This is a genomic window from Aestuariimicrobium sp. Y1814, assembly GCF_050113895.1.
Classification (GTDB): Bacteria; Actinomycetota; Actinomycetes; order Propionibacteriales; family Propionibacteriaceae; genus Aestuariimicrobium.
The window spans coordinates 1-115,343 of record NZ_JBNJRW010000011.1; the positions used below are offsets into that span (position 1 = coordinate 1).

At 68.5% G+C, this 115,343-nt stretch carries 104 protein-coding genes, 3 rRNA genes and 1 riboswitch (1 of these 108 running past the window's edge); of the genes, 42 read left to right on the forward strand and 65 right to left on the reverse strand.

Translation table 11 applies throughout. From position 1 onward, the window contains the following. Positions 1–58 precede the first annotated feature (58 nt). The 3 genes from rrf to ACQE3C_RS12220 form a co-directional block, all read right to left on the reverse strand. Positions 59–175 (reverse strand): 5S ribosomal RNA (gene rrf, locus ACQE3C_RS12210). 128 nt (positions 176–303) lie between these two features. Then, positions 304–3,399: ribosomal RNA gene (locus tag ACQE3C_RS12215) — 23S ribosomal RNA — on the reverse strand. A 396-nt stretch (positions 3,400–3,795) separates the two neighbouring features. Beyond that, a 16S ribosomal RNA gene (locus ACQE3C_RS12220) occupies positions 3,796–5,313 on the reverse strand. The 16S, 23S and 5S rRNA genes sit together here, the layout of an rRNA operon. Before the next feature lie 738 nt (positions 5,314–6,051). On the opposite strand from ACQE3C_RS12220, the gene ACQE3C_RS12225 reads away from it, so the two are divergent. Further along, on the forward strand, positions 6,052–6,678 hold the full coding sequence (locus tag ACQE3C_RS12225; protein ID WP_434539459.1) for a uridine kinase: 627 nt from the start codon (positions 6,052–6,054) through the stop codon (positions 6,676–6,678). A gap of 32 nt (positions 6,679–6,710) precedes the next feature. On the opposite strand, the gene metG is transcribed toward ACQE3C_RS12225, so the two are convergent. The 12 genes from metG to ACQE3C_RS12285 form a co-directional block, all read right to left on the reverse strand. Next, on the reverse strand, positions 6,711–8,507 hold the full coding sequence (metG, locus tag ACQE3C_RS12230; RefSeq protein ID WP_434539460.1) for a methionine--tRNA ligase: 1,797 nt from the start codon (positions 8,505–8,507) through the stop codon (positions 6,711–6,713). A 42-nt stretch (positions 8,508–8,549) separates the two neighbouring features. Beyond that, complete coding sequence (gene treZ, locus ACQE3C_RS12235; RefSeq protein WP_434539461.1) at positions 8,550–10,331, reverse strand: malto-oligosyltrehalose trehalohydrolase; 1,782 nt, start codon at positions 10,329–10,331, stop codon at positions 8,550–8,552. Between the two features lie 86 nt (positions 10,332–10,417). Continuing rightward, a complete protein-coding gene (locus ACQE3C_RS12240; protein ID WP_434539462.1) occupies positions 10,418–11,401 on the reverse strand; it encodes an RNase H family protein in 984 nt (327 codons plus the stop codon). After that, positions 11,398–11,832, reverse strand: a complete 435-nt coding sequence (locus tag ACQE3C_RS12245) for a cytidine deaminase (protein ID WP_434539463.1) — start codon at positions 11,830–11,832, stop codon at positions 11,398–11,400. Before ACQE3C_RS12245 ends, ACQE3C_RS12240 begins: the two co-directional genes overlap by 4 nt. 30 nt (positions 11,833–11,862) lie before the next feature. After that, positions 11,863–13,194, reverse strand: a complete 1,332-nt coding sequence (locus ACQE3C_RS12250) for an ABC transporter permease (RefSeq protein ID WP_434539464.1) — start codon at positions 13,192–13,194, stop codon at positions 11,863–11,865. Then, complete coding sequence (locus tag ACQE3C_RS12255) at positions 13,191–14,405, reverse strand: ABC transporter permease (RefSeq protein ID WP_434539555.1); 1,215 nt, start codon at positions 14,403–14,405, stop codon at positions 13,191–13,193. The genes ACQE3C_RS12250 and ACQE3C_RS12255 overlap by 4 nt, the downstream gene beginning before the upstream one ends. A gap of 86 nt (positions 14,406–14,491) precedes the next feature. Further along, positions 14,492–16,120, reverse strand: coding sequence for an ABC transporter ATP-binding protein (locus ACQE3C_RS12260; RefSeq protein WP_434539465.1), 1,629 nt, complete (start codon positions 16,118–16,120; stop codon positions 14,492–14,494). A gap of 146 nt (positions 16,121–16,266) precedes the next feature. Next, positions 16,267–17,385: a BMP family lipoprotein gene (locus ACQE3C_RS12265; RefSeq protein WP_434539466.1), complete on the reverse strand. Its 1,119-nt coding sequence runs from the start codon at positions 17,383–17,385 to the stop codon at positions 16,267–16,269. A 227-nt stretch (positions 17,386–17,612) separates the two neighbouring features. Next, on the reverse strand, positions 17,613–18,845 hold the full coding sequence (locus ACQE3C_RS12270; RefSeq protein ID WP_434539467.1) for a phosphotransferase: 1,233 nt from the start codon (positions 18,843–18,845) through the stop codon (positions 17,613–17,615). Positions 18,846–18,923: 78 nt separating this feature from the next. Then, a complete protein-coding gene (locus ACQE3C_RS12275; protein WP_434539468.1) occupies positions 18,924–20,324 on the reverse strand; it encodes a hemolysin family protein in 1,401 nt (466 codons plus the stop codon). A gap of 123 nt (positions 20,325–20,447) precedes the next feature. Then, positions 20,448–22,661 (reverse strand): NADP-dependent isocitrate dehydrogenase, encoded by a 2,214-nt coding sequence (locus ACQE3C_RS12280; protein ID WP_434539469.1) that lies wholly within the window; start codon positions 22,659–22,661, stop codon positions 20,448–20,450. Positions 22,662–22,818: 157 nt separating this feature from the next. Continuing rightward, positions 22,819–23,379 (reverse strand): hypothetical protein, encoded by a 561-nt coding sequence (locus ACQE3C_RS12285; RefSeq protein WP_434539470.1) that lies wholly within the window; start codon positions 23,377–23,379, stop codon positions 22,819–22,821. Positions 23,380–23,413: 34 nt separating this feature from the next. Between ACQE3C_RS12285 and purU the strand changes: the two genes are divergently transcribed. From purU to ACQE3C_RS12315, 6 genes are all read left to right on the forward strand, one after another. After that, positions 23,414–24,256, forward strand: coding sequence for a formyltetrahydrofolate deformylase (purU, locus tag ACQE3C_RS12290; RefSeq protein WP_434539471.1), 843 nt, complete (start codon positions 23,414–23,416; stop codon positions 24,254–24,256). A 375-nt stretch (positions 24,257–24,631) separates the two neighbouring features. Continuing rightward, positions 24,632–24,997 carry a DUF485 domain-containing protein gene (locus tag ACQE3C_RS12295; protein WP_434539472.1) on the forward strand — a complete coding sequence of 122 codons (366 nt, stop codon included), beginning with the start codon at positions 24,632–24,634 and terminating at the stop codon, positions 24,995–24,997. Continuing rightward, positions 24,994–26,625, forward strand: coding sequence for a solute symporter family protein (locus ACQE3C_RS12300; RefSeq protein WP_434539473.1), 1,632 nt, complete (start codon positions 24,994–24,996; stop codon positions 26,623–26,625). The genes ACQE3C_RS12295 and ACQE3C_RS12300 overlap by 4 nt, the downstream gene beginning before the upstream one ends. A 343-nt stretch (positions 26,626–26,968) precedes the next feature. Further along, the gene (locus ACQE3C_RS12305; RefSeq protein WP_434539474.1) at positions 26,969–27,919 is read left to right on the forward strand and encodes a phage tail tip lysozyme; all 951 of its coding nucleotides are present in this window, start codon (positions 26,969–26,971) and stop codon (positions 27,917–27,919) included. A gap of 161 nt (positions 27,920–28,080) precedes the next feature. After that, positions 28,081–28,926, forward strand: coding sequence for a M15 family metallopeptidase (locus ACQE3C_RS12310; RefSeq protein WP_434539475.1), 846 nt, complete (start codon positions 28,081–28,083; stop codon positions 28,924–28,926). A gap of 285 nt (positions 28,927–29,211) precedes the next feature. Beyond that, positions 29,212–30,198, forward strand: coding sequence for a malate dehydrogenase (locus ACQE3C_RS12315; protein ID WP_434539476.1), 987 nt, complete (start codon positions 29,212–29,214; stop codon positions 30,196–30,198). Positions 30,199–30,305: 107 nt separating this feature from the next. On the opposite strand, the gene ACQE3C_RS12320 is transcribed toward ACQE3C_RS12315, so the two are convergent. The 5 genes from ACQE3C_RS12320 to ACQE3C_RS12340 are packed head-to-tail and all read right to left on the reverse strand — an operon-like array spanning position 30,306 to position 35,065. Then, positions 30,306–30,626, reverse strand: a complete 321-nt coding sequence (locus ACQE3C_RS12320; RefSeq protein ID WP_434539556.1) for a DUF3017 domain-containing protein — start codon at positions 30,624–30,626, stop codon at positions 30,306–30,308. 30 nt (positions 30,627–30,656) lie between these two features. Next, on the reverse strand, positions 30,657–31,511 hold the full coding sequence (locus tag ACQE3C_RS12325; RefSeq protein ID WP_434539477.1) for a bifunctional methylenetetrahydrofolate dehydrogenase/methenyltetrahydrofolate cyclohydrolase: 855 nt from the start codon (positions 31,509–31,511) through the stop codon (positions 30,657–30,659). Positions 31,512–31,557: 46 nt separating this feature from the next. Next, entirely contained in the window at positions 31,558–33,117 is a 1,560-nt protein-coding gene (purH, locus tag ACQE3C_RS12330) for a bifunctional phosphoribosylaminoimidazolecarboxamide formyltransferase/IMP cyclohydrolase (RefSeq protein ID WP_434539478.1), read from the reverse strand. Continuing rightward, complete coding sequence (gene purN, locus ACQE3C_RS12335; protein WP_434539479.1) at positions 33,110–33,697, reverse strand: phosphoribosylglycinamide formyltransferase; 588 nt, start codon at positions 33,695–33,697, stop codon at positions 33,110–33,112. The genes purH and purN overlap by 8 nt, the downstream gene beginning before the upstream one ends. A gap of 9 nt (positions 33,698–33,706) precedes the next feature. Continuing rightward, positions 33,707–35,065, reverse strand: coding sequence for a cell division protein PerM (locus ACQE3C_RS12340; RefSeq protein ID WP_434539480.1), 1,359 nt, complete (start codon positions 35,063–35,065; stop codon positions 33,707–33,709). A gap of 166 nt (positions 35,066–35,231) precedes the next feature. Between ACQE3C_RS12340 and ACQE3C_RS12345 the strand changes: the two genes are divergently transcribed. Then, a complete protein-coding gene (locus tag ACQE3C_RS12345; protein WP_434539481.1) occupies positions 35,232–37,292 on the forward strand; it encodes a hypothetical protein in 2,061 nt (686 codons plus the stop codon). Positions 37,293–37,527: 235 nt separating this feature from the next. On the opposite strand, the gene sucD is transcribed toward ACQE3C_RS12345, so the two are convergent. After that, positions 37,528–38,418, reverse strand: a complete 891-nt coding sequence (gene sucD, locus ACQE3C_RS12350) for a succinate--CoA ligase subunit alpha (RefSeq protein WP_434539482.1) — start codon at positions 38,416–38,418, stop codon at positions 37,528–37,530. A gap of 3 nt (positions 38,419–38,421) precedes the next feature. Next, positions 38,422–39,609, reverse strand: a complete 1,188-nt coding sequence (gene sucC, locus ACQE3C_RS12355; RefSeq protein ID WP_434539483.1) for an ADP-forming succinate--CoA ligase subunit beta — start codon at positions 39,607–39,609, stop codon at positions 38,422–38,424. A 221-nt stretch (positions 39,610–39,830) separates the two neighbouring features. On the opposite strand from sucC, the gene ACQE3C_RS12360 reads away from it, so the two are divergent. Together ACQE3C_RS12360 and ACQE3C_RS12365 are read left to right on the forward strand one after the other, a co-directional pair. Beyond that, positions 39,831–40,994 carry a peptidoglycan DD-metalloendopeptidase family protein gene (locus ACQE3C_RS12360; RefSeq protein WP_434539484.1) on the forward strand — a complete coding sequence of 388 codons (1,164 nt, stop codon included), beginning with the start codon at positions 39,831–39,833 and terminating at the stop codon, positions 40,992–40,994. 227 nt (positions 40,995–41,221) lie between these two features. Beyond that, complete coding sequence (locus ACQE3C_RS12365) at positions 41,222–42,292, forward strand: M23 family metallopeptidase (RefSeq protein WP_434539485.1); 1,071 nt, start codon at positions 41,222–41,224, stop codon at positions 42,290–42,292. 9 nt (positions 42,293–42,301) lie between these two features. Here the strand turns inward: ACQE3C_RS12365 and ACQE3C_RS12370 are convergent, their stop codons facing one another. Beyond that, positions 42,302–44,800, reverse strand: coding sequence for a UvrD-helicase domain-containing protein (locus ACQE3C_RS12370; RefSeq protein WP_434539486.1), 2,499 nt, complete (start codon positions 44,798–44,800; stop codon positions 42,302–42,304). 54 nt (positions 44,801–44,854) lie between these two features. On the opposite strand from ACQE3C_RS12370, the gene ACQE3C_RS12375 reads away from it, so the two are divergent. Together ACQE3C_RS12375 and ACQE3C_RS12380 are read left to right on the forward strand one after the other, a co-directional pair. After that, entirely contained in the window at positions 44,855–46,123 is a 1,269-nt protein-coding gene (locus ACQE3C_RS12375) for a phospholipase D-like domain-containing protein (protein WP_434539487.1), read from the forward strand. A 110-nt stretch (positions 46,124–46,233) separates the two neighbouring features. Then, positions 46,234–46,506, forward strand: a complete 273-nt coding sequence (locus ACQE3C_RS12380) for a GlsB/YeaQ/YmgE family stress response membrane protein (RefSeq protein WP_434539488.1) — start codon at positions 46,234–46,236, stop codon at positions 46,504–46,506. A gap of 142 nt (positions 46,507–46,648) precedes the next feature. Here ACQE3C_RS12380 and ACQE3C_RS12385 read toward each other — a convergent pair whose 3' ends face one another. Then, a complete protein-coding gene (locus ACQE3C_RS12385; RefSeq protein WP_434539557.1) occupies positions 46,649–47,314 on the reverse strand; it encodes a LuxR C-terminal-related transcriptional regulator in 666 nt (221 codons plus the stop codon). A gap of 65 nt (positions 47,315–47,379) precedes the next feature. Beyond that, positions 47,380–48,849 carry a PspC domain-containing protein gene (locus tag ACQE3C_RS12390; protein WP_434539489.1) on the reverse strand — a complete coding sequence of 490 codons (1,470 nt, stop codon included), beginning with the start codon at positions 48,847–48,849 and terminating at the stop codon, positions 47,380–47,382. A gap of 130 nt (positions 48,850–48,979) precedes the next feature. Here ACQE3C_RS12390 and ACQE3C_RS12395 point away from each other — a divergent pair, with 130 nt between their 5' ends. The 4 genes from ACQE3C_RS12395 to ACQE3C_RS12410 all read left to right on the forward strand — a co-directional run bounded on the left by ACQE3C_RS12395 (position 48,980) and on the right by ACQE3C_RS12410 (position 52,277). Next, positions 48,980–50,209 (forward strand): PspC domain-containing protein, encoded by a 1,230-nt coding sequence (locus tag ACQE3C_RS12395; protein ID WP_434539490.1) that lies wholly within the window; start codon positions 48,980–48,982, stop codon positions 50,207–50,209. Then, positions 50,206–50,418, forward strand: a complete 213-nt coding sequence (locus ACQE3C_RS12400) for a hypothetical protein (protein ID WP_434539491.1) — start codon at positions 50,206–50,208, stop codon at positions 50,416–50,418. The genes ACQE3C_RS12395 and ACQE3C_RS12400 overlap by 4 nt, the downstream gene beginning before the upstream one ends. Next, positions 50,415–50,831, forward strand: coding sequence for a PspC domain-containing protein (locus ACQE3C_RS12405; protein WP_434539492.1), 417 nt, complete (start codon positions 50,415–50,417; stop codon positions 50,829–50,831). Before ACQE3C_RS12400 ends, ACQE3C_RS12405 begins: the two co-directional genes overlap by 4 nt. Positions 50,832–51,155: 324 nt before the next feature. After that, on the forward strand, positions 51,156–52,277 hold the full coding sequence (locus ACQE3C_RS12410) for a 6-phosphofructokinase (protein ID WP_434539493.1): 1,122 nt from the start codon (positions 51,156–51,158) through the stop codon (positions 52,275–52,277). Positions 52,278–52,296: 19 nt separating this feature from the next. Here the strand turns inward: ACQE3C_RS12410 and guaA are convergent, their stop codons facing one another. Next, positions 52,297–53,889, reverse strand: coding sequence for a glutamine-hydrolyzing GMP synthase (gene guaA, locus ACQE3C_RS12415; RefSeq protein WP_434539494.1), 1,593 nt, complete (start codon positions 53,887–53,889; stop codon positions 52,297–52,299). Positions 53,890–54,047: 158 nt separating this feature from the next. Here guaA and cysK point away from each other — a divergent pair, with 158 nt between their 5' ends. Continuing rightward, positions 54,048–54,977, forward strand: coding sequence for a cysteine synthase A (gene cysK, locus ACQE3C_RS12420; RefSeq protein WP_434539495.1), 930 nt, complete (start codon positions 54,048–54,050; stop codon positions 54,975–54,977). 14 nt (positions 54,978–54,991) lie between these two features. Then, complete coding sequence (gene cysE / locus ACQE3C_RS12425) at positions 54,992–55,582, forward strand: serine O-acetyltransferase (protein ID WP_434539496.1); 591 nt, start codon at positions 54,992–54,994, stop codon at positions 55,580–55,582. A gap of 90 nt (positions 55,583–55,672) precedes the next feature. Here cysE and ACQE3C_RS12430 read toward each other — a convergent pair whose 3' ends face one another. The 3 genes from ACQE3C_RS12430 to guaB form a co-directional block, all read right to left on the reverse strand. Further along, the gene (locus ACQE3C_RS12430) at positions 55,673–55,957 is read right to left on the reverse strand and encodes a chorismate mutase (protein ID WP_434539558.1); all 285 of its coding nucleotides are present in this window, start codon (positions 55,955–55,957) and stop codon (positions 55,673–55,675) included. A 43-nt stretch (positions 55,958–56,000) separates the two neighbouring features. Beyond that, positions 56,001–57,101, reverse strand: a complete 1,101-nt coding sequence (locus ACQE3C_RS12435) for a GuaB3 family IMP dehydrogenase-related protein (protein ID WP_434539497.1) — start codon at positions 57,099–57,101, stop codon at positions 56,001–56,003. A 75-nt stretch (positions 57,102–57,176) separates the two neighbouring features. Next, positions 57,177–58,658: an IMP dehydrogenase gene (guaB, locus tag ACQE3C_RS12440; RefSeq protein WP_434539498.1), complete on the reverse strand. Its 1,482-nt coding sequence runs from the start codon at positions 58,656–58,658 to the stop codon at positions 57,177–57,179. Between the two features lie 171 nt (positions 58,659–58,829). Here guaB and ACQE3C_RS12445 point away from each other — a divergent pair, with 171 nt between their 5' ends. The 3 genes from ACQE3C_RS12445 (at position 58,830) to ACQE3C_RS12455 (ending at position 61,110) form a co-directional block, all read left to right on the forward strand. Then, positions 58,830–59,915 carry a branched-chain amino acid aminotransferase gene (locus ACQE3C_RS12445; RefSeq protein ID WP_434539499.1) on the forward strand — a complete coding sequence of 362 codons (1,086 nt, stop codon included), beginning with the start codon at positions 58,830–58,832 and terminating at the stop codon, positions 59,913–59,915. Between the two features lie 227 nt (positions 59,916–60,142). Further along, a complete protein-coding gene (locus ACQE3C_RS12450; protein WP_434539500.1) occupies positions 60,143–60,478 on the forward strand; it encodes a PadR family transcriptional regulator in 336 nt (111 codons plus the stop codon). Positions 60,479–60,480: 2 nt separating this feature from the next. Further along, complete coding sequence (locus tag ACQE3C_RS12455) at positions 60,481–61,110, forward strand: HAAS signaling domain-containing protein (RefSeq protein WP_434539501.1); 630 nt, start codon at positions 60,481–60,483, stop codon at positions 61,108–61,110. Between the two features lie 77 nt (positions 61,111–61,187). Here the strand turns inward: ACQE3C_RS12455 and groL are convergent, their stop codons facing one another. Then, positions 61,188–62,774 (reverse strand): chaperonin GroEL, encoded by a 1,587-nt coding sequence (groL, locus tag ACQE3C_RS12460; protein ID WP_434539502.1) that lies wholly within the window; start codon positions 62,772–62,774, stop codon positions 61,188–61,190. Positions 62,775–62,813: 39 nt separating this feature from the next. After that, positions 62,814–63,110: a co-chaperone GroES gene (gene groES, locus ACQE3C_RS12465; protein ID WP_434539503.1), complete on the reverse strand. Its 297-nt coding sequence runs from the start codon at positions 63,108–63,110 to the stop codon at positions 62,814–62,816. A 203-nt stretch (positions 63,111–63,313) separates the two neighbouring features. On the opposite strand from groES, the gene ACQE3C_RS12470 reads away from it, so the two are divergent. The 4 genes from ACQE3C_RS12470 to ACQE3C_RS12485 are packed head-to-tail and all read left to right on the forward strand — an operon-like array spanning position 63,314 to position 66,225. Next, on the forward strand, positions 63,314–63,856 hold the full coding sequence (locus ACQE3C_RS12470; RefSeq protein ID WP_434539504.1) for a DUF6346 domain-containing protein: 543 nt from the start codon (positions 63,314–63,316) through the stop codon (positions 63,854–63,856). A gap of 26 nt (positions 63,857–63,882) precedes the next feature. Beyond that, a complete protein-coding gene (locus tag ACQE3C_RS12475; RefSeq protein WP_434539505.1) occupies positions 63,883–64,860 on the forward strand; it encodes a hypothetical protein in 978 nt (325 codons plus the stop codon). A 27-nt stretch (positions 64,861–64,887) separates the two neighbouring features. Then, entirely contained in the window at positions 64,888–65,196 is a 309-nt protein-coding gene (locus ACQE3C_RS12480) for a hypothetical protein (protein WP_434539506.1), read from the forward strand. 3 nt (positions 65,197–65,199) lie between these two features. Further along, complete coding sequence (locus ACQE3C_RS12485) at positions 65,200–66,225, forward strand: hypothetical protein (protein ID WP_434539507.1); 1,026 nt, start codon at positions 65,200–65,202, stop codon at positions 66,223–66,225. 50 nt (positions 66,226–66,275) lie between these two features. Here ACQE3C_RS12485 and ACQE3C_RS12490 read toward each other — a convergent pair whose 3' ends face one another. The 12 genes from ACQE3C_RS12490 to glmS form a co-directional block, all read right to left on the reverse strand. Next, the gene (locus ACQE3C_RS12490; protein WP_434539508.1) at positions 66,276–67,538 is read right to left on the reverse strand and encodes a THUMP-like domain-containing protein; all 1,263 of its coding nucleotides are present in this window, start codon (positions 67,536–67,538) and stop codon (positions 66,276–66,278) included. 93 nt (positions 67,539–67,631) lie between these two features. After that, on the reverse strand, positions 67,632–68,171 hold the full coding sequence (locus ACQE3C_RS12495; RefSeq protein ID WP_434539509.1) for an NUDIX hydrolase: 540 nt from the start codon (positions 68,169–68,171) through the stop codon (positions 67,632–67,634). 3 nt (positions 68,172–68,174) lie between these two features. Beyond that, positions 68,175–68,987: a rhomboid family intramembrane serine protease gene (locus ACQE3C_RS12500; RefSeq protein ID WP_434539510.1), complete on the reverse strand. Its 813-nt coding sequence runs from the start codon at positions 68,985–68,987 to the stop codon at positions 68,175–68,177. A gap of 31 nt (positions 68,988–69,018) precedes the next feature. Next, a complete protein-coding gene (gene tsaD / locus ACQE3C_RS12505; RefSeq protein ID WP_434539511.1) occupies positions 69,019–70,062 on the reverse strand; it encodes a tRNA (adenosine(37)-N6)-threonylcarbamoyltransferase complex transferase subunit TsaD in 1,044 nt (347 codons plus the stop codon). Further along, on the reverse strand, positions 70,055–70,528 hold the full coding sequence (locus ACQE3C_RS12510; protein ID WP_434539559.1) for a GNAT family N-acetyltransferase: 474 nt from the start codon (positions 70,526–70,528) through the stop codon (positions 70,055–70,057). Before ACQE3C_RS12510 ends, tsaD begins: the two co-directional genes overlap by 8 nt. Further along, entirely contained in the window at positions 70,528–71,229 is a 702-nt protein-coding gene (tsaB, locus tag ACQE3C_RS12515; RefSeq protein WP_434539512.1) for a tRNA (adenosine(37)-N6)-threonylcarbamoyltransferase complex dimerization subunit type 1 TsaB, read from the reverse strand. The genes ACQE3C_RS12510 and tsaB overlap by 1 nt, the downstream gene beginning before the upstream one ends. Further along, complete coding sequence (gene tsaE / locus ACQE3C_RS12520; protein WP_434539513.1) at positions 71,222–72,223, reverse strand: tRNA (adenosine(37)-N6)-threonylcarbamoyltransferase complex ATPase subunit type 1 TsaE; 1,002 nt, start codon at positions 72,221–72,223, stop codon at positions 71,222–71,224. The genes tsaB and tsaE overlap by 8 nt, the downstream gene beginning before the upstream one ends. A 35-nt stretch (positions 72,224–72,258) precedes the next feature. After that, the gene (locus ACQE3C_RS12525; RefSeq protein WP_434539560.1) at positions 72,259–73,701 is read right to left on the reverse strand and encodes a DEAD/DEAH box helicase; all 1,443 of its coding nucleotides are present in this window, start codon (positions 73,699–73,701) and stop codon (positions 72,259–72,261) included. Positions 73,702–74,934: 1,233 nt separating this feature from the next. Continuing rightward, the gene (locus ACQE3C_RS12530) at positions 74,935–76,086 is read right to left on the reverse strand and encodes a glycosyltransferase family 4 protein (RefSeq protein ID WP_434539514.1); all 1,152 of its coding nucleotides are present in this window, start codon (positions 76,084–76,086) and stop codon (positions 74,935–74,937) included. Between the two features lie 90 nt (positions 76,087–76,176). Continuing rightward, positions 76,177–77,613 carry a bifunctional ADP-dependent NAD(P)H-hydrate dehydratase/NAD(P)H-hydrate epimerase gene (locus ACQE3C_RS12535; protein ID WP_434539515.1) on the reverse strand — a complete coding sequence of 479 codons (1,437 nt, stop codon included), beginning with the start codon at positions 77,611–77,613 and terminating at the stop codon, positions 76,177–76,179. A 6-nt stretch (positions 77,614–77,619) separates the two neighbouring features. Further along, positions 77,620–77,973 (reverse strand): holo-ACP synthase, encoded by a 354-nt coding sequence (locus ACQE3C_RS12540; protein ID WP_434539516.1) that lies wholly within the window; start codon positions 77,971–77,973, stop codon positions 77,620–77,622. Between the two features lie 37 nt (positions 77,974–78,010). Continuing rightward, positions 78,011–79,855 carry a glutamine--fructose-6-phosphate transaminase (isomerizing) gene (gene glmS / locus ACQE3C_RS12545; RefSeq protein WP_434539517.1) on the reverse strand — a complete coding sequence of 615 codons (1,845 nt, stop codon included), beginning with the start codon at positions 79,853–79,855 and terminating at the stop codon, positions 78,011–78,013. Positions 79,856–80,023: 168 nt separating this feature from the next. Between glmS and coaA the strand changes: the two genes are divergently transcribed. Beyond that, entirely contained in the window at positions 80,024–81,001 is a 978-nt protein-coding gene (gene coaA / locus ACQE3C_RS12550) for a type I pantothenate kinase (protein WP_434539518.1), read from the forward strand. A 65-nt stretch (positions 81,002–81,066) separates the two neighbouring features. Here coaA and glmM read toward each other — a convergent pair whose 3' ends face one another. The 4 genes from glmM to rplM all read right to left on the reverse strand — a co-directional run bounded on the left by glmM (position 81,067) and on the right by rplM (position 85,162). Then, on the reverse strand, positions 81,067–82,416 hold the full coding sequence (gene glmM, locus ACQE3C_RS12555; protein ID WP_434539519.1) for a phosphoglucosamine mutase: 1,350 nt from the start codon (positions 82,414–82,416) through the stop codon (positions 81,067–81,069). A 108-nt stretch (positions 82,417–82,524) separates the two neighbouring features. Continuing rightward, a complete protein-coding gene (locus tag ACQE3C_RS12560) occupies positions 82,525–83,811 on the reverse strand; it encodes a TerC family protein (RefSeq protein WP_434539520.1) in 1,287 nt (428 codons plus the stop codon). A gap of 335 nt (positions 83,812–84,146) precedes the next feature. Then, positions 84,147–84,695, reverse strand: a complete 549-nt coding sequence (gene rpsI, locus ACQE3C_RS12565) for a 30S ribosomal protein S9 (RefSeq protein WP_434539521.1) — start codon at positions 84,693–84,695, stop codon at positions 84,147–84,149. Positions 84,696–84,718: 23 nt separating this feature from the next. Further along, the gene (rplM, locus tag ACQE3C_RS12570; protein ID WP_434539561.1) at positions 84,719–85,162 is read right to left on the reverse strand and encodes a 50S ribosomal protein L13; all 444 of its coding nucleotides are present in this window, start codon (positions 85,160–85,162) and stop codon (positions 84,719–84,721) included. A gap of 359 nt (positions 85,163–85,521) precedes the next feature. On the opposite strand from rplM, the gene ACQE3C_RS12575 reads away from it, so the two are divergent. From ACQE3C_RS12575 to ACQE3C_RS12635, 13 genes are all read left to right on the forward strand, one after another. Then, complete coding sequence (locus tag ACQE3C_RS12575; RefSeq protein WP_434539522.1) at positions 85,522–86,292, forward strand: hypothetical protein; 771 nt, start codon at positions 85,522–85,524, stop codon at positions 86,290–86,292. Next, entirely contained in the window at positions 86,289–87,704 is a 1,416-nt protein-coding gene (locus ACQE3C_RS12580) for a glycoside hydrolase family 125 protein (protein WP_434539523.1), read from the forward strand. The genes ACQE3C_RS12575 and ACQE3C_RS12580 overlap by 4 nt, the downstream gene beginning before the upstream one ends. Further along, complete coding sequence (gene trmB, locus ACQE3C_RS12585; RefSeq protein WP_434539524.1) at positions 87,688–88,440, forward strand: tRNA (guanosine(46)-N7)-methyltransferase TrmB; 753 nt, start codon at positions 87,688–87,690, stop codon at positions 88,438–88,440. The genes ACQE3C_RS12580 and trmB overlap by 17 nt, the downstream gene beginning before the upstream one ends. Beyond that, the gene (truA, locus tag ACQE3C_RS12590; RefSeq protein WP_434539525.1) at positions 88,437–89,354 is read left to right on the forward strand and encodes a tRNA pseudouridine(38-40) synthase TruA; all 918 of its coding nucleotides are present in this window, start codon (positions 88,437–88,439) and stop codon (positions 89,352–89,354) included. The genes trmB and truA overlap by 4 nt, the downstream gene beginning before the upstream one ends. Further along, positions 89,351–89,956 carry a class I SAM-dependent methyltransferase gene (locus ACQE3C_RS12595; RefSeq protein WP_434539526.1) on the forward strand — a complete coding sequence of 202 codons (606 nt, stop codon included), beginning with the start codon at positions 89,351–89,353 and terminating at the stop codon, positions 89,954–89,956. The genes truA and ACQE3C_RS12595 overlap by 4 nt, the downstream gene beginning before the upstream one ends. Before the next feature lie 112 nt (positions 89,957–90,068). Further along, positions 90,069–90,269, forward strand: a complete 201-nt coding sequence (locus tag ACQE3C_RS12600; protein ID WP_434539527.1) for a CsbD family protein — start codon at positions 90,069–90,071, stop codon at positions 90,267–90,269. Positions 90,270–90,416: 147 nt separating this feature from the next. Further along, entirely contained in the window at positions 90,417–91,499 is a 1,083-nt protein-coding gene (locus ACQE3C_RS12605; RefSeq protein ID WP_434539528.1) for a hypothetical protein, read from the forward strand. 108 nt (positions 91,500–91,607) lie between these two features. After that, positions 91,608–91,685: riboswitch (cobalamin riboswitch) on the forward strand. Between the two features lie 113 nt (positions 91,686–91,798). Further along, a complete protein-coding gene (locus ACQE3C_RS12610; RefSeq protein ID WP_434539529.1) occupies positions 91,799–92,980 on the forward strand; it encodes an LPXTG cell wall anchor domain-containing protein in 1,182 nt (393 codons plus the stop codon). Beyond that, a complete protein-coding gene (locus ACQE3C_RS12615; protein ID WP_434539530.1) occupies positions 92,977–93,978 on the forward strand; it encodes a hypothetical protein in 1,002 nt (333 codons plus the stop codon). The genes ACQE3C_RS12610 and ACQE3C_RS12615 overlap by 4 nt, the downstream gene beginning before the upstream one ends. Then, positions 93,975–95,138 (forward strand): energy-coupling factor transporter transmembrane component T, encoded by a 1,164-nt coding sequence (locus tag ACQE3C_RS12620; RefSeq protein WP_434539531.1) that lies wholly within the window; start codon positions 93,975–93,977, stop codon positions 95,136–95,138. The genes ACQE3C_RS12615 and ACQE3C_RS12620 overlap by 4 nt, the downstream gene beginning before the upstream one ends. After that, positions 95,135–96,733, forward strand: coding sequence for an ABC transporter ATP-binding protein (locus ACQE3C_RS12625; protein ID WP_434539532.1), 1,599 nt, complete (start codon positions 95,135–95,137; stop codon positions 96,731–96,733). The genes ACQE3C_RS12620 and ACQE3C_RS12625 overlap by 4 nt, the downstream gene beginning before the upstream one ends. After that, entirely contained in the window at positions 96,730–97,569 is an 840-nt protein-coding gene (locus ACQE3C_RS12630) for an ECF transporter S component (protein ID WP_434539533.1), read from the forward strand. Before ACQE3C_RS12625 ends, ACQE3C_RS12630 begins: the two co-directional genes overlap by 4 nt. A 135-nt stretch (positions 97,570–97,704) precedes the next feature. Further along, complete coding sequence (locus ACQE3C_RS12635; RefSeq protein WP_434539562.1) at positions 97,705–98,316, forward strand: superoxide dismutase; 612 nt, start codon at positions 97,705–97,707, stop codon at positions 98,314–98,316. 73 nt (positions 98,317–98,389) lie between these two features. Here ACQE3C_RS12635 and ACQE3C_RS12640 read toward each other — a convergent pair whose 3' ends face one another. The 3 genes from ACQE3C_RS12640 to ACQE3C_RS12650 form a co-directional block, all read right to left on the reverse strand. After that, entirely contained in the window at positions 98,390–98,713 is a 324-nt protein-coding gene (locus tag ACQE3C_RS12640) for a hypothetical protein (RefSeq protein ID WP_434539534.1), read from the reverse strand. A 75-nt stretch (positions 98,714–98,788) separates the two neighbouring features. Continuing rightward, positions 98,789–99,469, reverse strand: coding sequence for a transglutaminase domain-containing protein (locus tag ACQE3C_RS12645; RefSeq protein ID WP_434539535.1), 681 nt, complete (start codon positions 99,467–99,469; stop codon positions 98,789–98,791). Next, positions 99,466–100,620, reverse strand: coding sequence for a glycosyltransferase (locus ACQE3C_RS12650; RefSeq protein ID WP_434539536.1), 1,155 nt, complete (start codon positions 100,618–100,620; stop codon positions 99,466–99,468). Before ACQE3C_RS12650 ends, ACQE3C_RS12645 begins: the two co-directional genes overlap by 4 nt. 90 nt (positions 100,621–100,710) lie before the next feature. On the opposite strand from ACQE3C_RS12650, the gene ACQE3C_RS12655 reads away from it, so the two are divergent. Continuing rightward, the gene (locus ACQE3C_RS12655; RefSeq protein WP_434539537.1) at positions 100,711–101,907 is read left to right on the forward strand and encodes a hypothetical protein; all 1,197 of its coding nucleotides are present in this window, start codon (positions 100,711–100,713) and stop codon (positions 101,905–101,907) included. On the opposite strand, the gene ACQE3C_RS12660 is transcribed toward ACQE3C_RS12655, so the two are convergent. From ACQE3C_RS12660 to ACQE3C_RS12690, 7 genes are all read right to left on the reverse strand, one after another. Further along, positions 101,904–103,475, reverse strand: a complete 1,572-nt coding sequence (locus tag ACQE3C_RS12660; RefSeq protein WP_434539538.1) for an ABC transporter permease — start codon at positions 103,473–103,475, stop codon at positions 101,904–101,906. The two genes, ACQE3C_RS12655 and ACQE3C_RS12660, sit on opposite strands and share 4 nt — an antisense overlap. Beyond that, positions 103,472–104,362, reverse strand: coding sequence for an ATP-binding cassette domain-containing protein (locus ACQE3C_RS12665; protein WP_434539539.1), 891 nt, complete (start codon positions 104,360–104,362; stop codon positions 103,472–103,474). Before ACQE3C_RS12665 ends, ACQE3C_RS12660 begins: the two co-directional genes overlap by 4 nt. After that, positions 104,343–105,047 (reverse strand): TetR/AcrR family transcriptional regulator, encoded by a 705-nt coding sequence (locus tag ACQE3C_RS12670; RefSeq protein ID WP_434539540.1) that lies wholly within the window; start codon positions 105,045–105,047, stop codon positions 104,343–104,345. The genes ACQE3C_RS12665 and ACQE3C_RS12670 overlap by 20 nt, the downstream gene beginning before the upstream one ends. Before the next feature lie 90 nt (positions 105,048–105,137). Continuing rightward, the gene (locus ACQE3C_RS12675) at positions 105,138–105,893 is read right to left on the reverse strand and encodes an iron ABC transporter ATP-binding protein (protein WP_434539541.1); all 756 of its coding nucleotides are present in this window, start codon (positions 105,891–105,893) and stop codon (positions 105,138–105,140) included. Further along, a complete protein-coding gene (locus tag ACQE3C_RS12680; protein WP_434539542.1) occupies positions 105,890–107,011 on the reverse strand; it encodes an iron chelate uptake ABC transporter family permease subunit in 1,122 nt (373 codons plus the stop codon). The genes ACQE3C_RS12675 and ACQE3C_RS12680 overlap by 4 nt, the downstream gene beginning before the upstream one ends. Further along, complete coding sequence (locus tag ACQE3C_RS12685) at positions 107,004–108,005, reverse strand: ABC transporter permease (RefSeq protein ID WP_434539543.1); 1,002 nt, start codon at positions 108,003–108,005, stop codon at positions 107,004–107,006. The genes ACQE3C_RS12680 and ACQE3C_RS12685 overlap by 8 nt, the downstream gene beginning before the upstream one ends. 68 nt (positions 108,006–108,073) lie before the next feature. Then, positions 108,074–109,081 (reverse strand): siderophore ABC transporter substrate-binding protein, encoded by a 1,008-nt coding sequence (locus ACQE3C_RS12690; RefSeq protein ID WP_434539544.1) that lies wholly within the window; start codon positions 109,079–109,081, stop codon positions 108,074–108,076. A 266-nt stretch (positions 109,082–109,347) separates the two neighbouring features. Between ACQE3C_RS12690 and ACQE3C_RS12695 the strand changes: the two genes are divergently transcribed. After that, positions 109,348–109,986, forward strand: a complete 639-nt coding sequence (locus ACQE3C_RS12695) for a VOC family protein (RefSeq protein ID WP_434539545.1) — start codon at positions 109,348–109,350, stop codon at positions 109,984–109,986. Positions 109,987–110,095: 109 nt separating this feature from the next. On the opposite strand, the gene rplQ is transcribed toward ACQE3C_RS12695, so the two are convergent. The 7 genes from rplQ to infA all read right to left on the reverse strand — a co-directional run bounded on the left by rplQ (position 110,096) and on the right by infA (position 114,137). Continuing rightward, positions 110,096–110,695 (reverse strand): 50S ribosomal protein L17, encoded by a 600-nt coding sequence (gene rplQ / locus ACQE3C_RS12700; RefSeq protein ID WP_434539546.1) that lies wholly within the window; start codon positions 110,693–110,695, stop codon positions 110,096–110,098. Positions 110,696–110,745: 50 nt separating this feature from the next. Further along, on the reverse strand, positions 110,746–111,753 hold the full coding sequence (locus tag ACQE3C_RS12705; protein WP_434539547.1) for a DNA-directed RNA polymerase subunit alpha: 1,008 nt from the start codon (positions 111,751–111,753) through the stop codon (positions 110,746–110,748). 160 nt (positions 111,754–111,913) lie between these two features. Continuing rightward, a complete protein-coding gene (rpsD, locus tag ACQE3C_RS12710; protein WP_434539548.1) occupies positions 111,914–112,519 on the reverse strand; it encodes a 30S ribosomal protein S4 in 606 nt (201 codons plus the stop codon). 29 nt (positions 112,520–112,548) lie between these two features. Beyond that, the gene (gene rpsK / locus ACQE3C_RS12715; protein WP_434539549.1) at positions 112,549–112,953 is read right to left on the reverse strand and encodes a 30S ribosomal protein S11; all 405 of its coding nucleotides are present in this window, start codon (positions 112,951–112,953) and stop codon (positions 112,549–112,551) included. A gap of 68 nt (positions 112,954–113,021) precedes the next feature. After that, positions 113,022–113,396, reverse strand: coding sequence for a 30S ribosomal protein S13 (rpsM, locus tag ACQE3C_RS12720; protein ID WP_434539550.1), 375 nt, complete (start codon positions 113,394–113,396; stop codon positions 113,022–113,024). 269 nt (positions 113,397–113,665) lie between these two features. Next, a complete protein-coding gene (gene rpmJ / locus ACQE3C_RS12725; protein ID WP_002514836.1) occupies positions 113,666–113,779 on the reverse strand; it encodes a 50S ribosomal protein L36 in 114 nt (37 codons plus the stop codon). Between the two features lie 136 nt (positions 113,780–113,915). Next, complete coding sequence (gene infA, locus ACQE3C_RS12730) at positions 113,916–114,137, reverse strand: translation initiation factor IF-1 (protein ID WP_434539551.1); 222 nt, start codon at positions 114,135–114,137, stop codon at positions 113,916–113,918. A gap of 158 nt (positions 114,138–114,295) precedes the next feature. Here infA and ACQE3C_RS12735 point away from each other — a divergent pair, with 158 nt between their 5' ends. After that, entirely contained in the window at positions 114,296–114,589 is a 294-nt protein-coding gene (locus tag ACQE3C_RS12735; RefSeq protein WP_434539552.1) for a YciI family protein, read from the forward strand. Positions 114,590–114,617: 28 nt separating this feature from the next. On the opposite strand, the gene ACQE3C_RS12740 is transcribed toward ACQE3C_RS12735, so the two are convergent. Continuing rightward, positions 114,618–115,343: the 3' portion of a neutral zinc metallopeptidase gene (locus tag ACQE3C_RS12740; RefSeq protein WP_434539553.1), read on the reverse strand. 192 nt of this gene lie beyond the right edge of the window; only the last 726 of its 918 coding nucleotides appear in the window; the start codon falls outside the window, past its right edge; its stop codon occupies positions 114,618–114,620.

Sequence of the window (115,343 nt, forward strand, 5' to 3'; positions counted from 1 at the left end):
GTATGAAAACACCCCCTGGTGTGTCCCGATCAGGGGACTCACCAGGGGGTGTGTTGAAGTCCGGCAGCGTCCTAGTCTCCCACAGGATCCCTCCTGCAGTACCATCGGCGCTGAAAGGCTTAACTTCCGGGTTCGGAATGGAGCCGGGTGTTTCCCTTTCGCCATGGCCACCGTAACACTATGGAGATATCAACCAGAACCCCTGCCAGCCAGACCCACAAGGGCCGGCCGGACCGGGTGCTTGGTTGTTCCTCGAGAACAACACAGTGGACGCGTAGCATCTTTGTAGACAAATTGAGTGTGAGGGACAAGCCCTCGGCCTATTAGTATCGGTCAGCTCCATGCCTCTCAGCACTTCCACATCCGACCTATCACCCGGTGGTCTGCCGGGGGCCTTACCAGATTCATCTGTGGGAACCCTCATCTTGAAGCGTGCTTCCCGCTTAGATGCTTTCAGCGGTTATCACTCCCCAACGTAGCCAACCAGCCGTGCCCTTGGCAGGACAACTGGCACACCAGAGGTTGGTCCGTCCCGGTCCTCTCGTACTAAGGACAGCCCTTCTCAAGATTCCTACGCGCGCAGCGGATAGGGACCGAACTGTCTCACGACGTTCTGAACCCAGCTCGCGTGCCGCTTTAATGGGCGAACAGCCCAACCCTTGGGACCGACTACAGCCCCAGGATGCGACGAGCCGACATCGAGGTGCCAAACCATGCCGTCGCTGTGAGCGCTCGGGCAAGATCAGCCTGTTATCCCCGGGGTACCTTTTATCCGTTGAGCGACGGCGCTTCCATGTGCCACCGTCGGATCACTAGTCCCGACTTTCGTCCCTGCTCGAGGTGTCCCTCTCACAGTCAAGCTCCCTTGTGCACTTACACTCAACACCTGATTGCCAACCAGGCTGAGGGAACCTTTGGGCGCCTCCGTTACCTTTTGGGAGGCGACCGCCCCAGTCAAACTACCCATCAGGCACTGTCCCTGATCCAGATAATGGACCTAGGTTAGATAACCAGAACGACCAGAGTGGTATTTCAACGATGACTCCACGAACACTGGCGTGCCCGCTTCAAAGTCTCCCACCTATCCTACACAAGTCGTCCCAATCACCAATACCAAACTATAGTAAAGGTCCCGGGGTCTTTCCGTCCTGCTGCGCGTAACGAGCATCTTTACTCGTAATGCAATTTCGCCGAGTTCATGGTGGAGACAGCGCCCAAGTCGTTACTCCATTCGTGCAGGTCGGAACTTACCCGACAAGGAATTTCGCTACCTTAGGATGGTTATAGTTACCACCGCCGTTTACTGGGGCTTAAGTTCAGTGCTTCGCTCACGCTGACACTTCCCCTTAACCTTCCAGCACCGGGCAGGAGTCAGTCCGTATACATCGTCTTACGACTTGGCACGGACCTGTGTTTTTGGTAAACAGTCGCTTGGGCCTGGTCTCTGCGACTTTCAACGCATCAGCCAGCAAGTGGCATCACGTATCCAGTCCCCCTTATCCCGAAGTTACGGGGGCATTTTGCCGAGTTCCTTCACCATGATTATCTCGATCGCCTTGGTATTCTCTACCTATCCACCTGTGTCGGTTTGGGGTACGGGCGGCTAAACAATACTCACGAAGCTTTTCTAGGCAGCATAGGATCACCCAGTCACAGACCAAAGTCTGCTCCCCCTCATGTCTCAGGCACACGCATGGCGGATTTACCTACCACACACCCTACACACTTAGCCCGGGACAACCATCGCCCGGGATGGGCTACCTTCCTGCGTCCCTCCGCAGCTTGCCTACTAAAGCATTGGGTCAGAGAGTCAGCACCATCACCCCGAAGGGATCAAATGCCTTCCGTCCTTAGCATCAACTCATTCGACACTTGCTCGTTTTCGCCGGTACGGGAATATCAACCCGTTGTCCATCGACTACGCCTGTCGGCCTCGCCTTAGGTCCCGACTTACCCAGGGCAGATTAGCTTGACCCTGGAACCCTTGGATATTCGGCGGACGGGTTTCTCACCCGTCATTCGCTACTCATGCCTGCATTCTCACTCGTGTGCACTCCACCACCAGGTCACCCCGCAGCTTCACCGCACACACGACGCTCCCCTACCCATCCACACACCTGGACCCAAAAGGGTCAGGTACACGCGTGAATGCCACAGCTTCGGCGGATAACTTGAGCCCCGCTAAATTGTCGGCGCAGAATCACTTGACCAGTGAGCTATTACGCACTCTTTCAAGGATGGCTGCTTCCAAGCCAACCTCCTGGTTGTCTCCGCGACTCCACATCCTTTTCCACTTAGTTACCACTTAGGGGCCTTAGCTGATGATCTGGGCTGTTTCCCTCTCGACTACGAACCTTATCGCCCGCAGTCTCACTGCTGCGCTCTCACTTACCGGCATTCGGAGTTTGGTTGATTTCGGTAAGCTTGTGGGCCCCCTAGACCATCCAGTGCTCTACCTCCGGCAAGAAACACGCAACGCTGCACCTATATGCATTTCGGGGAGAACCAGCTATCACGTAGTTTGATTGGCCTTTCACCCCTATCCACAGCTCATCCCCTCGGTTTTCAACCCAAGTGGGTTCGGGCCTCCACGAGGTCTTACCCTCGCTTCACCCTGGCCATGGATAGATCACTACGCTTCGGGTCTAGAGCATGCGACTCAACGCCCTGTTCGGACTCGCTTTCGCTACGGCTCCCCCACACGGGTTAACCTCGCCACACACCACTAACTCGCAGGCTCATTCTTCAAAAGGCACGCCGTCACCCCGAAAGGCTCCGACGGATTGTATGCGATCGGTTTCAGGTACTATTTCACTCCCCTCCCGGGGTACTTTTCACCTTTCCCTCACGGTACTTGTCCGCTATCGGTCACCAAGGAGTATTTAGGCTTAGCGGATGGTCCCGCCAGATTCACACGGAATTTCAGGGGTTCCGTGCTACTTGGGAAAACACTCAGGAGTGACGAACTTACGTTTACGGGAGTCTCACCCTCTACGCTCGGCCTTCCCAGACCGTTCAACTTCACCCATCATTTCTAACTCCCTGCCAGGATGACAGTCCCGACTGAATGCTCCCACAACCCCGCACATGCAACGCCTGCCAGCTCTCACACACGCACGGTTTGGCCTCTTCCGCTTTCGCTCGCCACTACTCACGGAATCACTATTGTTTTCTCTTCCTGTGGGTACTGAGATGTTTCACTTCCCCACGTTCCCTCCAACTGCCCTATATATTCAGGCAGAGGTCGCCGGACATGACTCCGGTATTCCAGGTTTCCCCATTCGGAAATCCTCGGATCACAGCTCGTTTACCAGCTCCCCAAGGCTTATCGCAGGTTACAACGTCCTTCATCGGCTCTTGGTGCCTAGGCATCCACCGATCGCACTTAGTAGCTTGTCCAACAAAAAACAAAAATCTACAAAGATGCTCGCGTCCACTGTGAAGTTCTCAAACAACAACCGAGCCCACCCCCACACCCCCCAACAACCAGGGACGTGCAGACCATGGTCCGCCAAGAAACACAACCACACACACCCACAAGAAGTGTGAACGGTCGGCCCCTCAGGACCCAACAACGTGTCCAGGACCCATAACTGACACCGTCGACTTCCACACCCAAACCCACCAGCGTCCGAAGACGAAACGAGTTGGGCAGTACTGAACGAACAGCATCACCACAGATCCGCAGGTCAATGCTCCACAAAGTGCCTGCGCCGGCCGGGAACACACGCCCCGGAACCAGCACTTGGACCAAACACCCCTCAAGAGGTGGTGCCGGCCAAACAGACTCCTTAGAAAGGAGGTGATCCAGCCGCACCTTCCGGTACGGCTACCTTGTTACGACTTAGTCCTAATTACCAGTCCCACCTTCGACGGCTCCCTCCACAAGGGTTGGGCCACCGGCTTCGGGTGTTACCGACTTTCATGACTTGACGGGCGGTGTGTACAAGCCCCGGGAACGTATTCACCGCAGCGTTGCTGATCTGCGATTACTAGCGACTCCGACTTCATGGGGTCGAGTTGCAGACCCCAATCCGAACTGAGACTGGCTTTTTGGGATTCGCTCACCCTTACAGGTTCGCAGCCCTTTGTACCAGCCATTGTAGCATGCGTGAAGCCCTGGACATAAGGGGCATGATGACTTGACCTCATCCCCACCTTCCTCCGAGTTGGCCCCGGCGGTCTCCCATGAGTCCCCGGCATTACCCGCTGGCAACATAGGACGAGGGTTGCGCTCGTTGCGGGACTTAACCCAACATCTCACGACACGAGCTGACGACAGCCATGCACCACCTGTATACCGACCCAAAAGGGGGCACCCATCTCTGAATGTTTCCGGTACATGTCAAACCCAGGTAAGGTTCTTCGCGTTGCATCGAATTAATCCGCATGCTCCGCCGCTTGTGCGGGGCCCCGTCAATTCCTTTGAGTTTTAGCCTTGCGGCCGTACTCCCCAGGCGGGGTACTTAATGCGTTAGCTACGGCACGGAGAACGTGGAAGTCCCCCACACCTAGTACCCACCGTTTACGGCGTGGACTACCAGGGTATCTAAGCCTGTTTGCTCCCCACGCTTTCGCTTCTCAGCGTCAGGAAAAGTCCAGAGAACCGCCTTCGCCACCGGTGTTCCTCCTGATATCTGCGCATTCCACCGCTCCACCAGGAATTCCGTTCTCCCCTACTTCCCTCTAGTCAACCCGTATCAGAAGCAGGCTCAGGGTTAAGCCCTGAGTTTTCACTTCTGACGCAATCAACCGCCTACAAGCTCTTTACGCCCAATAATTCCGGACAACGCTCGCACCCTACGTATCACCGCGGCTGCTGGCACGTAGTTGGCCGGTGCTTCTTCTCCTACTACCGTCACAAAAAGCTTCGTCATAGGTGAAAGCGGTTTACAACCCGAAGGCCGTCATCCCGCACGCGGCGTTGCTGCATCAGGCTTGCGCCCATTGTGCAATATTCCCCACTGCTGCCTCCCGTAGGAGTCTGGGCCGTATCTCAGTCCCAGTGTGGCCGGTCGCCCTCTCAGGCCGGCTACCCGTCGAAGCCTTGGTGAGCCACTACCTCACCAACAAGCTGATAGGCCGCGAGTTGATCCAAGACCGCAAAAGCTTTCCACCCAACCCCATGCAGGACCAGGTCATATCCGGTATTAGCAGCTGTTTCCAACTGTTATCCCAGAGTCAAGGGCACATTACTCACGTGTTACTCACCCGTTCGCCACTCGTGTACCCCGAAGGGCCTTACCGTTCGACTTGCATGTGTTAAGCACGCCGCCAGCGTTCGTCCTGAGCCAGGATCAAACTCTCCGTTGAAAAATATCGCCAAACACCAACCACCCAAAGGCAGCCAGCATCACGACGTCAACAAGTTCGATGCCCAGCAAAAGAAAACCAAGCTGGTCTTCAACTGTCCATCAATCAAAGGAACCCAAACCACACCCAAAAGGCATGGCACGGGAAAAAACACACCCCAACCCCACCACCACAAAGATGGCACAGTCAGGATGCAAAAATAAAACTATGCATTGACTTTAGACACGCTGTTGAGTTCTCAAGATCCGACCGCGTCCCACACCTCAACCCTCAAATCCGAGAGCCTCAGCAAGGGGCAACCTGAAAAACACTACCGATCCACCCGCAGGCTGTCAAACCCACCGGCCCACCGGCCACCCCCAACCCCGAGCCACTGAAAACCAGTGAAACCCCTAGCCAGGAGCTACTTCCGCTGCCTCGCGACAACCTCAGCAACACTACCCGGGCCCCCCACCAGAGTCAAATCCGGCTTCCGACCCACACCATCCGGGCAGACTCCGTGCTGGGATCCTCAGCGGGTTCTCTGTGAACGCACGCCTCATCCCGACATCGTCATTGGGTGGTGGCCCCCGGGTTCGTCCAGGACCTCTCGGCCTGTCCGTCTCACCCTCAGGGCCTGATCAACATTACTGAGGTCGTCCGGTGTCGTCAAATCGGTGTGCGCCGGCGGGGTTTGCGGGCCCCGAAGGGGAAACCGGGGGCTGCAGATCAGCGCCCGGGCTGGGTACCCTGCCATCCATGAGTCCTGAGCCCAGCAGCTGCACGATCATCCTGGTGGCGGGCCCGTCGGGCAGCGGCAAGTCACGGCTGTCGAGCCAGACCGGTGTTCCCCAGGTGCGGTTGGACGACTTCTACTTTGACCATGACCACCCCGACCTGCCGGTGCGGTCCCTGCCCGGCGGCGGCAGCATCGTCGACTGGGACGACGTGCGCACCTGGGACTTGGCAGGTGCCACCAGCACCCTGGCCGGCCTGAGTCGCACCGGGTCAGCCACCGTGCCCAACTACGACATCTCCCGCAGCCAGGCGTTCGGCAGCCACCAGTTCAACGCCGCCGGCTCCCCCGCCGTCATCTGTGAGGGCATCTTCGCCATCGACCTGCTTGCGCCACTGCAGCAGGAGGGTGTGCCCGTGGAGGCGATCTGGTTGGACCGGCCGCGCTGGTTCAATTTCGTCAGGCGGCTGCAGCGCGACCTGCGGCAGCGGCGCAAGCCTCCCTCGGTGCTGGTGCGCCGGGGTATCGCCCTGCTGCGACTCGAGCCGGCGCTGCGACGCCGGGCCCTCGCCGCGGGGTTCACCCCGCTCGGCATGGCTGCCGCCGCTGCGGAGGTCGAAGGGATCAGCCGCAGCCGACAGCCGCATTAGGCGCCAAGTACCCGGGGCGCCGGGAGCAGGGCTCAGCCCTCCGCCGGCTGGATGGGGGCCCAGGACGGTCCGGTCTGGCCCAGCGACTCGTCCAGCTTCGCGAACAGGGGGCTCGGCTTGGCCAGCGGGCGTCCGACCTCGATCGGGGTCGAGGCCCAGGTGGCCTGCTGCTGGGTGTAGTCGCCGGTCAGCACCGGGTAGGTCGCCTCGCCCTCACTGACCTCGACCAGTTCGGGCATGGCTGCCCAGACGCCGGTGCCACCGAGTGCCTCGTGCACCTTCTGCGCCGCGTGCGGCAGGAAGGGGGTAAGCAGGGTGTTGCAGTCCTGCACCACCTGCAGGGCCACGTGCAGCACGGTGTCGCGTCGTTCCAGGTCGTCCTTGAGCTTCCAGGGCTCCATGTCGGACAGGTACTTGTTGGCCAGCCCGACCACGCGCATCGCCTCGGTGGCCGCTGCCTTGAGCTTGCTCTGGGACAGCAGCTGCCCGACCACGTCGAAGGCGTTCCTCGAGGCCTCCAGCAGTTCGGAGTCGGCGCCAAGCAGCGTGTGCGCCGGCGGGACGGCCCCATTGTTCTTGTGGGCCATCGAGATGGACCGGTTGACCAGGTTGCCCCACTCATTGGCCAGTTCGAAGTTGATCCGCCGGACGAACTCCTCCCAGGTGAAGTCGGTGTCCTGGTTCTCGGGGCCGGCGACCGCGATGTAGTAGCGCAGCGCGTCGGGGCCGAACTCACGCAGGAAGTCCCCCACGAAGATCGAGGCGCCGCGCGAGCTGGCCACCTTCGAACCCTTCATGGTGAGGAACTCGCTGGAGACGATCTCGGTGGGCAGGTCGAGGGTGCCGAGCACCTCGCTCGGTTCCCCGCCACGCGAACCCTGGCCATTGGCACCGAGCAGCATCGCGGGCCAGATGACGGAGTGGAAGACGATGTTGTCCTTGCCCATGAAGTAGTAGGCCTTGGCGCTGCCGCCGTGCCAGAAGTCCTTCCACGCCTCCGGGTTGCCCGATCGGCGGGCCCACTCGATCGAGGCGGACAGGTAGCCGATCACCGCGTCGAACCACACGTAGATGCGCTTCATGTCGTTGTCCTGCCAGCCCTCCACGGGGATGGGCACGCCCCAGTCGAGGTCGCGGGTGATGGCCCGGGGGCGCAGTTCCTTGAGCAGGTTGTGGCTGAACGCCAACACATTCGGACGCCAGTCGGTGCGGGTGTCGAGCCAGCGACCCAGCTCATCGGCGAGCGCCGGCAGGTCGAGGAAGAAGTGCTCGTTCTCGCGGAACTCGGGGGTCTCACCGTTGACGCGCGAGCGGGGGTCGATCAGGTCGATGGGGTCGAGCTGGCGTCCGCAGTTGTCGCACTGGTCACCTCGGGCACCGTCGTAGCCGCAGTGCGGGCAGGTGCCCTCGATGAACCGGTCGGGCAGGGTGCGGCCCGTGCTGGGTGAGATCGCCCCCATCTGCACCTGGCTGACGACATAGCCGTTGCGGTGCAGGCTGCGGAAGACCTCCTGGACGACCTCGCGGTGGTTCTGCGTGGTGGTGCGGGTGTAGAGGTCGTAGCTCAGCCCCAGGCCCTGCAGGTCGGCGGCGATGATGCCGTGGTACTTGTCGGCGGTCTCGCGGGCGGTCAGCCCCTCCTGGTCGGCCTTCACCTGGATCGCGGTGCCGTGCTCGTCGGTGCCCGAGACCATCAGCACCCGGTGCCCGGCCATGCGCATGTAGCGGGCGAACACGTCGGAGGGAACGCCGAAGCCGGACACGTGACCGATGTGGCGCGGACCATTGGCATAGGGCCACGCGACAGCGGCGAGAACATTGGCACACATGGGTTTCATCCTAGTGGTGCGTGGCGGAACCCTTCGCCAGCGCTAGGTGGTGAGGGTGTGGCGGGGCTCGTCCAGGCCCACCACCTGCAGCACCGCGGTGGCATGCTCCCCCAGCCGCAGGCTGCGCTCGTCCAGGGCCACCTCGCCGGTGCTGAACAGCACCGCGCTGGAGTCCTCGAGTTCCACCACTGCTTCGTCGGCGCCGAAGTTCACCACGATCAGCATCTCTTCGCCGCGCTCGATGAGCATCCAGTGCTGGTCGGCTTCGATGCGGACCGAGACCGAGTTGAAGCGGGGGTCGGTGAAGTCGGGGTGGCTGCGGCGCAGTTCGACGAGTCGGCGGTAGGTCTCGCGCAACTCGGCGAAGGGCTCGCGGTCGAGCTCGGACCAGTCCAGCTTCGAGGCCTCGAAGGTGGCCGGGTCCTGCGGGTCGAGCACGCTCGCCGGGTCCCAGTCCATCTTCGCGAACTCCTCAAGCCGGCCCGCGGTCACCGCGGCGGCCAGGTCGGGTTCGGGGTGCGAACTGAAGAACGCGAAGGGGGTGTCGGCGCCCCATTCCTCACCCTGGAAGACCATCGGGGTGGGACCGCTGAGCAGGGTCATCACCGCCGCGATCGCGAGTTGGCGCCGCGAGACCTGGCTCGACAGCCGCGAGCCGTCGGCCCGGTTGCCGATCTGGTCGTGGTTGTCCGAGGCGACGACCAGTCGCCAGGTGGGGGTGGTGGGTCGGTCGAGTTGGCGGCCGTGGCGTCGTCCGCGGAACGAGGAGGTGGTGCCGTCGTGGTAGAAGCCGGTCTCCAGCACTTTCGCCAGCGCCTCAAGGCTGGCGAAGTCGGCGTAGTAGCCGGAGTCGTCGCCGGTCAGGTTGGCCACCACGGCATGGTGGAAGTCGTCGCTCCACTGCGCGGTCAGGCCGTAGCCGCCGCTTTCGCGGGCAGTGATCAGGCGTGGGTCGTTCAGGTCCGATTCGGCCACCAGCGACAGCGGACGACCGACGAAGGCGCTGGTCGCCTCGGTCTCGACGGCCAGTTCCTCCAGCAGGTGGAAGGCGGTGCGGTCGACCAGGGCGTGCACGGCATCCAGCCGCAGGCCGTCGACGTGGTGGTCGACGAACCACATGCGGGCGTTCTCGAGGATGTAGCGGCGCACCTCGTCGGAGTCCTCCCCGTCGAGGTTGACCGCTGAACCCCAGCCGGTCTGCACATCGTCGTTGAGGTAGGGCGCGAAGCGCGGCAGGTAGTTCCCGCTGGGGCCGAAGTGGTTGTAGACGACGTCCTGGATGACGCCGAGGCCGCGCTGGTGGCAGGCATCCACGAAGCGCTGGTAGGCAGCCGGTCCCCCATAGGCCGCGTGGACGGCGTACCAGTAGACCCCGTCATAGCCCCAGCCGGCCTCACCGTTGAACGCATTGACCGGCATCAGTTCGACCAGGTCGACGCCGACCTCCACCAGCCGGTCCAGCTTCTCGATGGCGGCATCGAGGGTGCCCTGCGGGGTGAAGGTGCCGACGTGCAGCTCGTAGACCACCGAGCCGGCCAACTGCCGGCCGGTCCAGTCCTGGTCGCCCCACTGGTACGCGGCGGGGTCGAAGGTACGCGACAGTCCGTGCACCCCGTCGGGCTGCCAGCGGCTGCGGGGGTCGGGGAAGAGTTCACCGTCGAGGACGTAGCCGTAGTCGACGTCCCCGGTCAGCACGTGGGCGGGCAGTTCCTGTGCCGGGTGCCACCACCCCTCCTCATCGCGCACCATGGGGAAGTCGGTGCCGGCAGCACGTAACACCACCTGCTGCGGTCGGGGGGCCCATACGTCGAACGAGTTGGTCACGAGTCTCCTCCAGCTGCGGTCGGCACCGACGGCACGATACCCGACCTCGGGCCCGCGGCAGTTCGTCACCAGCCGCGGACCCCGGCTCACAGCACCGGTGTGACCTGCTCCAGGCGCAGCAACCAGCCGTCGGGACGACGCTGCCCCCCTACGCCCCGCTGCCACGTGGAGGCGACGAGCAGTCGCCGGTGCCCCAGGGTGAGCCGCCAGCGCAGCACCGCCACGTCGTCGGCCAACTCGTCGATGCCGAGCACCTCCAGGTGCGGGGACACCTCGATCGGGTCGAGGCCCTGCAGCAGCCGACGGTAGGTCTGCACCCGCCCGGCGCCGTCGTGACGGACCAGGTCGGGGTGCAGCAGTCGGGCCAGTCTTTCGGGGCTGCTGCGCGTGGTGTTGTCGAGCAGTTCCCGGGTGCGTTCGACCAGGGCGACCACCACCTGGCTGGTGGCATCCACCTCGGGCACCTCGTCCGTTGGTACCCCGTCGGCGGGTGCCTCGTCGACCGACCGCAGGGGCGGCTCGCCCTCGTCGGCGGGGGCGGGCATTACGCTGAACAGGTCGTCGTCCAGCTGCTGGCCGGGGCGGACGTCGAGCGCTGCCGCCGGCGGTGCACCGGTGAACCCGGGGCCGTGGGGCACGGGTCGGCCGTCGCGGTGGGCGGTGGCGGCGGCCCTGGCCAGTTCGTCGGCCTTCTCGTTCAGGTCGTGGCCGGAATGCCCCTTGACCCATTCGAAGCTGACGTCGCGGCCCTGCATGGCCCGGTCGAGCTGGGTGAGCAGTTCCACGTTGAGGACGGGCTTGCCGTCGGCCTTGCGCCAGCCGCGCCGTTTCCAGCCCGGCGTCCACTTGGTGATGGCGTTGATGGCGTACTGGGAGTCGCACAGGACCCGCAACGGTTCCTGCAGCCCGGCGGTCTGGTTCAGCAGGTCGAGCACGGCCATCAGCTCACCCATGTTGTTGGTGCCGTGCGGCCAGCCGCCGGCCGCCCAGCGGTCGTCGTCGATGTACCAGGCCCAGCCGGTCGGTCCGGGGTTGGACAGGGCCGACCCGTCGGCAGCAGCGGTGATCACTGGGCGGGGTGCCGGGTGGCGACGACGTCCAGGTCCTCAGGCCCGAAGGCCTGCGGCAACAGGTCGGTCATCGGCACCACACCCGCCGGTGACCAGACCTGCAGGGCCGCACCGCCGTGTTCCCACAACAGCTGCCGGCAGCGCCCGCAGGGGGTGATCAGGTCGCCGTCGGCGTTGACGCAGACGAAGGCGAGCAGTCGTCCCCCGCCGCCGACGACCAGGTCGGAGACCAGGCCGCACTCGGCGCACAGGGTGACCCCGTAGCCGGCGTTCTCGACGTTGCAGCCCCCGATGATGCGGCCGTCGTCGACCAGCGCGGCAGCACCCACCGGGTAGTGGGAGTAGGGCACGTAGGCCCGCGCGGCCATGCTGATGGCGTGGCTGCGCAGCTGTTCCCAGTCGGGACCTGTCGATGTCACGGACGACGTCATCGCCTCTGCCTCCTTCACGCCCGGCGCAGGTCAGGCCTTCACGTAGGCCTTGCCGTCGTGTGCCGGGCCCCTCACCCTACCGACCAGACCGGCCACCGCGATGATGGTGGCCACGTAGGGCAGCATCAGCAGGAACTGGCTGGGCATCGGGGTGCTGAGGGTCTGCAGCTGGGTGGCCATCTGGGTCACGAAGCCGAAGAACAGGGCGATGACGGCCGCGAAGATCGGGTGCCAGCGGCCCATGATCACCGCGGCCAGCGCGATGAAGCCGTTGCCGACCGTGATGTCCTTGTTGAAGGCGCCGATCGAACCCACGGTGAAGAACGCGCCACCGAGGCCGGCGAACACGCCACCGAACAGCACCGCGCTCCACTGGATGCCGTAGACGTTGATGCCCACGGTGTCGGCGGCCTGGGGGTGTTCACCCACCGACCGGATCCGCAGACCCCACGAGGTCTTGAACAGCACGAACCAGGCGAGCGCGACCGCGATGCCGGCGAGGTAGACCAGGATCGTCTGGCTGAACAGCACCGGGCCGATGAACGGCAGTTCCGAGAGCACCGGGATGGGCATCGCCTTCATGGTCGGGGCGGCATTGAACTGGCCGGAGTTCGGGCGCACCAACTGGTCGAACAGGAAGCCGGTCAGGCCCGAGGCGAACAGGTTGATCACCACGCCGAGCACGACGTGGTCGACCAGGTACTTGATGGTGAACAGCGCCAGCATCGCGGCCATCAGCACACCGGCGATGACCGCGCCGATGATGGCGAAGGTGATCGACTTGGTGAGTGAGCCGACGACGGCGGCGGTGAAGGCCGCGGTCAGCATCTGGCCCTCGATGGCGACGTTCACGATGCCGGCGCGCTCGCACATGATGCCGCACAGGGCACCGAAGATCAGCGGGGTGGCGAGCATGATGGTGCCGGCCATCTGGTTGCTCAGCTGGAACGGCAGCCCTCGTCCGGCCGCGGCCCAGGTCAGGAATCCGACGACGGTGGCCAACCCGGCCAGGGTGCCGAGCACGGCCGGCCAACTGCCGGGCAGGCGGAGGGCCACCATGAGCCCACCGGCGACCAGCAGCACCAGCGCGCTGAGCAGCACCACCGGCACCCCGGGCAGGGTGAAGGTGGGCAGTTGCACCTCGTCGAAGGCGTTCGACAGGGCGAACTGGGCGCTGCCGCTGGTCTGGGTGACCAGGTAGCCCATCAGGACGCCGATGACGAGCAGCAGCGCGCCCATCGACATGCGGTGGGTGCGTGACTCGCGTGACTCGGTCGTGCGCAGGACGACCTCGTCGGTCTCGGTCACCGCCGGGGCGTCAGGCGTGGGCGCATCCGGGGTGTCGGTGGTCGTGGTGCTCATGCGAGACCTCCTTCAGCGCTGGCGGCGGCCGCCGGACGACGCCGGGGTCGGGCCTTCAGGAACGGCAGCAGGGTCCGCACCAGCAGCGGGGCCGCCACGAAGATGACGATCAGTGCCTGCAGCACGTAGGTCAGGTCGAGTGGTGTCTGCGCGATCGACTGCATCCGCAGGCCACCGGCGTGCATGGCGCCGAACAGGAGCCCGGCCAGCACGATGCCGAGCGGGCGCGAGCGCCCGAGCAGGGCCACGGTGATGGCGTCGAAACCGATGCTGCCCACCAGCCCGGCCGACAGCGGCGTCGGGGTGGCTGCCGCGATCGGGCCGAGGGCGGCCTGCACACCGGCGAGGCCGGCCAGCGAACCCGACAGGGCCATGGTGATCACGGTGATCCGCGGCACCGACATGCCCGCGGTGGCCGAGGCGTTCGGGTTGGCGCCGACGGCACGGATCTGGAAGCCCAGGGCGGTGCGCTCCATCAACCACCAGACGACGAAGGCCGACACCAGCGCGAGCAGGAAGCCCAGGTGCAGCTGGCCGCCCTCCAGCCGGGGGAAGGTGGCGGTCCATTCCACGATCGGCGAGATCGGGTCGGCGCGTCCGGGCCGCTGGAAGGCGGTGGTGGTCAGCAGCCAGGCCAGGGTGCCGGTGGCGATGTAGTTCATCATGATGGTCACGATGACCTCGTGGGCACCGGTGCGGGCCTTCAGCAGGCCGACGATGCCACCCCAGACAGCGCCGGCCAGGACGCCGGCGATGATGGCCAGCGGCAGGTGGACGACCAGCGGCAGGCCCTTGATGGTGAACCCGACCCAGGCGGCGGCGATGGCGCCCCAGATGGCCTGGCCCTGGCCACCGATGTTGAACAGGCCGGCCCGGAACGCCAGGCCGATGCCCAACCCGGCACAGATCAGTCCCGCTGCCTGGGCGGTGGTGTGGGTGAAGGCCTGCCAGCTTCCCACGGCACCTGAGAACAGGGCCCCGTAGGCGCGGCTCACCTTGCCCCAGGAGGCCGACAGGGCATCACCGGGGCGGTCGAAGAAGTAGGTCCAGGTGCGGGCGATCTCGGGGTCGGAGACCACCATCAGGATCGCGCCGACCAGGAAGGCGAGGAAGAACGCGCCCACGGTGACCAGCACATCGGCCCAGGGGAAGCGCCACTTGGCGCGGCCCTCCAGGGGTGGTCCCGCGGCGGCGGGGCCGCCGGCGACAATCACCGTGTTCGCGGTCTCCGGCCCGAGGTGGGAACCGTCATCGAGAGCCTGGTCCGGGCTCTGCGGTCCGTCCGGGGTGTGGCTGCTCACTGGCCCTCCTCCTTGGTGCCGTCCTCGGGCTGGTCGTCGGCCGACGCCCCGGTCGACGCGAATGCCTCCTCGGCGCTGATGCCGGCCATCATCAGGCCGAGCACCTCTCGGGGTGTCCCCGCCGGGACGATGCCGACGATGCGGCCCTTGTTCATCACCGCGATGCGGTCACCGAGCGCCTCGATCTCGTCCAGCTCGGTGGAGACGATCAGCACGGCGGTGCCGGCGTCACGTTCGGCGACGATGCGCTGGTGCAGGAACTCGATGGCGCCGACGTCGACGCCTCGGGTCGGTTGGCTCGCCAGCAGCACCGACAACGAGCGGGACAGTTCCCGGGCCAGGACGACTTTCTGCTGGTTGCCGCCCGACAGCGAACTGACCGGCAGGTCGATCGAGGTGGTGCGGATGTCGAACTCCTTGGTCCGGTGTTCGGCGTTGGTGCGGATTCGGCCCAGTTGCAGGTTGCCGGCGCTGGTGTAGTGGTCGACCTGGTTGAGCACCAGGTTCTCGGCCACCGAGAAGCTGGCCACGAAGCCGTCGTGCTGGCGGTCCTCGGGCACATAGCCGACGCCGGCCTCGATGGTCTGCCGTGGAGTCATCCGGGCGGTGTCGACGCCGTCGATCCGGACGGTGCCGTCGAGCACGGGGATGGTGCCGAGCATCGCCTCGACCAGTTCGGACTGGCCGTTGCCCTGGACACCGGCAACGCAGAGGATCTCGCCGCCTCGCACGTCGAAGCTGACCCCGTCGACGACCACGGCCCCGGAGGGGTCGGCCACGGTGAGGTCGTCGACCTGCAGCCGGACGTCACGCAGCACGGGGTCGGACTTGGCCACATCCAGGTTCACCGAGCGGCCCACCATCATTTCGGCGAGATGGTTCTCGGAGTCGGTCGGCTCGGCGTGGCCGACGACCTTGCCGCGCCGGATCACGGTGATCTCGTCGGCGATGGCGCGCACCTCACGCAGCTTGTGGGTGATGAACACGATCGCCCGACCCTCGTCACGCAGCGCCTGCATGATCGCCATCAGGTCGTCGATCTCCTGCGGGGTGAGCACGGCGGTGGGCTCGTCGAAGATCAGGAAACGCGCGTCGTTCGAGAGCGCCTTGAGGATTTCCACCCGCTGCTGCACACCCACCGGGAGGTTCTCGATGACCGCATCGGGGTGCACGTCGAGCTTGTAGCGGTCGGACAGCTCACGTACGCGGCGCCTCGCCCGGCCCATGCTGAGCACCCCACCGACCGCCTGTTCGCGACCGAGGATGATGTTCTCGGCGACGGTGAACACGTCGACCAGCATGAAGTGCTGGTGGACCATGCCGATGCCCGCGGCCATCGACTGGCGCGGGGTCTTGAAGTTCTGCGGCTGGCCGTCGACGTAGATGGTGCCCTCGTCGGCGTCGAGCAGACCGTAGAGGACGTTCATCAGCGTCGACTTGCCGGCGCCGTTCTCCCCCAGCAGGCAGTGGATGCGCCCGGGGACGATGTCGAGGCTGATGGCGTCGTTGGCCGTCAGGGAGCCGAAGCGCTTCGTGATGCCGCGCAGGCTCAACCCATCCGCGAGCGGCTCTGCGTCCCCGGAAACGGCACGGGGCGGGACCTGGGCGTCAGTGCTGGTGGTCACGCGCTGAATCCTTCCACAGTCGGGGGGGGTATTGGGCGGCCACAAGCCGAAACTCAGCCGCCAGACAGTGAGCGGGAGGGGTCCTGGGGACCCCTCCCGCGGATGGCCCGACTGAAAGCGCCGTTGCCCTCAGCCGAGGCCGGTGATCACTTGGGCTGGGACTGCGACTCGATGGTGATCGCGCCCGACTCGATGTCGGCCTTGATCTTGTCGAGTTCAGCCTTCAGTTCGTCGGAGACCTGACCTTCGAACTCGTGGAAGGGCGAGATGCCGGTGCCGCCGTTGGCCAAGGTGCCGACGTAGGCCTCGTTGGTGAAGGTGCCCTCCTTGGCGGCCTTGATCGCGTCGAACACCGACACGTCCATGCCCTTGTAGACCGAGGTCTGGATCACCGAGCAGAACTCCTCGGCCGAGACGCAGCCGTCAGTGTCGACCCAGATGGCGGTGACGTTGCCGTTGGATTCCTTGGCGACCTGCAGACCACCCTGACCGGCGGGGCCGGCGACCGGGAAGATGATGTCAGCGCCCTGGCTCACCAGGTTCTGGGCAGTTGCCTTGCCGCCGGCAATGTTGTCGAACGGGTTCGGTTCGGGGACGAACTGGCCGTCCTGCTTCTCGGCATCCCAGCCGAGCACCTGGACCGAGCCACCCTTGGTCTGGTTGTAGTAGGCCACGCCCTGGGCGAAGCCGTCCATGAAGATGGTGACGGTGGGGATCTTCATGCCGCCGAAGGTGCCGACCTTGCCGGTCTTGCTCTGCGCGGCGGCGTAGTAGCCGGCCAGGAAGCTGGACTCAGCGGTGTTGAAGACCAGCGGCTTGAAGTTGGTCAGATCCGCGGCGGAGGCGGGGTTGTCGTCCACGATCGCGAACTGGATGTTCGGGTTGGCCTTGGCGGCAGCGACGGTGGCGTCCGACAGCAGGAAGCCGACGGTCACGATGATGTTGCAGTCAGCATCGACCATGGCCTTGATGTTGGTGTCGAAGTCCTTGGTGTCGGCCGACTCGATGGTGGCGGTCTCGATGCCCAGTTCTTCCTTGGCCTTGACCAGGCCGTCGTGGGAGGTCTGGTTGAACGACTTGTCATCGAAGCCACCGGAGTCGGAGACCATGCAAGCCTTGAACCCCTCGCCACCGTTGGTGGCGGCAGTCGTGGCTGCGGTCGTCGTCGAGGTGGTGTTGCCGGCGTCGGGCGCCTCGGCACAGGCGGTGAGCACCAGGGCGAGAGCCGCGAAGGCGGCTGCCCCGGACAGGAATGACTTCTTCACGTGAACTGCCTCCTGAGCAGAAAGGGTTTGAGGGCCAGGCGCACCTGCCCGCCAATGGCTGCCGGAGTCGGGATGCCCGGCCACAGCAGAGTCACTGTAACCCGTTGTTCACCTTCGGCGTACTGCCGCAGGACCGGTTCGCGCAAACTGTTATCGCAGCGAAATGTCAGCGGTGGTTCCGGGGGCAAAACCCCAAGCCCGGACGAGGGTGGTGGGCTCGGGGCGGCTCAGACCACCTGCCGGACCAGGGCCTCGGCAGCGTCCAGGATCGCGATGGTCTCGGCCTGCCAGGACGGCTCCTGGCTGCGGTAGGGGCCGGTTGCCAGGGAGATGATCACCGCGGCCGCCCGCAGTCTCAGCTCGACGGGATCGACGCGGGTGTCGAAGACGGGCACCCAGGTGCGGATGAGGTGGTGCACCCGTTCGGCCTGCTGCCGGTTCATCCGTTGCACGGTCGACAGGTGCGCGACCAGGCAGGCCAGGTCGTCGGCGCGCCGACCCGGGCCGATGGTGTCAATGTCGAGGATGCCCGAGACCCGACCGTCCTGGACGAAGACCTGGCCCTCGTGGAAGTCGCCGTGGGTGGGTTCATTGCCGGGTTCGATACCGGCCAGGCCCTGCTCGACCTGGGTGACCATCCACTGCAACCGGTCGGCCTGGGAGCTCATCGCGGCGGTCACCATCGAGGCGTAGTGCTGCACGGCATCGGTCCACGGTGGGCGCCGTTCCAGCCGGCTCACCGAGGCGGGCATCTGGTCGAGGGTCGCGATGAGGTCCTCGGCGGTACAGGGGTCGACCGGGTCGAACATTGCCTTCGCCAGGGAACGCCCGCGCAGGGCCTTCAGCACCAGGATGTGCTCGCTGGTGGCGGCGGCCACCCCCGGGGAGGGCACCCCGGCCTCCAGCAGCAGCTTGTGGCGCTGCAGCACCTCCTCGAACTGCTTGCGGCGCTGCACTTTCACGTAGAAGGTCTCGGCCGGGTCGGTGATGTCCATCCTGAGCACCGCCCGGCGGCGGGGCCGGTAGCCGATCATGGCCAGGCTGACCTGGTCGGCGCTGACCGGGCGTGAGACCAGCTGGTGCTCGTTGACCAGCTCGGCCATCCGCTCGGGGTAGGCGGCCACCATCAGGCCGGGCAGGTCGGGGTCCTTCGGGTAGAGCCAGACCGCCACCTCGCGGTCGCCGTCGGCAAAGATGTCGGCCCGGTTGTCGGTGGGCACCCGCGGACCGGTGCGGGCGCTGACGCCCAGCAGTTCGTCGCGCTCACCGTAGGGCCAGCGCACCCGCGCGGCGTAGGTCGCGGTGGTGGAGTGCCCGGGGTGGGCGTCGATGTGCTCCATCGTCCAGGAGAGCAGTTCTCCCCCGGCGTGACTGGCTGCCGCGGCCAGCAGCTCACCGACCTGTGGTGAGGCCAGCAGTGCCGATCCGTCGTCCTGAGCCGATTCCGTGCCAGCATTCACGAGCAGTCCTCACCCCTTCTGCGCCACGACCTGCAGTTGACAAGGATTTTCTACCACGGCCGCGGGGTCGGCGGTGAGTCAGGAAGCAGTTGGTTGCGCCCCAGCCGGTTCGTCGTCGGTCACCTCGCCGGTGGCGGGCTCGACGTGGTGCACGCTCAGCCACGCCACGCGGCGTCCGTCGAGCTCGTTCACGGTGAAGGTGTAGCCGCGGGTCTCGGGCAGGTCGGCGGCGCCCTGGCGGTCGCGTTCCAGCTCGACCTGGATGGTGTCACCGAGGCTCGGCACCTTGCCCAACTGGTGCATGAAGTACCCGGCCACCGTGTCGTAGGGGCCCTCGGGCAGCACGTAGCCGCTGCGTTCGGCGAACTCCTCGATGGTCATCAGGCCCTCGACGTCACGCAACTGCTGGTGGACCTGCTGGGCCTCGTCGATGACGTCGTACTCGTCGGTGATGTCACCGACCAGTTCCTCCATCAGATCCTCAAGGGTGACGATGCCGGCGGTGCCGCCGTACTCGTCGAGCACGATGGCCAGGTGCGCACGCTTGCGGCGCATGTCGGTCATCGCCCGCAGCACCTTCACGGTGCCGGGCAGGCTCACCACCGGGCGGGCCAGTTGGCTCAGCGGGGCCGAACGGGTGGCCACGTCGAGGTCCATCAGGTCGCGCACATGGACGAAACCGGCGATCCGGTCAGGGCCGCCGTCGGTGACCGGGTAGCGGGAGTGGGGGGCACCCTGGACCGCACGGATCGCCTTGTAGGCTGGCATGTCACCGGAGAGGAAGTCGACCTCGGTGCGCGGCACCATCACCTCACGCAGGGAACGGTTGCCAGCATCGAAGACCTCGTCCACGATGCGTCGTTCCTCGTCCCCCAGGGTGGCAGAGCCCGAGACCATGGCGCGGATCTCCTCGTCGGAGACCTCCTCCTTCGAGGCGCCGGGGTCGCCGCCGAGGACCCGCACCACGACGTCGGTCGACTTGCCCAGGAACCAGATGACCGGGCGGGCGGCGGTGGCGATGCCGTTGACCATCGGGGCCAAGGCCATCGCGAAGCCCTCGGCGCGCTGCATCGCCAGCCGCTTGGCGGTCAACTCGCTGAGCACGATCGAGAAGTAGCTGATCAGGATGGTGATCAGCACCAGGGCGAGGGTTTCGGCGAAGGCGAACTCACCGCCGAAGACCCTGATGCGTTCGGGAATGCCGATGCGCACCAGCACCGGCGCGAACTCCCCCGACAGGGTGGCGCCACCGAAGGATGCCGACAGGAAGCCGGCCAGGGTGACGCCGATCTGCACCGCTGACAGGAACCGGTTGGGGTTGGAGGTCAGCTGCTCGATGGCCTGCCCACGCTTGCCCCGCTGCGCCAGTTGCTTGACCTGCGACTCACGCAGCGTCACCAGCGCCATTTCAGCGGCTGCGAACACACCGCCGATGATGATGAACAGGAAGATCAGTGCAATGTTGCCCAGCACACCCATTACAGGTCAGCCCCCCGATTCCTGCTGCTGCCCACGAGGGGCCCGGGACTGTCACACTCCGTGCTGGACTTCTTGTTCACGGGTCAAGCCTAGACGAGATCGACGCGCTCCCCTTCGTCCGGTTCAGCCGATGATGGCGTTCAGGGTGGCCGAGGGGCGCATGGCCGCCTCGGTCAGCGCCGGGTCGGGGTGGTAGTAGCCACCCATGTCGACCGGCTGGCCCTGGACGGCGATCAGTTCCTCGTTGATCACCTGCTCGTTGCTGCGCAACTGCTCGGCGATGCCCTGGAAGCGGGCGGCCAGGTCGGCGTCGTCGGACTGGGCGGCCAGTTCCTCGGCCCAGAACAGGGCCAGGTAGAAGTGGCTGCCGCGGTTGTCGATCTGGCCGACCTTGCGGGCCGGGGACTTGTTCTCGTCGAGGAAGCGGCCGATCGCCCGGTCGAGGGCGGCCGCGATGACGCCGGCGCGCACATTGCCCGAGGTGGCAGCAACGTGTTCCAGGGAGGCTCCCAGCGCCGAGAACTCGCCCAGCGAGTCCCAGCGCAGGTAGTCCTCGGCCACGAACTGCTGCACGTGCTTGGGCGCCGAACCACCGGCGCCGGTCTCGAACAGTCCACCACCGGCCAACAGCGGGACGATCGAGAGCATCTTCGCCGAGGTGCCGAGCTCGAGGATCGGGAACAGGTCGGTGAGGTAGTCGCGCAGCACGTTGCCGGTCACCGAGATGGCGTCGCGGCCCTCACGGATGCGGGCCAGGCAGAAGGTGACGGCCTCGACCGGCGCCAGCACCTGGATCTCCAGGCCCTCGGTGTCGTGCTGGGGCAGGTACTGCTCGACCTTGGCGATGACGTTGCGGTCGTGGGCCCGCTCGGAGTCGAGGAAGAAGACCGCCGGGGCGCCGGTGGCCCGCGCACGGGTCACGGCGAGCTTGACCCAGTCCTGGACGGGGATGTCGCGCACGCGGCTCATCCGCCAGATGTCGCCGGCCTGCACCTGGTGGCTCATCAGCACCTTGCCGCCGGCATCGGTGACCTCGACGGTGCCGTCGGCGGGGATGACGAAGGTGGTCGGGTGCGAACCGTACTCCTCGGCCTTCTGGGCCATCAGGCCGACGTTCGGCACCGACCCGATGGTGGCTGGGTCGAGGGCGCCGTTGGCCTTGTGCTCCTTGATGACGGCCTGGTACATCGGGCCATAGCAGCGGTCGGGCACCATGGCCAAGGTATGCTGCTGGTCACCGGCGGCATTCCACATCTGCCCGGAGTCACGGATGACCACCGGCAAGGAGGCGTCGATGATGACGTCGCTGGGCACGTGCAGGTTGGTGATGCCCTTGTCGGAGTTCACCATGGCCAGGGCCGGGCGCTCGGCGTAGAGCGCGTCGATGTCGCCGGTGATGGCCTGCTGGGTGGCCTCGTCCAGGGTGGCGATCTTGGCGTACAGGTCGCCGATGCCCTGGTTGGGGTTGAACCCGACCCGGGCCAGTTCCTCGGCGTACTTCAGCAGCACGGGGGCGTAGAACACCGAGACGGCATGGCCGAACAGCACCGGGTCGGAGACCTTCATCATGGTCGCCTTCAGGTGCAGGCTCAGCAGCAGGCCCTGCTGCTTGGCGGCCTCGATCTGGTCGGCGTAGAACTCGCGCAGCGCCGCGGCGCTCATGAAGGTGGCATCGACGATCTCGCCGTCGAGGGTGGTGACGCCGTCCTTGAGCACCGTGGTGGTGCCGTCGGCAGCCTTCAGGGTGATGCTCAGGGTGGTGCCCTGCTCAGTGACCACTGACTGCTCGTTGCCGTAGAAGTCACCGTCGACCATGGAGACCACTTCGGCGGCATTGTCGGCGGTCCAGGGGCCCAGCCGGTGGGGGTGCTTCTGGGCGAAGGCCTTCACCGAGGCTGGTGCGCGGCGGTCGGAGTTGCCCTCACGCAGGACGGGGTTCACGGCCGAGCCGAGCACCTTGGCGTAGCGGGCCTGGATGTCGACCTGCTCGTCGTCGGACGGCTGCTCGGGGTAGTCGGGCACGTCGAAGCCCTGGGACTGCAGTTCGGCGATGGCGGCTTTGAGCTGGGGCACCGATGCCGAGATGTTCGGCAGCTTGATGATGTTCGCTTCGGGGGTGAGCGTCAGGGCGCCCAGGTTGGCCAACTCGTCGGGCACCCGCTGCTCGTCGCTGAGACGCTCGGGGAACTGGGCCAGGATGCGGGCAGCCAGTGAAATGTCTGCCGTCACCACCTCGATGCCGCTGTCAGCCAGGAAGGACTGCACGATCGGCAGCAGCGAGTAAGTGGCCAGGGCCGGGGCTTCGTCGATCTTGGTCCAGTGGATGGTCTGCGACATCGATGTGCTCCTGTGGGTCAACGCTGATGGGTGCCAACTTATCGGATGCCGCCGACCGCCTCAGCCACTGGCGCTGTCGCGGGCACCCGTGCGGGCATTGCGTTCCAGGCGTTGACTTCACGGGCTGACGACCGAAGGGACGCCCAAGCAGCGGCGCTCAGGGGTTGACCCAGACCAGGTCGGCCCCGCGCCAGGGCCGGGCACGCTCGAACCATTCCTGTTCGACCGGGCGCCAGTTCTGCGCCCAGCACTCGAACCGGCCGACATCACGGGCCTCGGCCCGCCGGTGGCGGCGCTCTTGCGGGGCGGCCACCCAGAGCACCCGGTCCCAGACCAGGCCCTCGGGCGGTTCACTGGCGCCGACCCCCTCGACCAGCACCCCTCGTCCGGGCGACAGTTCGACCCAGTCGGTCGGCTCGGTGCTGGTCCAGTGGTGGCGTTGGTGGCGAGTGGCGACACCGACCCGGAGGGGTTCGTAGACCTGCTCACGGAACCGCTCACGTTCCCAGCCGACCGCACCGGGCCGGGTGAAGTCGTCCAGGTGCACCACGGCCAGGCCGTCGACGTGGGCGGCGAGTTGGTCGGCCAGGGTGGTCTTGCCGCTGGCCCCGAGCCCGTCGACGGCGATCCAGCGGGCACCCTCGTCCAGCCAGCGTGCGACGGTCACGAGCAACTCCGCCGGCGGCAGGGACGCGGTCGGCACGGCGGATTCAGTCACGCCTGGAGTCTAGGTGTCCCACTACGATGGCCGCATGTTCCATTGGGTCCTGACCTTCACCTGCCTCGACGGCCCCGGCATCGTGCATGCCATCACCGGCGCCTGCGGGGCCGAGGGCGGCAACATCACCGAGCTGCAGCAGTTCTCCTCCACCGACACCGGGCGGTTCTTCATGCGGGTCGAGGTCGACTCCGTGCTCGACCTCGAGCGCTTCCGGGAGCAGCTTCGTCCCGTTGCCGAACGCTTCGACGGCGAATGGTCGGTGCACGAAGCCGGTCGTCCGCTGCGCACGCTGGTGCTGGCCTCCAAGGCCGGCCACTGCCTCAATGACCTGCTCTACCGCCAGCGCTCGGGCCGGCTGACCGTCGACATCCCCGTGGTGCTGGCCAACCACCCCGACCTGGAGCCGCTGGCCAAGTTCTACAACATCCCCTTCGAGTCCTACCCCGTCACCCCGGAGACCAAGGCCACCTTCGAGTCGCGGGTGCGCCAGGTCGTCGAGGACGAGGCGATCGAGCTGGTGGTGCTGGCCCGCTACATGCAGATCCTCAGCCCCGAGCTGTGCGAGTTCCTGGCTGGGCGGGCCATCAACATCCATCACTCCTTCCTGCCCGGCTTCAAGGGCGCCAACCCCTACCGGCAGGCCCATGCCCGCGGCGTGAAGCTGATCGGCGCCACCGCCCACTTCGTCACCGCAGACCTCGACGAGGGCCCGATCATCGAACAGAACGTGGTCCGCGTCGACCATTCCCGCACCGTCAAGCAACTCGTGGAGGTCGGCCAGGACCAGGAGTCGATGACCCTCAGCGACGCCGTTCAGTTGTTCGCCGAACACCGCGTCTTCCTGGACGGGGCCCGCTCAGTCGTCTTCGACTGACCCCTCTCCCCGGATGCGCCCAGTAGCGCACCCGGCCCTCACTCCGCGCGCCGCCACCCCTCCCGCGGATGCGCAGTTTCCTTCACGGATCCATCGCTGCCAGCGGGTATTTGGGGCAAGAACCTGCGCATCGGCGGTTGTGATTTTGCTCACCATTTACGGCCGAGGAGCGCCGCGCTGAGCGTGAATCTCGTCACAAAGTGCCAATGCTCGCTTTCAACGAGTCGTCAGGGCACGCCTTGACAGGTTACTTTTCCTGCGAGGGCGCCGATCCAACGCCCTGCGGGCAGGGTCGCCGGCAAAGTCGCCGTCCGGTCATGCCCGGTCGCCAACCCCGTCCGGACGATTTCCCCGGGGCCACCTCCAAGGAGTGTCGTGACCTCTCCGCAAACACAGCACCCGTCCCTCGACCCCGAAGACTCCCGCATCAGCGACGACGCCTTCATCGCAATGCAGAACTCCGACGAGTTCGCCCAACTGCGCAAGAAGTTCCGCAACTTCTCCTTCCCGCTGAGCGTCGCCTTCCTGGTCTGGTACTTCGGCTACGTGCTGCTCAGCACCTATGCGGTCGACTTCATGCAGACCCCCGTCGTGGGCAACGTCAACCTCGGCATCCTGCTGGGCCTGCTGCAGTTCGTCACCACGTTCGGCATCACGGCCCTGTACATCCGCCACGCGAACAAGAACCTTGACCCCATCGCTGGCAAGCTGCGCGCCGAACTGGAAGGGGGCCGCTCATGATCCTCGAAACCGTGAAGCTGGGCAACCCGATCGCCAACATCGCGATCTTCATCCTGTTCGTGGTCGTGACCCTGACGGTCGTGATCCGCGTCTCCACCGGCGGCAAGAAGACCTCCAAGGAGTTCTACACCGGCGGTGCCTCCTTCGACGGCCGCCAGAACGGCCTGGCGATCGCCGGGGACTACCTCTCGGCCGCCTCGTTCCTGGGCATCGTCGGTGCCGTGGCCCTCAGCGGCTACGACGGCCTGCTCTACTCGATCGGCTTCCTGGTCGCCTGGCTGGTGGCCCTGCTGCTGGTCGCCGAACCCATGCGCAACACCGGCAAGTTCACCATGGCCGACGTGCTGAGCTTCCGCGTCAAGGAACGCCCGGTCCGCATGGCCGCGGCCATCTCGACGCTGGCGGTGTCGTTCTTCTACCTGCTGGCGCAGATGGCCGGCGCCGGCGGCCTGGTCAGCCTGCTGCTGGGGGTCAGCGGTGAGCTGATGCAGAACGTCGTCATCGTCGTGGTCGGCGTGCTGATGATCTGCTACGTGCTCATCGGCGGCATGAAGGGCACCACCTGGGTGCAGATGATCAAGGCCGTGCTGCTCGTCTCGGGCGCCGGGATCATGACCCTGTGGGTGCTCGCCAAGACGGGCTTCAACCTGTCGGCCCTGATCGGCAAGGCCAACGAAACCGCCTCGGCTGACGCCGGGCGCACCATCGACCTGTCGAACCCGATGCTGAAGTATGGCGCCACCGGCACCTCCAAGCTGGCCTTCGTCTCGCTGTCGATCGCCCTGGTGCTCGGCACGGCCGGCCTGCCGCACGTGCTGATGCGCTTCTACACCGTGCCGACCGCCAAGGAAGCCCGCCGTTCGGTGACCTGGGCGATCGGGCTGATCGGCGCCTTCTACCTGTTCACCATGGTGCTCGGCTACGGCGCCGCCTGGCTCGTGGGTGCCAACACCATCAACACCCTGCCCGGCAAGGCCAACGCGGCAGCACCCGCACTGGCGTTCTGGCTGCCCGGCCAGGGCGTGGGTGGCACCGTCTTCCTGGCAGTCATCGCCGGCGTCGCCTTCGCCACCATCCTGGCCGTCGTGGCCGGCCTGGCCATCACCTCGTCGGCCTCGTTCGCCCACGACATCTACAACTCGGTGATCAAGCGCGGCAAGGCCAGCCCCGAGGCCGAACTCAAGGTGGCCCGCACCACGGTGATCGTCATCGGCGCTTTGGCCATCGTCGGCGGCATCGCCGCCAAGTCGCAGAACATCGCCTTCCTGGTGGCGCTGGCCTTCGCCGTGGCGGCCTCGGCCAATCTGCCCTCGATCCTGTTCTCGCTGTACTGGCGCAGGTTCAACACCCAGGGTGCGCTGTGGTCAATCTACGGCGGCCTGATCAGCGCCCTGGTGCTGATCATCTTCTCCCCCGCCGTCTCCGGTGTGCCGACGGCCATGTTCCCGGACATGGACTTCGCCTGGTTCCCATTGGACAACCCGGCAATCATTTCCGTCCCGGTCGGCTTCCTGGGCGGCATCCTCGGGACCCTGCTGTCCAAGGAGGAACCGAATGTCGCCAAGAATGCCGAGATGGAGGTCCGCTCCCTCACCGGAGCCGGCGCAGAAGGTGCCATCTCGCACTGACCGGCAAAGTCTGGCCAAAAGTTAGTACCCGTTCGGCGTCGCCCCCAGGGCGGCGCCGAACGGCGTTCCAGAACAACGTTTCTCAGGTTCTCCATAGCATCAGGCCTAGTCCGGGGCACTTGGCGCCGAGTTGGTTGAATCCGTACTGACTACGCGATTCACCGGGAATCCAGCTACGTGGGCGTGGGTCGGACGAGACGTCGCTCACCAAGTGTGAAAAATTCTTGAAAGTACTGACACCTGGGCTCAGGCTCACCTAGGTTCTTCCTCGGGCGGACTCCCCTCACCGCCCCCCTTCCCAGATTTCTGCATCCGGGGGACCTCCACAACGGAAGGACCACTCATGCGCAAGTCCATGGTGTCGCGTCTGATCGCGGGCATCGTCTCAGCTTTCGTCCTGGTTGCCGGGCTCCACCTGAGCAACCCCGTCCAGGCCCAGGCAGCCGACAACAACAAGGTCGCCTGGGACTTCTTCATCAACAAGGGCTTCACCAAGGCCCAGACCGCCGGCCTGATCGGCAACTTCGTCGTCGAGTCCGGCCGTGACCCGATCAACCCGGCGGCAGTGCAGTTCGGTGGCGGCCCCGGCCGCGGCCTCGCCCAGTGGGAAGGCTCCCGCCGCACCGACCTGTACAACTACGCCAACAGCAAGGGCAAGGCCTGGTCGGACCTGCAACTGCAGCTCGACTTCATCTGGCACGAGCTGACCGGCAAGGAGAAGAACGCCTACAACCAGATCAAGGCCACCACGACCATCAGCGCTGCTGCGGTGGCCGTGCGCAAGTACTACGAGCGCCCCTCGGTGCACGCTGACCAGGCCCGCATCAACGCCGCCAACAGCATCCACAGCCGCTACTCCGGTGGCACCGTGACCCCGCCGTCAACCGAGACCTCCTTCCCCTCGCTGAAGCAGGGCACCACCAACAAGGCGGCCACCACCACTCTGCAGTACCTGCTGCGCTCGAAGGGCTACACCATCACCGTTGACGGCCTCTTCGGTGCTGGCACCACCAACACCGTGAAGCAGTTCCAGTCCTCCCGCGGCCTGGTCGCCGACGGCGTGGCCGGCGAGAAGACCTTCACCGCCCTCGTCCCGACCCTCAAGGAGGGTGACAGCGGCACCGCCGTGACCGCCCTGCAGGTCGAGCTGAAGGCGCACGGGACCTACTCGGGGGCTATCGACGGCAAGTTCGGCCCGCAGACCCGCACCGCGGTCATCAACTACCAGAAGTCGGTCGGCCTGGCCGCTGACGGTGTGGTTGGCCTGAAGACCTGGGGCAGCCTGATCGACTGATCGCGGCCCCGGAAAGCCATCGCCTGGCGGTGGCCGGCAGCGGCAGGTACCCGCCAGCCTGCCGCTGTGTGCCCGGGTCCCCTCCCCGGGCACAACAAGTCCTCCTGACCCGTCGCTGTGACGGATCCACTTTCACCACCCCTCCTCGAGAAAGCACGGACATGAACCTCTTCAAGAAAGCCCGCACGGTGGCGCTGGTCGCCACGCTGTCGGCCGGCCTGGTCGCCGGGACCGCCAGCATCGCCGACGCCTACACCCGCAGCCAGTACCCCGCCGCCGTCATGACCTGGGTCCGCACCCCGTCCGGCTGGGACGACGCCGCCCGCGTCAAGGTGAGCGGCAGCAGCATCACCTGCAACGTCCCCACCAAGGCCGCCACTGCCGGTGCTGCCACCGCCCACGTCCGCTCCGAACTGCAGCCGCTGGTCCAGGAGCTGATGCGCCGCACCGTGGCCATGGGCTACACGCTGCGCAAGGCCGACACGGGTGCCTACAACTGCCGCTTCATCGGTGGCACCCGCACCCCGTCCAACCACGCCTACGGTCGTGCGATCGACATCAACTGGCAGAGCAACCCCCAGTCGACCACCTTCAAGTCCGACATCCCGCCGGCAGTGGTGAAGATGTGGATCAACCACGGCTTCTACTGGGGCGGCCACTACACCTCGCCGACCAAGTACGACACCATGCACTTCGAGTTCATGGGCAGCTACTCCAGCATCAACACCTACTACAACAAGCTCACCGGCAGCACCACGCCGCCCCCGAGCACCGTCGCCACCCTGGCCAAGGGCTCGACCGGCGCCCGGGTGACCACCCTGCAGAAGACGATGAACACCTGGTTCCCGTCCTACGCCGACACCCCACTGGCCACTGACGGCATCTACGGCACCAAGACCGAGAACGCCGTCAAGGAGTTCCAGCGCCGCACCGGCCTGACCGTCGACGGTCGCTTCGGCCCGGCGACCCGGGCCAAGTTCCAGCAGGTCACCGGCGTCCTGGTCTGAGGTTCAGCCAGCAGCCCCTGTGCACCCCCTCTGCACAGCGACTCACCCACGGCGGTCCCGGTGGAATTCACCGGGGCCGCCGTTGTCGTGCCGCAGCGGTCGGGCCCGGCCCGATGTCGGACGACCGGCCACCCCTTGGGGCCGGGCCTGCCCGGCCCGGCGCATTTCGCGCTCGTCCGCCGTCGACCCCGCGTACTGGACGACCCGGCAGGTTCGGTAGGGTCAGACCCAGTGGACCCGGCGGCCTGGTCGTTGCGGCCCGAACTCGACGATGAGAGGAAAACCGTGAGCACTCCCGTGAAGGTTGCCGTCACCGGCGCTGCCGGTCAGATCGGCTACAGCCTGCTGTTCCGGATCGCTTCGGGGGCCATTTTCGGTCCCGACGTCCCCGTGGAACTGCGGCTGCTGGAAATCACCCCCGCCCTGAAGGCGCTCGAGGGTGTCGTGATGGAACTCGACGACTGCGCCTTCGGCACCCTGGCGGGTGTGGAGATCGGCGATGACGCGAACAAGGTCTTCGACGGCGCCAACCTGGCGCTGCTGGTCGGCGCCATGCCCCGCAAGGCGGGCATGGAGCGCGGTGACCTGCTCAGCGCCAACGGCGCCATCTTCACCGCCCAGGGCAAGGCACTCAACGACTCTGCGGCCGACGACATCAAGGTCGTGGTGACCGGCAACCCCGCCAACACCAACGCCCTGATCGCGATGACCAACGCCCCCGACATTCCCCAGGAGCGGTTCACCGCGCTGACCCGCCTCGACCACAACCGCGCCAAGTCGCAGCTGGCCGCCAAGCTGGGTGTGCCGGTCAGCGAGATCACCAACCTGACCATCTGGGGCAACCACTCCTCGACCCAGTACCCCGACCTGTTCAACACCAAGGTCGGCGGCAAGAACGCCGCCGAGCTGGTCAACGACCAGGACTGGATCGAGAACACCTTCATCCCCACCGTCGCCAAGCGCGGCGCCGCGATCATCGAGGCCCGTGGCCTGAGCTCGGCGGCCTCGGCCGCCAACGCCACCATCGAGCACGCCCGCGACTGGGTCAACGGCACCGCCGAGGGTGACTGGGTCTCGATGGCGATCCCGTCGGACGGTTCCTACGGGGTGCAGCCCGGCCTCATCTCGTCGTTCCCCGTGACGGTGGCCAACGGCACCTACGAGATCGTCCAGGGCCTGGAGATCAACGACTTCAGCCGCGCCAAGATCGACGCCTCGGTGGCCGAGCTGGCCGACGAGCGCGACGCCGTCAAGGAACTCGGCCTGATCTGATCAACAGCAGTACAGCAGGGGCCCGCCCGACACAGGTTGTCGGTGCGGGCCCCTTGCTGTTGCGAGGTGGCTGGTGGGCGTGCGGGGCCTGGGCGGCCGGCGGCCGATCAGCCCGCCGACGGCGGTGGGGACGGCGGCACCACCAGCGTCAGCATGATCAGCGCGGCGGCAGCACCGAGCAGCAACAGGCAGTCGAACCAGCGGCTGCGGACGGCCAGCAAGCCCACCCGGCGAGTGGGCAGCACCAGCCGGAAGACCCCCGCGAGCAGCACGGTCATGCCGAAGGCGAAGGCCCCGCGGCGCCAGTGTCCGGCTGCGAAGTAGGCGCACGAGCCGGCCATCGCCAGCAGCACCAGGAACAGGGTCCACTGGTTGCGCAGTTTGGTGAGCATGCCACCGGGCGCGCCGGGCGCTCCCCCGCTACTCATCTCAGACACCGCTCATCCCGGGGCACCAACTCAGGCGCCGGCCAGCAGCTCGGCGCGGTCGACCACGTTGCTGAGCAGCATGGCGCGGGTCATCGGGCCCACCCCACCGGGGTTGGGGGTGACCCAGCCGGCCTTGTCCCACACGTCGGGGGCCAGGTCGCCCACGGTCTTGCCGTCGACCCGGCTGACGCCCACGTCGACCAGCACCGCGCCCGGCTTGATCATCGCGGCGGTGATCATGTGGGGCACCCCGGCGGCCGCGACGATGATGTCGGCCCCCCGGGTGTGGGCGGCGACGTCACGGGTGCCGGTGTGGCACAGGGTGACGGTGGCGTTCTCACTGCGCCGGGTCAGCATCAGGCCCAGCGGACGACCGACCGTGGTGCCGCGGCCGATCACGGTGACCTCGGCACCCTTCCATTCCAGGCCGTGGCGCCGCAGCAGCTCGACGATGCCGCGCGGGGTGCACGGCAGGGCGGCGGGTTCGTTGAGCACCAGCTTGCCGAGCGAGATCGGGTGCAGCCCGTCGGCGTCCTTGTCGGGGTCGATCGCGGCCAGGGCCGCGAACTCGTCGAGGTGGCGCGGCAGGGGCAGCTGGACGATGTAACCGGTGACCGCATCGTCCTCGTTGAGCTGGCGCAGCGCTTCGTCCACCTGGGCCTGGCTGGCATCGGCCGGCAGCTGCACGCGGATCGAGGCGATGCCGACCTGCTCGCAGTCGCGGTGCTTCATGGCGACATAGCGTTCACTGGCCGGGTCGTCACCGACCAGCACCGTGGCCAGGCCGGGGACGATGCCCTGCCCGGCCAGGGCCTGCACCCTGGCGGTCAGTTCGTCCTTGATGGCGGCGTGGACGGCCTTGCCGTCGAGAACCTGTGCAGTCATCGTCTGCCTCGTGATCGGGTCGTGTCCGGACTGGGTGGTCGCGAACTCAGTGGAAGAAGTGGCGGGTGCCGGTGAAGTACATGGTCACCCCGGCTGCCTGGGCAGCGGCGATGGTCTCCTCGTCGCGCACGGAACCACCGGGCTGGACGATCGCCCGCACCCCCGCCTGGATGAGGATCTGCGGGCCGTCGGAGAAGGGGAAGAAGGCGTCGGAGGCAGCCACTGAGCCACCGGCGCGGGCCCCGGCACGGTCGACGGCCAGCTTGCAGGAGTCGACCCGGTTGACCTGGCCCATGCCGACACCCACCGACGCCCGGTCGCTGGCCAGCAGGATGGCGTTCGACTTCACGGCCCGGCAGGCACGCCAGGCGAAGGCCAGGTCGGCCAGCGTCTTCTCGTCGGCCGGTTCGCCGCTGGCGAGCACCCAGTTGGCCGGGTCGTCGCCGTCGGCATCGATCTGGTCGGGTGCCTGCAGCAGGGCGCCGCCCGAGATGGGCTGCAGCTGCCGGGCCCTGTGCGTGTAGGCGGGCGCCACCAGGATGCGGATGTTCTTCTTGCGCTGCAGTTCCTCGACCGCACCGTCCTCGTAGCCGGGAGCGATGATGACCTCGGTGAAGATGTCGGCGACCTGCTTGGCCATCTCGAGGCTGACCGGCCGGTTGGTGGCGATGACCCCGCCGAAGGCCGACACCGGGTCGCAGGCGTGGGCCTTGCGGTGGGCCTCGGCGATGTCGGCGCCCGAGGCGATGCCGCAGGGGTTGGAGTGCTTGATGATCGCGACCGTGGGGTCGGCGAAGTCGTAGGCGGCGCGGTAGGCGGCATCACCGTCGGTGTAGTTGTTGTAGCTCATCGCCTTGCCGTGCAGCTGCTCGGCCTGGGTGATGCCCTCGGGGCCGGAAGCGTAGGCGTACAGCGCTGCGGGCTGGTGGGAATTCTCGCCGTAGCGCAGGGTGCCCTGCTTGGTCCAGGAACCGCCCACCCAGGCCGGGAAGTTGTCCCCGCCGGAGCTGTCGGTCAGCACCGAGCCCATCCAGCTGGCCACGGCGATGTCGTACTCGGCGGTGTGGACGAAGGCGGCGGCTGCCAGCGCCTGCCGCTCGGCCAGGGTGTAGCCGCCCTCGGCCAGGGCCCGGTGCAGGTCGGGGTACTGGTCGGGGCTGGTGACGATGGCCACCGACGGGTGGTTCTTCGCGGCCCCGCGCACCATCGAGGGGCCGCCGATGTCGATCTGCTCGATGCACTCGTCCGGGGCTGCCCCCGAGGCGACGGTCTCGGTGAACGGGTAGAGGTTCGAGACGACCAGGTCGAAGGCGGCGATGCCGAACTCGTCCAGCTGGTCGCGGTGGCTCTCGAGGCGGCGGTCGGCCAGGATGCCGGCGTGGATCCTCGGGTGCAGGGTCTTGACCCGGCCGTCGAGGCATTCGGGGAAGCCGGTGACCTGTTCGACGGGGATGACCGGGACGCCGGCCCCCGCGAGGACCTTCGCGGTGGAACCGGTCGAGACGACCTCGACGCCGGCGGCGACCAGCGCCTGGCCCAGTTCGGCCAGGCCCTGCTTGTCGTAGACCGAGACCAGGGCTCGCTTGATGGGCTGGGCGTCACTCATTGTCTTCTCCACTCGTGTGCTGCTGGGCCAGCTGGTCGACGACGGTGACCAGCAGGTGTCGTTCGACGACCTTGATTCTTTCGTGCAGGCTGTCCACCGTGTCGTCGTCGAGCACGTCGACGGCGCCCTGGGCGAGGATCTGGCCGGTGTCCACCCCGGCGTCGACCAGGAAGACGGTCGCCCCGGTCACCTTGACCCCGTGGGCCAGGGCATCGCGGGGGCCGTGCATTCCGGGGAAGGACGGCAGCAGCGCAGGGTGGGTGTTGATCGTCCGGCCGGCGAAGCGGGCGAGGAACTCGGCCCCGAGCAGCTTCATGAACCCCGCGCTGACCACCAGGTCGGGCGCATGGTCGGCGACCTTGCGGGTCAGTTCGGCGTCCCACGCGGCGCGGTCGGCGCCCTTGGGCAGCGGGTGGGCGAAGGTGGGCAGGCCGAGTGCCCGGGCGCGGTCGAGGCCCTCGCATTCGCGGTCGGCGCCGACGGCCACCAGTTCGATGTCGCCGCGACCGGTGAGGTGGTCGGCGAGGGCCTGGAACAGGGTGCCTGAGCCCGACACCAGGACGAGGACGCGGAATGTCACCTGGTCAGCCTAACGAACATCGCGTATCCGGGTCGGTTCGTCATCGTCGCCGGAGAGATCGTCGGTCTCGTCCGGGCTGGTGTCGGTGGGGTCGACGTCGACGGCGGCGGCGGAGTCGTCCGGGTCGGGCTCGGCGGGCGCGGCGGGGCGGCGCAGCAAGCCGGTCACGGCGCCGGTGACCACCCCCGCGATACCGAGCAGGGTGGGCGCCATCACGAACAGGGCGGTCGGACGCACCCCGAGGTCGACCAGTCGTCCCGTGCCGAGGTCACCGCTGGACAGCATCCCGAGGGCGACCAGCACCAGGCCGGCCAGCACGCCGACCAGGCCACCGACCAGCGCGGTCTCGTCGAAGCGGGCCCGGGGCCGGGCGCGCAGCACGACCAGTGCCCCGATCGCCCCGGCGAGCAGGCCGCTGGCCAGCCACCACAGCTGGGACGAGGACCCGGGCCCGGTCTCGGGCAGCGCGCCGAGCACCGGGATGGAGGGCAGCAGCCCAAGCTGGTTCTGGGCGGGGCTGACGACCGAGCCGAGCCCGACCTGGAACCCGGAACCCAGTGCCCACGAGGTGCACCAGACCAGCAGGTTCGGCAGCCACAGCAGTTGCAGCACCAGCAGCAGGATCGAGCCGAGGGTGTCCGGCTCGAGGGCCTGGTGCAGGGCGACGATGCGGTCGCGGTTGCTGATCAGGCCAATGGCGAGCACGAGTGCGCCGGTGGTCAGCATGACCAGCACGGCAGCCCCCACCCCGGCGGGCACGGGGCGCAGCCAGTGCGGCCAGTCCTCGGTGACCCGCCACTGGAAACCGCGGGCACCGGCCACCAGTGCGGCGATGGCGCCGATGGCCAGCGCCCCGACCATGGCCCGGGCCGACTGCTCGGCGGTGGCCACGAAGAAGCTGGGCACCAGCACGGCCAGGGTGTGGGCGAGGGTGAAAACCGCCGCCACCCGCAGGGCCAGGTTGCGGCGCTGGTGGCCGCTGAGTTCCTCAGGGGCCGCTAGCCTGGCCTGGCCGGCCGCGAAGCTCGCCAACCCGAGCGCCAGGGCGAGGTTGCCAAGCGTCATCCCGAGCGGGGTGATGGTGAGGTGCAACCCGGCGACGTCGGCGCCGGCGAAGAAGCCCAGCAGCCAGACCCTCGTCCCATTGACGAACACCCCGGAGAAGTCGATGTCGGTGGTGGCCAACCAGCCCAGCGCGAACAGCCCACAGACCAGCACCCACGAGATCGCCACCGACAGCACACCGGCGGCAGCACTGGCCAACCACCAGGGCAGCCAGGGTTCGGGACGGGTCGGCTCGGTGTCGCCGCTGCCGTCCACGACGACGTCCAGGTCACCCACCTGTCGCCGGCGACGTGCTGCTGCCACACCTGCTCCTCTCATCCCGACGCGGTTAGGCGTGTTCCCCTTGGTAAACTGGCCGACGCCCTGCAAGATCTGGGGTTAAGTACATGTCCACACCGCTGACCCCTCAGGAGTGTCCCAGGACCCGAACAGGTCCCAGCATCTCTGCTGCCAACCGCGAAGGATTCCCGTGAGCGACGAACGCCCAGAGACCGGTAGGCGAGCCCGCCGTGCCTCGGACGATCCACTCGACCCGGACGTCATCGACGATACCGCAGGCGAGGCGTCCGCCCCGGCACGCCGTGGTGGGCGGTTCGCAGACCCGGAACCGGACCAGGAGCAGGTTGACGAGGCCGGCGAGCAGGACGTCCCTGAGGCCCCGGACGAGGCGGCTGAGGACCAGCCGCTGACGGTGGACGGCGAGGCCTCGGACGACATCGTCCCCGTGGACGAACTCACGGACGACGAATCCACGGACGACGAGCCCACGGACGACGAGCCCCCTGCCGACCAGTCCCCTGCCGACGAGTCCCCTGCAGACGAAGCCTCGGACGAGCCGGCCGTGGTGCCCGCTCCCCCGGTGGTTGCACCGCCGGTCCCCGGCGGCCCGGTGGCCCCGCTCCCCACCCACGCCGCCTTTATGCGCCCGGGCACCGCGACCTCGGCCACCCCGTCCGGCGAGGTGCCCTCGCCGCCCGAACCGGTGCGTCCCGGCGGTGGCCGGTTCAGCACCGGGGACGACGACGGCGCGGCCGGCCCCGCCCCGCGCCGCTCGGCCACCACGTCGACCACCCCGCCGGAAGCCCCCAGCTTTGAGGCCCCCGGTGCAGCAGCCGCGGCCGGAGCCGCAGCCACCACCGAGGCGCCTGCCGCAGCCGGTGGCGCCGGCACCGCTGGCACCCAGTCCACCGGTGGCCAGCCCGACAAGCACGAGCCCACCGAGGACGAGCTGACCACCAGCGCAGCCCGCAACCCGTGGCCCACCCGTATCCTGGTCGGCGTCCTGGTGCTGGCGCTGATCGTCGCGGCCACCTACTTCACCGTCCAGCAGGCCCGTCGTCCGGATGTGTCGGTCACCGTGACCCAGTCGCCCAGCACCAACCCCAGCCCGTCGACCCCGGACGCGGTCACCGACGCGTCCCTGCTGACGGACGCCGAGGCGGCGGCCGCGCTCGGCGGCGCCGGCTGGGCGACCACCGAAACCCTCACCGAAGTGCTGCCCAGTTCGGCGCAGGTCACCTGCATGACGAACCCGGAGGGCCTGCCGAACGCGCAGATCACCCGCCAGCGGGTGCTCACCTCCACCGAGTCGAGCGCGCTGGCCGCGCTGCACCGGTTGGACTCCTACGCCACCGCCGAACTGGCCCAGCAGGCCTACCAGGTGCGACTGGCGAAGCTCAGCGCCTGCGATGACGTGCCCGCCCTGCTCAACAGTGCGGCCACCGTCGACGGCCTGGCCGACGAGTCCTTCTCGGTGACCATCGCCTACCAGGACCCGACCGTGCAGTACCGGACCGTGGTGCTCAGCCGCACCGGCACGGCCGTCTCGATGCTCGACGTGGCCCAGAACGACGAAGCCATGGACCCGTCCAACGTGGCTGCCGCTGCACTGGAACCGGCCAAGCGGTTGTGCACGTCTGCCTCAGGCACGTGCCCGACCGAGTTGTCCGTGCGCCCCGAAGTGGTGCCGCCGACCCCGATCTACGGGTGGCTCGCCCAGTCGGACGTCCCCCGGATCACCTCGGGCCAGGGCCTGTGGAGCGCCACCCAGGTCGGCCAGGTGACCACCAAGGGCAGCCAGTGCGAGAACATCACCCTGGCCTCGGTGAACGGCCCGACTGAACGCGAACAGCGCTCCTACCTGCTCAGCCAGGATGACCGCGCGCCTGAAGCCTTCGGTGTCGACCAGGTCCGGTTCCTGTTCCCCGATGCCGACGCCGCGAAGGCCTTCGCCGACAAGCTCGGCAACGACATCGCTGCCTGCGCCGACCGCACCGAAACCGCCGAGGTCAGCGAAGACCGCACCCTCAGCATCACCGGCCAGAACCGCCAGGTGGTCACCGGGCGCATCTTTCTGGTCACCCAGGCCACCGGTGAGAACACCAAGGTCTACTTCCGGGTCGCTGTCGTGGTCTCCGGGGAGCGGGTCACCTACCTGGTCTCGAACACCCGCGAGAACTTCGACTTCACCACCGATTCCTGGCTGTTGCTCGCGGCCCGCGCCGGCCAACGCATCACCCAGTCGCGCTGAGGCCCACCGACCGACGCAGGGACTCATTCGTCCGCACCCGCTGAGCGCCGTTGCGCAACTTTCTGCCCAGATATCACGCCACCAGTGAAGGAACGGGGCAGGAACTGGCGCATCCGCGGTTGAGGGGCGCGGTTGAGGAGGCCGGACGAGCCGGGCCGGACGAAACACCACCGGACGAAACAGACCGCGCCCGCACCCCCACGGGGGTGCGGGCGCGGCCGTTCAGGAATTCCACTCAGGCGTTGGCGATCCCCCGCATGACCTCGCGCATCAGCGCGGCGGCCTCGCTCGGGGTACGACCCACCTGCACACCCGCAGCCTCGAGGGCCTCCTTCTTGGCGGCGGCGGTACCGGCCGAGCCGCTGACGATGGCACCGGCGTGGCCCATCGTCTTGCCCTCGGGTGCGGTGAAGCCGGCGACGTAACCGATGACGGGCTTGGTGACGTGCTCACGGATGTAGTCGGCGGCCCGCTCCTCGGCGTCGCCACCGATCTCGCCGATCATCACGATGGCGTCGGTCTCGGGGTCCTCCTCGAAGGCCTGCAGGCAGTCGATGTGGGTGGTGCCCACGATCGGGTCACCGCCGATGCCGACCGCGGTCGAGAAGCCGATGTCACGCAGCTCGTACATCATCTGGTAGGTCAGGGTGCCCGACTTCGAGACCAGGCCGATGCGTCCGGGCCCGGAGATGTTGGCCGGGATGATGCCGGCGTTCGACTTGCCGGGCGAGATCAGGCCGGGGCAGTTGGGCCCGATCAGGCGCGAGTTCGACTCGGCCACCTCGGCGTAGAACTCAGCGGTGTCGCCCACGGGCACACCCTCGGTGATGCAGACGATCAGCTCGATGCCGGCCCGAGTCGCCTCGAGGACGGCGTTCTTGGTGTGCGCGGCCGGGACGAAGATGACGGTCACGTTCGCACCGGTGGCCGCACGGGCGTCGGCGACGGAGTTGAACACCGGCACCGGGTCCTCCTCGAAGAGGACCGACTGGCCACCCTTGCCAGGGGTCACCCCGCCGACGATGCGACTGCCGGACATGATCATGCGCTGGGTGTGCTTGCGGCCCTCAGAGCCGGTCATCCCCTGGACGATGATCTTGGACGAGCTGTTGAGCAGGATCGCCATGGATCAGGCCTCCGAATCAGTCGAGGTGGCGGCCAGTTCGGCGGCCTTGCGGGCAGCGGCGTCCATGGTGTCGACCACGGTCACCAGGGGGTGGGCGAACTCGCGCAGGATTTCTCGTCCGACGTCGACGGCATTGCCGTCGAGACGCACGACCAGCGGCTTGACCGCCTTGTCGCCGAGCATCTGCATGGCGGCGACGATGCCGGAGGCGACCTCGTTGCACGAGGTGATGCCACCGAAGACGTTGACGAAGACCGACTTCACCTGGGGGTCGGACAGGATGATCTCGAGCCCGTTGGCCATCACCTGGGCCGAGGCGCCACCGCCGATGTCGAGGAAGTTCGCGGGGTGGGGCGAACCCGGCAGGTCTGCACCGGCCTTGGCGACCACGTCGAGGGTGCTCATCACCAGGCCGGCGCCGTTGCCGATGATGCCGACCGAGCCGTCGAGCTTGACGTAGTTGAGGTCCTTGGCGCGGGCCGCGGCCTCCAGCGGGTCGTCGGCCTGCTTGTCCTCGAGCAGGTCATGGTGCTTGTGCCGGAAGCGGGCGTTGTCGTCCAGGCTGATCTTGCCGTCCAGTGCGATGATGTCGCCCTGCTTGGTCTTCACCAGCGGGTTGACCTCGACCAGGGTCGCGTCCTCCTCGATGAAGACCCGGCCGACACTGCCCAGCACGCGGGCGACGCGCGACCAGTCCTCACGGGGGAAGCCGGCAGCCTCGACGATCGCGTCGGCGGCGTCCCAGTCGATGCCCTTGCGGGGGTCGACGGGGATCCGGGCCAGCGCCTCGGGCCGCTCCTCGGCCAACTGCTCGATGTCCATGCCGCCCTCGACCGAGCACATCGCCAGGTACTGGCGGTTGGAGCGGTCCAGCAGCAGGGAGAAGTAGTACTCCTCAGCGATGTCGGCGCCCTCGGCGATCATCACCTTGCGCACGGTGTGGCCCTTGATGTCCATGCCGAGGATCTCGGCTGCGCGTTCGGCAGCCTCGTCCGCGCTGCGGGCCAGCTTCACGCCGCCCGCCTTGCCGCGCCCCCCGATCTTCACCTGGGCCTTCACCACCACCACGGACGACCCGAGGCGCTCGTACGCGGCCCGAGCCTCCTCCGGGGTCGAAGCAACGAGGCTGCGGAGCACGGGAACCCCATGCCGCTCGAAGATGTCACGGGCCTGGTACTCGTAGAGATCCACCCTTGGACTCCGTCCTGTGTCGTTGGAGTTTCGCCGCCGGTCAGCCTACTCGCTGCGGCGTTGGGTCTGAAACCGTCGAGCAGGGGCGGCACGTTTCAATCCTGAGACAACTCCTGGTGATCCTGAGAGCATCAGGGCCGTTTTTGAGTTCTTCCTGAGAAACGCTAAGATTTCATCAGGAAGCCGGTGTCACCCCACTGGCCACGAACCCAAGGAGTACCGTGCAGGAAACGTTGAACCGCCTGGCCTTGCGCCGCGCTTTCAACCGGAGCACCGCCGAGGCGCCCGTCGTTGACTTCGAGGACGACGCCACCGGGCGCATCGGCCGGGCACTGCGCCCCACCGTGATTGCCCTGATCGTCGGCTCGCTGGGCCTGCTGGGCGCCGGCGGCATCGCGATGGCCGCCGCCGCGACCTCGACCGAGCAGTCGAACACCACCCTGGTGGTCGACGCCGACCAGCCGGACAACTCCAAGGCCGAACCCCAGAACCTCAAGCTGGACGCCAACCAGAAGGCCGCCCAGGCCGATGCCGACGCCCAGAACACCGGCGAGGACGGCAGCGGTGGCCTGTTCGGCCAGCGCGGCACCACCCCGAACCGCAATGCGGTGCGCGCCGAGCTCAGCAAGACCCTGGCCAACGCCAAGGGCGTGCAGCGTGCGACCTCCCTGCAGGAGAGCGACAAGAGCGTCACCGACGCCCAGGCCAAGGCCGAGGCTGCCGAGCGCGAGAAGCTGATGAATGCCGACGTCGAGAAGGTCAAGGCCGAGGCCGAGCGCATCGAGGAGGAGAAGCGCAAGGCCGCTGAACTCCTCAAGCAGCTGCAGGCCCAGGCCGCCGCCGATGCCGCCAAGAACCAGCAGTCCACCACCCAGGCCGACAGCGAGTCCGGCTCCGAGTCCGGCTCGACCACCACCAACGGTTTCAAGCTGTCGAACGCCGATGTCCAGGCCATCAGCCAGGGTGGCGGCGCGTTCCCGCTCAAGGCCGGCACCTACTCGGTGGGCGCCTCCTTCGGCAAGACCGGTTCCTGGTCGCGCTACCACACCGGCCAGGACTTCCCGGCCGCCACCGGCACCCCCGTCTACGCCGCCTCGTCCGGGGTGGTCAGCGCCAACATGTCGGCCGCCGGCTGGGCCGGGTCGAAGTACGTGACCATCAACCACGCCAACGGCAGCTCCACCCTGTACGCCCACCTCAGTGGCCGCGTGGTCAGCGCCGGCCAGCCGGTCAAGGCCGGCCAGCTGATCGGCTACGTGGGCAACGAGGGCCGCAGCTTCGGCTCGCACCTGCACTTCGAGTACTACCCCGCCGGCACCCTGCCCGGCGACGTCTACTCGGCCGCCGACCCGATGGCCTGGCTGCGCAGCATCGGCGTCGCCTGAGAAAAATCGCGCTCGACCGTCAGGTGGGAACTTCTCCCAGCGGACGAAGCCACCCCGGCCAGTCCCCCACCACTGCCGGTTGACAAGCACAAACGTCCCCACGTGGGATCCCCGGATGGACAGGTTGCCCAGGCAGCCTGTCCATTTCCCGCCCCGGGTTATGAGTTCAACCTGAGAATTGCTAAGGTTCCTCGTGTTGTGAGTACCAATTGACCGCAAGGAGCATCGTGCAGGACCTCCTGGCCCGTCTGGCCATCCGCCGGACTTTCGCCGACGCCCAATCCGACGCCCCGGTCACCGACTTCCAGGAATCCCGCCGCTGCGGCGTGCTGCGCCAGGCCGCTGTCGGCCTGGTCGTGAGCGGGCTGGCCGTCCTCGGCGCCGGTGGGGTCGCCGCAGCTGCGGCCGCGAGCTCCACCCAGCAGGCCAGCGTCTCGATCGTCCAGGACACCAACAACCCCGACACCTCGCACGCCGCCCCGCAGAACCTCAAGCTCGACGCCCAGCAGCAGGCCCAGGCCAACGCCGCCGGCAACACCTCCACCGGCAATGAGGTCGGCGGGCTGTTCGGCCAGCGCGGCACCACCCCGAACCGCAACAGCGTGCGCGCCGAGCTGAGCTCCACCCTGGCCAACGCCAAGGGCCAGCAGCGCGCCGTGTCTCTGCAGGCCAACGACAAGAGCGTCACCGATGCCCAGGCGAAGGCCGAGGCCACCGAGCGCCAGAAGCTCATGGACGCCGACATCGAGAAGGTCAAGGCCGAGGCCGAGCGGATCAAGGAGGAGAAGCGCAAGGCTGCCGAGCTGCTCAAGCAACTGCAGGCGGGAAACAACGCTTCCGGCTTCGACCTGTCGGTCGAAGACCTGCAGGCCATCACCAAGGGTGGCGCGGCCATGCCCCTCAAGGCCGGCACCTACACGATGAGCGCCTCCTTCGGCAAGACCGGCGTCTGGGCCCGCTACCACACCGGCCAGGACTTCGCTGCCCCCACCGGCACCCCCGTCTACGCCGCCTCCTCCGGCATCATCGGCCAGTCCCGGGCCGGCTGGTGGGCCGGTACCCACATCGTCCTCAACCACGGCAACGGTGGCTCGACGCTGTACGCCCACCTCAGCGGCACCGTGGTCTCCCCCGGCCAGCCCGTCAAGGCCGGCCAGCTGATCGGCTACGTCGGCAACACCGGCAACAGCCACGGCTCACACCTGCACTTCGAGTACTACCCCGCCGGCACCCTGCCCGGTGACGTGTACTCGGCCGCGGACCCGATGGCCTGGCTGCGCGGCATCGGCGTCGCCTGAGACCCTGCCTCAGAGCTTCTCCATCGGGGCATGCTTCAGCATGAACCGCTTCACCCCGGCGGACCCGAAGTCCACATCAGCCTTGGCCTCATCGCCGGCGCCGCTGGTCGCCACCACGGTCCCCATGCCGAACGAGGTGTGCATCACCCGGTCCCCCACGTCCAGCGTCGGGATTGCCCTGGCGGCCCGGCCCTGCGGCAGCGACGGCATCCGTCCTCGTCCGGACCCGAATGCCGGCCCGGACGGCGCGCCCACGGCCTGGCGTGACTGCCAGTTGCGCGTCGCCGACGTCGAGGCCCACGAACTCACGGCCGAACCGAGCCGGCGCCAGTCGAGCAGGTGGGCCGGGATCTCTTCGATGAACCGGCTGGGCGGGTTGTAGGACGGGGTGCCGTAGGCAGACCGCACCGCCGCCCGGGTCAGGTAGAGCCGTTGTCGGGCGCGGGTCAGCCCCACATAGGCGAGCCGGCGTTCCTCGGACAGCTCACCGGCGTCGGCCAGGGCCCGCTGGTGGGGGAAGATGCCCTCTTCGAAGCCGGTGAGGAAGACCGTGTCGAACTCCAGGCCCTTGGCTGTGTGCAGCGTCATCAGGGTGACCACCCCGGTGCCGTCCCCGGAATCGGGGATCTGGTCGGCGTCGGCCACCAGGGCGATCCGTTCCAGGAAGGCCGGCAGGGACGGGTCGGCCTCGGGGCTGCCGGCCGCCAGGTCGATGCCGTCGGGGTCGTCGGGCCCGTTCGGCCCGCCCTCGGGCGGGGTCAGGTCCAAGGTGGTGGCCTGGGCGACGAACTCGGCGGCGATCGAGGTGAACTCGACCAGGTTTTCGATACGGGTCTCGTCCTGCGGGTCGGTGGAGGCCTGCAGTTCCTCGACGTAGCCCGACTCCTTCAGGATCGAGGCGAGCACGTCGTCGGCGGCCGCGCCGTCGGCCACCAAGCGGCGGTGGCGGGCCATCAGCTCGACGAAGCCCTCGACCTGCTTGCGTGATCGGGGGGCCAGCCCCGGCACCTCGGCGGCCTGCTCGAGTGCCTCCCCGAAGCTGGTGCGGTGCTCGGCCGCGTACAGTTCGACCGTCGCCACGGCCCGGTCGCCGATGCCGCGCTTGGGCACGTTCAGGATGCGGCGCACCGACACCTCGTCGGCCGGGTTCGCGATGGCGCGCAGGTAGGCGATGGCGTCGCGGATCTCTTTGCGTTCGTAGAAGCGCAGACCCCCGACGACCTTGTAAGGCATGCCGGTGCGGATGAAAACGTCCTCGAAGGCCCTCGACTGGGCGTTGGTCCGGTAGAAAACCGCCACGTCGGAGTACTTGTGCTTGCCGGCATCGGCCAGCGCGTCGATCTCGTCGGCCACGAACTGGGCCTCGTCGTGCTCGGTGTCGGCGACATACCCGGTGATCAGGTCCCCGTCGCCGGCCTCGGTCCACAGCTTCTTGTCCGGACGACCCGAGTTGCGCGAGATCACCGCGTTGGCGGCGGTGAGGATGTTCTGGGTGGAGCGGTAGTTCTGCTCCAGCAGGATCGTGCGCGCCCCCGGGAAGTCCTGGTCGAAGTCCAGGATGTTGCGGATGGTGGCCCCGCGGAAGGCGTAGATCGACTGGTCGGAGTCGCCCACCACCATCAGTTCGGGGGCCTCCACCACGGGGGTCCCGTCGAGCAGGCCGGAATCGGGCTCCCACCGCCCGCACAGCATCTGGATGAGCTGGTACTGGGCGTTGTTGGTGTCCTGGTACTCGTCGACCAGCACGTGGCGGAACCGGCGTCGGTACTGCTCACGCAGGTCGGGGAAGGCCTTGAACAGGTTGACCGCGGTCATGATCAGGTCGTCGAAGTCGAGGGCATTGGCCTCGACGAGGCGGGACTGGTAGACCCGGTAGGCCTCGGCGAAGATCTCTTCGTTACCGGTGCCGGCGTTCTTGGCGGCGGTCTCGAAGTCGATGCACTCGTTCTTCTGCGCCGAGACCCAGTTCATCACCCCGCGCACCGGCGCCCGTTTCGGGTCGACCTCGAGCTCCTTGAGCACCAGGCCCATCAGGCGCTTGGCATCGGTGTCGTCATAGATCGAGAAGGTCTTCTTGATGCCCAGGCGGTCGATCTCCTGGCGCAGGATGCGCACGCAGGCCGAGTGGAAGGTGGACACCCACATCAGCTTGGCCCGTCCGCCGACCAGGTCGGAGACCCGGGAGCGCATCTCGGCGGCTGCCTTGTTGGTGAACGTGATGGCCAGCACCGAGCCGGGGTGCACGTCGCGCTGGCTGACCAGCCAGGCAATGCGCCGGGTCAGCACCCGGGTCTTGCCCGACCCGGCCCCGGCCACCACGAGCACCGGTGACCCGGCGTGGATGACGGCCTCTCGCTGGGGGGTGTTCAGGCCGGCGAGCAGTTCGGCGGGGTCGGTCGGGCGCACTGCGGGTGCCCCGTCGGCGGCCTGCGGACGAGGGGTCCGCGCCGGTGCTGGGACGACCTCGTCCGGGGCGAAGAACGAGAACAGGTCAGGGTGTTCGGTCATGGCCCGCACCACCCTAGTCGGCCTGCCGTGGCGTTCCTGATTAGGCTTGCGGGCATGAGCTCCCCCCGCGCTTCCCTGACCCACCTGCTAGCCCGAGCCCAGCGCCTGGTGGGGTGGGTGGCCACCGCGGTGCTCAGCGCCCAGGTCGCGGTGATGTTCGTGCTGAGCGTGGTCGACGTGATCGCGCGCCGCAAGCGCAAGGTCCGCAAGTTCCCCACAGTGCCACCCAGCGAGATCGACCTCGGCACCGACCGGGTGACGGTCTACACCTTTGGCGAGGACCTCTACGCCGACATGCTGGCCAGCATCGAGTCGGCCGAAGAGTACGTCTACTTCGAGACCTACATCTGGAAGGGCGACGAGGTGGGCCAGGCCTTCAAGGACGCCCTGGTCCGGGCGGCCGGCCGTGGGGTCCGCGTCCATGTCGCCTACGACGTGTTCGCGAACCTGGTCGTGCCCCAGCGGTTCTTCGACCTGCCCGATTCCATCCACGTGCGGCGCCACCCGCTGGTGGGCAGTCTCCTGCCACTGCCGCGCAACGCCGGGCGCAACCACCGCAAGCTGCTGGTCGTCGACGGCGACGACGCCTACATCGGTGGCTACAACATCGGCTCCTTGTATGCCGACCGGTGGCGTGACACGCACGCCCGGGTCCAGGGCCCGGCGGCCGCCGAGATCGAGAACGCCTTCGTCGACTACTGGAACATGAGGCCGCTGGGGCTGTTCCCGAAGGCCGCCAGCAACCAGCTGGAATCCCCCACGGGGCGTGACTGGAATGCCAGCCTCGAGGTGCACCGCAACACCCCACGGTGGCAGGTCTACCCGATCCGCAACATGTACCTGGAGGCCATCGACAAGGCCGACCACCACATCTGGCTGACCCACGCCTACCTGATCCCCGACGACGACCTCACCAACTCGCTGTTCCAGGCGGCCCAGCGCGGCGTCGACGTGCGCATCATCGTGCCGGACAAGTCGAACCACGTGGTCGCCGACTGGCTCTCGCGCGGTTTCTACGACGAGTTGCTGTCGAAGGGGGTGCGGCTGTTCCTGTACCAGGGAGCCATGGTGCACGCCAAGACCGCCACCATCGACGGGCACTGGTCGACCATCGGCACCGCCAACCTCGATCGGCTCAGCCTGGTCGGCAACTACGAGGTCAACGCCGAATGGCGGGTGCCAGCAGTGGCCCAGAAGCTCGAGGAGGTCTTCGAGTCAGACCTCGCCAACTGCGTCGAGCTGACCCTGGACCAGTGGCGCCGCCGCTCGCCCCTGGCGAAGCTGACCGAGTCCTTCCTGGCGCCCTGGCGACCGGTGTTCTGAGGCCCTGAAGCTGAGAATTGGCCCAAACTCTGTCGCTGCTCCACGCGGGGGAAGCGCTTTCCAATGTCAATTTGGCACAAACCACACCCGAGCCATGGCAGGTTTGAGCCATGGGTATTATCAGTTGGATCGTTCTCGGACTCATTGCCGGCGCCATTGCCAAGGCCATCCTGCCTGGTGAGCAGGGCGGCGGGTGGCTCGTCACCATCATCCTCGGCATCGTCGGTGCCCTGGTCGGCGGGTTCCTCGCCTCTGTTTTGTTCAACGTCAACGTCAACCAGAGCTTCTGGAACCTCGCGACCTGGCTGAGCGCCATCATCGGTTCCCTCATCGTGCTCGTGGTCTGGGGCTTCATCCGCTCCAAGGGCAGCAAGGCTGCCTGACGACCAGCACCTGACATTCCGTCAACCACCTCTTGACCCCACGAGGGCCGGCACCCACGGTGCCGGCCCTCGTGGCATGTCCGCTCCCTGACCCCCTCGTGGTGGGCCGCTACTGGTGACCCCCCGCGGACAGGCGCAGCGGTCACACGAGCTTGCGGTCAGTGGCCCACTTGGTCAGCTGGTGACGGTTCGACAACTGCAACTTGCGCAGCACGCTCGAGACATGGGTCTCGACGGTCTTGATCGAGATGAACAGCTCGCGGGCGACTTCCTTGTAGGCGTAGCCACGAGCGATCAGCTTCATCACCTCACGCTCACGCTGGCTGAGGCGGTCAAGGTCCTCGTCGATGCTGGCGATGTCGATGGCCCCGCTGAAGGCGTCCAGCACAAACCCGGCCAGTCGCGGCGAGAAGACGGCGTCCCCGGTGGCGACCCGGCCCACGGCCTCCACCAGCTCCTGGGAGTCGATCGACTTGGTGACGTAGCCGCGGGCACCGGCCCGGATGACACCGATCACGTCCTCGGCGGCATCCGAGACCGACAGCGCCAAGAACTTCGTCCGGGTGGCAGGGTCCTCGCCTGCCTCGATGGACAGCTTCTCGACCTGGCGGATGACCTCGGCCCCACCGCCCCCGGGCAGGTGGACGTCGAGCAGGACCACCGTCGGCGAGGTCTCACGGATCACCGCGACCGAGGTGGACACATCCTCCCCCTCACCGACGACCTCGATGCGGTCGGCGAAGCGGGACAACTCGTGGCGCACGCCAGCCCGGAACATGGCGTGGTCGTCAACCAGGACGACCCGCACCGGCCCGGGTGGCGTCGCCCCGGCAGGGCTCTCAGGGGCTGGGCTGGCAGGGGCTGGGGTTTCGCTCACAGGTCCATCTCCAATGTGATGTTCGTTCCTTCGCCGGGCGCCGAGGTGATCCGCGCCCGACCGCCGTGGCGTTCCACGCGTCCGATGATGGAGGCCCGGACGCCCTGGCGGTCGTCGGCGACTTCCGCCAGGTCGAAGCCCTTGCCCCGGTCACGCACATACACCTCGACATGGTCGTCCTCGACCTCGCCGTACACGTCGATCTTATCGGCCCCCGAGTGCTTGGCCGCGTTCATCATCGCCTCACGGGCGGCGCTGACCAGCGCCGAGAGGTCGCTGGTCAGTTCGGTGTCACCGACGCAGACGACCTCGATGGGCACGCCCCGTTCGTCCTCGATCTCCTGGCCGGCCCGCTTCAGGGCGGCAGCCAGGTGGGTGTCGTCGGGGCTGGCGTCATCGTAGAGCCAGCCCCGCAGTTCGCGTTCCTGTCGGCGGGCCAGGCCGGCCACGGCCTTCGGGTCGTCGGCCTGGCGCTGGATCAGCGCCAGGGTCTGCAGCACCGAGTCGTGCAGGTGGGCAGCCATGTCGGCGCGGGCATCGGCGAGCAGCTTCTCCTCCCGGGCCGACTGCATCTCGAGGCGCCAGCGATGGATCCAGGGGGCCGCGATCAGGCCGATGCCACCCACGATCACGCCGGACAGAAGCAGCAGCGCCGGCAGTTGCGCCAACCCCACCGATGAGGCGACGACCGCGGAACCGGCCATCACGATCATGCCGCCGCCGACGATCATGCGGGTGATGCCGGTCCAGCCGTGGGTGCTGACCAGCGGTGCCACCCACTTGTTGGTGTCCTTGTCAGGGCCGGGAGCGGCGTCAGCCTGCTTCCAGATCAGCGCCAGGCCCACGCCGGCGAAGGCCAGCGGCCAGAACCAGTTGAACGGGATGCCGAGCCCGAAGACCTGCGCGGCCCAGATGACACCGACCCCCAGCACGGCCATCGCGGTGATGGCACCGGCGTCGCGCCGCCGGTCGGGGGCCTGCCTGGGGGTGGTGGTGCGCAGGTTGGTGCGGGTGGCGGCCTCCAGTCCGGGGGCCTGGGCCTCCGGCTTGCCGCGCGGCATCAGGATCCACAGCAGCCCGTAGACGAACACCCCGATGAAGTTGGCGAAGGTCAGCGCGACGAACCCGATCCGGATCGCGCCGACCGGCCAGTTCAGGTGGTGGGCGATCCCCGTGCAGACCCCGGCGAGCCAGGACCCCTCCGAGACGCGATAGGCGCGGCGCACGGGCGGTTCGTCGGTGGGGACGGCCGGCAGGTTCGGCGGGTAGGCGGGCGGTGGGTAGGCGGGCGGCGGCTGGGGGCCGGGGACAGCTGCGGGCCGACCGGCGGGACCGGGGTGGGAGCCGTTGGCAGTGGGCGGGAACCAGTCGGGCGCGCCGGGACGCCCCGGGGCCTGGGCCCGGGCATTCGCTGGGGCATCCGATCCCGGGGCGGGCGGCGCCGGGCGGGCAGACTGGTGGTTCATACCCTTCAAGGTTCACACCTTGCGCTCCCCGGTGCCAGTCCGTAGGCCGAAGTCAGGTGCGGTTCAGGGTCTATCCCCATGCCGTGGGGGCCGTGTGGCGGCAATGATGGGTTCTGTGAATCCGCCCGGCATGACGCGACCCCACCAGGTGCGCCCCAGCAACGTTCCCGACGGCCTCTTGCGCACGGAACGTCGCAACGACCGCCTGGTCGCCGGCGTGTGCTCGGGCATCGCGGCCCGCTACCGGGTGGACCCCCTGCTGGTGCGACTGGCCTTCGTCCTGCTGGGCCTGTCACTGGGCGTGGGCATCGTGCTCTATGCCTTCTGCGCCCTGTGGATGACCGAGGAGGGCGCCACCCAGCCCTGGATCCACCAGCAGGTCCCCAGTTCGCGCAACTGGCCCTGGGCCGGCGTGATCGTCACCCTGGTCATCGCCTGCATCATCGGCATGGTCGTGCTGGGCAGCTTCTTCCCCTTCGGCCCGATGCCGGCACTGATCCTGCTCGGCGTGTGGCTGTGGGCCCGACGCGCTGAACGCCGCGCCGCCGGCGACCCGCACGTCTACTTCGTCCCCGGGGCCCCGGCCAGCGTCGAACGCCAGGTGCCGCTGACCCGGTTCGACTCGGCCTCGATGGCGTGGCGCTCACGCCTCGAGGCCGTCTACCTCAGCGATGCACCGCTGCCGGTCGACCCACCCGAACCGATGCCGGTCTTCGACCCCTACAGCGAACCGGAGCCCACCCCCGCGGCCGCAGCGGTACCGGCCACCCGCCGCGACTCGCGTCGTCCGTCGTGGCTGGCAACCCTGCTGATGTGGGTACTGGCCGCGACTGCGTTCACGGCGGTGTACTACCTGGCCGAACCGGTGACCGAGCACCGCTGGATGCTGCCCTCGGCCGCCGCGCTGGCCGTGGTGGGACTGTCTCTGGTGGTGGGCGCCTTCGGACGACGCCCGCGGCTGGCGGTGGTGTCCGGCCTGGTGCTGGTGGCCACCATGTTCAGCTCGTTCGCCTCCCCCCACCTGGAGCCCATCGGCCCGTCGGGAACCCAGACCTGGAGCGCCGTGGCCTCGGTCCCCGAGACCCTCGAGCTGCGCTACCGGCAGACCACGCTGGACCTGTCGGCCCTGGAACCCACCGAGGACATGACCATTTCGGTGGACGCCACCGCCTCGTCGGTGACGATCCTGCCTCCCCCCAGCGCGGTCATCGAGTACCGGTTGCAGGGCGGGGTCATGAAGCACCGCGGCAAGGACATCGGCGGCGGCTCTGACCAGGGCACCATCGACCTGCGCCGCCCGGGTTCGCCCACCGTCACCCTCCACATCGTCGCGCGGGCGACGGAGGTGGTCGTCCCATGACCGAACGCAAGCACCGCCGGACGATCGATGCCAGCCCCCTCATCTGGGGACTGATCTTCCTGGCCGTCGCCACCCTGGGCACCCTGCGGGGGCTCGGGTACCCGATCGACTGGCAACTGGTCGGCATCATCACCCCAGTCGCGCTGATCGCGCTGGGCATCACCGGCCTGGCCCTGAACCGTTTCCAGACACGTGAGGACTCACCATGAACACCCAGCAGCACGACATCAACCATGTGAACACCGGAGGAAAGATGACCAAGTACACCCGCACGAACGACAAGATGATCGCCGGCGTCTGCGGTCTGATCGCCAAGGAGACCGGCATCGACGTCGGCCTGGTCCGCATCATCGCCGCCGTCCTGGGTGTGGTGTCCAGCGGCATCGTGGTGGTCGCCTACCTGATCGCCTGGGCGGTGCTGCCGGCCGAGGGCCAGTCGACGACCCTGATGGACAAGGCCGTCAGCGAGGGCCAGAAGTTCTACGACAACCAGAAGGCCAAGAAGGCGGCCCAGCCCAGCGCCCAGCCCGGCCCCGCCGCCCAGACTCCCCCGGCCCAGCCCACCAGCGCCCGCAACGGCGCTGCCGACCCCGACCCCTTCGACCTCTACAAGGAGGATTGAGGAGTACCGCCCCGTCCTTGCTCACCCGGACGGCGGCCTGACCACGGATGCGCCAGTTCCATCCCCGTTCCATCCCTGCCAGAGGGATTTCAGGGAGGGAACTGGCGCAAACGCGTTGGCGGGGTGCCGTCAGCAGTGACGCACCCACAACCGCCGCCGGGTGAACGAGGTACGAGTGAACCCTCGTGCAAGCGAGCGAGGGACGAGCGAGCGCGCCACGATCAAGGTTTTGGCGGCGCCGTCCGAGCGGAGCGAGGACAGACAAGTACGCGGAGCGAGGACAAGGGATACGCTCAAGGCAGTCGTCGGTACTGAGGAGGAGCCATGGGCAAGCGGATCGGGGTCCTGACTGCGGGGGGTGACTCACCGGGGCTGAACGCGGCCATCCGTGGGTTGGGCAAGGCAGCCATCGGGACGCACGGCATGGAGATCGTCGGCTTCCGCGACGGCATCCGGGGGCTCGCCGAAAACCGGACGACCGAGCTGACCTCGGCGGCCCTGTCCGGCATCCTGACCGTCGGTGGCACGATCCTGGGCACCAGCCGTGACAAGGTCCACAAGATGGTGGTCGACGGTGAGGTCCGGGACATGACCGGCGAGATCGCCAAGGTCGTCGAGCAGAACAAGCTCGACTGCCTGGTGCTACTCGGCGGTGGCGGCACCGCGAAGAACGCGATGCGGCTGGCCGATGCCGGGATCAACGTCATCCACCTGCCCAAGACCATCGACCGTGACGTCGCCCACACCGACAACACCTTCGGGTTCACCACGGCCCTCGAGATCGCCACCGATGCCATCGACCGGCTGCACTCGACCGCCCACAGCCACCACCGGGTGATCCTGGCCGAGATCATGGGCCACAAGGCCGGCTGGCTGACCCTGGGGGCCGGCCTGGCCGGGGGCGCCGATGCGATCCTGCTGCCCGAGATCCCGTTCTCGGTCGACTCGGTAGCCGAGTCGATCAAGGCCCGCCAGTCCCGGGGGGCGAACTTCAGCGTCGTGGCCGTCGCCGAGGGCGCCCGCGACATGGCCGCCACCGCCGAACTGCGTGCGGCCGAGCAACTCGTCAAGGACGCCGGCACCCCCGACGCGAAGGCGGCCGCCAAGAAGAACCTGGCCCGCGTCGAGGAGGAGCACCGGGAGCACACCTTCCGGCTGGCCCACCAGCTGGAGGCCCTCACGGGGCTGGAGACCCGCGTCACGATCCTCGGCTACGTCCAGCGCGGCGGCATCCCCTGCGCCGAGGACCGCCTGCTCGGCACCCGGATCGGTGCGGCGGCGGCCGACCACATCCAGGCCGGTGAGTACGGCATCATGGTCGGCTCCCTGGGTGAGAACACCGTGGCGGTGCCGCTGGGCGAGGTCGCCGGCAACCTGGCGCTGGTCCCCCAGGACCATTCCTGGGTGCGGGCAGCCCGCAACGTGGGCACCAACCTCGGCGACTGAGCGCTGACGACGCCGGCGCTCACTCCCACTCGATGGTGCCCGGCGGCTTGCTGGTCACATCCAGCACGACCCGGTTGACGTCGCGCACCTCGTTGGTGATGCGGGTGCTGATCTTCTCGAGCACCTCGTAGGGCACCCGCGTCCAGTCGGCGGTCATGGCGTCCTCGCTGCTGACCGGCCGCAGGACGATCGGGTGGCCATAGGTGCGCCCGTCGCCCTGCACCCCGACCGAGCGCACATCGGCGAGCAGCACCACCGGGCACTGCCAGATGTCACGGTCGAGACCGGCGGCGGTGAGCTCCTCACGGGCGATGGCGTCGGCCTCACGCAGCAGGTCGAGCCGCTCGGCGGTCACCTCACCGATGATCCGGATGCCCAGGCCGGGCCCGGGGAAGGGCTGGCGCCACACCATCGACTCCGGCAGGCCCAGCTCGGTGCCGACGGCGCGCACCTCGTCCTTGAACAGGGTGCGCAGCGGCTCGATCAGGCTGAACTGCAGGTCGTCGGGCAGCCCGCCGACGTTGTGGTGGCTCTTGATGTTGGCCGCACCCTCGCCGCCGCCCGACTCGACGACGTCGGGGTACAGCGTCCCCTGGACCAGGAAGTCGATCGGACGATCGTCGTTGAGTTCGCGGGCCACTGCCTCGAAGGTGCGGATGAACTCGCGGCCGATGATCTTGCGCTTGGCCTCCGGGTCGGTGACCCCGGCCAGTGCGGTCAGGAAGCGTTCGCGTTCGTCGGCGACCACCAGCTCAGCCCCGGTGATGGCGACGAAGTCCTGCTTGACCTGTTCGGCCTCCCCCTTGCGCAGCAGGCCGTGGTCGACGAAGACGCAGGTCAGCTGGTCACCGATCGCCCGCTGCACCAGTGCACCGGCCACGGCCGAGTCGACCCCGCCGGACAGGGCGCACAACACGCGCCGGTCCCCCACGGCCTCACGGATCAGCGCCACCTGCTCATCGACGATGCTGGCGCTGCTCCAATTGGGGGCCAGCCCGCACAGGTCGTGCAGGAAGGCGGTCAGCACCTGCTGGCCATGCTCGGAATGCAGCACCTCCGGGTGCCACTGCACCCCGGCGAGCTTGCGGTCACGGTCCTCGAAGGCCGCCACCGGTGCGCCCGCCGAGTGGGCCAGGGTGGTGAACCCCTCAGGCGCCCGCGAGACGGCGTCCCCGTGGCTCATCCAGACGTTCGCCGTGGTGCCCATGCTCGCCAGCAGGCAGCCCCGGTCGTCCACCGAGACCGACGTGCGCCCGAACTCGCTGAGCCCGGTCTTGGCGACCACCCCGCCCAGCGCCTGCGTCATCGCCTGGAAGCCGTAGCAGATGCCCATCACCGGCACGCCGGCCTCGAACAGGGCCGGGTCAACCTGCGGGGCCTCGTCGGAGTAGACAGACTGGGGGCCACCGGACAGGATGATGGCCGCAGGGTTGCGGGCCAGCACCTGGTCGACCGAGGCGGTGTGCGGCACGATCTCGGAGTACAGGTTGGCCTCGCGGACGCGGCGGGCGATCAGCTGGGCGTACTGGGCACCGAAGTCGATGACCAGCACGGGGGCGTGCAGCGCCTCACCACCGGTGGGTACGGCGGACGCCGCGGAGTTGTGTGACATGAGGGCGATTCTAGGGCCAACCCGCCACCCGGCCCCCGGCCTGCCCGCCCGCCGATCCCCCGGGGCGAGGACGAGGTCGTCCCCGGGCGCCGAAGAAAGTCTCGTCCGATATGTGGGATCTCGGAATAATCAGGCCCCCTGCCGACTTCAGGCTGAGCATGACCGTTTTTGAGAATGTCTCCGCCGTCATCGGCCGGACCCCGCTGGTGAAGATCAACCGCCTGATCGACGCCCCTGCCACCGTCATCGCCAAGCTCGAGTTCTACAACCCGGCCAACTCGGTCAAGGACCGCATCGGTGCGGCCATGATCGACGCCGCCGAGGAAAGCGGCCAGCTGCAGCCCGGCGGCACCATCGTCGAGGCCACCTCCGGCAACACCGGCATCGCCCTGGCCATGGTCGGCGCCTCGCGCGGCTACAAGGTCGTCCTGGCCATGCCCGACACCATGTCGCTGGAGCGCCGCACCCTGCTCAAGGCCTTCGGCGCCGAGCTGGTGCTGACCCCCGGCGCCGAGGGCATGAAGGGCGCTGTCGCCAAGGCTGAGGAGATCGGCGCTCAGGAGGGTGCGGTCCTGGTCCGCCAGTTCGAGAACCAGGCCAACCCGGCCATCCACTACAAGACCACCGGTCCGGAGATCTGGGCCGACACCGAGGGCAAGGTCGACATCCTCGTCTCGGGCGTGGGCACCGGTGGCACCGTCAGCGGCGCCGGCAAGTACCTCAAGGAGCAGAACCCCGACGTCCGCGTGATCGCCGTCGAGCCCGTCGAGTCGCCGGTCCTGTCGGGTGGCGCCCCCGGCCCCCACAAGATCCAGGGCATCGGCGCGAACTTCGTGCCCGGCACCTACGACGCCTCGGTCGTTGACGAGGTCGTCCAGGTCGCCAGCGAGGACGCCCTGACCACCGCTCGCGCCGCTGCCAGCACCGAGGGCCTGCTGGTCGGCATCTCGTCGGGTGCTGCCCTGAAGGCTGCCTCCGACATCGCCGCCCGCCCCGGCAACGAGGGCAAGAACATCGTCGTGATCATCCCCGACCTCGGCGAGCGCTACCTCAGCAGCCTGCTGTTCAAGCACCTGCACGAGGCCTGAGGCAGAATCGTCCCATGACGACACCCAGGGCCGGGCTGACCCGATTCATCGCCCGCATGAAGGAAGACCTTGATGCGGCGATGCGCAGCGACCCCGCAGCAAACTCCAGGCTGGAGGTGGCAATCGTCTACTCGGGCGTGCACGCCATCTGGGGGCACCGCCTCGCGCACAAACTCTGGAACACCAGCCCGGCCCTGAAACCCGTCGCGCGGGCCTTCAGCCAACTGATCCGGTTCCTCACCGGCATCGAGATCCACCCCGGGGCCACCATCGGGCGCCGATTCTTCATCGACCACGGCATGGGTGTGGTGATCGGGGAGACCGCCATCATCGGCGACGACGTGATGCTGTACCACCAGGTCACCCTGGGCGGGCGCAGCCTCGACAAGGTCAAGCGCCACCCCACCCTCGAGGACCGGGTACTGGTCGGTGCCGGCGCCAAGCTGATCGGTGACATCACGATCGGTGCCGACGCCAAGATCGGCTCCAATGCCCTGGTCGTCAAGGACGTGGCCCCCGGCGCCGTGGTCGTCGCGGCGCCCGCCGTGCGCAAGAATGCGCCGGTGCCCGACGACATCTACGGCGACTGGAGCAGCCAGCTCTGAGCCCCCGGCTCTGGGACCGGGGCACCCGGCCCGACCACGACAACCCATCAACATTCGATCCTGGGCGACGGCCGCACCTGCGGCCGGCGCTCAGGCGTGTTCCTGCGCGATCTGTTCGTGGTGGCGGACGACCTCGGTCACGATGAAGGTCAAGAACTTCTCGGCGAACTCCGGGTCGAGCTGGGCGTCGACGGCCAGTGCCCGCAGCCGCTCGATCTGGCGCTGCTCACGGGCCGGGTCGGCCGGCGGCAGTCCCCCACGCGCCTTCAGCTCCCCGACCTGGCGGGTCACCTTGAAACGTTCTGCGAGCAGGTGCACCAGCGCCGCGTCCAGGTTGTCGATGCTGCCGCGCAACTGCTGCAGGCGCGCCACCACGGCGGCGTCGTCCAGCTGCGGGGCCGGGGGCTGGTCAACCACGTCAGTGCACCACGATCTCGATGCGCTGGAAGGACTTGACGTCGGTGTAGCCGGTGATGGCCATTGCCCGGCGCAGGGCCCCGGTCAGGTTCATCGAGCCGTCCGAGGTGTGCGAGGGGCCGACCAGGATCTCGGCGAGCGAGCCGACCTGGTCGAAGTGCACCCGCGCGCCGCGGGGCAGGGACTCGTGCCAGGCCTCGGCACCCCAGTGCCAGCCTCGTCCGGGGGCCTCGGTGGCGCGGGCCAGCGGGGCACCCACCATCACGGCGTCCGCGCCGCAGGCGATCGCCTTGGCGATGTCACCCGAGCGGCCGACCGAACCGTCGGCGATGACGTGCACGTAGCGCCCGCCCGACTCGTCCATGTAGTCACGACGGGCCTCGGCCACGTCAGAGATGGCGGTGGCCATCGGCACCTCGAGGCCGAGCACCTCACGGCTGGAATGGGCCGCGCCACCGCCGAAGCCGACCAGCACGCCGGCCGCCCCGGTGCGCATCAGGTGCATGGCGGTGCGGTAGTTCGCGCAGCCGCCGACGATGACGGGCACGTCGAGCTGGTGGATGAACTGCTTCAGGTTCAGCGGTTCGGCCACGTCAGAGACGTGCTCGGCCGAGACGGCGGTGCCGCGGATGACGAAGAAATCGGGCTGGCTGGCCACGACATGCTCGCCGAACTCCTGGGTGTTCTTGGGTGACAGGGAACCGGCGACCGGCACACCGGCGTCGCGGATCTCGTCCATCCGGGCGCGGATCAGGTCAGCCCTGATGGGTTGCGAGTAGACCTGCTGCAGTCGGGCGGTCGACTCGGCCGGGTCGCAGGTGGCCAGTTCCTCGAGGATCGGTTCGGGGTCCTCGTAGCGGGTCCACAGGCCCTCGAGGTTCAGCACCCCCAACCCACCCAGGCGGCCGACCTCGATGACGGTGGCCGGGGACATGATCGAGTCCATCGGGGCGGCCAGGATAGGGAACTCCAGCTGGACGGCGTCGATCTTCCAGCTCAGGTCGACCTGCTCCTCCCCGCGGGTGCGGCGGCTGGGAACAATGGCGACGTCGTCCAGGCTGAACGAACGTTCTGCCCGCTTGCTGCGTCCGATGTCGTACATGTGCCTGCCTATCGCGTCGAGGGGCGCGGGCCGTCCCCGCGCCGTGGAGTGCGGGGGCCACCCCGCGGTGACAATCTATCGGCTGTTGTAGTTCGGTGCCTCGACGGTCATCTGGATGTCGTGCGGGTGCGACTCACGCAGGCCGGCCGAGGTGATCCGCACGAAACGCCCGTTGCGGTGCAGTTCGCCGATGGTGCGCGCGCCGGAGTAGAACATCGACTGCCGCAGGCCACCGACCAGCTGGTAGGCGACCGCTTCGAGCGGGCCGCGGTAGGAGACCTGCCCCTCGATTCCCTCGGGGATGATCTTGTCATCGCTGGCCACGTCGGCCTGGAAGTAGCGGTCCTTGGAGAAGGAGGCCTTGCGCCCGCGGGCAGCCATCGCCCCCAGCGAGCCCATGCCCCGGTAGCGCTTGAACTGCTTGCCGTTGATGAAGACCAGTTCGCCGGGGCTTTCTTCGCAGCCGGCCAGCAGCGAGCCGAGCATCACGGTGTCGGCGCCGGCGACCAGCGCCTTGGCGATGTCACCGGAGTACTGCAGGCCACCGTCACCGATCACCGGCACACCCATCGGACGAGCAGCTCGCGCGGCGTCGTGGATCGCGGTCACCTGCGGCACGCCGACACCGGCCACCACGCGGGTGGTGCAGATGGAGCCCGGGCCCACGCCCACCTTGATGCCGTCGGCGCCGGCCTCGCACAGCGCCTTGGCCCCCTCGTAGGTGGCCACGTTGCCGCCGATGACATCGACGTCCTTCGCGGCGGCCTCGGCCTTGAGGCGCTTGATCATGTCGTAGACGCCCTTGGAGTGGCCGTGGGCGGTGTCGACCACGATCAGGTCCACCCCCTCTTCGACCAGGGCCATCGCCCGCTCCCAGGCATCGCCCCAGAAGCCGATGGCGGCACCGACGCGCAGCCGACCCTGGGGGTCCTTGGACGCGTGCGGGTACTTGTCGGTCTTGACGTAGTCCTTGAGCGTGATCAGGCCGCGCAGGCGGCCCTGCTCGTCGACCAGCGGCAGCTTCTCAATCTTGTGGGCGGCCAGCAGCTTGAGTGCTTCGTCCGGCTTGATACCGACCGGTGCGGTGACCAGCGGCATCGGGGTCATCACGTCACGCACCAGCCTGGTCGGGTCGTCCTCGAAGCGCATGTCACGGTTGGTGACGATGCCGAGCAGCACCCCGTCCTTGTCGATGACCGGCACGCCGGAGATGCGGTAGGTGGCGCACAGTTCCTCGGCCTCGGCCAGCGTCGCCTCGGGGGCGATGGTGATCGGCTGGTCGACCATGCCGGCCTCGGAGCGCTTGACCTGGTCGACCATGCGGGCCTGGTCCTCGATGGACAGGTTGCGGTGCAGGATGCCGAGCCCACCCTGGCGGGCCATCGCCACGGCCATGCGGGTCTCGGTGACGGTGTCCATCGCGGAGCTGACCAGCGGGATCTTGATGTCGATGCGCTTGGACAGGCGGGTGGTGGTGTCGACCTCGCTGGGGATCACGTCCGACTCCACGGGCTGGAGCAGAACATCGTCAAAGGTGAGTCCCAGGGCCCCGAACATGGGGGGCACTCCTGCCGCGGTGAGCTCGTAATCCACTCGTCTGCCTTTCCATCGACCGGGCTTCGAGTCTATCCACCGAGGCCGCTGAGCCAGAAAGTGAGAGCGGCGCTGGACGTCCACGTTCGCCACAGGCGTTAGGCGGGCGGCGCCCGGCGATAACCTGAAGCCACTATGACGACGACGTTCACCATTGAGCAGGCCACCGGACGCAGCGCACAGGAGCGGGAGGCCCTGCTGGCCGCCCCCGGGTTCGGCACGATCTTCAGCGACCACATGTCCCGGATTGACTGGACCGCCGACGGCGGTTGGCACGACCACCGGGTGGTGGGCTACGCCCCCTTCGCCCTCGACCCCGCCAGTGCGGTGTTCCACTACGCCCAGGAAGCCTTCGAGGGCCTGAAGGCCTACGCCCATGCCGACGGTTCGGTCTGGCGGTTCCGGGCAGACGTGAACGCCGAGCGTTTCCAGCGCAGCTGCCGTCGCCTGGGCCTGCCGGAGCTGCCGGTCGAGGACTTCCTGGCCAGCGTGGACGAGCTGGTCACCCTCGACCAGGCCTGGGTGCCGCGCGGCGAGGAGCAGAGCCTCTACCTTCGTCCGTTCATGTTCGCGCGCACCGCGGCACTGGCGGTCAAGCCGTCGACCCAGGTCACCTATGCGGTGATCGCCAGCCCCTCGGGTGCCTACTTCGGTGGCAGCGGCGTGGTGCCGGTCGACATCTGGTTCACCCGCAGTTACAGCCGCTCGGCCCCCGGCGGGACGGGCTTCGCCAAGTGCGGCGGCAACTACGCCGCCTCGATGGTCGCCCAGCAGGAGGCCGAGGCCAACGGCTGCAGCCAGGTCGGTTTCGTCGATGCCACCGAACACCAGTGGGTCGAGGAACTCGGCGGGATGAACCTGTTCGCGGTCAGCGCCGATGGTGAGCTGGTGACCCCGCAGCTGAGCGAGACCATCCTCGAGGGGGTCACCCGCGGCGCGGTGCTGACCCTGGTCGAGGATGCCGGGTTGTCGGTTACCGAGCGCCGGGTCAGCCTGGACGAACTGTATGAAGGCATCGATTCGGGCCACTTCACCGAGCTGTTCGCCTGCGGCACGGCGGCGGTGATCACCCCGGTGGCCTCCCTGAAGGACGAGGACGGCCAGCACGTGGTCAGCGGCCGCGAGCCGGGCGCCACCACGCTGGCGCTGCGCCAGCAGCTGACCGACATCCAGTACGGCCTGGCCGAGGACCGGCACGGCTGGATGCACCGCATCGTCTGAGCCACTGGCCCAGCCTCCGTCCCGGGTTTGCAGCGCCACGCTGAGTCCGCACGTCTGCCCGACGTGCAAACGCCAACTGGGCCTGCAAACGACAACTGGGCCTGCAAACGACAACTGGGGCTGTAAGCGCCAGCTGGGGCGGCAGCCATGACCTGATTCCTGAGACTTGACACAAGTTCGCCCAGGACTCTTGCGGCGCAAGGTACTTCGCGAGTACCTTGTGAGGCATGGCAGCTGTCCAGGCGGTGACACAACTTCGTCGAGGGGTGCTCGAGCACTGCGTGCTCGCGCTCCTGCAGGACGACTTGCGCTACGGCTACGACCTGGTGACCGAGCTCTCCGAGGCAGGCCTGCTGGCCAGCGAAGGCACCATCTACCCGCTGCTCAGCAGGCTCCGCAAGGAAGGCCTGGTCGAGACCACGTGGGCCGAGTCACCCTCGGGCCCTCCCCGCCGGTACTACTCCCTCACCACCGCCGGACACCACGCGCTGGCCGAGTTCCGGGACGCATGGAGCGCACTGAAGCTCTCCGTCGATGACATCCTCTCTGGAAGGCAAGGATGATGATGACTGCACTGGACCACTGGTTCGTTGTCGACTACCTGGCACGCCTGCGCGCCGAGGCCCAACGACTCCCCCGCGAGCAGGCCGACGAACTGGTCGCCGACATCGAGAACCACCTGCTCGACGCCTTTGAACAGCCTCCCCTGTCCGGCGACCCGACCGAGGCGCAGATCCTCGAGGTGCTCGAGCGGCTCGGCACGCCCGCAGAGCTGGTCGATGCGGCCGGCGCCCCGCCGATGCCGCCGCCCATGAACGTCGCCCCGACCAAGACGAACCGCGGACGAGCCGAGGCCGGTGCGGCGGTCCTGCTGGTGCTCGCCGCACTCGTGTTCGTCCTCTGGTTCATCTCCATCCCGATGTGGGTCGTCGGGCTGGTCCTGCTGCTGGTGTCCTCCCGGTGGACGCCGGGCCAGCGGGTGCTGGGCGCCCTGTCCTGGGGCACGCTGCTGCCGATGGTGTGGGTGATGGGCGCGACCACGGCGACCGTGACCACCTGCGAGGGCGAGGGCTGCACGCCGCCCGAGGTGGGCCTGACCACGCTCAACTACGTGGCGATCGGGTTCACCGTCGTCTACCTGGCCTTCGTCGTGTGGGCCTCGGTCCGGCTCATCCGGGCCGCCCGCCAACCCTGAGCCCGCCACCGGAACACAAACACCGCGGGGCCCCTCCCGAATGGAAGGGGCCCCGCGGTGTGTCCGGAGAGGGAGGCTCAGGCGTCCTCGTCCTCGACCTTCTCGACGACCAGCGTTTCGGTGGTCAGCAGCAGCGACGCGATGGAGGCTGCGTTGGCCAGCGCGGAACGGGTGACCTTGACGGGGTCGATGACACCGACATCGAGCAGGTTCTCGTAGGCACCGGTCTTGCCGTTGTAGCCCTGGCCGGGCTCCAGCTCGGCAACGCGGGAGACCACCACGTAGCCGGACTCGCCACCGTTCTCGGCGATCCAGCGCAGCGGCTCACGCACGGCCTTGGCCACGATCAGGGCGCCGGTGCGCTCGTCGTCGGCCAGACCGAGGCCGTCCTCCAGCACGCGGGCAGCGTGGATGATGGCAGAGCCGCCACCGGCGACGATACCCTCCTCGATGGCTGCACGGGTGGCCGAGACGGCGTCCTCGATGCGGTGCTTCTTCTCCTTCAGCTCCACCTCGGTGGCGGCGCCGACCTTGATCACGCAGACGCCACCGGCGAGCTTCGCGATGCGCTCCTGGAGCTTCTCGCGGTCCCAGTCGGAGTCGGTGCGCTCCACCTCGGCACGCAGCTGCGCCACGCGCGCGGCGACCTCGGCGTGGGCGCCGGCACCGTCAACGATGGTGGTGGCGTCCTTGGTGACGACGACGCGGCGGGCGCGCCCGAGCACCTCGAGGCCCACCTGGTCGAGCTTGAGGCCGACCTCGGGGGCGACGACCTGGCCACCGGTCAGGATGGCGATGTCCTCGAGCATGGCCTTGCGGCGGTCGCCGAAGGCCGGGGCCTTGACGGCCACCGAGGTGAAGGTGCCGCGGATCTTGTTCACGACCAGGGTCGACAGCGCCTCGCCGTCGACGTCCTCGGCCACGATGAACAGGGTGCCCTGGGCGCCGATGACCTTCTCGAGCAGCGGCAGCAGGTCGTTCATCGAGCTGATCTTGCCGGAGTGGATCAGCACGTAGGGGTCCTCGAGGACGGCCTCCATGCGATCACTGTCGGTGACCATGTAGGGCGACAGGTAGCCCTTGTCGAACTGCATGCCCTCGGTGAACTCGAGCTCGGTGCCGAAGGTGTTCGACTCGTCGACGGTGATCACACCGTCCTTGCCGACCTTGTCGAAGGCATCAGCGATGAGGGCGCCGATCTGGGCGTCGCGCGAGCTGATGGTGGCGACGTTGGCCATGTCCTCGGTGGTCTCAATGGCACGCGAGAGGCTGCGCAGCTCGTCGATGACGGCGTTGACGGCCTTGTCGATGCCCCGCTTGAGGCCGATCGGGTTGGCCCCCGAGGCGACGGCGCGAAGACCCTCGTGGACGAGGGCCTGGGCCAGCACGGTGGCGGTGGTGGTGCCGTCGCCGGCAACATCGTTGGTCTTGGTGGCGACCTCCTTGGCGAGCTGTGCGCCAAGGTTCTCGTAGGGGTCCTCAAGGTCGACTTCGCGGGCCACCGTGACGCCATCGTTGGTGATGGTCGGTGCGCCGAACTTCTTGTCGAGGACGACGTAGCGTCCCTTGGGGCCGAGGGTCACCTTCACGGTGTTGGCGAGCAGGTCGACGCCACGCTCGAGCGAGCTGCGTGCCTCCTCGTCAAACTGAAGGGTCTTTGCCATGTGTGTTACCAGTCCTTAGTCAGAGAGCCTGGTCAGCAATCACTTGCTGACGACGGCGAGGATGTCGCGGGCGTTCAGCAGCAGGTACTCAACACCGTCGTACTTGACCTCGGTGCCGCCGTACTTGCTGAAGATCACGACATCGCCCTCGGCGACGTCGAGGGGAACGCGGTTACCGTTGTCATCGATGCGACCGGGACCGGTGGCGACGACCTTGCCCTCCTGGGGCTTCTCCTTGGCGCTGTCGGGGATGTACAGGCCCGATGCGGTGGTCTGCTCGGCGTCGAGAGGCTGAACGAGGACGCGGTCCTCGAGCGGCTTGATCGTGGGTGCCACGTCAAACCCCTTTCTGTGTCTGTGTCTGCCTGGGGCAGTTGATGTGCAAACAGGTGCCGGGTGGGAACGTCGTCGCGGTGCCGCCCCCGTGGCGTTGGCACTCTCACATACCGAGTGCCAATGACAAACCTATACCCGGGTTGGCACTCGTTCAACTCGAGTGCCAACGAATCGTGCTGGTCGGGGCTGGCAGACTGGCACCCATGAGTCATGAGTCGGGCCCCGGCCTGAGCGACGACGAGATCCGCCGCTACCACCAGTTGCGCCGCGAACTGGGGACGAACTCGGCCCCGCGCGGGGTGCGTCCGATCCTGGCCGCCGTGGTGGCGACCCTGGTGTGGCTGCTGCTGGTGGGGCCGCTGACCGCCGGCACGGGGCAGTCACTGTCCGGGGCCACCCGCAGCGGGCAGGCCAGCTACGCCGACTGCTCCCGCAAGTGGCAGTCGTTCGGGCAGACCTGGGCCTGCGATGCCCGGGTCACCTGGGCTGACGGCGCCACCGAGAACGTCACGGTCACCTCACCGACGGATGTGACCGACCAGCAGGGCCCGGTGGTGGTGCGACACAGCCTGGGCCGGTTCAACACCAACACCGGCACGGCCAACCGTGGCGCCGCCCACGTCGTGTCCGCCGACCACCCGCACGGCTCGCAGTGGTGGAACAACCGCTGGGTGCTCTCGGTCGTCGGCGTGCTGCTGGTCTGGACCCTCGCCGGGGTGGCGATCACGCGCTCGTCGCGCCGCTGACCCATCCACCCAGTAGCCTCGTGGGGATGACCACGCCACCCAACCCCCCTGCCAGCGACCCGTCGGAAGCCCTGTTCGACCAGGTGCTCGACCTGCCCGGCGGCGCCACCTTCAGCATCAACGGGTTCCTGGACAGTCTGGACGCGGCAGCCGACCGGCTGCTCGCCGAGGGTGGACGGGCCCAGCATGCGCTGCAGGTCGGTGCGGGTGAGGCCAGCGCCGGACCGGTCACGGTGAAGGTCAACGCCGCCGGCCAGCTGCTCGCCGTCGGCTTCACCGACGAGATGGCGCAGACCTCGACCACCGGACTCAACCGTCACTTCATGCGAGCCCTGACCGATGCCACCCGCTCGGCCAACCAGGGCCTGTCGTCCGCAATGGGCGGCTCTGTCGGGTCGCTGATCGCCCAGGCGGCGCCGCCGGCCGAGGACGACCTGCCCGGCGCTCCCCCGGCCCGCCCCGAGCTGGTCGAGGCACCCGCGCCGGCACCCGGGGAGGCGCCGCCGCTCGAGATGCCCAAGGACCCGGTGCTCGACGAGTGGTTCTCGATGCTCGACGACATCGACCCGGCACATTTCGCCGAGGGGCTGGAGAAGATGCTGCAGGTCGCGCCCTTCGAGGTGCCCGACCTGACCGGCAAGACCGGGGCCCAGATCGACGCCGAGTTCGCCGCCGAGAACCAGCGCATCTCTGACAACGTCATGGCGCTGCAGCCCGAGCTGCAGGCCCTCGAGGTGACGGTGGTCGCCAAGGCGGTGGACGTGAGCGTCAACGCCGCCGGCGTGGTCACCGGGGTCAGCTTCCACGCCCCTGCCCTGGGCATGGCCCCTGCCGAACTGGCCACCGAACTGCTCGCGACCTGGGGTCGGGCCGGCGCCGAGGCCGCGCAGCAGACCCACGAGCTGCTTGCCCGCGGCGGGGTTGGTACCGACGACCCGTCCCTGGCCCTGCTGCAGCCACCCACCCCCACCGTCATCGATGACGAGCCCGAGCAGCCTCGGTGACCACCACACCCACCCCGCGGAGGAAGAATGTCTGAGTTCTCGGTACAAACCTCGGCCCTGCACGAGGCCGCCACCCAGGTGACCAGCAGCGGCGGCGCGTTGAAGTCGGCTGCCGGGGGCATGCAGGAGCCCGACTCGATGATGCTCGGCATCTTCATGACGCCATTCCTGTCAGCCGTGCTCCCGGGCCTCGCGGGCCTGTTGAAGGGCACCGTCAATGGGGCCGGGCACGCCCTGGAGGTGTTCGGGGAACGCCTGTCGCACACCGCACAGGAGTACGACCAGATGGAGGACGAGGGCGCCCGGCTCTCCGCGACGATCATGAAGGTGGACTGAGCCATGACCGCAGGACTGGGAGCACCCCCGATCGTCGCCGACATCCAGACCGTCGGCGATGCGTTCTCCGAAGGGGTCGGCCTGTCGACCGTGACCGCCGCCGCCAACATCGGCATGTCTGCCCTCGGCGCCTTCCTGGACCCCATCGCCTGGGTGGTGGGGCAGCTGATGGAGCCGATCTACAACTGGATCTGCGACAACGTGCAGTTCGTCAAGGACGCGCTGAACCTGCTGCTGGGCAATCCTGATGCGGTCCATGCCGTGGGCGAGTGCGTCACCGCGATGGGTGACCAGGTCGAGAGCGAGGCGCAGTCGGCGTACTCGACCATGATGGGGCTGCTCAACCACTGGACCGGCCCGGCCGCTGACGCCTTCAAGGTGGCCGTGACCGCGATCTACATGGCCGAGCTGGCTCAGGCCGCGGTGCTGCGCGGCTGCGGCGGGGCGATCAAGGTCGTCGCCGGCGTGGTCGACATGGTCAAGCAGTTCATCATCGGCCTCGGCAAGGAGGGGATCAACCAGCTGATCTCGAAGGGGGTCATGTCGGTCCTGGCGAGCTTCGTGACCTTCGGTGCCGCGTTCGCCGCCTACACCGCCTGGGCTGCCGGCAAGGTGGCCTCGTTGTTCGCGAAGGTGTCGGGGCTGCTGCGCAAGCTGGCCAAGTTCGGCGCCGACAACACCACCCAGTTCAGCAAGTTGAGCGGGCTGCTGCGCAAGGCCGAGGGCATCTTCGCCAAGCTCGAGATGGGCTTCCTGCGCCAGGTGCACCTGGCTGACCAGGCCGCGGGGCACGCCCAGAGCGCCCAGCACCAGGCCGGCCAGGCCGACGGCATGAACTCCGCGGCCCAGCACGCGGGTTCGGATGCCCCCGGGTACAACCAGGGCGCCGCCGATGCCACCGCCAGCGCCCAGCAGCACACCCAGCAGTCGCATGACACCCGCCCCGACCCGCTCGGCCCGACAGCCCCGAATGCCGTCGATGCAGCCAACTCCGCGGCGTCCAACGCCGAGGACCGCGAGCAGCCGTAGCGACCCTCAGGTCGCGCGCCCCCCAGTCACCGAAGACCAGTCGCGGACGATCAGCTGCCTGCCCGGGCGACGTGCAGTGCCACCACGCTGCCCTCGACCCGGGCCAGCACCAGCGTGGCTGCCCGGTTCCCGCGGGGGGCCAGGCTGCGCCGCAGCTGGGCGGGGTCGACATCGAGCAACCCGCCGCTGCCGCGTTTCTTGATCTCCAGGGTGCCGATGTCGTGGTTACGCACCCACTGCTTCAGCGGCTTCGTCCGCGCGTCGAGCACGTCGAGCACCCGGAAGCTGGTCATGAACGGCCCGTCGAGGGGCTCGTCGGACGAGTAGTAGCCCGCCTGTGCGTCGAGTTGGACGAGGTCGTCAGCCCGGGCGCCGACCAGTTGTGCCCGGCTCAGGGCGGGATCGGGTTCGTGGACGAAGCCGCCCAGTGGCCCGAGCGGTGGAACCTTGGGCGCCTCGCCGCTGAGACTGTGGACGATGCCGTCGCGACCGATTGCCACGGCCTCAAGCGGCGCCATGCCATCGATGCCCGACCACAGTGTGGTTTCGACAGCCGCACCGGCATGGCTCACGTGGCTGGTCGCCACCGCCGGCAGCACGGTGCGGTCGATGCCGGGGCCCAGCTTCACCACCGTGGGGCGAGGCGCCTCGACCAGTGACAGGACGAACGACCACGGTGGGCTGAGGTCCTCCAGCCGCCAGGAGCGCCCCTTGGCGTTGCGCCGGGCGGGGTCGACCATGATGGCGGTGGTGTCGGGCAGGTCGGCCAGCAGGTCGTGGACCAGGAGCGTCGCATCGCCGTCGACGACCCGTCCCCCGGTCGGCCCCGGGTGACTGCCGGCGGGGTGACTGCCGGCGGGGTGACTGCCGGCGGGGTGGCTGCCGGACGGGTGGTGACGGGCCAGGTTGTGGCGTGCGACGGCGGCGGTGTCGGGGTCCAGCTCGACGGCCACCACCTGCAACCCGGCCTCCAGCGCGGCCAGCCCATCGGCGCCGATCCCGCAGCCGAGGTCCAGCAGATGGGTGGCGCCGGCCTCGACGAGCCGCGTGAACCGCCACCGGGAAACCTCGGGACGGGTGGCCTGTTCGAGACCGTCGGCGGTGAACAGCAGGTGCCGGGCCTGTGCACCGAACTTCCCCACGGCCCGGCGGCGCAGCGCCTCCTGCTGCAGGGCAGCGGTGGCTAGTTCAGGGCCGAAGCGTGCCCGCAGCCGACCGACCGCCTGCACTGAGCCGGGGTCCGGCTGGGCGGCGGCGAGATCGAGCGCCTCGACTCCTTCAGCTGTGGTCAGCCTCACGGTGGTCGCGCTCATGCTGCCGACAGTAGCGGTGGTGGCAAGCGGCGACCAGCGCGCCAAGAGGTCCGACTCACCCACCCAGTGTGTACAGCTTGCCGAACACGATGATCACCGGCATTCCCGGACCTGCCGCTTCCAGGCTCGACCGGGCCGGGCTGCGGTTGCCAGCACACTCACCGACCAGCCCACCGGGTGCCCGTCGCGATAAGGCAGCACCCCGTGGAACTGCGGCACGGACTCGTCGAAGACCAGTGGGATGAAGTGGCGGTCACCTTCCCACATCGGCAACCGGTCCAGGGCGTCGATGCGTTCCCAGGTCAGCACGCCCTCGTCGTTCTCGGTGGGCACCTGGCCGGTGAAGGCATCGACCACGAAGATGAACCCGAAGTGGTCGGCACCGTCTCGTCCGAAACCGGGCCATGACACGGTGCCGCGCAGCCGTAGCGAGGTGGCCTGGATGCCGGCCTCCTCACGCAGTTCGCGGCGGATGCAGGCGACCACGTCCTCGTCGGCCTCGAGCTTGCCGCCGAGCCCGTTGTACTTGCCGTGCTGTTCGTCATCGGCGCGCGCCACCCGGTGGCACATCAGCACCCGTTCGCCGTCGGGGTGTCGGACGAAGGCGAGCGTGGTCATGACCGGGGTGATCACGGTTCAGCCCTTGCGGCGTTCGCGCAGGGTCTGCAATTCGCGCCGCTCGGCGGCGCTGAGGCTGTGGATGCCGTTGGCGTTGATCTTGTCGAGCAGTTCGTCAATGCGCTGGGCATCCGAGGTGCGGCGGCGTTCCTGGCGGGCGGCCTGCCGCGACTTCTTCGGTGCGGCCGCCAGGGTCTGGCGGGCGCGACGCTTCCCCGGGATCCAGTCGTAGTCACCGAGCAGGCCCAGGCTGCGGGCCAGGATCGCGACCAGGACGAAGGAGACCAGCAGGCTGACCAGGCTGCCGATCGAGCGCACGGCGATCATCGTCAGCAGTTGCATCGCCACGATGACCAGGCCGATCACCCAGGCCGGGATGCCGAAGAAGAAGGGCCGCCGGGGGTTGTCGGCGATCCACAGCAGGATCAGCAGCAGTTGGATCGAACCGAGGCCGAGCATGAAGCCACCGCCGAGCAGCAGCCCGATGCCCAGGGAGAGCACAGTCAGGATGGCCCAGCAGCCCACGTAGAGCCAGGCCATCGGTCGGCGACCGATCTCGCGTTCCAGGTCGCCGCCGAAGAACCACAGCATGACGAGGGTGACCAGTGACCACAGCGAGACCTGGTCGAGCCAGGGCCAGGTGACCAGGCGCCAGACCTGCCCGTCCAGCACGGCGCTGGGGATGAAGGTGGCCAGCGCCGTCAGGCCGGGCACGAAGGCGGACACGACGATGCCGATGGCGCCGAGCAGGACGACGGCGATGGTGCTGGTCACCTCGAGCCGGCCGAGGCGGAACCATCCATCCGAGGGTGACATGCTGAACGAGCTCACCTGACAAGCCTGCCAGACTCCCGGTAGGGACTCAGACCAGGATGCGCGAGACCGGCAGGCCGGAGTCAGCGGAGATGTCGAAGGAACTGGGGGGCCGGTCAGCCTTGACCACCTGCACGCCCAGGGCGGCGATCATGGCGCCGTTGTCGGTGCACAGGGCGGGTCGGGGGCGCCGCAGTTCGATGCCGGCGGCGCTGGTGCGTTCCTCGAGCAGGGTGCGCAGCCGGGAGTTGGCGGCCACTCCCCCGCCGATGAGCATGTGCTGGACCCCGTGGTGCTGGGCAGCGTCGACGGCCTTCGCGGTGAGCACGTCGGCGACCGCTTCCTGGAAGCTGGCGGCGACGTCGTTGACGGGGACGCCGAGCCCGTCGCGCCGGCGGGTCTCGACCCAGCGGGCGACCGCGGTCTTCAGGCCGGAGAAGGAGAAGTCGAAGCGGTGGCGCTCGAGGTCGTGCTTCGCGGTCAGCCCGCGGGGGAAGCGGATGGCGGTCGGGTCACCATCCTGGGCGGCCTGGTCGATGACCGGGCCGCCCGGGTAGGGCAGGTCGAGCAGCCGGGCGACCTTGTCGTAGGCCTCACCGGCGGCGTCGTCGATGGTGGCGCCGATCTCGACGATGTCGGTGGCGATGTCGTTGACCAGCAGCAGCGAGGTGTGCCCGCCGGAGACCAGCAGCGCCACGCAGGGGGTGGGCAGGTCCCCATGGTCGAGCAGGTCGACGGCCACGTGCCCGGCCAGGTGGTTGACGCCGTAGAGGGGCTTGTTGAGCCAGGCGGCGAGGGCTTTGGCGCTGGCCAGGCCGACGACCAGGGCACCCATCAACCCGGGGCCTGCGGTCACGGCAATGCCGTCCAGGTCGGCCAGGTCGACGTCAGCTTCGGCGCAGGCCCGCTGCAGGGTGGGCACCATCGCCTCCAGGTGGGCGCGGGAGGCGACCTCGGGCACGACGCCGCCGAAGCGGACGTGCTGCTCGACCGAGGAGGCAACCTCGTTGGCCAGCAGGTCATTACCCCGGACGATGCCGACTCCGGTCTCGTCGCAGGACGATTCGATACCGAGTACGAGTGGTTCAGCCACGGTGGTCTCCTTGGTTGGTCCCCCGGGTCATCCCCCGCAGGTCACACTGCATCACGTGGGCGTGCAGGCCGGTGCCGTAGTAGTCGCGGCGGGTGTCGATGGTGGTGAAGCCGAGTAGTTCGTAGAGGGTGAGCGCGGCGGTGTTGTCGTGGCGGACTTCCAGCAGCATCCGTTCGGCCCCCCGGTCGCCGGCCCACAGCGCGCCGGCGGTGATGAGTTGGCGGGCCAGTCCCAGGCCGCGGTGGGTGGGGCGCACCAGCACCCGGTGCAGGTCGACGATCTCGAAGGCCACCGCGAAGGTGGCCGCGGCCATCAGGTCGCGGTCGCGCTGGACGACGACCAGCCGGTCGGCGACCTCGAGTTCATCGCGCCACAACTGCGCCGACCAGCGTTCCCCGGGGGCGAAGCAAGCCCGGTCGAGCTCGGCCAACTGGTCGGCGTCGGCCACGGTGGCTCGTTCGGGCATCACGCCGGTTCACCCTTCAGCCGGCCAGGGCGGCTGGTCGACTTGCGGCGGGGGGTCAGCCCGGTCGGCAGCAGCGTCGACTTGCGGCTGGTCGGCACTGTGGCGTCGGGTTTGCGCAGGTAGAGCGGTTCGAGGCCCGCATCGGGAAGGTCGGCCCAGTCGGTGGCCATCACCGCGGCGCTGAGTGCCTCGACGCCGAAGCCGGCGCGTCCGGTCAGGGTGGCGCCGGGCCCGGTGACGGGCAGGTCGGGCAGCTCGGCGGGGTCGGTGACGTGGGGGCCGTCCAACCGGGTGCCAGTGGCGTCGTGGCGGGCCCAGTAGACCTGCTTGCGGCGGGCGTCGATGACGCTGAGGAACTCCTCGGGGGCGTCGCCGGCGCGGACGGCCTGGCGGGCGATCACGTCAAGGCTGCACACCCCGTGCGGGGTGGCACCGGCCAGGGCGGCGAGCGTGGCGGCGGTGACGATGCCGACCCGCAGCCCGGTGAACGGGCCCGGCCCGACCCCGACGACGAACTCGGTGATGCCCGAGACCGGGATGCCGGCCTCGGCGCACAGCTGTTGCACCATCGGGGCGAGCGCCTCGGTGTGGGCGCGGGTGTCTTCCAGCCGTGCCTCGGCGACCAGGTCACCGTCGCGGGCCAGCGCGGCGCACACGACCGTCGAGGTGTCGACGGCGAGGGTCCAGCGGGTCTCAGGCATGCGCGGCCTCCTGCGGGGTGTGGTCGACATCGGTGAGCTGGTCACGCAGGCTGTCGTTCCAGCGGGGGCCCTCACCCCAGACCATGACGGTGCGGGTCTCCTCGTCGGGGTCGTCGGAGCGTTGGATCTCGACGTGCAGGGCCGAATCGGACAGGCCCTCGACCAGTCCCGCACCCCACTCGACCAGGGTGACCGAGGTGGGCAGGGTCTCGTCGAGGTCGAGGTCGTCGACCTCTGCGGCGGAGCCCAGCCGGTAGGCGTCGACGTGCACCAGGTCGGGCCCGACGTGGCGGCTGCGGTGGATGCGGCTGATCACGAAGGTCGGTGAAATCACCTGGCCCTCGACGTCCAGCCCGGCGGCCAGGCCCTGGGTGAAGGTGGTCTTGCCGGCCCCGAGGTCACCGGAGGCAACGACCAGGTCACCGGCCCGCAGCACCCCGGCGACCCGGGAGCCCAGGTGTTGCATGGCCGCGCCGTCGGCGACCTCGAAACGCAGCGGGAGTTCTCGTCCCATGATGTGGCCGAGCGGCACCTCGCGCACGATGCTGAAGCCGTGCCGCTGCCACATGCGCAGGTTGGCCGGGAACTCCCGGCGCGACAGCAGTTCGAGGTGGGTGGCGCCCAGGTCGGCGGCCACCATCGCGCCGGCGCGGATGATCGCCGAGCCGACCCCGAACCGGCGGAAGTCCGGCACCACGCTGACCCGGTGCATCCCCGAGACCCGGGAGCCATCGGGGCGTTGCACCGGTGCGCTGACCTGCAGGGACGCCGCAGCCACCCCGTCGACCTCGGCCAGCACGATCTCGCCGTCGACCATGGTCTCGCGGACGTCGGCGATGGTGTCCGACAGCGCTGCGGCGGGCGGGTCGACCGGCGGACGAGCCGCGAAGGCTGCCCGCACCACGCCCAGGACCGCGGCAGCATCGTCCGGGGTGGCGAGCCGGATGACGACCTCGGGCTCGGGTCCGGTGTGGGGCTCAGCGGGCTGGTTCACAACGCTCCATCCTATGCCTGCCGCAGCAGGAGTGCTCAGTTGTCGCGGTTCCAGCCGCCGGCTTCGGCAACCCGCTGCTTGCCGCGGTAGCCACCACCCTTGTTGCCGCGGTAGCCACCGCCCTTGTTGCCGCGGTAGCCACCGCCCTGACCGCGGTAGCCGCCACGGCCACCTTCGGGGCGGGGACGACGGGCCGTCTGCCGGGGGGCGACCAGCGCCTTGAAGTCGTCCTCGGAGATCGGCTCGGAGGACGGTTCGGCAGCACCGGTCAGTTCGACCAGGGCCTCGTCGTCGGGGCGGACCTCGACGGGGTCGACCTTCACACCGGTGGAGCCAATCATCCGCAGGGTCTGGCGGCGCTGGTGGGGCAGCACGATGGAGACAACCACGCCCTCCTCACCGGCGCGGGCGGTGCGCCCGGCACGGTGGGTGTAGTCCTTGCCGTTCATGGGCGGGTCGAGCTGCAGTACGAGCGAGACCTCGTCGACGTGGATGCCGCGAGCGGCCACGTCGGTGGCGACCAGGACGGGCAGGGTGCCCTCCTTGAAGGCAGCCAGGATGCGGGCACGGGCGCCCTGGGTCAGGCCGCCGTGCAGTGCACCGGCCATCACGCCCGCCTCACGCAGCTGGGTGGCGACCCGGTCGGTGCCGAGCTGGGTGCGGGCGAAGATGACGGTGCGGCCCTCGCGGTTGGCGATGCGGGCGGTGACCTCGTTCTTGTCGTGGGGCTTCACCAGCAGCACCTCGTGGCGCATGGTGGTCACCGAGGCCTTGCCGGAGTCGACCTCGTGCAGGGCGGGGTCGGACATGTACTTCTTGACCAGGCGGTTGACGGCCCCGTCGAGGGTGGCCGAGAACAGCAGCTTCTGGCCGCCTTCGGCGACAGCGTCGAGCAGGGTGGTGACGGCCGGCATGAAGCCCAGGTCGGCCATGTGGTCGGCCTCGTCCAGCACGGTGAGCTGCACGTCGGACAGGTCGGCGGTGCCCTGCTCGAGCAGGTCGATCAGCCGGCCGGGGGTGGCCACGACGATGTCGGTGCCCTTGTCGAAGGCCTTGGTCTGCGGGCCGTAGGACATGCCGCCGGCGACCAGCACCAGCTTGAGGTTGAGCGAGGCGGCCAGCGGCGAGAGCACGTCGGCGACCTGCAGCGCGAGTTCGCGGGTCGGCACCAGCACCAGCGCCCGCGGGGTGCGGTGGCCGGGGCGGGTGTGCGGGGCCTCGGGGTCCTGCGAGAGGCGGGTGACCAGCGGCAGGCTGAAGGCCAGGGTCTTGCCCGAGCCGGTGCGGGCGCGGCCCAGCACGTCGCGGCCGGCCAGCGCATCGGGGATGGTGGCCACCTGGATCGGGAAGGGCTCGGTGATGCCGCGCTTGGTCAGCATGGCCACGATCTCGTCGGGCAGGCCCAAGGTGCTGAAGCCACCCTCGTGGTCGACGCCGGAGGTGTCGAGATCGGTGACCTCCTCCTGCTCCCAGCTCATCACGTCGAGGGCGGCGTCGTCCTGGGGTCGGTCGTCGCGCTCGAAGCGGGGACGGTCGTGACGGTCGTCGCGCTCGAAACGGGGGCGGTCGTGGCGGCGGGGACGCTCGTCGCGGTCGAAGTCCCGGCCGGCCCAGGAGCGGCCCCCGCGGTCTTCACGGGCACGCACGTCGCCACCCCAGCGGCCGTCACGGGCCGGACGGCCACGACGGTCGTCGCGGTCATTGAACCGGGGACGGTCGTCGCGGTCGAAAGAGCGGCGCTCATCGCGGTTGTCGAAGCGCGGCCGGTCGTCCCGCTTGACCGAACGGCGGTCATCACGGTCATTGAAGCGCGGACGGTCGTCCCGGTTGAACGAACGGCGGTCGTCGCGGTCATTGAAGCGGGGCCGGTCGTCCCGGTTGAAGGGACGGCGGTCATCGCGGTCGTTGAACCGGTCGCCACGCTCATTGAAGCGGGGACGGTCGTCGCGGCTGAACGAACGACGGTCGTCGCGGTCATTGAAGCGCGGGCGGTCGTCCCGGTCGAAGGAGCGGTCGCTGCGCTGGGCGCGATCGGTGCCGGTGCGCTCGCCGTCCCGATTCCAGACGGGGGCGAACTCGCCGCTGCGGCCGCCGCGGTTGCGAGGGCCGTGGCCGCGCTGGGAGCGTTCGGCGGCCGACCAGCGCTTCTTGGGGGTTCCGTCGGCCTTGTGTGACTTGGGCCCGCGGCCCTTGGCGGCCTTCGGGCCGCGCTTGTTGGAGGTCTTGTCAGAAGACATGGAGAAGTCCTTCCCGCCCGGGGGCGGTTCGCCGCGGTGCGGCAGGTGACATCACCGGCACGGGGCCGGCGACACGGTCAGTTGCACGTCGAAGTACCAACTCGAAGTTGGGCTCCAGTGCCAGGGATCCTCGGCGCAGCATCGTGCTCGCTGCAGTACCGACAGTGGTGATGGGGCGAATTCGTCGCTTGTCCCTCGTCCCCACGCCTGGTGGGGCTCCCTGCAACTGATTCGCATCGCCGACGGAACTCATCCGTCAGGCGGACGGGCATCGGGCCCGTGACGTCTGCCAACTCTACCTTGTCAGGGCAGGATTGTTGAAATCGCCGACGAGGCTCGGGTGGAGTCCCGTGTGGGATGTCTGTGCTGCCAGTCCCCCACAAACAAGTAGCCAGCAGCCCGATCTCGGGGTTTTGACACCAGTGGAGGCCGCTGGCTACTTGTTTGCCGGACGCCCAACGACGCGGGCCGGCCTCAGAGTGCAGTGATGAGCGGTTGCGGCTGGGCCGACTGCGACACCGTGCGGATCGCGTGCTCGTAGTGGCCCACCAACTGCGCGCACAGCGCGGGCCAGGTGCGCTCGCGGACCGTCTCACGGCAGGTGATGGCGAAGGCTTCCCGCTTGGCGTCATCACCGACCAGGTCGGCCACGTACCCGCGCATCCCCTCCAGGTCCCCGGGTTCGTAGAGCCAACCGGTGTACGAGGGTGCCACCAGGTCGATGGGCCCACCCTTGCGGGGGGCGACGACAGGAACGCCGGAGGCCTGCGCCTCCTGCAGGGTCTGGCCGAAGGTCTCCATCTCGCCGGTGTGCACGAACACGTCGAAACTCGCCAGCGACACCGCGAGGTCTTCGCCCGACTTGGGGCCGGTGAAGATGGCCGAGGGCATCAGCTGCTTCAGCTCGTCCTCGAGGGGGCCGCCGCCGATGATCACCAGCTGGGTGCCGGGCAGGTCGGCGAGCACCCTCAGGTCGGCCACGCTCTTCTCGGGGGCGAGCCGACCCATGTAGCCCACGATCTTCTCCCCACCCGGGGCCCATTCCCGCCGCAGCTCCTCCGAACGCTTGTCGGGGTGGAACCGGACGGAGTCGACGCCCCGGGCCCAGATGCCGACCCGCGGGATGCCCCGGGCGACCAGCTGGTCACGCGCCACCGTGGAGGGCGCGAAGTTCAGGGTGGCCAGGGAGTGCGCCTGCCGCAGGCGCCGCCAGAACACCGACTCGAGGTGCGGCACGCCGTACCGCGAGGCGTAGGTGGCCACATCGGTCTGGTAGATCGCCACGCTCGGCAGGCCCAGGTGGGCGGTGGCGAGCATCCCCTTGTAGCCCATCATCACCGGTGCGGCGACGTGGACGACATCGGGCTCGTTGTCGTCGAGGATCTTGGCCATCGCGTAGGTCGTCGTCCCGACCACGCGGACGTCGCTGTAGCCGGGCAGGCCGATGGAGGGCACCGTGACCACCGGGAAACCGAGGTACTGCTTGGGTGTCCTGCCGGGGTCATGCGGTGCGACGACGAAGGCGTCGTGGCCGGTGGCGCGCAGGTGCTCGAGTACCCGCAGGACCGAGTTGGTCACACCGTTCACCTGGGGCAGGAACGATTCGGCGATGATGGCAACCCGCATGGTCGGCAGTCTAGCCACGAGATCACCCGCCCAGCCCCGTCGTGGACGACGACGCGGGTGAACAACTGGTGACAGGCCTGAGCCCAGCGGTCAGACCGACGGTGCCCGGTCGGTGGCGGCGGCCCAACCGCTGATGATGTCGGGGAAGGTCTGGGCCAGCAGTTCGGGGGGCCGAGGCCCGGGGTAGGACACCCCGGCCAGGGCCTGCAGGGAGGCGGCCACGGCCGCCGCTTGCGGGGCCCGCACACCGGCTGCCATGAGCGCGCCGCAGGCACCGGCCAGCACGTCACCGGAACCGGCCTGGGCCGCCCAGGCGGGTCCGCGGACGGCCAGCAGCACGCGCCCGTCGGGTTCGGCGATGTACTCGGTGCCACCCTTGAGCAGCACCGTCGCGCCCGTGAGCCCGGCGGCGGCGCGAGCCGCGCGCACCGGGTCGTCGTCCACCTGGGCCCGGTCGATGCCCAGCAGCCGGGCGAGCTCACCGGCGTGCGGGGTGAGCAGGCTGCCCTCGGGCAGGCTGTGCGGCAGCACCTCCAGCGCCCCGGCGTCGATGACCATCGGCACGCCGTCGGCGGCCAGCTCGGCCAACCGTGCCCGGGCCGTGTCACGGTGCTCCTCGTCGACCTGCCACCCCGAGCCGACCACCCACGCCTGCACCCGGCCGGGGCCGGGCACCACGCTGGGCCAGCGCTGGACGACGCGGTCAGAGAGCCACTCGGCCCCGGCATGGCGCACCATGCCGGCGCCGGTGAACAGGGCGCCGGCAGCACCCAGCAGCGCTGCGCCGGGAAACCTGGGCGACCCGGTGTCCAGGCCGACCACGCCACGGGAGTACTTGTCGCTGGTGGCCGCCGGCCACGGGTACCAGGCGGCCAGATCGAGTTCGGCGACCTGCCAGATGGCCGGGTCTCCGTAGGGCACGCCGATGTCGACCAGGTGCACCTCACCACAGTGGTGGGCCGCCGGTGTCGCCACCTGGCACAGCTTGTGGGCGATGAAGGTCACGGTCCGTTCGGCCCTGAAGGCCGGGGCCGAGACGCTCGGACGATCAGCCGCCAGGCCGCTGGGCACGTCCACCGCGAGCACCGGCACCCGCCGGCGCCGCGCCTCGGCGGCGAACTGTTCCACGGATTCGGACAGCCCGCGGCGGCTGCCGATGCCGGCCACCCCGTCGATGACCAGGGCGGCCTCGGTCAACGCCTCGAGGGCCTCAACCCGGGAGACCAGGTGGCCGCCGGTCTTCAGGACTTCGCGCAGGCCGGCGGGGTGGGTCTGGTCGGCGACGGCCCACACCAGCACGGTGGCGTCGAGTTCGGCGGCGGCCAGCAGCGCGTCACCGGCGTTGTTGCCGGCCCCGGCTGCCACGACCACCACAGGGGTGCCGGGGTCGGGGCGGGTGCCGAGGATGGCGCGGGCGTGGTCGGCGACCGCGGACGCGGCCCGCGCCATCAGGTCGACACCGGGGTTGTGGGCCCAGAACGACTCCTCGGCCTGGCGGATCTGGTCGGCGGACAGGATCGGCAACATGGCGGTTCAGGCCTTCTCGATGATCACCAGGGCGGTGGCCAGCCCGGCGTCGTGGCTGATGGACACGTGCACGTGGTCGACGCCCCGCTCATCGGCGGCCCGGCGGACGCTGCCGCGCAGCTCGAAGCTGGGTCGTCCGTCGTCACCGCGGACGACCTCGCAGTCGGTCCAGCGCATGCCCCCGGGTGAGCCCAGCGCCTTGGCCAGCGCCTCCTTGGCGGCGAACCGCCCGGCCTGGGAGGTCACCGACAAGGTCAGCTCGTGCTCGGTGAACAGCCGAGCCGCGATGCCGGGCCGACGTGCCAGCATGCGTTCGAAGCGCTCGAAGCTGCACACGTCGACGCCGACACCGATGATCATGGCGTCAGCCTAGTGGGCGAGGATCAGTCGCGGCGGCTCACTCGACGGTGACCGACTTGGCCAGGTTGCGGGGCTGGTCGACGTCGTGGCCGAGCTGGGTGGCCAGCTCGCAGGCGAAGACCTGCAGCGGGATGGTCGCCACCAGCGGCTGCAGCAGGGTCGAGACCCTGGGCAGCTTGAACCAGAGGTCGGCGTAGGGCGCGACCTCCTCGTCACCCTCCTCGGCCAGCACGATGGTGCGTGCACCGCGGGCGCGGATCTCCTGGATGTTGGAGACCACCTTGTCGTGCAGCTGGTCGCGGCCCTGCGGGGGCACCACCACGAAGACCGGCAGGCCCTGGTCGATCAGCGCGATCGGGCCGTGCTTGAGCTCGCCGGCGGCGAAGCCCTCGGCGTGCAGGTAGGCCAGCTCCTTGAGCTTCAGGGCACCCTCCAACGCCACCGGGTAGCCGACGTGGCGACCCAGGAACAGGATCGACCCCTCGTCCTTCAGGTCGGCGGCCAGTTCCATGATCGGGTCGAGTGAATCGAGGACGCTCTGGATCTTGCCGGGCATCGACTCCAGTTCGTCCATCAGGGCCTGGATCTCGTCGCCGTACTTCATGCCGCGCACCTGGGCCAGGTAGAGCCCCAGCAGGTAGCAGGCCACCACCTGGGTGATGAACCCCTTGGTGGAGGCGACGCCGATCTCCGGGCCGGCGTGGGTGTAGATCACGGCGTCGGACTCGCGCGGGATGGTGGCCCCGTTGGTGTTGCAGATGGCGATCACCTTGGCGTGCTGCTCACGGGCATGGCGCACGGCCATCAGGGTGTCGGCCGTCTCACCGGACTGGGAAATGGTGACGACCAGGGTCATCGGGTCGATGATCGGGTCGCGGTAGCGGAACTCGGAGGCGATCTCGACCTCGCAGGGAATCCTCGTCCAGTGCTCAATGGCGTACTTGGCGACCATCCCGGCGTAGAACGCGGTGCCGCAGGCGACGATCACGATCTTGTTGACGCGGCGCAGTTCCTCGGGGCTGATGCGGATCTCGTCGAGGACGAGCTCGCCGCGGTTGTTGAACCGGCCCAGCAGGGTGTCGGCCACGGCCTGGGGCTGCTCGAAGATCTCCTTGCGCATGAACCAGTCGTAGCCCTGCTTCTCGGCAGCCGAGAGGTCCCAATCGACGTGGTACTGGCGCACCTCGACGGGGGCGCCGTCGAAGTCGGTGACCTCGAAGCCGTCACCGGTGATGGTGACGACCTGGTCCTGCCCCAGCTCGATCGCCTCACGGGTGTACTCAATGAAGGCGGCCACGTCGCTGGCCAGGAAGTTCTCCCCCTCGCCCAGGCCGACGACCAGCGGCGAGTTGCGGCGGGAGGCGACCACGCGGTCGGGGTCCTCGGTGTCGATGGCGACCAGGGTGAAGGCACCGGTCAGGCGCTTGCTGATGGCGCGCATGGCCTCGGGCAGTGCGACGCCCTTGGCCACCTCGACGCCGAGCAGGTGGGCGGCGACCTCGGTGTCGGTCTCGGAGGTGAACTCGATACCGGACTCGGCCAGTTCGGCGCGCAGGTCGGCGAAGTTCTCGACGATGCCGTTGTGGACCAGCGCGATCCGCCCGTTGGCCGAGACGTGCGGGTGGGCGTTGGTGTCGGTGGGGCCGCCGTGGGTGGCCCAGCGGGTGTGCCCGACGCCCTGGTGGGCCTCGGGGATGGGGTTGGACTCCAGTTCCGAGGTCAGGTTGGCGAGCTTGCCCGCCTTCTTGCGCGACTCGAACCCGTCAGGGCCGGGCACGGCGATGCCGGCCGAGTCGTAACCCCGGTACTCCAGGCGGCGCAAGCCACCGATGACGACGTCCTGCGCATTGCGATGTCCTACATAGCCCACGATTCCACACATGGCAAGAAACGTACATGACAGTTGAGCGTTTCCCCAATCCGGCACGCGACACTCCGGCGCCAAGGACGGTCCGGCAAGTGGAAAACCATTCCGCTGTGTGTGAATCTTGCCTGATGAAAGGGGCCGGGGCAGCAACGACACTCGTCTGCGCGCCGGTCAACGCAGCGCATGCCGACTGACCCGATCGAGTCCACCCACACCCCGTCGACGCTCGACGAGACTCCCTACGTGGAATTGTCGCGCCGGGAGTGGGCGGCGCTGGCCGAGAACACCGACATCGACCTCGACCAGGCCACCCTGGACCGGCTGCGCGGCCTGGGTGACCCGACCAGCCGCCTCGACGTCACCGAGGTGTACGTGCCGTTGACGCAGTTGCTGCACCTCTACATCCAGCACACCGGCAACCTCTACCAGGACACCCATGCCTTCCTGGAGCTCGACGTCGAGCGCACGCCCTTCGTCATCGCCATCGCCGGGTCAGTGGCGGTCGGCAAGTCGACCACCGCCCGCCTGCTGCAGGAACTGCTGCGCCGCTCCCCCGGCCACCCGCGGGTCGACCTGGTCACCACCGACGGGTTCCTGTACCCCAATGCCGAGTTGGAACGCCGGGGGCTGCTGGAGCGCAAGGGTTTCCCCGAGAGCTACGACCGGCGGGCGCTGATCAACTTCGTCAGCCAGGTCAAGTCGGGCCTGCCCGAGGTGCAGGCACCGGTGTACTCGCACCACATCTACGACATCGTCCCTGACCGGGTGCAGGTGATCAGCAAGCCGGACATCCTTATCGTCGAGGGGTTGAACGTACTGCAGCCGGCCCGGGTGCATTCCGATGGCACCGCCGGGGTGGCGTTGAGTGACTACCTGGACTTCTCGATCTACGTCGATGCCGACGAGCGCGACATCCAGCAATGGTTCCTGGACCGGTTCCTGCAGTTGCGCGCCACGGCGTTCCGCGACCCCGACAGCTACTTCATCAGGATGGCCCAGCTCAGCGACGAGGAGACGATCTCGATGGCCATGAAGATCTGGGCCGAGATCAATGGGCCGAACCTGCACCAGAACATCGCGCCGACCCGGGAGCGGGCCACCGCGATCCTGCGCAAGGGCGCCGACCACGGGGTCGCCGAGGTGCTGATCCGCAAGGTGTGACCCGCGCGGGGGCGTGGTCGTCCCAGGGTGACCGGCAGGGGCACCACCCGCTCAGGCGGGCAGCGTCACAGGCTCACGCGGTTCTTGACGATCTCGCCGAGCTGCTCGGCGATCTGCTGGGCCTGCTCGGTGGTGCCGGCCTCGACCATCACCCGGACGACGGGCTCAGTGCCCGAGGGGCGCAGCACCACTCGTCCGGTGTCGCCGAGTTCCTGGTTGGCGCGGGCCACCGCGCCGTTGACCTCGGGGTCGATGCCGGCGCGCAGCTTGTCGACGTTCTTGACGTTGATCAGCACCTGCGGCAGGCGGGTCATCACGGCGGCCAGGTCCTTCAGTGACTGGCCGGTGCGCACCATGCGGGCGGCCAGGTGCAGCCCGGTCAGCACCCCGTCGCCGGTGGTGGCGAACTCGCTCATGATCACGTGGCCCGACTGCTCCCCGCCGAGGACGAAGCCGTTGGCGTTCATCGACTCCAGCACGTAGCGGTCGCCGACCTTGGTCTGGTCGACCTTGATGCCGTGGGCCTTCATGGCGTTGACGAAGCCGAGGTTGCTCATGATGGTGGCGACGACGGTGCTGGAGGTGAGCTTGCGTTCCTCCTGCAGGGCCAGCGCCAGGATCGCCAGGATCTGGTCGCCGTCGATGTCGTTGCCCTCGGCGTCGACGGCCAGGCAGCGGTCGGCGTCCCCGTCGAAGGCCAGGCCCAGGTCGGCGCCCTGCTCGACGACCACGCGGCGAATGTCGCCCATGTGGGTCGAGCCACAGTTCTCGTTGATGTTGAGACCGTCGGGGGTGTTGTGGATGGCAACCACCTCGGCACCCTGGGTCTCGAAGGCGGCCACCGCGGTCATCGAGGACGCACCGTTGGCGCAGTCGAGCACAACCTTGAGCCCCTCGAGGCTGGAGTCGGTGCCGAGGCTGGAGACGAGGTGGGCGACATAGGCCTCGACCGCGCCCAGATCGGTGGTGACCCGGCCGACGTCGGCGCCGGTGGGTCGCTGCCAGTCCTCCCCGAGGCGACGCTCGATGGCGTCCTCGAGGGAGTCGTCCAGCTTCACCCCGCCGCGGCTGAAGAACTTGATGCCGTTGTCGGGCATCGCATTGTGCGAGGCCGACAGCATCACGCCGAGGTCGGCGTTCGCGTCGTTGACCAGGAAGGCCAGGGCGGGGGTCGGCACGATGCCGACGCGGACGACGTCCACCCCTGCGCTCGCGAGACCCGCGATCACCGCGGACTCGAGGAACTCCCCACTGGCGCGGGGGTCGCGACCCACGATCGCGGTGGGCCGGGAGCCGAAGACTCCCGCCTCGCCCAGCACGTGGGCGGCCGCGACCGACAGGTCGAGAGCAAGTTCAGCGGTCAGGTCGACGTTCGCCTTGCCGCGCACGCCATCGGTTCCAAAAAGTCGAGCCACCCCACCACAGTAATGGTCCACGGCACGCTGTGCCGAACCGGACGGTGAACCGCCCCACCCCGGACCGGGGGCCGGGTGGGGCGGGTCAGTAGGGGTCGGTCAGGTCGGTCAGTGGGCCTCGTGCGCGTCTTCCTCCGACTCACTGCGCTGGGTGCCCCGCAGGACCTCGCTGACCGGGAGCTCACCGGTCACGTGGGCGGCGCCGAACCCCTCGGCCACGCGGCGGTCCTTCGCCTCACGAGCACGGACGAACAGGTGCATGAGTTCGTCGGCGTCCTTGATCTGGTCGCGGTACTTCTGGTCCATGGTGGCGATGTAGTTCAGTTCCTTGGTCAGCGCCCGGTACGTCTGCTCGCGGCGGGCCTGGTCGGTGTCGTAGTCGTAGTCCAGGTACTGCTCGGCGTGGTGGCGGGCGTTGTTCACCGCGGTCTGGGCCTTGCCCTTGGGCGAGACCAGGGAGGCGACGATGGTGATGGTCAGCACCCCGACGATGAAGCCCAGCGAGGTGGCGATGTCGATCTCCATCACACCCACGGGCTCGCCGTCGTTGATGAACGGCACGGTGTTCTCGTGCAGGGCGTGCAGGATCAGCTTGACGCCGATGAACGCCAGGATCGCCGAGAGGCCGTAGCTCAGGTAGATCAGGCGGTCGAGCAGGCCGTCGATCAGGAAGTACAGCTGGCGCAGGCCCATCAGTGAGAACGCCGTGGCGGTGAAGACGATGAAGGTCGACTGGGTCAGGCCGAAGATGGCGGGGATCGAGTCGAGCGCGAACAGGATGTCGGTGCCACCGATGGCGACCATCACCAGCAGCATCGGGGTCAGCATCCGCTTGCCGTTGACCACCGTGGTCAGCTTGTCGCCGTCGTAGTGGTCGCTGGTGCGCAGGAACCGCCGGGCCAGCCGGATGATGAAGTTGTCGGCGGAGTGTTCGTCCTCACCCTCGCCGCGCAGCATGTTGCCGGCGGTGATGATCAGGATCAGGCCGAAGATGTAGAACGCCCAGGCGAACCGGTCAAGGATCGCCGCCCCCAGGAGGATGAAGCCGGTGCGGGCGATCAACGCGAACACGATGCCGAACAACAGCACCTTCTGCTGGTCGGCCCTGGGCACCTTGAACGAGCTCATGATGATCAGGAAGACGAACAGGTTGTCGACGCTGAGTGCCTTCTCGGTGACGTACCCGGCGAAGTACTCCGCCCCGGCCTGGTGACCGCCGAAGACCCAGACCCCGATACCGAAGGCGATGGCCAGGCCGACGTAGATCGCCGACCAGACGGCCGCCTCACGCAGCGACGGTACGTGCGCCTTGCGCACGTGGAAGAAGAAGTCGAACAGCAGCAGGCCGGCGATCAGCACAATGGTGCCGAGCCAGACGTAGGTGGGGACGTTCACTCACACTCCTGGGGAATCTTCGGTCGCAACCGAGGACGTGGGTACGCCCGGCCGGCTGGCCGGACGTGGAACTGCACCTGTGCCCCACTGGTGGTGCGTGGCATCGGTCAGGAACGGGACCAAGGGGTCGCTCGCCCAGAAACAGAGTTCGGAGTGCTGAACGAGCCAACTGTAGCAACGATCACATCCATGGCCACAATTCCCCGGACACCGGCAGGCGCGCGCGATTCGCACGACGGGTGGCGGATGGGTCGGGGATGGTCCCGCAACGACAGGACCCCCACCGAAGCGGGGGTCCTGCGGGGTTGGCGGGCGGGCTGGGAGCCCGCGCCGGATCAACGCTTGGAGTACTGCGGGGCCTTGCGGGCCTTCTTGAGACCGGCCTTCTTGCGCTCCTTGATGCGGGCGTCACGCGAGAGCATGCCGGCCTTCTTCAGTGCGGGACGGCTGGCCTCTTCATCGATGGCGTTCAGCGCACGGGCGATGCCCAGGCGCAGCGCGCCGGCCTGGCCGGAGATGCCGCCACCGTTGATGCGGGCGATGATGTCGTAGGCACCCTCGACGCCGGCGGTGCCGAGCGGGTCGGTCACGATCTGCTGGTGCACCTTGTTCGGGAAGTAGTCGTCCAGGGTGCGACCGTTGATGGTGATCGACCCGGTGCCGGGGGCCAGGCGCACGCGGGCGATGGCCTCCTTGCGGCGGCCGGTGGCCTGACCGGCGGCGATCACGGCCGGGCGGGCGGCAGCACCAGCGGTGGCCGCGGCGGGGTTCGAGTCGCTGCGGTAGGCGATCTCGCGGTCGTTCTCGTCGACGAACGAGGTGGCCTCGGTGTCAACGTCAACCTCGACGTTCTCGTCGAGTTCAGCGGTGGGGGTCTCAGTCACGGCGTGTCCTCAGGCTTCGGCGATCACTGGGCGATCTGGGTGATCGTGTAGGGCTGCGGCTGCTGGGCCGCGTGGGGGTGCTCGGGGCCGGCGTAGACCTTGAGCTTCGACATCAGCTGACGGCTCAGCTTGTTCTTGGGGAGCATGCCCCACACTGCACCTTCGACGGCCTTGCGCGGGTCCTTGTCGAGCAGGTCGCCGACAGGGGTCGCGGTGAGCCCACCGGGGCGCCCGGAGTGGCGGTAGCGCAGCGAGTCGGTGCGCTTCTTGCCGGTCAGGGCAATCTTCGAAGCGTTGATGATGACGACGAAGTCGCCGCCATCGACATGCGGAGCGAAGGTAGCCTTGTGCTTGCCACGCAGGAGGGTGGCAGCGGCGACGGCAAGGCGGCCGAGAACGACGTTCTCAGCGTCGATCACATGCCAGTTCCTGGTGATCTCGCCAGGCTTGGGGCTGTAGGTAGGCACGGTCACAGACCATCTTCCCGGTAGTTGCAGTGGACGTTAACGCAGCGCCGCACGGCCACCAGGTCACAAGGGACCGGGCACTCGAGGCGCAACAGCGCCCAACTTTACCCCTGCGACCTGCGAGGGTCAAAACGGCCCGGTGACTCACGTGGAGTCCCTTCACAGTTCCCCCGCCAGAGTTCCCACAAACAAGTAGCCAGCAGCCGATATCGGCGTTTTGCCACCAGTGGAGGCCGCTGGCTCCTTGTTTGTCGGACGACGAATCACAAAATCCGAGGGGCCGAGTGGTCCGGTGAGACCCGGATGAGAAAGCTCCCATCGATGTCGGGCCCGCCGGGCCCACGCAATAGTGTGCTCGAGTGACCAGTACTCGTCCACCTCGCCGCCTGCACCCCGGGCGCATCGCCCTGGTGCTCCTGGTGGGTGTCGACGTGGCTTTCATCGTGCTCGACCTGCTGCTGAACGTGATGGGCCTGAACCCGCTGACGTCGATGCAGGTGCACCGTGACCGTTCGGTGCCGGAGTTCTACCAGTACATCAAGCTCGGCTGGTGCATTGCGCTGGTGCTGCTGGTCGGCTGGGCGCAGCGCACCTGGCAGCCGGTCTTCTGGGCCCCGTTGCTGTTCGCGCTGCTGCTCACCGATGCCGCCACCGTGCATGAGCACCTCGGTGGGGTGATCGCCGAGGCGTGGGGGTTGCCTGCGGTGGCCGGACTGCGTCCCCGTGACCTGGGTGAACTGGTGGTGGCGCTCGCCCTGGTGGCGCCCTCCCTGGTGCTGGTGGCCCTCGCCTGGCGGCGCGCCAGCCGGGCAGCCCGCCGCTTCCACGTGACCATCGTGTCGCTGCTGGGGCTGTTGGCCGTGTTCGGCCTGGTCTTCGACCTGCTGCACTCGGCCACGACCAATCCACGCCTCGACCAGGTCTTTGCCGTGCTCGAGGACGGTGGGGAGATGGTGGCGATCTCGGCCATGCTCGCCTTCCTGGTGGCCTCGGCCGCCTCGGGCTACCGGGTGTGGGGCGGCACGCTGCTGCATGGACTGGGCGTGAAACGGCAGCCACCCCCCAGCCTGCGCTCGCCGGCCAGCCCGCCGTCAGTGACCAGTCCGCGCTCCATGGTCAGCCCACGATGAGCCGGCCCCGCTGGACCCAACCCACCCGCTGGCCCGGGCTCGTCCGCGGTTTCGCCTCGCTCTGGCGGCGGCGCGGCGCCGGGGCGCCCGGGCAGCCCGTCACCCACCCCGCCCCGGCGGCGTTGCGGGCGGTGATCTCACGCCATGCAGGCCGGATCGCCGGCGCGACCGGCGACCCCTCGACCGGCGAGACGTTCGAACGGTTGATGCTGAACACCTGGCAGACGACCATCACCCGGCGTGCCGACGGCACGGCGTTCGTGATCACCGGTGACATCCCGGCGATGTGGCTGCGCGACTCCTCGGCGCAACTGCGCCCGTTCGTGGTGCTGGCCCCTGAATCGGACGAGGTGGTCGACCTGCTGGCAGGCACCATCGCCCAGCAGTGGGACTGCATCGAGCGCGCCCCCTACGCCAACGCGTTCAACCCTGCGCCGAACAATGCCTCGTGGCATGCCGGTGACCTGTGCGACAACCCGTGGGTGTGGGAGGAGAAGTACGAGATCGACTCGCTGGCCTTCCCGATCCAGTTGGCGTGGCAGGCGTGGAAAGCGACCGGCCGCGACGACCTGGTCGCCCCTCTGCGCAACCGGGCCCGGGTGGTCACCGGGTTGTGGCGCACCGAACAGGACCACCGCAACTCGTCCTACCGCTTCGTACGCCCCGGCACCGGTGACACCCTCGGCAGCGACGGGCGGGGCACCCCGGTGGCGGTGACCGGCATGACGTGGAGCGGTTTTCGTCCCAGCGACGACCCCTGCACCTACGGCTACAACATTCCCGCGCAGTTGTTCGCCGCGCACGCCCTCGACCTGTTGGCCGAGTTGGCCGAGCGGGTGTGGGACGACGCGGACCTGGTCCAGGAGTGCCGGGCGCTGGCCGGCGAGATCCGCCGTGGGGTGCGCCGCTTCGGGTTCGCGGGGGCCGGGTTCGCGGACGGTGTGCTGGCCTACGAGGTCGACGGGCTGGGTGGGCAACTACTGATGGACGACGCCAACATGCCGAGCCTGCTGAGCCTGCCGCTGTGTTCGGCGATCGCCCCCGACGACCCGGTCTACCTGGCGACCCGGCGCTGGGTCCTGTCGACGGACAACCCGCACTTCCACCGTGGTCGGGCCGCGTCGGGGGTGGGCAGCCCGCACACTCCCCCGGGATACATCTGGCCGATCGCGCTGGCGGTCGAGGGGTTGACCAGCACCGATGCCGACGCCAAGCGCCGCCTCGTCGAGGTGCTGATGCGCACCGAGGGCGGCACTGGCATGATGCACGAGAGCTTCGACGCCCACGACCCCATGGTGTTCACCCGACCATGGTTCAGTTGGGCCAATTCGATGTTCTGCGAACTGCTGCTCGACGTGGCAGGCCACACGATCGCCGACCTGACAGGACCATGGCATGACCGCGACTGGTGACCAGCGAGTCCACCGCGAGGTGGTCTCGTTCGTGCGCCGTTCGGCTCGGATGAACCCCAGCCAGGCGAAGGCCTGGCAGCGCTGGTCACCCAGCCATGTGGTGCCGGTGCAGACCCGCGAGACCAGCACGTCGGTCGCCCCCCAACCGGTGCCCGACTGGGACGAGGTCTTCGGTCGCCACGCGCCGATCATCGTCGAAATCGGCTCGGGGCAGGGCGACTCGCTGGTGCCCATGGCGGCGGCCCGGCCCGACTGCAATGTCGTGGCCTTCGAGGTCTTTGAGCCGGCGGTGGCCAGCACCTTGTCGAAGATGGCCCGCCACGAACCCCCGGTCGACAACGTGCGCCTGGTGGTCGCCGACGGCGCCCAGGGGCTGGCCCACCTGTTCCACCCCGGGCAGGTGGCTGAACTGTGGACCTTCTTCGCCGACCCCTGGCACAAGGCACGCCACCACAAGCGCCGCCTGGTCAGCGACGACCTGGCTGCCACCGTGGTGAGCCGGCTCGTCCCCGGGGGTCGCTGGTTCCTGGCGACCGACTGGCAGGACTACGCCGAATGGATGCGGGCCACGCTGGACGAGGCACCCGGGCTGGTCAACGCCCACGCGGACAGCGGCGGCTGGGCCCCCCGGCTGGCTGCTCGTCCGGTGACCAAGTACGAACGACGCGGCCTGGCCGCGGGGCGGGCCATCCATGACCTGGAGTACGTGGTCGCACCCGAGGCAGGGCCCCGATGAGGTACCGCCTCGACCTGGCCTATGACGGCACCGACTTCTTCGGTTGGGCCACCCAACCGGGCAGGCGCACCGTCCAGGACACGCTGGAGACGTGGATCACCCAGGTGCTGCGGCTGGGCGAACCCGCCCGGCTGGTCGTGGCCGGGCGCACCGACGCCGGCGTGCATGCCGCCGGCCAGGTCTGCCACCTCGATGTGCCCGACGACCACGAGGTGAGGCTGCGGTCCGGGACCGGTGACCTCGCCACGGTGCTGGACCACCGGCTGCGCAGGGTGTTGCCCGACGACCTGGTGGTGCGCGGGGTGCGCCCAGTGCCCGACGATTTCGACGCCCGCTTCTCGGCGACCTTCCGGCGCTACACCTACCGGTTGTGGGACGAGCAGTCCGAACGCGAACCGACCCTGCGCCGCCGCGTCGCCCAGGTGCGCGGGGTGCTCGACCTGTCGGCGATGAACGAGGCGGGCGACCTGCTGCTGGGGCTGCACGACTTCGCGGCGTTCTGCAGGCCGCGGGAGGGCGCCACCACGATCCGGACCCTGCGGCAGTTGCAGGGCGTGCGCACCTCGGACGGGACGGTGGAGTTCACCGTGGTCGCCGATGCCTTCTGCCACTCCATGGTCCGCTCCCTGATGGGGGCGCTGGTGGCCGTGGGGCAGGCGGGCGCCGATCGTCCGGGTCGGGTGCCACGCGACCTGGCCTGGGTCGCCGACCTGTTGGGCAGGCCGCGCCGGGACTCCTCGGTGCTGGTGATGCCGGCCGGTGGGTTGACCCTGAGCGAGGTCGGCTACCCCGCCGAGGACCAGTTCGCGGCCCGGTCGGCCGAGGCCAGGAACCGTCGTGGACCCATCGTGAGCGACCCCATCGTGAGTGACCCGATCGTGAGTGATTCCGAGCAGAGCGAGGCGAACGCGTGAGCCACTATTTCGACAGCCCTCAGGCCCCCGAGAAGCGGCGCACCATCGAGGCGAGCATCTGGGGGCGCGACTACTCCTTCACCACGGCAAACGGGGTCTTCTCCGGCACCCGGCTCGACCCCGGCACGGCCGTGCTGTTCCGCGAGACAACCCCACCGGACGAGGCCCGCCACCTGCTCGACCTGGGCTGCGGCTTCGGGCCGATCGCGGTGGCGCTGGCCACCGAGTGCCCCGGCGCCAGGGTCGATGCCGTCGACGTGAACACCCGGGCACTGGCATTGACCCAACTCAACGCTGAGGCGGCCGGGGTGGGTGAGCGGGTGGTGGCGGCAACCCCCGAGCAGGTGCTCGCCGGCCCGGCGAGCTACGACCAGATCTGGTCCAACCCACCGATCCGGATCGGCAAGCAGGCGCTGCACGAGTTGCTGTTGACCTGGCTGCCGCGACTGGCACCGAACGGCCGGGCGTGGCTGGTGGTCAGCAAGAACCTGGGCGGGGATTCCCTGCAGCAGTGGCTCATCGACCAGGGCTGGCCGACCGAGCGCACTGCCTCGGCCAAAGGCTTCCGCGTGCTGCAGGTCACCTGCGGGCCCCAGACCTGAGGATTGTCTTCAGCAAACCCACCAGCTTGCGTGGAATCCGTGATTTTCGGCGTCCCCGGACGTAGTGTTCAACAACCGGTCGGGGAGTGCCCGACACCAAAGGAGGTTGCCTATGGGGCTCGGAGACAAGATCAAGAACGCAGCCGACGAGTTGGCCGGAAAGGCCAAGGAAGTCGTCGGAGATGCGACAGACAATCAGCGTCTTGAGGCAGAGGGCAAGCTTCAGCAGGGCAAGGCCCAGGTGAAGCAGGCCGGTGAGGACGTCAAGGACGCCGCCGGTGACCTCGTCGAGGACGCCAAGAACAAGTTCTGAGGCGCGCAAGCGTCAGGAACGGTGGCCCGCCCCCATTGCTGGGGGCGGGCCACTTGTCGTTCCCGCGGGGGGAACTGGGTGGGACGCCTTCATCGGTGTCACTGCGGTCCGCTACGTTGTTGCCACCGTTCATCACCGGAGGACCCCATGAAGCTTCGTACCCGCATCGCGGCCATCGGCACCGCCGCCGCGCTGCTGCTCTCCCCCGTCGTCACCGGCAGCGCGCAGGCCCAGGCCCCGCTGGCCGGGCCGCTCGTGCCCGCCGCCGCCCCCAGCTCACAGGCCACCGCGGCCGCCAACTGGATCGTTGACCAGTGGAATGCCGACCAGTCGGTGCTGACCGGCGGCAACCTGGCCGACGCGATCATCGGGCTGGCCGCGACCGGCCTGCACGCCGATGTGATCGACGAGATGAACGCTGCGCTGCAGGCCCAGGCCCCGACCTACGCCACCAGCGCCGGCGCCGCCGGCAAGGTCGCCATCGCCGCGATCGCCCTCGGTGAGGACCCGACCAACTACGGCGGGGTCGACCTCATCCAGGTGATCCAGGACGACCTGGCCGCCAACCCCGATGCGGGCGGCATCTTCGCGCTCCCCTACGCAATCATCGCGCTGGTCCGCGCCGGTGAGACCGTGCCGCAGGCCTCGATCGACGCCCTCATCGACGCCCAGGACCCCAGCGGCGCCTTCGGCTACTGGGAGGTCTGGAACACGCCGCCCACCTGGGCCACCGACATCGACTCCAGCGGTCTGGCCATCACCGCCCTGGTGGGCCTGGCCGATTCCGGGCAGGGCGGGACCGATGTCCCCCTCGTCCTCGAATACGCCGTCGAATGGGCCTACAACACCCAGCTGGGCGACGGGTCCTGGGCGGGCTACAGCCCGGCCAACGCCACCGCCCTGGTCGGCCAGGGCCTGATCGCCGCCGGCGAGGACGCCACTGCCGCCCAGGCCTACCTCCACGACCAGCAGGCCAACACCGGCGGGGCTGCACTGCCCAGCACCCACGACGGCACCGCCCCGAACATGCTGGCCACCATCCAGGCCCTGCTGCTGCTGGCCGGCGACGACCTGCTGAATGTCACCTTCGAGACCTCGACCCCGGTGACCACTCCCCCGGTGACCACTCCCCCGGCCACCACCGGCGCACCCACCACCTCAGCCCCGGCAACGACCCCGAACAAGCCGGGCGCACTGCCCAACACCGGCGTGGCCGCAAACCAGCGCTGACCCCGACCACCCGACGGCCCGCCCCTTCCGGGGGCGGGCCGTTTTCCCTTGTGGGCAGTGTTCTGCTCGTCGGCGGGGTGGGGTATGTTGAACGAGATCGTTGCGTCGGGGGAATCCGGTGGGAATCCGGAACTGACCCGCAACCGTGATGGGCCCGGCCACTGGCCGACCCGAGTCGGGGCACCCGAGGCAACGAGCGCCCAACCGCGTGGCCAGCAGGCCACGCCCGTCGTGGTCAGCGGAATTCGGGACGCGGAGCTTGCCTCGCGAACCACCGCTGGTTCATCTGAGAGGAAACCATGTTGCTCCGAACTCGTATCGCGGCTGTCGGGTGTGCGGCTGCGCTGCTGCTCAGCCCCGTCATCGCCGGCAGCGCCCAGGCCCAGGCCCCGCTGGCCGGGCCGCTCGTGCCCGCCGCTGCCCCCAGCTCGCAGGCCACCGCGGCCGCCAACTGGATCGCCGACCAGTGGAAGACCAACCCGGCCGTACTGTCCAACGGTGGGCTCGCCGACGCCATCGCCAGCCTGAGCGCCACCGGGCTGCACACCGACGTGCTGGCCGAGATGAACGACAAGCTGAAGACCCAGGCCCCGACCTACGCCACCAGCGCCGGCGCCGCCGGCAAGGTCGCCATCGCCGCGATCGCCCTCGGCGAGGACCCGACCAACTACGGCGGGGTCGACCTCATCCAGGTCATCCAGGACCGGCTCGCCACCACCCCGAACGCCGGGGGCATGTTCAACCTGCCCTACGCCGTGATCGCCCTGGTGAAGGCCGGCGAGACCGTGCCTCAGGCCTCGATCGACGCCTTCGTCAACGCCCAGGACTCCTCGGGCGCGTTCGGCTACACGCTGGGTTCGACCTTCACCATCGACGTCGACTCGACCGGTGTCGCCATCACCGCCCTGGTCGGGATGGAGGGCTCCGGCCAGGGTGGCCAGGCGGTCACCGACGCGCTCGACGCCGCCATCGCCTGGGCCCAGGGTGCGCAGGCCGCTGACGGGTCGTGGCCCGGCTACAGCCCCTCGAATGCCACCGCGCTGGTCGGCCAGGGCCTGATCGCCGCCGGCGTCGACGTCAGCGACGCCCTGGCCTACCTGCACGACCAGCAGACCAAGACAGGTGGCGCCGGGCTGCCGAGCAGCCACAACGGCACCTCGCCGAACCTGATGGCCACCGTCCAGGGCCTGCTGCTGCTGGCCGGGGACGACCTGCTCAACGTGCCCACCCAGGACGACTCGGGCACCAGCACCCCGCCGGCGACCACCGACGCACCGACCACCACGACGCCGGTGACCACGGCCCCGGTGACCAGCAACCCGGCCACCACCCCGGTGACCAGCACCCCGGCCACCACCCCGAACAAGCCGGGCGCACTGCCCAACACCGGCGCTGACGGCTCACCGCTGGCACTGCTGGTCGGCCTGGGCATGGCAGGCACCGCCGCGACCGCCGTGCTGGCTCGTCGCCGCCCCCGATGATGCGCCCCTTACGGGCACTGCTCGGCCTGCTGGTGGCCCTGGCCGGACTCGTTCCGGCCGGGGCCGCCGGTGCGGCCGCCGCGCCGCAGCCCCTGCCCGGGCAGGTCGCCCCTGAACGGGTGGTCCCGGCCACGGCGACCGATTGTGTCGCCGGCGGCGGGGTCTGGGTGATCGTCATCCTGGAGGACGGCAGACGCGTCGCCCAAGGTTGCTCGACAAACCCGGGGGACGGCAGGGCCGCACTCACGGCGGTGGCCAGCGTGATCGAGCGTGAACAAGGGTTCGTCTGCCAGATCAACAACATTCCCAACCGCTGTACCACCAGCAGTGAGTGGACCCCGACCACCCCGATGTGGCGCTACTCCCACGCGAACCCGGGTGGCTCGTGGATCTACTCCAACTTCGGCTACGCCGCGCGCACCCCACCCCGGGGCAGCCTGGAGGGCTGGTGCCTGAGCGCAGGACCCTGTGAGTCCACGCTCGCGTCGGTGCTGAACCCCGGCACGGTGCGCGGCTACGTGCCGGCACCCCCGACCACGCAGGCACCCACCACTCGACCGGCCACGACCCGCCCGGCGACCACGCGCCCGGCGACCCAGGCGCCCACGAGTCGTCCGGCCACCACTCGCCCGGCGACGACCCGTGCGGCGACGACCTCGGCCACCACCACGGCGCCGACCACCAGCGCCCCGGCCACGACGCCCAGCCCCACCGCCTCGACGGCACCGAGTTCGGCGCCGGCCTCGTCCAGCGCTGCGCCGAGCACCTCCGAGCAGAGTCCGAGCGAGACCAGTGCCACCACGACGGTGAGCCCCACCTCGCCGGAGGCCACCGCCACCCCGATCGTCGCCAACCAGCCCTCCGGCGGCAACGGCACCCCGTGGGGTGCGATCACCACCGGAGTGCTGGTCGCGGTGGCGGCCGGAGCCTTCGCCCTCGTCCGGGTACGTCGGGGCAGGGCCGGGGCCGCCGACGAGTTCGACCTGAACGAGTCGTGACCCGCACCGCCGAGCCACGCACCACCACCGCCCCCGACGCCACCACCTCGGTCGCGTCGGGGGCGCGGTTGGCTGGGCGCACCACCCACCCATGGGCGTGGTGGGGCTGGGCGGTCGGCGCGGCGGTGGTCGCGATGTTCACCACCAACCCGCTGCTGCTGGCACTGGTGATCACAGCCGTGCTGCTGGTGACCCTGGCCCGCCGCAGCGACGCCCCCTGGGCACGGTCCGTGGGTGCCTTCCTGGTGCTCGGGCTGGCGGTGATCGGCTTCCGGGTGATCCTGATGGCGCTGCTGGGCGGCTCCCGCAGCGGCATCGTGCTGTTCACCCTGCCCGAACTGCAGCTGCCCACCTGGATGGCCGGAATCCGCATCGGCGGCCCGGTCACCCTGAACGCGGTCCTCGGGGCCCTCTACGACGGCCTGCGCCTGGCCACCATCCTGATCTGCGTCGGCTGCGCCAACGCGCTGGCCAACCCCCGCCAGGCCCTCAAGAGTGTCCCCGCCGCCCTGAACCAGTTGTCGGTCGCGGTCGTGATCGCGCTCAGCGTGGCACCGCAGCTGGTCGAGTCCATCGGCCGGGTGCGTCGCGCACGCCGGTTGCGCGGCGGGGCCGGCAAGGGGTTCAAGGCGGTGGTCTCGATCATGATTCCCGTCATGCAGGATGCGCTGGAACGGTCCATGCGGCTCGCCACGGCCATGGAGTCGCGTGGCTACGGCCGCACGCTGCGCACCGATCGCACCCCCGCGTCGGCGGCCACCTCCGTGCTGCTGGTGGCCGGCCTGGTGGGACTGGTGTTCTGCACCTACGCCCTGTTCGCGATCGCCGACGCCCAGGTCTGGGCACCGGTCGGGATGGTCCTGGCCAGCGCCGTCCTGCTGGTCGGCCTGCACCTGTCCGGCCGCGGCCAACGAATCAGCCGCTACCGGCCGCACCCGTGGCGGTGGCGCGACACCGCCGTGGTCGCCTGCGGCACGGCCGCGGCCCTGGTCGTGGTGCGGCTGGCCACCCTCACCCCCGCCGCCCTGCACCCCGGGGTCCACCCGCTGGCATGGCCACCGCTGACCACCCCGATGCTGGTGATCGTCGCGCTGCTCGCGCTGCCGCTGCTGCTCACCGAAGCCCCCGTCCCCACCACCACCCGAGCGGAGTCACGATGATCACCTTCGACCAGGTCAGCATCGGCTATGAGGGACGGGTGCCGGTGGTCACTGACGTGTCGTTCACCATCGCCGAGGGTGACCTGTGCGTGGTGGTCGGCCGCACCGGCAGCGGCAAGTCGACGATCCTGGGGGCCATCAACGCGCTGGTCCCCCACTTCACCGGCGGACGCCTCGAGGGTGACGTGCGGGTGGCGGGCCGCTCGACGCGACGCCATCGTCCCCGCGACCTGGCCGACGTGGTCGGCTACGTCGGCCAGGACCCGATCCAGGGGTTCGTCACCGACACCGTCGAGGACGAGGTCGCCTACGGCATGGAACAGCTGGGCCTCGACCATGCCGCCATGCGCAAGCGGGTCGAGGAAACCCTCGACCTGATGGGCATCGGGCCGCTGCGGCGCCGTCCGCTGACCAGCCTGTCCGGTGGGCAGCAGCAGCGGGTGGCGATCGCCTCGGTGCTCGCGGCCCAGCCCCGCGTCGTCGTGCTGGACGAGCCGACCTCGGCGCTGGACCCGACCGCGGCGCAGGACGTGCTCTCGGCGATCACCACCCTCGTCCACGAGGTCGGGCTGACCGTGGTGCTGGCCGAGCACCGGCTCGAACGGGTGATGCATGCCGCCGACTCGATGCTGTGGCTGCCCGGCGACGGACGAGCAGAGCTGGGTGCCCCCGGCGACATCCTCGCCGTCGCGAACGTGGTGCCCCCATTGTCCGACCTGGCTCGCCGACTGGACTGGACCCCGGTGCCGCTCAGCGTCCGGGAGGCCCGACGACGCCTGGAACATGACCGCCGTGACATTGTCACCACCCCACCGCCGGCACCGGCCCCACCCACCGGTGAGCCGGTCGTCCGGGTCGAGGACCTGTCGGTCAGGTTGGGGCGGGTGCAGGCGTTGGCCGAGGTCAGCCTCGACTTCCACCCCGGCACGGTGACCGCGGTGATGGGCCGCAACGGGGCCGGCAAGTCGACGCTGCTGTGGACCCTGCAGGGGGCCCTGGAGCACCGCGGCACCGTCCGCGTCCACGGGGTGGACCCGCGGGCCACCACCCCGGTCGAACTGCGCCGCACCCTGGCCCTGGTGCCGCAGACCCCGGCCGACCTGCTTTACCTGCCCACCGTGGCCCAGGAGTGCGAACAGGCCGACCGTGAATCAACGGTGAGCCCGGGCACGACCGCAGGACTGCTGGAGGCGCTGGGGCTCGACCTGGCCACCGACATGGACCCCCGCGACCTGTCCGAGGGGCAGCGACTCGGGCTGGTGCTGGCGATCCAGCTGGCCGCCGGGCCGAAGGTGCTGCTGCTGGACGAACCCACCCGCGGCCTCGACTACGCCATGAAACACCAGCTGACCGACATCCTCGCCGGGCTGGCCGCCCGGGGCACCTGCGTGGTGGTCAGCACCCACGACGTGGAGTTCGCCGCCGCCACCTCGGACCGGACGGTCGTGCTCGGTGATGGTGAGGTCGTCGCCGACGGGCCCACCAACCGGGTGTTGACCAGTTCCCCGGTGTTCGCTCCGCAGCTGGCCAAGGTTTTCCACCCCGAGCAGGTGCTCACGCTGGCCGATGTGCGGGTCGGGGCGCTGGCCTCATGAGCGTGCGCGCCGATCGGCGTCCCCGCCGCGCCGAGGACGTGACCCCCGTCGCCCCGGCGATGGAACTGTCGGGCCGTGCCTGGGTGATGGTGGCGATCGCGGCCGTGCTGGCGGTGGTGGCCTTCTGCTGGCCGCTGTTCATCTCCCCCGAATCGGTGCTGTCGACCAATGACCTCGCCCCGATGCTGCTGATCGGCGTGGTGGGGCTGGTGCTGGCGGTGGTCACCTCGCAGATCACCGGTGAGCATTCCGACGTGAAGGCGTTGGCGCTGCTGGGCGTGATGTCGGCCGTGGTCGCCGGGGTGCGCCCGCTCGGGGCCGGCACCGCCGGGCTCGAGACGGTCTTCCTGCCGATCATCATCTCGGGCCGGGTCTTCGGGCCGGGGTTCGGCTTCGTGCTGGGCAACACCGGGTTGTTCGCCTCGGCGCTGCTGACCGGCGGCGTGGGGCCGTGGCTGCCCTACCAGATGCTGGCGGCCGGCCTGGTCGGGCTGCTGTCGGGGTTGTTGCCGCAGGTGCGCGGACGCCTGGAGATCGGCATGCTGATGCTCTTCTCGGGGGTGGTGGCCTTCGTCTACGGCTGGCTGATGGACTTCTCGTTCTGGCCGTTCATGGTCGGCGGGGAATCCCAGATCTCCTTCGACCCGAACGCCGGGGCGTGGGACAACCTCGTCCGCTTCTTCTGGTTCAACGTCGCCACGTCGATGGGGTGGAACCTGGGCCGCGCGCTGACCACGATCGTCCTGCTGCTGCTGCTCGGCCCCCCGCTGCTGCGGATCCTGCGGCGCGCTGCGCGCCGGGCGAGCTTCGGCAGCATGCCGAGCCAACCGAGCTGACGCCCGGCCCAGCCAGCACCGCGCAGCGGGGACAAGAAACTCACTTCCTTGGCGGGGGTTGACCGGGGGCAATAGGCTCAAGGTGAGTTCTGGCGTCCACCGCCGAACATGGACACACTGATGAAAGGCATGCCTGTGACTGTCTACACCCTGCCCGACCTGGACTACGACTACGGCGCCCTCGCACCGCACATCGCGCCCGAGATCATGGAGCTGCACCACTCCAAGCACCACGCCACCTACGTGGCCGGCGCCAACACCGCGCTCGAGAAGCTGGCCGAGGCCCGTGAGAAGGGCGAGTTCGGCAATGTGAACAAGCTCGAGAAGGACCTCGCCTTCCACCTCGGCGGCCACATCAACCACTCGGTGTTCTGGAAGAACATGTCGCCCGACGGCGGCGGTCGTCCCGACGGTGAACTGGCCAGCGCGCTGGACGAGTACTTCGGCAACTTCGAGGCTTTCCAGAAGCACTTCAACGAGAACGCGAAGGCCGTCCAGGGTTCCGGCTGGTCGATCCTCGTGTGGGACCTGCTGGGCAAGCGCCTCAACATCGCCCAGCTCTACGACCAGCAGGGCAACCTGCCGGCCGGCCAGGTTCCGCTGCTGCAGCTGGACATGTGGGAGCACGCCTACTACCTGCAGTACAAGAACGTGAAGGCCGACTACGTCGATGCCTGGTGGAACGTGGTCAACTGGTCCGACGTGACCGACCGCTTCAACCGCGCCAAGGGTGCCGACCTGATCTGATCGGGCCCCGGCCATGATGAGCCCGGACGCCCCCTCCTCGGAGGGGGCGTTCGTCGTGTACCGGGCTGCTCGGTTACCCCGGCCCCACCTTCGGGTAGCCCTTGACGTCGACGCGGGTCACCCGGACGCCGAGCAGTTCAGTGGCCTGTTCGGCCGTCCAGGTCGTGGTCTCCAGGGTCTTCAACTCCAGTGAGTTCTCGGCGATGTTGAACCCGCTGGAGACCAGGCCCTCACAGAGCACCTCGCAGGCCCGGGTCGTCCAGGTCGAGGGCAGCAGCAGCGCGGAGATCTCGGCCTCACTGTGGTCGACCGCGTGCAGGGTGAAGGTTCCCCTCTTCGCTGCGGTCGTCTGCAACCCGTCGGTCAGCTCCGCCAGTTGCGTGGGGTGTGACTGCACGGTTTCTCGCCTTTCACCACAAACAAGTAACCAGCGGCCGGAAACCGACGTATTGACACCAATGGAGGCCGCTGGCTACTTGATTGTCAGATCTTCACCCGGGCGCCGGGAGGCGGGCCAGCCCTCATTGCTCGCGGGTTCGTCGAAGGGCCGGTACATCCAGCGCGGCAGGGCTTCGTTCTTCAGCAGGGCCTTCCAGACCAGGGCCGTGACGATCGGGGCCAGGCCCAGCGTGGTGTCCAGGTAGGTCAGCCCACGGAACGGACGGGTGGCGGTCACCGGGACGAAGTGCACGTCGCCGGCACGGTTCTCGGCGCGGCTGGCGCACACGTCGCGGGTGCGTCCGTCGACGGTCACCTCGAGCCAGGTGTGGCCGCTGTGCCACCACGGTGAGCGGGTCAGCCGCACCCGGGCAGAGTGCACGGTGCGCACGTGGAAGCCCAACGCCCGCAGCACCCGCGCCAGCACCGTGTTGTACTGGTTGGACTGGCCCCGGCTGCGGGCGAACGACTGGGCAGGGGTCTCCCACCAGTGGTAGCAGGAGTAGTGGCTGTACTTCCGGTGCACCAGCTGGGTGGCGTGGTCGACCAGGTCCCAGCCGTGCAGGTCAGACTCGAGGCAGGCATCGACGGCCTCATCGACCGTGTGCACCCCGTCGGGAGCGATCGGCCTCGTCCGTGGGGCCCGCACCACCACCGGCGCCGCTGCCAGGGCTGCTGCTGCCAGGGCAGCGAGCCAACGCTTGCCGGAACTCATCGTGGGTCCCCTTCGAAGTGGTGCTCGGGTTGGGCCAGTCGGGTGTGCAGGGCCAGCATCTTCTCGGTGCTGGCCTGCCAGGTGTACTGCTCGGCGCGGGCCCGGGCGGCGGTGCGCAGGTCGGGGCCCAACCGGGCGATCAGGCGTTCGGTGGCATCGGCCAGGCTCTCGGCGGTGGGGGCGCCGAACTCACCGCTGGTGGCGTCGACCAGCTCGTGGGCCCCACCCCGATTGCTGGTGACCACCGGGGTGCCGCAGGCCAGCGCCTCCAGCACGGCCAGTCCGAAGGTCTCGGCCGGGCACACCGAGTAGGAGATGTCGCTGTGGGCGAAGCGCTTGGCGACCTCTGCGCGTCCGTCGACGAAGCCGTGGAAGATCACCGGCGCATCACCGGCCTGCTCCTTGAGTGCGTCCACATCGGGGCCGGTGCCGTACATGTGCAGTTCAATGGGCACCCCGCGTCGGTGCAGTTCGACAGCCGCCCCCACCCCCAGCTGCGGGCTCTTCTCGTGCGACATCCGACCGACGTAGCAGATCTGGACGGGCCGCTCGCGGGTGCCGTCCGGGCCGGGTTCGGGGGTCTGGTAGCCCATCGGGTGGAAGGTCTCCAGGTCGACGCCCAACGGCACGTGCCACAGCGTCGCACCGGTGTCCATGAACTCGTCGGCGGCGTAGTGCGAGGTGACCACCACCGCGTCGAACTGCTTGGCGAGTCGACGGTTCAGCGCGCCCACCGCGGTTTCCACGCCGAACTGGCGTTTGAGCCACATCGAGAGCATGTCGTCGAGGCGTTCGTGGCTGAACAGCGCCGAACCGATGTTGCGCCTGCTGGCCCAGTTCCCGGCCGGAGACAGCGTCCACTTGTCCGACACCTCGATGGAGGTCGGGTTGAACCGTTCCAGCACGTCGAGCGCCCGCCACGGTTTGGCGATCATGCGGTACTGCTTGGAGATGCGGGGCGCCTTGACCTGCACCACGATGCCGTTCTCGGTGTCGGTGACGGTGTCGCGTTCCCCGGGAATGACCATGATCCGTTCGTGGCCGGCGGCCACGTAGCCCTTGCCGAGTTCCTCGATGGCCACCTTCATGCCACCCGAGACCGGCCCGACGAAGTTGGCGAGCTGGGCGATGCGCAGTTTGGGGTCGGCCACGCCCCACAGCCTAACGGGGCCGGACGACACCCGCTGCCCGTAGGCTGGTCAGGCTCTAGCGGAGGGAGTCGCATCATCCTGGAAGAGGCAATGTCCAAGCGCTACGCCTGGACGAAAGACCCCCGGCAGGTTGCCGACGTGGCCCATCAGGTGCTGGTGGCAGCCGGCGTCGACCCTGCCACGGCGGCCGTGGTCGACGACCTGGCCGCCGACCTGCCCGCCCTGGAGCGGATGCAGGCCCTCACCGGCACCGGCGGCCAGACCGGTTCCCTGACCGGGCTACCACCCGCCGAACTCGACCGGGCTTTGGGCCTGTTCGAGAGGGTGCACCCGCTGGCCGTGGCGGTGATGGACCGGCTGGACGTGCTGGGGGTGCGTCCCGAGATCATCGGGGTCAGCTCAGCGAAGGCCCGTGACGTGCTGGACGCCCTGGCCGGGGTGATCGCCACTGATGAGTGGCGCCGTCGCGATGCGGCCGGGGTCGATCGCCTGCTGGCCGGTGTGGACGAACAGGTCGGCGGGGATTTTGACAGCGGCGAGCAGGTCTCGGCCACCAAGCAGGAGGTCAACACCATCATCTCGGTGTTGAAGGCGCTGCCGCGGCCCACGTTGAAGAAGATCACCCCGGTGACCTCCACCCTGGCGCTGCGGGCGATCGTCACCGGGCTGCTGAGCTCGGCGAGCTACGACAACGCCCAGCCCAGCACAGATCCCGATGCCCCGGTGACCGTGATCACCGTGGCCGACGAGGCGGCCGACGACACCCCGGCCGTCCCGCCGGCCAGCCCGGGTGCCGGGGGTCGTCCACCGGGCCGGTTGCTGGGCATCGCGGTCACGGTGCTGGTGCTGTATGCCGTGGTGGTGCTGGCCCACGTGGTCAACTACGAGGTGCACTACTTCGCCAACTGGCGCCTGCGCTTCGACCAGGTGCACGCGACGGTGTTCTCCGTCGCGGCGGGGATCGCCGCGGTGCTGGGCCTGACCCGTGTGCTGCGTTCCGACGGGGACGCCGCGACCACCGGGTGGGGCACCCTGCGGGTGGCTGCGGTGGCCGCGGGTATCGTCGGCGTGCTGGTCTGGGTCGAGCGTTTCTTCCGGGTGCTCACCCTGCCGTTCGCCACCTGGTTCCCGCCCAGCTCGTTGACCACGGTGGTGATTGTCGCCGGGCTGGCACCGGGCATTGCCGGTCTGGTCGGGTGGCTGGTGCTGCGGGCCAGGGCCCGGCGGGACACCGCAGTGCGGGACGGGCAGCGTCAGGACGGGGAGCGTCAGGGCGGGGCAGGCTAGAGCGCCGGCAGGTTGCGGTGGCGCAAGCCCACCACCGCCAGCACGTGCGCGGCCAGCGCGACCGCTGCCATAACCGCGACACCCACCCAGCGGACGGGCTCGGCGGGCACCTCCCCCACGACCAGGAAGGGGCTGTTGTCGGCCAGCCAGTCGGGCAACCGCAATGCGGTGGCCATGTAGGCGATGATGGCGCTCACCCCGAACACGGCCCACAACCAGCCCCGCAGGCGGGGGGCGACGCTGAACAGCAGCACCCCCAGGCCCGAGAAGGCCAGCACCACCGGCGCGTGCGCGGCCGTTGCCCGCAGGATGTCGGACCAGAGCCGGTCATCACCCAGGGAGACCGAGGCCGAGGCGGCCAGCACCACCGCGCCCACGGCCAGCACCAGCAGCGAGGCCAGGCTGATCACGGCCAGGTGGCGAACGATCCAGCCGGTGCGGCTGCGCGGCCCGGCCAGGACGGCCTCCAGTCGTCCGGAGACCTCGGCAGCGCGGAGCGAGCCGCCCAGCGCGATCCCCGTGGCCGCGGCCAGCATCGAGGCCATCATCACGAACATGGCCATGATCGCGTCGAGGGCGGCATTGACCCAGGCCTGCAGCTCGGGGATCGACCCGACCGCATCGACGACCTGCTGGGCCAGTGACCCGTAGATGGCCATGACCACCGCGGCACCGATCGTCCAGCCGATCACCGCGGAGCGGTGTTCGAACACGGCCAGGCCCCAGCCCGTGCGCAGGCCGGCCGAGGCCCGCGGACGACCGGGACGACTGCGCACCATGGCCGCGCCCAGGTCACGACGGGCGTTCAGCAGCAGGGCCAGGCCCACCAGCACCAGCGACAGCAGCAGCGAGACGGCCAGCGGCCACCAGCGGGCCTCACCGAAGGCACGGACCCCGTCGAACAGGCCCAGCGGTGACAGCCAGACGTACCAGGCCTCGTTGACCGCACCCAGGCCGCGCACCAGGAAGGCGACGACCGCGACACCGAGCCCGATCATCCAGACCCCACGGTTGGACTCGACGACCTGGGCGGCCACCGCCGCGACCCCGGCGAAGAACATCAGCAGCACGGCCAGGGCCGCCGAGTACCAGGCGGCACCGGCCGAGTCGACCGCGGTCGTCCGGGTGACGGCCCAGCAGCCCAGGCCGGTGGCGGCAGCGGCTGCGGCGGCGAGCAGCAGGGAGGCGACCAGCGGGGCGTGGCGGCCGATCGCCGAGGCGAGCAGCAGTTCGAGGCGGCCGGCTTCCTCCTCGCGCCGGGTGGACCGCGAGACCAGGGCGATGCCCATGATGGGCAGCATGAACGAGGCGATGAAGCCGAACTCGTTGGCGAGGATCCCGCCCAGGGTGTCGAGCCCGGCGACGTTGCCGTTCAGCATCTTGATGGCCGGGCCCGACCCGACAGTCGCGGCATAGGCGGCGATGGCCTCGGGGGTGTCGTAGTTGTTGTCCATGGCGACCGCGGTGATGCCCATGAGCGCGACGGTGGCCGCCACCCACGCCACCAGCACCTTCCAGCCGGTGCGCCATTGGATGGCCAGCATCGTGTGCAGGTTGGCGATGTTCATGCCGGCTGCCCCGCCTCGTAGTTCTTCAGGAACAGGTCGTCGAGGCTGGGTGGGGTGACGGTGAGGGTCTCCAGGCCGGCGGCGTGCAGGGCCGCGACGAGGTCGGCCATGTGTTCGGGGTCGACGCTGCCGTTGGACTCGCTGAGCCCGTCCACGGCGGTGACCTGCAGGTCGGCGCCGGCGGGGAACTGCGGTGCGCGCAGGGTGACGGCGTGGACGTGGCTGCGGGTGTGGCGGCGCAGGTCGGCCAGGGTGCCGCTGCTGGCCAGGCGCCCGTCGCGGATGATGCTGACCTTGTCGGCCAGCGCCTCGACCTCACCCATGATGTGGCTCGACAGCAGCACGGTGACACCCTCGGCCTTGCGTTCGGCGATCACGTCCTGGAAGACACGTTCCATCAGCGGGTCGAGGCCCGACGTCGGCTCGTCCAGGATGAGCAGTTCCACCTCGGTGGCCAGGGCGGCCACCAGCGAGACCTTCTGCCGGTTGCCCTTGGAGTAGCTGCGCGACTTCTTGGTCGGGTCGAGTTCGAAGCGTTGGACGAGGTCGTCGCGCCGGGCCTGGTTGATCGAGCCGTGGGCGCTGGCCAGGATGTCGATGGCCTGCCCGCCGGTGAGGGCCGGCCACAGCGTGACGTCGCCGGGCACGTAGGCGAGCCGCCGGTGCAGGGCCACGGCGTCCTTCCAGGGGTCTCGTCCGAACAGGGTGGCGCTGCCGGAATCGTGGCGCATCAGCCCCAGCAGGATGCGGATGGTGGTCGACTTGCCGGCCCCGTTGGGCCCGAGGAAGCCGTGCACCTCACCGGGTTGGACGGTGAGGTTGAGCCCGTCCAGGGCGCGGGTGGCGCCGAAGGTCTTGACGAGGTTCTCAGTGGTGATCACGGGCATGGTCGTCTCCTGGTTCGTCGGTCGCATCATCGAGCTCGGCGGACATGGCGGTGAACTGGTCGGGGTCGTCGAGCCACGACCCCTGCGGGACCAGCGCCGCGTACACGCGGGCGGCGGTGGCGGTGTATCGGGCCAGGCCCTGGCCCACGAACGGGTCGACCCCCAGCAGCCGGGTGAACTGGGTGCGCAGCAGCATCGTCCCGAAGTCATCGGCGAGCATGATCGCGGCCCGCATGCGGGGGTCGGGGTCGTCGACCATCACCCCTTCGTCCACGTACTGCGCCAGCAGCGCCTCGAAGTGGTCGAGGAACTGGCCGACGAGCTGTGCCATCCGCGGGTCGTCGTCGATGATCAGGCGCAGCATCAGCTCGGGCAGGTCGGTGGCCGAGCGGAAGCTGACCGAGATCTCCGACATCAGGACGCCGCGTTCGATGGCGTCCCTGGCTCGGGCGGCATCGGCCATCTCGAGCATTTCCTCGAACCAGGCCCGGACCTGCTCGATCACCGCATCCTGCAGGCCCTGCTTGGAGCCGAAGTGGTGCACCACCAGCGGGGCCGAGACCCCCGCCTCGGCCGCGATCTGGCGCACGGTCACCGCTGAGAACCCGTGCCGGGCGAACAACCGGACCCCCACCTGCAGGATGTGGCTGCGCGCATCAGCCTGGGGTGCCACCTCATCGGCCATCCCAAACCCCCTTGCGCGATTGAACGCTTGTTCAGCCCCTACGGTAGCACGGGGCTGAACAGCTGTTCAATGGTGGTGGGGTGGGGTTGCTCAGTAGTAGCAGGCCAGGCGCCCGTGGGGGCTGTCGAGGATCGTCACCGGGGTCTCGAACAGGCCGGTGAGCTTCTCGGCGGTCATGATCTCGCCGGGGGTGCCGAAGTCGTAGACCGTGCCGTTCTTCATCGCGCAGATGTAGTCGGAGTACTTGGCCGCAAAGTTGATGTCGTGCAGCACGATGACGATGGTGCGGTTCAGTTCCTGGCTGGCTCGCTTGAGGTGCTGCATCATCTGCACCGAGTGGCGCATGTCCAGGTTGTTGAGCGGTTCGTCGAGCAGGATGTAGTCGGTGTCCTGGGTGAGCACCATCGCGACATAGGCCCGCTGGCGCTGGCCGCCCGAGAGCTGGTCGAGGTAGCGGTTCTCGAGCTCACCCAGGTCGAGGAAGTCGATCGACCTGCTGATGATCTTCTCGTCCGCCGCGGTGATGCGACCCCCGGAATAGGGGAAGCGCCCGAAGGCCACCAGCTGGCGCACCGTCAGCCTCGTGATGAAGTGGTTCTCCTGCCGCAGGATCGACACGATCTTGGCCAGGTCCTTGGACGAAGTCCTGGTCACGTCGTAGCCCGCGATCTCGATCGCACCCTCGTCCAGCCCGAGCAGTCGTCCCATCATGGTGAGCATGGTGGACTTGCCGGCCCCGTTGGGGCCGACCAGGGCGGTGATGCCGCCGGCGGGCAGGTCGAGCGTGACCGGCCCGATGCGGACCTCACTGCTGTACTGCTTGACGGCATTGGCGACCGAGATCACAGGCGCCCCTTTCGGAGGATGTGGAACAGGAAGACGCTGCCACCGACCAGTTCGATGATGATCGAGACGCTGCCGGCGGCGTAGAAGACGTTGCGCATCACAAAGTAGGCACCGCTCAGCACGACGAAGCAGGTGAGCACGGCGACGGGGAAGACGAGCCGGTGGTCGTGGGTGTCGGCGAACTGGTAGGCCAGGGTCGCGACCAGGAAGCCGAGGAAGGTCATCGGGCCGACCAGGGCGGTCGAGACGGCCATCAGCACCGACACCAGGAACAGCACCTGCATGGTCTGGCGGCGGTGGTTCAGGCCCAGGTTGGTGGCGGCGTCCCGTCCGAGTGCCAGCAGGTTGAGGTGGCGTGAACGCAGCCACAGCAGCCCCGCGGCGACCAGGCACAGCGGCACCGCGATCGGCAGGTAGTCGGTGTCGGCATTGGACATGTTGCCGAACAGGCGGGCACTGAGCACGTCGAACTCACTGGGCGAGAGCATGCGCTGCATGAACGCCGAGACCGAGCCGAGGCCGCCGCCGATGATGATGCCGATCAGCAGCATCACCTGGATGTTGCCGTACTTGCCCGACAGCAGCCAGCCGTACAGCGCGAGCGAGAAGCCGACCATCAACACGATCTGGAGCAGGTACTGGGAAACGCCCTGGACGGCCATCACCCCGGCGACACCCAGCACGTAGACCGCGGTGGTCTGCACGGCGACGTAGAGCGCCTCGAAACCCATGATCGAGGGGGTGATGATGCGGTTGTTGGTGGCGGTCTGGAACGAGACGGTGGCGGTGGCCTGGCAGATCGCCACCACGGCCATCACGACCAGGGTGGTGGCGCGCATCTCGGCGATCCGCCAGAAGCCGTCGGTGCCGAAGGGCAGCGGGTTGCCCCAGACGAGCAGGCCGACGCCGAACAGCAGGCTGAGGGCCACCAGCACCCCGAGGACGATGGCGTAGCGCCGCCGCGACGCCTTGTTGGGCAGGCTGCGGGAGCTGCGCTCGGGAGCGGCGCCGGGCGTGGGTTCGGGCTCGGGCACCGGCGTGGGTGCGGGGATTCCCCCGGCGGCCTCGTAGGGCGTGAGGGCCTCGGTGTTGGTGACGGTCAGGACGGTTTCAGCCATGGCGGCGCTGCCTCAACAGGACGAGGATGAACACGGCGGCCCCGATCACGCCGAGCACCAGCGAGACGGGGATTTCAAACGGGGCGATGATGGTGCGGGCGAGCAGGTCGCAGGCCGTGACCAGGCCGATGCCGAGCAGGCAGACCCACGGCAGGTTGCTGCGCAGGTCGTCGCCGCGGAACATCGAGACCACGTTCGGCACGATCAGCCCCAGGAAGGGCAGGTTCCCGACGACCACGGTGACCACGCCGGTGGCGACCGCGATCAGTCCGGTGCCGAGCAGGATGACCCGGTTGTAGTTGAGGCCCACATTGGTGGCGATGTCCTCCCCCAGCCCGGCCACGGTGAACCGGTCGGCGACGATGAACACGGCCACCACCACGAACACGACGATCCACAGCATCTCGTACTGGCCCTTGAGCACCGAGGTGAAGCTGCCGGCGAACCAGACCCCCAGGTTCTGCAGCAGGTTCATCTGCACGGCCAGGAAGGTCGAGATGGAGCTGACCACCGCGCCCAGCATGATGCCGACGATGGGCACGATCAGCGAGGACCGCAGCTTGACCTGCCGCAGGAAGGCGAAGAAGACCATGGTGCCGATGAAGGCGAACAGCACCGCCCCGATCATCCGTTGGCCGACCGAGGCGGTCGGGAAGAGGATCATCACCATCAGCAGGCCGAGGCCGGCCCATTCGGTGGTGCCGGTGGTGGTGGGTTCGACGAAGCGGTTCTGGGTGAGCAGCTGCATGACCAGGCCGGACATGGCCATGGCCGCACCGGCCAGGACCAGCGCCACGGTGCGGGGGATGCGGGTGATCGCGAACATCTGACCACCCTCTTCACTGCCCAGCACGTCGAAGACGCCGGTGAACAGCGAGGCGACCACCAGGGCACCGACGACCAGCACCCCGATGAGCAGCTTGGGGTCGAACAGGCGTCCCCGAGCCGGCCGCGCGGCGGTCGGCGAGTCGGTGCTCAGCGTGTCCTGGGTCATCTGTGTCGCCTCGGTGGTTCGGGTGGGCGGGGTGCCGCGGTGTGCGGCAGCCCCGCCCGCCGAGCTGGTCAGGCCTTCTTCTCGAGCTGGTCAGCCAGCGAGTTGAAGAAGGTGGTGTAGGTCTGCACTCCCTCGTTGGTGTAGGTGTCGGCCGGCATGATGACGATGTTGCCGGTCTTGACGGCGCTCACGTTCTGCAGTGCGGCGCTGTTGGCGATCAGCTCGGCGGCCGGGGTGTACTCGGCACCCGGCTCGGTGACGGCCGCGTCGCGGTCCATGACCATGATCAGGTCGGGGTTCGACTTGGCGATGGCCTCGACGGAGATGTCGTCGCCCTCGTGGTCGTCGGAGGAGCCCTCCACCTCGAGCGCGGGGGTCAGGCCGAGAATGTCGAAGACCGGGCCGAGGGTGCGGCCTGCGCCGGGGGCGATGAAGCCGAGGTTGCCACCCGAGGCGTTGATGGCCATGACCTTGGTGTCGGGGTCGTAGGCGTCCTTGGCGCGGGTGATGGCGGCATCGAGTTCGGCGTTGAGCCCAGCGGCCTCGTCCTGCTTGTTGAAGATTTCACCCAGGACCGTGGTCTGGCGCTCGAGCTCCTTGTCGAAGGGCTCGCCCTCACGGGGGTCGAGGTCGATGATGATCGCATCGGGCACCAGTTCGGCGATCTTCTCGTTGAACTGGGTGAAGCGCTGGCCACTGATGATGACCTGCGGCTGGGCGGCCGCGATCAGCTCGAGGTTGGGCTCACGGTGGTTGCCGATGTCGACGATGGACTCGTCGGTCTTCCACGGGTTGGTGGTCGGCATGAGGGCCCGAGCGGCAGCGGCCGGCTTCAGGCCCCAGGACTGCAGGGTCTGGAAGGTGCGGTTGTCGAGTGCCACGTAGGAGGTGATGGGCAGCTCGATGGTCTTCTCGCCACCGTTGTCAGTGATGGTGACGCTGGTGCGGGTGTCGTCAGCGACAGGCGCCTGGTCGCCCTGGTCGGACGCGCCGCAGCCGGTGAGGGCTACTGCGGCAGCGGCGACGAGCGCGACCAGCCACCGCGAGCCCTTCGCGAGGGGGGAAGCAGACTGCATGGGAGGGACTCCTCTGGGTGGAGTGCTCACCGCCGGGGACGGTGTGCGGATTACGTGATGCCGACGTTTCCTAATCAGCAATGAGGACATTAGCATAGGCTTGCCTTACCTGGACGGGGGGATGGCGCCAACTGTGGTCGGCCCCGGCCGCCCCGATTTGCCACGGCCGTGATCGCTGACAGTGAAATGGCACCTGACTAGGGAGTTTCGAACTCGGGGGTGCCGGGCGGTGGACAGGCACCCCGGCATGGGACAGCATCCACAGTGTGAACAACATCACTTTTCAGCCCGGGAACCTCGACCACCTCGTGGTCACCACCACCGACCTGGCCCAGGCCTGCGACGAGTTCGAATCGCGGCTGGGGGTGCGTCCTGAGGTGGGCGGCAAGCACCCCCAGTTCGGCACCCACAACGCGCTGGTGGCCCTGGGTGGTTCGGCCTACCTCGAGGTCATCGCCATCCACCCGGACGCCGGGGCCCAGGCGGTGGACTACCCCTTCACCCTGGCGACCGAGACGACCACCCGCATCCGGACGTTCGCCGCCCACCCCGGTGACCTGACAGCCGTGGTGGAGGACCTGCGCCGGTTGGGTGTCGATGTCGGCGAGGTCGGGCCGGGCTCGCGCACCACCCCGGACGGCACCGTGCTGAACTGGCTGCTGACCGCACCCCTGGCGGCGGGCGAGCACGGGCTGGTGCCGTTCCTGATTGACTGGCAGGGCGGCCCCTCCCCCGCTGAGACCATCGGGCCCGCGGTGCGGCTGACGGCCTGGGGTGGCAGCCACCCCGACCCTGCGTCGATCAGGACGGCCCTCGAGCTGCTGGGCGTCCCGCTGGAGGTGGGACAGGGCCCCGCCGGTCTGTGGGTCGAGCTCACCGGCCCGGCTGGCAGCTGGCGCCTCTGAGGCCGTCGAAACACCTACTTGCCCCGACGATGGCCACCTGCCCTAGAAAATGACACTTGCCCCCGTTCCGGAACGGGGGCAAGTGCAATTTTGTAGGGCAACCAGCGGATCAGGCCTTGGCGTCGTCGTCCTCGTCGGTGTCGTCGTCAGCCTCATCGGACTCGTCGTCGTCCGCGTCCTCCGCGTCGTCCTCATCAGCCTCGTCAGCGTCCTCGGTGTCGGCCTCGTCAGCCTCGACCTCGTCCTCAGCGGCAACCTCTTCGGCCTCTTCGGCCTCGGCAGCGGCGGCGATCTTGGCCTTGGCGTCCTCGGCGGTCTCCTCGGCCTTGACCGGGGCAGCCTTCTTGGCGACGGGCTCGGTGATCAGCTCGAGCACGGCCATGGGGGCGTTGTCACCCTTGCGGGGGCCGATCTTGGTGATGCGGGTGTAGCCGCCGTCGCGACCCTCCATCGCCGGGGCGATCTCGGCGAACAGGATGTGGACGACGCTCTTGTCGGTGATGGTCGACAGCACCAGGCGACGGTTGTGCAGGTCGCCGCGCTTTGCCTTGCTGATCAGGCGCTCGGCGAGCGGACGAACGCGCTTGGCCTTGGCCTCGGTGGTGGTGATGCGGCCGTGCTCGAACAGCTGGCTGGCCAGGTTGGCCAGGATGATCCGCTCGTGGGCCGGGGTGCCGCCGAGACGGGGACCCTTGGTGGGCTTGGGCATGGTGTTTCTCCAGTGGTTCTACCGGGTTGTCGCCCGGTGGCGGGTGCGGATCAGTACTGCTCGGTCTCGGTGTATTCGTCGTCCTCGTAGGAGGCGACCGCGGCCATCGGGTCGAAGCCGGGGGCGCTGTCCTTGAGGGCCAGGCCCATCTCAGCCAGCTTTGCCTTGACCTCGTCGATCGACTTCGAGCCGAAGTTGCGGATGTCGAGCAGGTCCTGCTCGGAACGGCCCAGCAGCTCACCGACGGTGTGGATGCCCTCGCGCTTGAGGCAGTTGTACGAACGCACGGTCAGGTTCAGGTCCTCGACCGGCATGGCCAGGTCCTGGGCCAGCTGCTCGTCCACCGGCGACGGGCCGATCTCGATGCCCTCGGCGTCCAGGTTCAGCTCGCGGGCCAGGCCGAACAGCTCGACCAGGGTGCGACCGGCCGAAGCCACCGCGTCACGCGGGGTGATCGACGGCTTGGACTCGACATCCACGACCAGTCGGTCGAAGTCGGTGCGCTGCTCGACACGGGTGGCCTCCACCTTGTAGCTGACCTTCAGCACCGGCGAGTAGATCGAGTCGACGGGAATGCGACCGATCTCGGCGTCGGGGTTGTTGTTCAGCGCGCTCGAGACGTAACCACGACCGCGCTCGACGACGAGCTCCATCTCGATCATGCCGTCCTCGTTGAGGGTGGCGATGTGCAGGTCGGGGTTGTGGATCTCGACACCGGCGGGGGTCTCGATGTCAGCGGCGGTGACGTTGCCGGCACCCTTGTTGCGCAGGTACATGGTGACCGGCTCGTCCTCCTCGGACGAGAGCACCAGGTTCTTCACGTTCAGGATGATCTCGGTGACGTCCTCGACGACGCCCGGCACGGTGGAGAACTCGTGCTGGGTGCCGGCGATCTTGATGCTGGTGACGGCGGCACCGGGGATCGAGCTGAGCAGGGTGCGACGCAGCGAGTTGCCCAGGGTGTAGCCGAAGCCGGGCTCGAGGGGCTCGATGATGAACCGCGAACGGAATTCGTCCACGACCTCTTCCGACAGGGTCGGACGCTGTGCGATGAGCATGGTGTTCCTTCCCGCACCGACCGCTATTTGACGGCGCGACAGGCCCCCGGGAACCTTTCCCGAGGTGCAGTACTGCTGATCCGAGAGGGATCAGGTGATCCGTGAAGGATCGGGGTGGAGCCGCACAGCAGCCGCCCACGAGGGACGGCTGCTGCAGGACTCACTTGGAGTAGAGCTCGACGATCATCTGTTCCTGAACGTCGATGGTGATCTGCTCACGGGTGGGCAGCTGGTGCACCAGGATGCGACCGCGGTTCGGACGAACGGTCAGCCAGGCCGGGACCTCGCGCTCACCGAAGGTCTCGCGGGCGACCACCACCGGGTGCAGGTCCAGCGACTTCGGCGCGACATCGATGATGTCGTGCGGGGTCACCCGGAAGCTGGGGATGTTCACCTTCTTGCCGTTGACCTGGAAGTGGCCGTGCGAGACCAGCTGGCGGGCCTGACGACGGGTCTGGGCCAGGCCGGCGCGGTAAATGACGTTGTCCAGGCGCGACTCGAGGATCTGCAGCAGCAGTTCACCGGTCTTGCCGGGGGCGCGGTCGGCTTCCTGGTAGTAGCGGCGGAACTGCTTCTCGAGCACGCCGTAGGACAGGCGGGCCTTCTGCTTCTCACGCAGCTGCTGCGAGTACTCGGAGTCCTTGGTGCGGCCACGGCCGTGGACGCCCGGGGGGTAGGGGCGGCGTTCGAACGCCTTGTCGTTGCCAACCAGGTCCACGCCAAGACGGCGGGACTTGCGGGTCATGGGGCCGGTGTAACGGGCCATGGTTCAGTCCTCTTTCCTTCTCGTCGGGATCAGTTGCGGCGCGGCTTGGGCGGACGGCAGCCGTTGTGGGGCACGGGGGTGACGTCGGCGATGGCGCCGACCTCGAGGCCCGCGGCGGCCAGCGAACGGATCGCGGTCTCACGGCCCGAGCCGGGGCCCTTGACGAACACGTCGACGCGCTTCATGCCGTGGTCCATCGCGCGACGGGCGGCGTTCTCGGCGGCCATCTGGGCGGCGAAGGGGGTCGACTTGCGCGAACCCTTGAAGCCGACGGTGCCGGCCGAGGCCCAGGAGATCACCGCACCGTTGGGGTCGGTGATGGCGATGATGGTGTTGTTGAAGGTCGACTTGATATGAGCCTGACCAACGGTGACGTTCTTCTTTTCCTTGCGCCGCACCTTGGTCTTGGCGGCGTTGCGACCTGCTGTTGCCATAAGTCTGTTGTCTCTTTCTGGAGTCTTCGTGCGAGAAGCTCAGCCGGATGGTGCCCTCAGGGCACCGATCAGCGAGCCTTCTTCTTGCCGGCGACGGCCTTCTTCTTGCCCTTGCGGGTACGAGCGTTGGTACGGGTGCGCTGACCGCGGACGGGAAGCCCGCTGCGGTGGCGACGGCCCTGGTAGGTGCCGATCTCGATCTTGCGGCGAATGTCGGAGGCGACGCTTCGACGCAGGTCACCCTCAGTCTCGTAGTTGGCCTCGATGTGGTCACGAAGAGCGACCAGATGGTCATCAGTGAGCTCATGGACGCGCAGGTCACCGGAAATGCCGGTGGCGGCCAGGGTCTCGGCGGCGCGGGTCTTGCCCACACCGAAGATGTAGGTGAGTGCGACCTCCAGGCGCTTTTCGCGCGGCAGGTCAACACCAATGAGGCGTGCCATGTGGCAACCTTTCGATGATTCGGACGCCGTGGCGTCCCGGTCCCCGCTCCCCCTGTTTCCCGCAGGGTGTGTTGGAGTCGGTGTGCGACCGCGAAGGTGTGGCGGCGTGACGCGTCCCCCCGCCCAAAGCTGGACTGTGAGTTGGGGCCCCGGCCTTCGTCCGAGGGTGGACCGGATTGCTCCGGCGTGCGGCACGTGTTGGGTTATGGAGTTGTCAGAAGCAGTCGATGACTGCGGTGGTGCGAGGTTCCTCGCGTATCAGCGTGGGCTCAGCCCTGGCGCTGCTTGTGACGCGGGTTGTCGCAGATCACCATCACACGACCGTGCCGGCGGATCACCTTGCACTTGTCGCAGATCTTCTTGACGCTCGGCTGAACCTTCATCGAGCTTCTTTCTGGTCTGAACCGACGCGGACGCAATCGTCCACCCCGGTCTGGGTTGATGGAGTTCGCGACGAAGCCGTGGCTTCGTTGCAATTCCCGGGCGGGCCCGAGAGAGTCTCGGGGCAAGCCCGAATGGTCACTTGTGGCGGTAGACGATCCGGCCGCGGGTCAGGTCATAAGGAGAAAGCTCCACGACAACACGGTCAGTGGGCAGGATGCGGATGTAGTGCTGCCGCATCTTTCCACTGATGGTTGCAAGGACCTTGTGGCCGTTGGCCAGCTCAACGCGGAACATCGCGTTGGGCAGGGCTTCCACCACAACTCCCTCGAGCTCGAGTGCTCCTTCTTTCTTCGCCAAGGCGTTCCCATCTCTGGTGTGTGTGGCCCCACCCGGCTGTGAAGCCGCAGGGCTTCACGGGCAGGACCGTCCACGGTCACGACTGACCGACGCCCTACTCTACGCCAGAGCCACGCCTGCGCCCAAATCGTGGGGGCATGGCTGGCTAGGATGCGCCCATGGCCTTCTTCAGCGTGCACTACACCTACACCGCCGACCGTGACCGGCAGGACGAGCTGCGACCCGAGCACCGAGCCTACCTCGCCACCCTGGTCGAACTGGGCCACCTGTTCGCCTCGGGCCCCCTGCTCGGCACCGACCCCGGTGAGGCGCTGCTGGTGTTCAACACCGACAACGCCGAGACGGTCAATGCGCTGCTCGACCAGGACCCCTTCCACCTGGGCGGTCAGGTGGCGTCGCGCAAGGTGACCGCCTGGAACCCGGTCATCGGCGCCCTGGCCGACCAGGTCTGACAGCCCGCCAGAGCGCCCCTGCAGACGCTCAGGTGACCATGTCGGGAGTCACCGTCCAGGTGTTGCAGCCCGAGACCTGGTCCATGTAGAAGCCGCGCTGCCACCAGTACTGGTTCGACTTGGCACTGCCATGCACCTCGCCGAGGTCCCTCTCGGTCCAGGCGATGTACTGCGAGTAGTCACTGTCGTTGAAGCCGATGTCGGTGGTCACCATGATCCGTGAGGTCCAGCACGAGGCCTGCAACTCGATGCGTCGTGACCGTTCCATGTCGTCGATGCCACCCTCGTGGGCCAGGGCTGACCCGTTCCACAGCAGTCCCGACTGGTGCTGCACGTGGTGGGCGAACTCATGGGCGGCGGCGAAGAACGGCATCTGCCGGAAGCCCGCCAACTCGTCCATGGTGGAGTAGTTCACGTAGATCTGCGTGTGTTCCCCGTCCCACGTGCCGCAGTAGAAGGTGGTGTCGCCCTGCCCGCAGGGCGTCTGGACGGCCCCCCGGATGAAGCTGACCTTCGGCATGACCAGGGGTTTGCCGATCGCCTCGAAGGCCGTCTGCCAGCCGGCGTGCTGGCAGGCGATGGTCTCGGACATGAAGGTCTCGAAGTGTGTCTCGGATTCGAACTCGACCTCGGGCACCTCGGGACAGGTGAACGTCGGCACCGGCTGGGGGTAGAGGCTGTTCTGCTGCAGTTGCACCCAGTACGCCTCAGTGGAGTTGGGCCTGGGCAGGGTGTCCCAGCTCCGCTGCGGCAG

Coding starts and splice junctions, on each gene's coding strand:
- ACQE3C_RS12225 (WP_434539459.1), top strand. CDS start 6,052: ATGAGTCCTGAGCCCAGCAGCTGCACGATCATCCTGGTGGCGGGCCCG.
- metG (WP_434539460.1), bottom strand. CDS start 8,507: ATGTGTGCCAATGTTCTCGCCGCTGTCGCGTGGCCCTATGCCAATGGT.
- ACQE3C_RS12245 (WP_434539463.1), bottom strand. CDS start 11,832: ATGACGTCGTCCGTGACATCGACAGGTCCCGACTGGGAACAGCTGCGC.
- ACQE3C_RS12250 (WP_434539464.1), bottom strand. CDS start 13,194: ATGAGCACCACGACCACCGACACCCCGGATGCGCCCACGCCTGACGCC.
- ACQE3C_RS12275 (WP_434539468.1), bottom strand. CDS start 20,324: ATGGGTGTGCTGGGCAACATTGCACTGATCTTCCTGTTCATCATCATC.
- ACQE3C_RS12280 (WP_434539469.1), bottom strand. CDS start 22,661: ATGTCGCAGACCATCCACTGGACCAAGATCGACGAAGCCCCGGCCCTG.
- purU (WP_434539471.1), top strand. CDS start 23,414: ATGTTCCATTGGGTCCTGACCTTCACCTGCCTCGACGGCCCCGGCATC.
- ACQE3C_RS12300 (WP_434539473.1), top strand. CDS start 24,994: ATGATCCTCGAAACCGTGAAGCTGGGCAACCCGATCGCCAACATCGCG.
- ACQE3C_RS12305 (WP_434539474.1), top strand. CDS start 26,969: ATGCGCAAGTCCATGGTGTCGCGTCTGATCGCGGGCATCGTCTCAGCT.
- ACQE3C_RS12310 (WP_434539475.1), top strand. CDS start 28,081: ATGAACCTCTTCAAGAAAGCCCGCACGGTGGCGCTGGTCGCCACGCTG.
- ACQE3C_RS12320 (WP_434539556.1), bottom strand. CDS start 30,626: ATGAGTAGCGGGGGAGCGCCCGGCGCGCCCGGTGGCATGCTCACCAAA.
- ACQE3C_RS12325 (WP_434539477.1), bottom strand. CDS start 31,511: ATGACTGCACAGGTTCTCGACGGCAAGGCCGTCCACGCCGCCATCAAG.
- purH (WP_434539478.1), bottom strand. CDS start 33,117: ATGAGTGACGCCCAGCCCATCAAGCGAGCCCTGGTCTCGGTCTACGAC.
- sucD (WP_434539482.1), bottom strand. CDS start 38,418: ATGGCGATCCTGCTCAACAGCTCGTCCAAGATCATCGTCCAGGGGATG.
- ACQE3C_RS12370 (WP_434539486.1), bottom strand. CDS start 44,800: ATGACCGAACACCCTGACCTGTTCTCGTTCTTCGCCCCGGACGAGGTC.
- ACQE3C_RS12375 (WP_434539487.1), top strand. CDS start 44,855: ATGAGCTCCCCCCGCGCTTCCCTGACCCACCTGCTAGCCCGAGCCCAG.
- ACQE3C_RS12380 (WP_434539488.1), top strand. CDS start 46,234: ATGGGTATTATCAGTTGGATCGTTCTCGGACTCATTGCCGGCGCCATT.
- ACQE3C_RS12390 (WP_434539489.1), bottom strand. CDS start 48,849: ATGAACCACCAGTCTGCCCGCCCGGCGCCGCCCGCCCCGGGATCGGAT.
- ACQE3C_RS12395 (WP_434539490.1), top strand. CDS start 48,980: ATGACGCGACCCCACCAGGTGCGCCCCAGCAACGTTCCCGACGGCCTC.
- ACQE3C_RS12400 (WP_434539491.1), top strand. CDS start 50,206: ATGACCGAACGCAAGCACCGCCGGACGATCGATGCCAGCCCCCTCATC.
- ACQE3C_RS12405 (WP_434539492.1), top strand. CDS start 50,415: ATGAACACCCAGCAGCACGACATCAACCATGTGAACACCGGAGGAAAG.
- ACQE3C_RS12410 (WP_434539493.1), top strand. CDS start 51,156: ATGGGCAAGCGGATCGGGGTCCTGACTGCGGGGGGTGACTCACCGGGG.
- guaA (WP_434539494.1), bottom strand. CDS start 53,889: ATGTCACACAACTCCGCGGCGTCCGCCGTACCCACCGGTGGTGAGGCG.
- cysK (WP_434539495.1), top strand. CDS start 54,048: ATGACCGTTTTTGAGAATGTCTCCGCCGTCATCGGCCGGACCCCGCTG.
- cysE (WP_434539496.1), top strand. CDS start 54,992: ATGACGACACCCAGGGCCGGGCTGACCCGATTCATCGCCCGCATGAAG.
- ACQE3C_RS12435 (WP_434539497.1), bottom strand. CDS start 57,101: ATGTACGACATCGGACGCAGCAAGCGGGCAGAACGTTCGTTCAGCCTG.
- guaB (WP_434539498.1), bottom strand. CDS start 58,658: ATGTTCGGGGCCCTGGGACTCACCTTTGACGATGTTCTGCTCCAGCCC.
- ACQE3C_RS12445 (WP_434539499.1), top strand. CDS start 58,830: ATGACGACGACGTTCACCATTGAGCAGGCCACCGGACGCAGCGCACAG.
- ACQE3C_RS12450 (WP_434539500.1), top strand. CDS start 60,143: ATGGCAGCTGTCCAGGCGGTGACACAACTTCGTCGAGGGGTGCTCGAG.
- ACQE3C_RS12455 (WP_434539501.1), top strand. CDS start 60,481: ATGACTGCACTGGACCACTGGTTCGTTGTCGACTACCTGGCACGCCTG.
- groL (WP_434539502.1), bottom strand. CDS start 62,774: ATGGCAAAGACCCTTCAGTTTGACGAGGAGGCACGCAGCTCGCTCGAG.
- ACQE3C_RS12470 (WP_434539504.1), top strand. CDS start 63,314: ATGAGTCATGAGTCGGGCCCCGGCCTGAGCGACGACGAGATCCGCCGC.
- ACQE3C_RS12475 (WP_434539505.1), top strand. CDS start 63,883: ATGACCACGCCACCCAACCCCCCTGCCAGCGACCCGTCGGAAGCCCTG.
- ACQE3C_RS12480 (WP_434539506.1), top strand. CDS start 64,888: ATGTCTGAGTTCTCGGTACAAACCTCGGCCCTGCACGAGGCCGCCACC.
- ACQE3C_RS12485 (WP_434539507.1), top strand. CDS start 65,200: ATGACCGCAGGACTGGGAGCACCCCCGATCGTCGCCGACATCCAGACC.
- ACQE3C_RS12490 (WP_434539508.1), bottom strand. CDS start 67,538: ATGAGCGCGACCACCGTGAGGCTGACCACAGCTGAAGGAGTCGAGGCG.
- ACQE3C_RS12510 (WP_434539559.1), bottom strand. CDS start 70,528: ATGCCCGAACGAGCCACCGTGGCCGACGCCGACCAGTTGGCCGAGCTC.
- tsaB (WP_434539512.1), bottom strand. CDS start 71,229: ATGCCTGAGACCCGCTGGACCCTCGCCGTCGACACCTCGACGGTCGTG.
- ACQE3C_RS12525 (WP_434539560.1), bottom strand. CDS start 73,701: ATGAGCTGGGAGCAGGAGGAGGTCACCGATCTCGACACCTCCGGCGTC.
- ACQE3C_RS12530 (WP_434539514.1), bottom strand. CDS start 76,086: ATGCGGGTTGCCATCATCGCCGAATCGTTCCTGCCCCAGGTGAACGGT.
- ACQE3C_RS12535 (WP_434539515.1), bottom strand. CDS start 77,613: ATGTTGCCGATCCTGTCCGCCGACCAGATCCGCCAGGCCGAGGAGTCG.
- ACQE3C_RS12540 (WP_434539516.1), bottom strand. CDS start 77,973: ATGATCATCGGTGTCGGCGTCGACGTGTGCAGCTTCGAGCGCTTCGAA.
- glmS (WP_434539517.1), bottom strand. CDS start 79,855: ATGTGTGGAATCGTGGGCTATGTAGGACATCGCAATGCGCAGGACGTC.
- coaA (WP_434539518.1), top strand. CDS start 80,024: ATGCCGACTGACCCGATCGAGTCCACCCACACCCCGTCGACGCTCGAC.
- ACQE3C_RS12580 (WP_434539523.1), top strand. CDS start 86,289: ATGAGCCGGCCCCGCTGGACCCAACCCACCCGCTGGCCCGGGCTCGTC.
- trmB (WP_434539524.1), top strand. CDS start 87,688: ATGACCGCGACTGGTGACCAGCGAGTCCACCGCGAGGTGGTCTCGTTC.
- truA (WP_434539525.1), top strand. CDS start 88,437: ATGAGGTACCGCCTCGACCTGGCCTATGACGGCACCGACTTCTTCGGT.
- ACQE3C_RS12600 (WP_434539527.1), top strand. CDS start 90,069: ATGGGGCTCGGAGACAAGATCAAGAACGCAGCCGACGAGTTGGCCGGA.
- ACQE3C_RS12605 (WP_434539528.1), top strand. CDS start 90,417: ATGAAGCTTCGTACCCGCATCGCGGCCATCGGCACCGCCGCCGCGCTG.
- ACQE3C_RS12610 (WP_434539529.1), top strand. CDS start 91,799: ATGTTGCTCCGAACTCGTATCGCGGCTGTCGGGTGTGCGGCTGCGCTG.
- ACQE3C_RS12615 (WP_434539530.1), top strand. CDS start 92,977: ATGATGCGCCCCTTACGGGCACTGCTCGGCCTGCTGGTGGCCCTGGCC.
- ACQE3C_RS12625 (WP_434539532.1), top strand. CDS start 95,135: ATGATCACCTTCGACCAGGTCAGCATCGGCTATGAGGGACGGGTGCCG.
- ACQE3C_RS12630 (WP_434539533.1), top strand. CDS start 96,730: ATGAGCGTGCGCGCCGATCGGCGTCCCCGCCGCGCCGAGGACGTGACC.
- ACQE3C_RS12645 (WP_434539535.1), bottom strand. CDS start 99,469: ATGAGTTCCGGCAAGCGTTGGCTCGCTGCCCTGGCAGCAGCAGCCCTG.
- ACQE3C_RS12655 (WP_434539537.1), top strand. CDS start 100,711: ATGTCCAAGCGCTACGCCTGGACGAAAGACCCCCGGCAGGTTGCCGAC.
- ACQE3C_RS12660 (WP_434539538.1), bottom strand. CDS start 103,475: ATGAACATCGCCAACCTGCACACGATGCTGGCCATCCAATGGCGCACC.
- ACQE3C_RS12665 (WP_434539539.1), bottom strand. CDS start 104,362: ATGCCCGTGATCACCACTGAGAACCTCGTCAAGACCTTCGGCGCCACC.
- ACQE3C_RS12670 (WP_434539540.1), bottom strand. CDS start 105,047: ATGGCCGATGAGGTGGCACCCCAGGCTGATGCGCGCAGCCACATCCTG.
- ACQE3C_RS12680 (WP_434539542.1), bottom strand. CDS start 107,011: ATGGCTGAAACCGTCCTGACCGTCACCAACACCGAGGCCCTCACGCCC.
- ACQE3C_RS12685 (WP_434539543.1), bottom strand. CDS start 108,005: ATGACCCAGGACACGCTGAGCACCGACTCGCCGACCGCCGCGCGGCCG.
- ACQE3C_RS12690 (WP_434539544.1), bottom strand. CDS start 109,081: ATGCAGTCTGCTTCCCCCCTCGCGAAGGGCTCGCGGTGGCTGGTCGCG.
- rplQ (WP_434539546.1), bottom strand. CDS start 110,695: ATGCCCAAGCCCACCAAGGGTCCCCGTCTCGGCGGCACCCCGGCCCAC.
- ACQE3C_RS12705 (WP_434539547.1), bottom strand. CDS start 111,753: ATGCTCATCGCACAGCGTCCGACCCTGTCGGAAGAGGTCGTGGACGAA.
- rpsD (WP_434539548.1), bottom strand. CDS start 112,519: ATGGCCCGTTACACCGGCCCCATGACCCGCAAGTCCCGCCGTCTTGGC.
- rpsK (WP_434539549.1), bottom strand. CDS start 112,953: ATGGCAACAGCAGGTCGCAACGCCGCCAAGACCAAGGTGCGGCGCAAG.
- rpsM (WP_434539550.1), bottom strand. CDS start 113,396: ATGGCACGCCTCATTGGTGTTGACCTGCCGCGCGAAAAGCGCCTGGAG.
- rpmJ (WP_002514836.1), bottom strand. CDS start 113,779: ATGAAGGTTCAGCCGAGCGTCAAGAAGATCTGCGACAAGTGCAAGGTG.
- ACQE3C_RS12735 (WP_434539552.1), top strand. CDS start 114,296: ATGGCCTTCTTCAGCGTGCACTACACCTACACCGCCGACCGTGACCGG.